Annotated in this window: 97 protein-coding genes, 1 other RNA gene and 1 riboswitch (2 of these 99 running past the window's edge); of the genes, 42 read left to right on the top strand and 56 right to left on the bottom strand. The window is 64.0% G+C overall.

Annotated features, from left to right (window positions below; genetic code table 11):
• The 3 genes from ACZYTC_RS17135 to ACZYTC_RS17145 form a co-directional block, all read left to right on the top strand.
• Positions 1-445 carry the 3' portion of a tripartite tricarboxylate transporter permease gene (locus ACZYTC_RS17135; RefSeq protein WP_488990159.1) on the top strand. Its footprint begins 1070 nt before the window's first position, so the window shows 445 of its 1515 coding nt (coding positions 1071-1515); the start codon falls outside the window, past its left edge; its stop codon occupies positions 443-445.
• A gap of 241 nt (positions 446-686) precedes the next feature.
• Positions 687-1361, top strand: a complete 675-nt coding sequence (locus ACZYTC_RS17140) for a TerC family protein (RefSeq protein ID WP_434959286.1) — start codon at positions 687-689, stop codon at positions 1359-1361.
• A gap of 287 nt (positions 1362-1648) precedes the next feature.
• Positions 1649-2677 carry a LacI family DNA-binding transcriptional regulator gene (locus tag ACZYTC_RS17145; RefSeq protein WP_441772922.1) on the top strand — a complete coding sequence of 343 codons (1029 nt, stop codon included), beginning with the start codon at positions 1649-1651 and terminating at the stop codon, positions 2675-2677.
• Positions 2678-2683: 6 nt separating this feature from the next.
• On the opposite strand, the gene ubiG is transcribed toward ACZYTC_RS17145, so the two are convergent.
• Positions 2684-3433: a bifunctional 2-polyprenyl-6-hydroxyphenol methylase/3-demethylubiquinol 3-O-methyltransferase UbiG gene (gene ubiG, locus ACZYTC_RS17150; RefSeq protein WP_434959284.1), complete on the bottom strand. Its 750-nt coding sequence runs from the start codon at positions 3431-3433 to the stop codon at positions 2684-2686.
• Positions 3434-3917: 484 nt separating this feature from the next.
• On the opposite strand from ubiG, the gene ACZYTC_RS17155 reads away from it, so the two are divergent.
• On the top strand, positions 3918-8738 hold the full coding sequence (locus ACZYTC_RS17155; protein ID WP_488990160.1) for an NAD-glutamate dehydrogenase: 4821 nt from the start codon (positions 3918-3920) through the stop codon (positions 8736-8738).
• A gap of 362 nt (positions 8739-9100) precedes the next feature.
• Here ACZYTC_RS17155 and ACZYTC_RS17160 read toward each other — a convergent pair whose 3' ends face one another.
• Together ACZYTC_RS17160 and ACZYTC_RS17165 are read right to left on the bottom strand one after the other, a co-directional pair.
• Entirely contained in the window at positions 9101-10318 is a 1218-nt protein-coding gene (locus ACZYTC_RS17160; protein WP_434959282.1) for an MFS transporter, read from the bottom strand.
• A 215-nt stretch (positions 10319-10533) separates the two neighbouring features.
• Positions 10534-11325: a TrmH family RNA methyltransferase gene (locus tag ACZYTC_RS17165; RefSeq protein ID WP_488990161.1), complete on the bottom strand. Its 792-nt coding sequence runs from the start codon at positions 11323-11325 to the stop codon at positions 10534-10536.
• A 110-nt stretch (positions 11326-11435) separates the two neighbouring features.
• Here ACZYTC_RS17165 and ACZYTC_RS17170 point away from each other — a divergent pair, with 110 nt between their 5' ends.
• A complete protein-coding gene (locus tag ACZYTC_RS17170) occupies positions 11436-12293 on the top strand; it encodes a methyltransferase domain-containing protein (protein ID WP_441772926.1) in 858 nt (285 codons plus the stop codon).
• Between the two features lie 25 nt (positions 12294-12318).
• On the opposite strand, the gene mutT is transcribed toward ACZYTC_RS17170, so the two are convergent.
• The 3 genes from mutT to ACZYTC_RS17185 form a co-directional block, all read right to left on the bottom strand.
• Positions 12319-12762 carry an 8-oxo-dGTP diphosphatase MutT gene (gene mutT, locus ACZYTC_RS17175; protein WP_454812041.1) on the bottom strand — a complete coding sequence of 148 codons (444 nt, stop codon included), beginning with the start codon at positions 12760-12762 and terminating at the stop codon, positions 12319-12321.
• Positions 12759-13997 (bottom strand): bifunctional glutamate N-acetyltransferase/amino-acid acetyltransferase ArgJ, encoded by a 1239-nt coding sequence (argJ, locus tag ACZYTC_RS17180; protein ID WP_488990162.1) that lies wholly within the window; start codon positions 13995-13997, stop codon positions 12759-12761. The genes mutT and argJ overlap by 4 nt, the downstream gene beginning before the upstream one ends.
• Positions 13998-14206: 209 nt before the next feature.
• Positions 14207-15199: a peptidylprolyl isomerase gene (locus ACZYTC_RS17185; protein WP_434959277.1), complete on the bottom strand. Its 993-nt coding sequence runs from the start codon at positions 15197-15199 to the stop codon at positions 14207-14209.
• Positions 15200-15844: 645 nt separating this feature from the next.
• On the opposite strand from ACZYTC_RS17185, the gene secA reads away from it, so the two are divergent.
• Positions 15845-18664 carry a preprotein translocase subunit SecA gene (gene secA / locus ACZYTC_RS17190; protein WP_434959276.1) on the top strand — a complete coding sequence of 940 codons (2820 nt, stop codon included), beginning with the start codon at positions 15845-15847 and terminating at the stop codon, positions 18662-18664.
• 183 nt (positions 18665-18847) lie between these two features.
• Here the strand turns inward: secA and ACZYTC_RS17195 are convergent, their stop codons facing one another.
• The 13 genes from ACZYTC_RS17195 to ACZYTC_RS17255 form a co-directional block, all read right to left on the bottom strand.
• On the bottom strand, positions 18848-19579 hold the full coding sequence (locus tag ACZYTC_RS17195) for a TfuA-like protein (protein ID WP_488990163.1): 732 nt from the start codon (positions 19577-19579) through the stop codon (positions 18848-18850).
• Positions 19576-20847 carry a YcaO-like family protein gene (locus ACZYTC_RS17200; protein WP_441772932.1) on the bottom strand — a complete coding sequence of 424 codons (1272 nt, stop codon included), beginning with the start codon at positions 20845-20847 and terminating at the stop codon, positions 19576-19578. Before ACZYTC_RS17200 ends, ACZYTC_RS17195 begins: the two co-directional genes overlap by 4 nt.
• Positions 20847-21446 carry a hypothetical protein gene (locus ACZYTC_RS17205; RefSeq protein WP_488990164.1) on the bottom strand — a complete coding sequence of 200 codons (600 nt, stop codon included), beginning with the start codon at positions 21444-21446 and terminating at the stop codon, positions 20847-20849. The genes ACZYTC_RS17200 and ACZYTC_RS17205 overlap by 1 nt, the downstream gene beginning before the upstream one ends.
• A 171-nt stretch (positions 21447-21617) precedes the next feature.
• Complete coding sequence (locus ACZYTC_RS17210; RefSeq protein WP_434959272.1) at positions 21618-23567, bottom strand: BTAD domain-containing putative transcriptional regulator; 1950 nt, start codon at positions 23565-23567, stop codon at positions 21618-21620.
• Positions 23568-24151: 584 nt separating this feature from the next.
• On the bottom strand, positions 24152-25318 hold the full coding sequence (locus ACZYTC_RS17215) for a YcaO-like family protein (RefSeq protein WP_488990165.1): 1167 nt from the start codon (positions 25316-25318) through the stop codon (positions 24152-24154).
• 42 nt (positions 25319-25360) lie between these two features.
• Complete coding sequence (locus tag ACZYTC_RS17220) at positions 25361-25987, bottom strand: FMN-binding negative transcriptional regulator (protein ID WP_488990166.1); 627 nt, start codon at positions 25985-25987, stop codon at positions 25361-25363.
• Positions 25988-26040: 53 nt separating this feature from the next.
• Entirely contained in the window at positions 26041-26493 is a 453-nt protein-coding gene (locus ACZYTC_RS17225) for a hypothetical protein (RefSeq protein WP_434959269.1), read from the bottom strand.
• Positions 26494-26566: 73 nt separating this feature from the next.
• Positions 26567-28432, bottom strand: a complete 1866-nt coding sequence (locus ACZYTC_RS17230; protein WP_488990167.1) for a BTAD domain-containing putative transcriptional regulator — start codon at positions 28430-28432, stop codon at positions 26567-26569.
• Between the two features lie 612 nt (positions 28433-29044).
• Positions 29045-31012: a BTAD domain-containing putative transcriptional regulator gene (locus tag ACZYTC_RS17235; RefSeq protein WP_434959267.1), complete on the bottom strand. Its 1968-nt coding sequence runs from the start codon at positions 31010-31012 to the stop codon at positions 29045-29047.
• A gap of 411 nt (positions 31013-31423) precedes the next feature.
• Positions 31424-34648: an efflux RND transporter permease subunit gene (locus tag ACZYTC_RS17240; protein ID WP_441772938.1), complete on the bottom strand. Its 3225-nt coding sequence runs from the start codon at positions 34646-34648 to the stop codon at positions 31424-31426.
• A gap of 15 nt (positions 34649-34663) precedes the next feature.
• Positions 34664-35830 carry an efflux RND transporter periplasmic adaptor subunit gene (locus tag ACZYTC_RS17245; RefSeq protein ID WP_488990168.1) on the bottom strand — a complete coding sequence of 389 codons (1167 nt, stop codon included), beginning with the start codon at positions 35828-35830 and terminating at the stop codon, positions 34664-34666.
• 423 nt (positions 35831-36253) lie between these two features.
• Positions 36254-37570 (bottom strand): UDP-glucose dehydrogenase family protein, encoded by a 1317-nt coding sequence (locus ACZYTC_RS17250; RefSeq protein WP_434959264.1) that lies wholly within the window; start codon positions 37568-37570, stop codon positions 36254-36256.
• A gap of 115 nt (positions 37571-37685) precedes the next feature.
• Complete coding sequence (locus ACZYTC_RS17255; RefSeq protein ID WP_441772940.1) at positions 37686-38240, bottom strand: histidine phosphatase family protein; 555 nt, start codon at positions 38238-38240, stop codon at positions 37686-37688.
• Between the two features lie 132 nt (positions 38241-38372).
• Positions 38373-38518: riboswitch (cobalamin riboswitch) on the top strand.
• A 30-nt stretch (positions 38519-38548) separates the two neighbouring features.
• Here ACZYTC_RS17255 and ACZYTC_RS17260 point away from each other — a divergent pair.
• The 7 genes from ACZYTC_RS17260 to ACZYTC_RS17290 all read left to right on the top strand — a co-directional run bounded on the left by ACZYTC_RS17260 (position 38549) and on the right by ACZYTC_RS17290 (position 46444).
• Positions 38549-38761 carry a CbtB domain-containing protein gene (locus ACZYTC_RS17260; protein ID WP_068284091.1) on the top strand — a complete coding sequence of 71 codons (213 nt, stop codon included), beginning with the start codon at positions 38549-38551 and terminating at the stop codon, positions 38759-38761.
• An 18-nt stretch (positions 38762-38779) separates the two neighbouring features.
• Positions 38780-39544: a CbtA family protein gene (locus ACZYTC_RS17265; RefSeq protein WP_441772941.1), complete on the top strand. Its 765-nt coding sequence runs from the start codon at positions 38780-38782 to the stop codon at positions 39542-39544.
• Positions 39545-40012: 468 nt separating this feature from the next.
• Positions 40013-40609 carry a J domain-containing protein gene (locus ACZYTC_RS17270; protein WP_434959261.1) on the top strand — a complete coding sequence of 199 codons (597 nt, stop codon included), beginning with the start codon at positions 40013-40015 and terminating at the stop codon, positions 40607-40609.
• Between the two features lie 294 nt (positions 40610-40903).
• On the top strand, positions 40904-41890 hold the full coding sequence (cobS, locus tag ACZYTC_RS17275; protein ID WP_149252575.1) for a cobaltochelatase subunit CobS: 987 nt from the start codon (positions 40904-40906) through the stop codon (positions 41888-41890).
• A 136-nt stretch (positions 41891-42026) separates the two neighbouring features.
• Positions 42027-43916 carry a cobaltochelatase subunit CobT gene (gene cobT / locus ACZYTC_RS17280; RefSeq protein ID WP_434959754.1) on the top strand — a complete coding sequence of 630 codons (1890 nt, stop codon included), beginning with the start codon at positions 42027-42029 and terminating at the stop codon, positions 43914-43916.
• Positions 43913-45088 (top strand): rhomboid family intramembrane serine protease, encoded by a 1176-nt coding sequence (locus tag ACZYTC_RS17285; RefSeq protein WP_488990169.1) that lies wholly within the window; start codon positions 43913-43915, stop codon positions 45086-45088. The genes cobT and ACZYTC_RS17285 overlap by 4 nt, the downstream gene beginning before the upstream one ends.
• A gap of 303 nt (positions 45089-45391) precedes the next feature.
• On the top strand, positions 45392-46444 hold the full coding sequence (locus ACZYTC_RS17290) for an alpha/beta hydrolase family protein (protein WP_488990170.1): 1053 nt from the start codon (positions 45392-45394) through the stop codon (positions 46442-46444).
• An 81-nt stretch (positions 46445-46525) separates the two neighbouring features.
• Here ACZYTC_RS17290 and ACZYTC_RS17295 read toward each other — a convergent pair whose 3' ends face one another.
• On the bottom strand, positions 46526-47275 hold the full coding sequence (locus ACZYTC_RS17295) for an SDR family NAD(P)-dependent oxidoreductase (protein ID WP_434959258.1): 750 nt from the start codon (positions 47273-47275) through the stop codon (positions 46526-46528).
• A gap of 139 nt (positions 47276-47414) precedes the next feature.
• Entirely contained in the window at positions 47415-47708 is a 294-nt protein-coding gene (locus tag ACZYTC_RS17300; RefSeq protein ID WP_434959257.1) for an ArsR/SmtB family transcription factor, read from the bottom strand.
• 123 nt (positions 47709-47831) lie between these two features.
• On the opposite strand from ACZYTC_RS17300, the gene ACZYTC_RS17305 reads away from it, so the two are divergent.
• Both ACZYTC_RS17305 and ACZYTC_RS17310 read left to right on the top strand, forming a co-directional pair.
• Positions 47832-50369, top strand: coding sequence for an ABC transporter permease (locus ACZYTC_RS17305; RefSeq protein ID WP_441772943.1), 2538 nt, complete (start codon positions 47832-47834; stop codon positions 50367-50369).
• Between the two features lie 175 nt (positions 50370-50544).
• Positions 50545-51321, top strand: coding sequence for a Bax inhibitor-1/YccA family protein (locus tag ACZYTC_RS17310; protein ID WP_441772944.1), 777 nt, complete (start codon positions 50545-50547; stop codon positions 51319-51321).
• Between the two features lie 65 nt (positions 51322-51386).
• Here ACZYTC_RS17310 and ACZYTC_RS17315 read toward each other — a convergent pair whose 3' ends face one another.
• Positions 51387-52661 carry an NAD(P)/FAD-dependent oxidoreductase gene (locus ACZYTC_RS17315; protein WP_488990171.1) on the bottom strand — a complete coding sequence of 425 codons (1275 nt, stop codon included), beginning with the start codon at positions 52659-52661 and terminating at the stop codon, positions 51387-51389.
• A gap of 215 nt (positions 52662-52876) precedes the next feature.
• Positions 52877-53767 carry a LysR family transcriptional regulator gene (locus tag ACZYTC_RS17320; RefSeq protein ID WP_488990172.1) on the bottom strand — a complete coding sequence of 297 codons (891 nt, stop codon included), beginning with the start codon at positions 53765-53767 and terminating at the stop codon, positions 52877-52879.
• A gap of 130 nt (positions 53768-53897) precedes the next feature.
• Between ACZYTC_RS17320 and ACZYTC_RS17325 the strand changes: the two genes are divergently transcribed.
• Entirely contained in the window at positions 53898-54908 is a 1011-nt protein-coding gene (locus ACZYTC_RS17325; protein ID WP_434959252.1) for a threonine dehydratase, read from the top strand.
• Positions 54909-54973: 65 nt separating this feature from the next.
• Complete coding sequence (locus tag ACZYTC_RS17330; protein WP_434959251.1) at positions 54974-55438, top strand: RidA family protein; 465 nt, start codon at positions 54974-54976, stop codon at positions 55436-55438.
• A gap of 182 nt (positions 55439-55620) precedes the next feature.
• On the opposite strand, the gene ACZYTC_RS17335 is transcribed toward ACZYTC_RS17330, so the two are convergent.
• From ACZYTC_RS17335 to ACZYTC_RS17365, 7 genes are all read right to left on the bottom strand, one after another.
• Entirely contained in the window at positions 55621-57240 is a 1620-nt protein-coding gene (locus tag ACZYTC_RS17335) for an AMP-binding protein (RefSeq protein WP_488990173.1), read from the bottom strand.
• A gap of 7 nt (positions 57241-57247) precedes the next feature.
• Entirely contained in the window at positions 57248-57853 is a 606-nt protein-coding gene (locus ACZYTC_RS17340; protein WP_434959249.1) for a CAP domain-containing protein, read from the bottom strand.
• A gap of 14 nt (positions 57854-57867) precedes the next feature.
• Entirely contained in the window at positions 57868-60741 is a 2874-nt protein-coding gene (locus ACZYTC_RS17345) for a DUF3772 domain-containing protein (protein ID WP_488990174.1), read from the bottom strand.
• Between the two features lie 185 nt (positions 60742-60926).
• Positions 60927-61403 carry a GNAT family N-acetyltransferase gene (locus ACZYTC_RS17350; RefSeq protein WP_488990175.1) on the bottom strand — a complete coding sequence of 159 codons (477 nt, stop codon included), beginning with the start codon at positions 61401-61403 and terminating at the stop codon, positions 60927-60929.
• A gap of 2 nt (positions 61404-61405) precedes the next feature.
• Positions 61406-61879, bottom strand: coding sequence for a GNAT family N-acetyltransferase (locus ACZYTC_RS17355; RefSeq protein ID WP_488990176.1), 474 nt, complete (start codon positions 61877-61879; stop codon positions 61406-61408).
• A complete protein-coding gene (kce, locus tag ACZYTC_RS17360; protein ID WP_441772951.1) occupies positions 61879-62790 on the bottom strand; it encodes a 3,5-dioxohexanoate:acetyl-CoA acetone transferase in 912 nt (303 codons plus the stop codon). Before kce ends, ACZYTC_RS17355 begins: the two co-directional genes overlap by 1 nt.
• 8 nt (positions 62791-62798) lie before the next feature.
• Entirely contained in the window at positions 62799-64139 is a 1341-nt protein-coding gene (locus ACZYTC_RS17365) for an aspartate aminotransferase family protein (protein ID WP_488990177.1), read from the bottom strand.
• A gap of 306 nt (positions 64140-64445) precedes the next feature.
• Here ACZYTC_RS17365 and ACZYTC_RS17370 point away from each other — a divergent pair, with 306 nt between their 5' ends.
• The gene (locus ACZYTC_RS17370) at positions 64446-65747 is read left to right on the top strand and encodes a nicotinate phosphoribosyltransferase (protein WP_488990178.1); all 1302 of its coding nucleotides are present in this window, start codon (positions 64446-64448) and stop codon (positions 65745-65747) included.
• Positions 65744-66316, top strand: coding sequence for a hypothetical protein (locus tag ACZYTC_RS17375; RefSeq protein WP_488990179.1), 573 nt, complete (start codon positions 65744-65746; stop codon positions 66314-66316). The genes ACZYTC_RS17370 and ACZYTC_RS17375 overlap by 4 nt, the downstream gene beginning before the upstream one ends.
• 218 nt (positions 66317-66534) lie before the next feature.
• Here the strand turns inward: ACZYTC_RS17375 and ACZYTC_RS17380 are convergent, their stop codons facing one another.
• Positions 66535-67494, bottom strand: a complete 960-nt coding sequence (locus ACZYTC_RS17380; RefSeq protein ID WP_488990180.1) for a DMT family transporter — start codon at positions 67492-67494, stop codon at positions 66535-66537.
• An 89-nt stretch (positions 67495-67583) separates the two neighbouring features.
• Between ACZYTC_RS17380 and ACZYTC_RS17385 the strand changes: the two genes are divergently transcribed.
• The 4 genes from ACZYTC_RS17385 (at position 67584) to ACZYTC_RS17400 (ending at position 70695) form a co-directional block, all read left to right on the top strand.
• A complete protein-coding gene (locus ACZYTC_RS17385) occupies positions 67584-68357 on the top strand; it encodes an AraC family transcriptional regulator (RefSeq protein WP_488990181.1) in 774 nt (257 codons plus the stop codon).
• An 87-nt stretch (positions 68358-68444) separates the two neighbouring features.
• The gene (locus ACZYTC_RS17390; RefSeq protein ID WP_434959240.1) at positions 68445-69491 is read left to right on the top strand and encodes an aldo/keto reductase; all 1047 of its coding nucleotides are present in this window, start codon (positions 68445-68447) and stop codon (positions 69489-69491) included.
• 272 nt (positions 69492-69763) lie between these two features.
• Entirely contained in the window at positions 69764-70321 is a 558-nt protein-coding gene (thpR, locus tag ACZYTC_RS17395; RefSeq protein WP_434959239.1) for an RNA 2',3'-cyclic phosphodiesterase, read from the top strand.
• A 68-nt stretch (positions 70322-70389) separates the two neighbouring features.
• Positions 70390-70695 (top strand): 4a-hydroxytetrahydrobiopterin dehydratase, encoded by a 306-nt coding sequence (locus ACZYTC_RS17400; RefSeq protein WP_434959238.1) that lies wholly within the window; start codon positions 70390-70392, stop codon positions 70693-70695.
• Positions 70696-70715: 20 nt separating this feature from the next.
• Here the strand turns inward: ACZYTC_RS17400 and ACZYTC_RS17405 are convergent, their stop codons facing one another.
• The 4 genes from ACZYTC_RS17405 to ACZYTC_RS17420 form a co-directional block, all read right to left on the bottom strand.
• On the bottom strand, positions 70716-71180 hold the full coding sequence (locus ACZYTC_RS17405) for a GNAT family N-acetyltransferase (protein WP_434959237.1): 465 nt from the start codon (positions 71178-71180) through the stop codon (positions 70716-70718).
• Between the two features lie 54 nt (positions 71181-71234).
• On the bottom strand, positions 71235-72305 hold the full coding sequence (locus tag ACZYTC_RS17410) for an extracellular solute-binding protein (RefSeq protein ID WP_488990182.1): 1071 nt from the start codon (positions 72303-72305) through the stop codon (positions 71235-71237).
• A 107-nt stretch (positions 72306-72412) separates the two neighbouring features.
• The gene (locus ACZYTC_RS17415; protein WP_488990183.1) at positions 72413-73084 is read right to left on the bottom strand and encodes an alpha/beta hydrolase; all 672 of its coding nucleotides are present in this window, start codon (positions 73082-73084) and stop codon (positions 72413-72415) included.
• A gap of 67 nt (positions 73085-73151) precedes the next feature.
• On the bottom strand, positions 73152-73796 hold the full coding sequence (locus tag ACZYTC_RS17420) for a DNA-3-methyladenine glycosylase family protein (protein ID WP_434959234.1): 645 nt from the start codon (positions 73794-73796) through the stop codon (positions 73152-73154).
• On the opposite strand from ACZYTC_RS17420, the gene gluQRS reads away from it, so the two are divergent.
• Positions 73795-74718 (top strand): tRNA glutamyl-Q(34) synthetase GluQRS, encoded by a 924-nt coding sequence (gluQRS, locus tag ACZYTC_RS17425; protein WP_488990184.1) that lies wholly within the window; start codon positions 73795-73797, stop codon positions 74716-74718. The genes ACZYTC_RS17420 and gluQRS overlap by 2 nt on opposite strands.
• Before the next feature lie 259 nt (positions 74719-74977).
• Here gluQRS and ACZYTC_RS17430 read toward each other — a convergent pair whose 3' ends face one another.
• Positions 74978-75433, bottom strand: a complete 456-nt coding sequence (locus ACZYTC_RS17430) for an NfeD family protein (protein ID WP_441772959.1) — start codon at positions 75431-75433, stop codon at positions 74978-74980.
• Positions 75434-75548: 115 nt separating this feature from the next.
• Positions 75549-76460 (bottom strand): SPFH domain-containing protein, encoded by a 912-nt coding sequence (locus tag ACZYTC_RS17435; protein WP_434959753.1) that lies wholly within the window; start codon positions 76458-76460, stop codon positions 75549-75551.
• Between the two features lie 300 nt (positions 76461-76760).
• Between ACZYTC_RS17435 and metX the strand changes: the two genes are divergently transcribed.
• Both metX and metW read left to right on the top strand, forming a co-directional pair.
• Positions 76761-77948: a homoserine O-acetyltransferase MetX gene (metX, locus tag ACZYTC_RS17440; RefSeq protein WP_434959231.1), complete on the top strand. Its 1188-nt coding sequence runs from the start codon at positions 76761-76763 to the stop codon at positions 77946-77948.
• Positions 77945-78613 carry a methionine biosynthesis protein MetW gene (gene metW, locus ACZYTC_RS17445; protein ID WP_434959230.1) on the top strand — a complete coding sequence of 223 codons (669 nt, stop codon included), beginning with the start codon at positions 77945-77947 and terminating at the stop codon, positions 78611-78613. Before metX ends, metW begins: the two co-directional genes overlap by 4 nt.
• Positions 78614-78811: 198 nt before the next feature.
• Here the strand turns inward: metW and ACZYTC_RS17450 are convergent, their stop codons facing one another.
• A complete protein-coding gene (locus ACZYTC_RS17450; RefSeq protein WP_434959229.1) occupies positions 78812-79558 on the bottom strand; it encodes a methyltransferase domain-containing protein in 747 nt (248 codons plus the stop codon).
• A 289-nt stretch (positions 79559-79847) separates the two neighbouring features.
• Positions 79848-81389, bottom strand: coding sequence for a L,D-transpeptidase family protein (locus ACZYTC_RS17455; RefSeq protein WP_434959228.1), 1542 nt, complete (start codon positions 81387-81389; stop codon positions 79848-79850).
• Between the two features lie 507 nt (positions 81390-81896).
• On the opposite strand from ACZYTC_RS17455, the gene ACZYTC_RS17460 reads away from it, so the two are divergent.
• The 4 genes from ACZYTC_RS17460 to ACZYTC_RS17475 all read left to right on the top strand — a co-directional run bounded on the left by ACZYTC_RS17460 (position 81897) and on the right by ACZYTC_RS17475 (position 86351).
• Entirely contained in the window at positions 81897-83669 is a 1773-nt protein-coding gene (locus tag ACZYTC_RS17460; RefSeq protein ID WP_434959227.1) for an alkaline phosphatase, read from the top strand.
• Positions 83670-83921: 252 nt separating this feature from the next.
• Positions 83922-84383 carry a hypothetical protein gene (locus tag ACZYTC_RS17465; RefSeq protein WP_488990185.1) on the top strand — a complete coding sequence of 154 codons (462 nt, stop codon included), beginning with the start codon at positions 83922-83924 and terminating at the stop codon, positions 84381-84383.
• A gap of 4 nt (positions 84384-84387) precedes the next feature.
• Positions 84388-85077, top strand: a complete 690-nt coding sequence (locus ACZYTC_RS17470; RefSeq protein ID WP_488990186.1) for an ABC transporter ATP-binding protein — start codon at positions 84388-84390, stop codon at positions 85075-85077.
• Positions 85074-86351 carry an FtsX-like permease family protein gene (locus ACZYTC_RS17475; protein WP_488990187.1) on the top strand — a complete coding sequence of 426 codons (1278 nt, stop codon included), beginning with the start codon at positions 85074-85076 and terminating at the stop codon, positions 86349-86351. Before ACZYTC_RS17470 ends, ACZYTC_RS17475 begins: the two co-directional genes overlap by 4 nt.
• Positions 86352-86516: 165 nt before the next feature.
• On the opposite strand, the gene ACZYTC_RS17480 is transcribed toward ACZYTC_RS17475, so the two are convergent.
• The 4 genes from ACZYTC_RS17480 to ACZYTC_RS17495 form a co-directional block, all read right to left on the bottom strand.
• Positions 86517-87470 carry an acetyl-CoA carboxylase carboxyltransferase subunit alpha gene (locus ACZYTC_RS17480; protein ID WP_434959223.1) on the bottom strand — a complete coding sequence of 318 codons (954 nt, stop codon included), beginning with the start codon at positions 87468-87470 and terminating at the stop codon, positions 86517-86519.
• Positions 87471-87606: 136 nt separating this feature from the next.
• Entirely contained in the window at positions 87607-88395 is a 789-nt protein-coding gene (locus ACZYTC_RS17485) for an SDR family NAD(P)-dependent oxidoreductase (protein ID WP_434959222.1), read from the bottom strand.
• Positions 88392-88880 carry a tellurite resistance TerB family protein gene (locus ACZYTC_RS17490; RefSeq protein ID WP_434959221.1) on the bottom strand — a complete coding sequence of 163 codons (489 nt, stop codon included), beginning with the start codon at positions 88878-88880 and terminating at the stop codon, positions 88392-88394. Before ACZYTC_RS17490 ends, ACZYTC_RS17485 begins: the two co-directional genes overlap by 4 nt.
• Before the next feature lie 420 nt (positions 88881-89300).
• Entirely contained in the window at positions 89301-90362 is a 1062-nt protein-coding gene (locus ACZYTC_RS17495; RefSeq protein ID WP_434959220.1) for a DUF4167 domain-containing protein, read from the bottom strand.
• A gap of 470 nt (positions 90363-90832) precedes the next feature.
• Here ACZYTC_RS17495 and ffs point away from each other — a divergent pair.
• From ffs to ACZYTC_RS17510, 3 genes are all read left to right on the top strand, one after another.
• Positions 90833-90930: signal recognition particle sRNA small type (gene ffs / locus ACZYTC_RS17500), an RNA gene on the top strand.
• A gap of 161 nt (positions 90931-91091) precedes the next feature.
• Positions 91092-92903 carry a DNA polymerase III subunit gamma/tau gene (locus ACZYTC_RS17505; RefSeq protein ID WP_488990188.1) on the top strand — a complete coding sequence of 604 codons (1812 nt, stop codon included), beginning with the start codon at positions 91092-91094 and terminating at the stop codon, positions 92901-92903.
• A gap of 20 nt (positions 92904-92923) precedes the next feature.
• Positions 92924-93247, top strand: a complete 324-nt coding sequence (locus ACZYTC_RS17510; RefSeq protein ID WP_149252613.1) for a YbaB/EbfC family nucleoid-associated protein — start codon at positions 92924-92926, stop codon at positions 93245-93247.
• Positions 93248-93280: 33 nt separating this feature from the next.
• On the opposite strand, the gene ACZYTC_RS17515 is transcribed toward ACZYTC_RS17510, so the two are convergent.
• From ACZYTC_RS17515 to ACZYTC_RS17530, 4 genes are read right to left on the bottom strand one after another with little or no spacing between them, the layout of a single operon-like run.
• Positions 93281-93598 (bottom strand): type II toxin-antitoxin system RelE/ParE family toxin, encoded by a 318-nt coding sequence (locus ACZYTC_RS17515; protein ID WP_434959218.1) that lies wholly within the window; start codon positions 93596-93598, stop codon positions 93281-93283.
• Positions 93599-93844: a type II toxin-antitoxin system ParD family antitoxin gene (locus ACZYTC_RS17520; protein WP_488990189.1), complete on the bottom strand. Its 246-nt coding sequence runs from the start codon at positions 93842-93844 to the stop codon at positions 93599-93601.
• Positions 93845-93886: 42 nt separating this feature from the next.
• Positions 93887-94342, bottom strand: coding sequence for a carboxymuconolactone decarboxylase family protein (locus ACZYTC_RS17525; RefSeq protein ID WP_488990190.1), 456 nt, complete (start codon positions 94340-94342; stop codon positions 93887-93889).
• Between the two features lies 1 nt (position 94343).
• On the bottom strand, positions 94344-94772 hold the full coding sequence (locus ACZYTC_RS17530) for a cupin domain-containing protein (RefSeq protein ID WP_488990353.1): 429 nt from the start codon (positions 94770-94772) through the stop codon (positions 94344-94346).
• 95 nt (positions 94773-94867) lie between these two features.
• Here ACZYTC_RS17530 and pdxR point away from each other — a divergent pair, with 95 nt between their 5' ends.
• The 4 genes from pdxR to ACZYTC_RS17550 all read left to right on the top strand — a co-directional run bounded on the left by pdxR (position 94868) and on the right by ACZYTC_RS17550 (position 101633).
• A complete protein-coding gene (gene pdxR, locus ACZYTC_RS17535) occupies positions 94868-96280 on the top strand; it encodes a MocR-like pyridoxine biosynthesis transcription factor PdxR (protein ID WP_488990191.1) in 1413 nt (470 codons plus the stop codon).
• A gap of 289 nt (positions 96281-96569) precedes the next feature.
• Positions 96570-98465 carry a sigma-54-dependent Fis family transcriptional regulator gene (locus ACZYTC_RS17540; protein WP_441772969.1) on the top strand — a complete coding sequence of 632 codons (1896 nt, stop codon included), beginning with the start codon at positions 96570-96572 and terminating at the stop codon, positions 98463-98465.
• A 163-nt stretch (positions 98466-98628) separates the two neighbouring features.
• Positions 98629-99702 carry a 2,3-butanediol dehydrogenase gene (locus tag ACZYTC_RS17545; RefSeq protein WP_454811962.1) on the top strand — a complete coding sequence of 358 codons (1074 nt, stop codon included), beginning with the start codon at positions 98629-98631 and terminating at the stop codon, positions 99700-99702.
• 128 nt (positions 99703-99830) lie between these two features.
• A complete protein-coding gene (locus tag ACZYTC_RS17550) occupies positions 99831-101633 on the top strand; it encodes an NAD(P)-binding domain-containing protein (RefSeq protein WP_488990192.1) in 1803 nt (600 codons plus the stop codon).
• Positions 101634-101709: 76 nt separating this feature from the next.
• Here the strand turns inward: ACZYTC_RS17550 and ACZYTC_RS17555 are convergent, their stop codons facing one another.
• Positions 101710-102795 carry an HPP family protein gene (locus ACZYTC_RS17555; RefSeq protein ID WP_488990193.1) on the bottom strand — a complete coding sequence of 362 codons (1086 nt, stop codon included), beginning with the start codon at positions 102793-102795 and terminating at the stop codon, positions 101710-101712.
• Positions 102796-103066: 271 nt separating this feature from the next.
• On the opposite strand from ACZYTC_RS17555, the gene recR reads away from it, so the two are divergent.
• From recR to ACZYTC_RS17575, 4 genes are all read left to right on the top strand, one after another.
• Positions 103067-103669: a recombination mediator RecR gene (gene recR, locus ACZYTC_RS17560; protein ID WP_434959210.1), complete on the top strand. Its 603-nt coding sequence runs from the start codon at positions 103067-103069 to the stop codon at positions 103667-103669.
• A 116-nt stretch (positions 103670-103785) separates the two neighbouring features.
• Positions 103786-104088 carry a virulence factor gene (locus ACZYTC_RS17565; RefSeq protein WP_488990194.1) on the top strand — a complete coding sequence of 101 codons (303 nt, stop codon included), beginning with the start codon at positions 103786-103788 and terminating at the stop codon, positions 104086-104088.
• Positions 104089-104113: 25 nt separating this feature from the next.
• Positions 104114-104719 carry a methylenetetrahydrofolate reductase C-terminal domain-containing protein gene (locus ACZYTC_RS17570; protein WP_434959208.1) on the top strand — a complete coding sequence of 202 codons (606 nt, stop codon included), beginning with the start codon at positions 104114-104116 and terminating at the stop codon, positions 104717-104719.
• A complete protein-coding gene (locus ACZYTC_RS17575) occupies positions 104716-105768 on the top strand; it encodes a methylenetetrahydrofolate reductase (RefSeq protein WP_434959207.1) in 1053 nt (350 codons plus the stop codon). The genes ACZYTC_RS17570 and ACZYTC_RS17575 overlap by 4 nt, the downstream gene beginning before the upstream one ends.
• Positions 105769-105890: 122 nt before the next feature.
• On the opposite strand, the gene ACZYTC_RS17580 is transcribed toward ACZYTC_RS17575, so the two are convergent.
• The 5 genes from ACZYTC_RS17580 to ACZYTC_RS17600 all read right to left on the bottom strand — a co-directional run bounded on the left by ACZYTC_RS17580 (position 105891) and on the right by ACZYTC_RS17600 (position 111705).
• A complete protein-coding gene (locus tag ACZYTC_RS17580; RefSeq protein WP_434959206.1) occupies positions 105891-106274 on the bottom strand; it encodes a VOC family protein in 384 nt (127 codons plus the stop codon).
• A 100-nt stretch (positions 106275-106374) separates the two neighbouring features.
• Complete coding sequence (locus ACZYTC_RS17585) at positions 106375-107190, bottom strand: inositol monophosphatase family protein (protein WP_488990195.1); 816 nt, start codon at positions 107188-107190, stop codon at positions 106375-106377.
• A gap of 51 nt (positions 107191-107241) precedes the next feature.
• Complete coding sequence (locus ACZYTC_RS17590; RefSeq protein ID WP_488990196.1) at positions 107242-108306, bottom strand: ABC transporter ATP-binding protein; 1065 nt, start codon at positions 108304-108306, stop codon at positions 107242-107244.
• The gene (locus tag ACZYTC_RS17595; protein ID WP_488990197.1) at positions 108303-110549 is read right to left on the bottom strand and encodes an ABC transporter permease; all 2247 of its coding nucleotides are present in this window, start codon (positions 110547-110549) and stop codon (positions 108303-108305) included. Before ACZYTC_RS17595 ends, ACZYTC_RS17590 begins: the two co-directional genes overlap by 4 nt.
• A gap of 136 nt (positions 110550-110685) precedes the next feature.
• A complete protein-coding gene (locus ACZYTC_RS17600; RefSeq protein WP_441772975.1) occupies positions 110686-111705 on the bottom strand; it encodes an ABC transporter substrate-binding protein in 1020 nt (339 codons plus the stop codon).
• 202 nt (positions 111706-111907) lie between these two features.
• On the opposite strand from ACZYTC_RS17600, the gene ACZYTC_RS17605 reads away from it, so the two are divergent.
• Entirely contained in the window at positions 111908-112957 is a 1050-nt protein-coding gene (locus ACZYTC_RS17605; protein WP_434959201.1) for a LacI family DNA-binding transcriptional regulator, read from the top strand.
• Positions 112958-113103: 146 nt separating this feature from the next.
• Here the strand turns inward: ACZYTC_RS17605 and ACZYTC_RS17610 are convergent, their stop codons facing one another.
• From ACZYTC_RS17610 to ACZYTC_RS17620, 3 genes are all read right to left on the bottom strand, one after another.
• Positions 113104-114117 (bottom strand): CobW family GTP-binding protein, encoded by a 1014-nt coding sequence (locus ACZYTC_RS17610; protein WP_434959200.1) that lies wholly within the window; start codon positions 114115-114117, stop codon positions 113104-113106.
• On the bottom strand, positions 114114-115004 hold the full coding sequence (locus tag ACZYTC_RS17615) for a DMT family transporter (protein WP_488990198.1): 891 nt from the start codon (positions 115002-115004) through the stop codon (positions 114114-114116). The genes ACZYTC_RS17610 and ACZYTC_RS17615 overlap by 4 nt, the downstream gene beginning before the upstream one ends.
• 163 nt (positions 115005-115167) lie before the next feature.
• Positions 115168-115343, bottom strand: partial view of a D-alanyl-D-alanine carboxypeptidase family protein gene (locus tag ACZYTC_RS17620; protein ID WP_434959198.1) — the 3' portion only. 1165 nt of this gene lie beyond the right edge of the window; only the last 176 of its 1341 coding nucleotides appear in the window; its start codon lies off the right edge, out of view; the stop codon is at positions 115168-115170.

Raw genomic sequence — 115343 nt, forward strand, 5'->3', positions numbered from 1 at the left:
GCTGGTCTGGGGTCTGATCGCCAGCCTGCTGGTCGCCAATTTCATGCTGCTGGCGCTGAACCTGCCGCTGGTCGGCCTGTGGGTGAAGCTGCTGTCCATCCCGCGCCCCTGGCTCTATGCCGGCATCCTGCTGTTCGCCACGCTCGGCACGCTGGCGTCCAATCCCTCGCCGGCCCAGCTTGCCATGCTGCTCGCCTTCGGCCTGATGGGCTACGGCCTCAGGCTCTACGACTATCCGATCGCGCCCGTGGTGGTGGGGCTGATCCTCGGGCCGCTGGCCGAAGAACAGCTTCGCAAGGCGCTCCAGCTTCATCAGGGTTTCTTCAGTTCGGCACCGGCAGTGATCCTCTTCAGCATCGCGGCCCTCGCTTTGGTCGTTCCCGCCTATATGCGCTGGCGCGGACGCGGCAAGGTCCTCACCCAGCTCGCCGCTTCCGAGGATTGAAATCACGTTCCGGCAGCCATGCCGGAACGTTACTTTTCTTTCATCTCGACTTGCAGTACACCACCCGCACCAGGCCGGGCCCCTCTGGCAGTTCCCAATGCGTTGAGTTCTGGGAACTGTGATGTCGGACTGGAGCAAACAGAGCGGTCCCGGCGCGTCGGCGTCCCCCTAGCGCCCCAGGCTTCCCTCCTGGCTCGAATCGGCACCGCTCTCCCGCACCGGAACGAGAGAGCCCTCCTCCATGCCTGATATTTTTGCCATCCTGTCGGAAGCCGTTTCGGTCTCCTCCATGGTTGCCCTCGGCCAGGTCATCCTGATCGACCTGGTCCTGGCCGGCGACAACGCAATCGTCATCGGCCTTGCCGCCGCCGGCCTTCCCAAGGAACAGCGCACCCGCGCCATCCTGATCGGCATCGCCGCCGCCACCGTGCTGCGCGTGTTCTTTGCCGCCATCACGACCCAGCTTCTCGCCATCGTCGGCCTGCTTCTCGCCGGCGGCATCCTGCTCCTGTGGGTGTGCTGGAAAATGTGGCGCGAACTGCGCACCAGCCACAGCGAGGAGGCTGCCGCCCAGCATGCCCTCGACGGTGAGAACGGCAATGGCGAGACCAATGGCACCCCACGCAAGAGCTTCGCCCAGGCTGCATGGCAGATCGTGATCGCCGACGTCTCGATGTCGCTCGACAACGTGCTGGCCGTTGCCGGCGCGGCGCGCGACCATCTGTGGGTGCTGATCTTCGGCCTAATCGTCTCGATCGCGCTGATGGGCATTGCCGCCAGCCTGATCGCCCGCCTGCTCCATCGTTATCGCTGGATCGCCTATATCGGCCTGATCGCCATCCTCTACGTCGCCGGCGACATGATCTATCGCGGCGTCCAGGAAGTCTGGCCCAAAGTTGCACCCCTGATGCAATAAGACTGGCAAGCACGAACGATCTACGATCGGACGCCAAAGGCCGGCAGCAATGCCGGCTTTTTGTGGCCAATCACGCCCCGGAACCTGGGCGATGATGAGCGCCCCTCATCAAGAAATCAGGCTCCAACACTCAATTCCCATTCCCGGTTGAGTGTTGGAGCCACTTTCATATCCTATTGAAATATAAAGGATATTGAGAAAAATATCAAAATTGATCTCGGCCTTGAACCGTTTGCGTCCCCATTTCTTCTGAGGTACGTTCCCGAAAGATCGGGACAGGTAGAACCATGGCGCGGGCAACGGTGCACGATCTGGCAAGTGCGGCAGGCGTGAGCCTCGCCACCATCGACCGCGTGCTCAATCGCCGCGGCGGCGTACGGCCGGCGACGATCGAGAAGGTCGAGCAAGCCATGGCCCGGCTGAACTATCGCCGCGACATGGCGGCGGCCATGCTGGCCAAGCAGCAGGAATATCGCTTCGTCTTTCTCGTTCCCGTCGGCGTAAACACCTTCATGCGCAACCTGGCAAACGAGGCCACGCGCTTGTCCGAACTCAACGCCGCCGATCGCATCAACATCCGCATCATCGAGATCCCGCCCTTCGACGATGGCAAGCTCGCCGAAATCCTCAACGGGCTCGACAGCGCCGATACCTCTGGCGTGGCCGTGGTGGCCACCGAAAACGCCCAGGTGCGCCAGGCCATCGACCGCCTGGCCGAGCGCGGCATTCCGGTGGTGACGCTGGTGTCCGACGTGCCGGCCTCGCGTCGCTCCCACTTCGTCGGCATCGACAACAGCGCAGCCGGGCGCACCGCCGGCTCCCTGATGGGCCGTTTCCTGCGCGGCCGCTCGGGACGGATCGCCGTGCTTGCCGGCTCGATGCTGCTGCGCGACCATGTCGAGCGCCATTTCGGCTTCGAGCGCGTGCTGCGCACCGAATATCCCGATCTCGTCACCCTGCCGGTGATCGAAGGCCTCGACAATGGCGCCATCGTCGAGGAGGTGCTCGGCGCCCTGCTCGACCGCCATCCCGACGTCATCGGCCTCTACAGCCTCGGCGGCGGCAATCGCGGTGTGATCGCAGCCTTGAACAAGCGCCATGCCGGCGCTCGCATCTGCGTGATCGCCCATGAACTGACGACCCATTGCCGCGAGGCCCTGATCGACGGCACTTTCGACGCCATCCTCAACCAGGACCCCGGCCATGAAGCGCGCAGCGCCATGCGCGTGCTGCGCGCCCTCACCGACGGCCAGCCCATCGACCAAGGCCAGGAGCGCATCCGCATCGACATCTATCTCAGGGACAACCTGCCCTGAGGCCCGTCACGCCGCTCGCGAAAACACCATCATGAAGTTGACGTCGGTGTCGCGGCTGAGCCGCCATTCGTCCAGCAGCGGATTGTAGATCACGCCGCAGCGGTCGAGTTCGGCCAGACCTTCCGGCGTCACCGCGTCCTCGATCTCCGCCGGCGTGACGAACTTGTTCCAGTCATGCGTGCCACGCGGCACCCAGCCCAGCACCTTCTCCGCTGCGACGATGGCCAGCGCATAGGCCTTCATGGTGCGATTGAGAGTGGCGATGAAGAGGAGGCCTCCGGGTTTCACCAGGCCTGCGCATGTCTTCAGGAAGGCGGCGGGGTCGGTGACATGCTCGACGATCTCCATCGCCAATACCACGTCGAAGCGCTCACCGGCCGCTTCGAGATCCTCCGCCGCCAGGATGCGATAATCGATGGCGAGGCCCGATCGCGCGGCATGGACCCTGGCCATCTCGACATTGGTCGCGGCCATGTCGACGCCGACGACCTCGCCCCCGAGCTTGGCCAGCGGCTCGCTGAGCAGGCCGGCACCGCAGCCGATATCGGCGAGCTTGAGGCCCTTCAGACCGTCCAGGGCGACGGCGGAACGGCCGAAATGCCCAGCGATCTGATCCCGCACATAGCGCAGGCGCACCGGATTCAATCGGTGCAGCGCCCGCATGGTACCGCGCGGATTCCACCAATCGGCCGCCATCGCCTCGAAACGTTCGATCTCCTTGGGATCGACCGAAGAACCCGTGCCTGTTGCGCTCATTGCCTGTTTCCCGGAGTAAAGCGCGTTTGGACGGAAACGCTCGTTTGCTCCAGCTCCTTGTTTCCAAGCCAATCCAATGGATCGGCTAGAGCGTCCTGCGATTCCTACCGATTCCGTCAATTCGCAAGAGGCCGTTATCGCGATGGTGCGGAAACACCTAAATCGAGGCTCCGCGCCTGCCTCTGTGGCCCCGATCTGCCCCTAAGGCAACCTCATTAACAATGCGCCGTTCTCTTTCTCGATATTGTCATCGCAATTTGGCAATTTCCGTCGTGCCTGGACTTTGAGCGGCCTTAATTTCAGCTATGGTCACCAAGGCCGCATCGACCGGGCAAAGCCGGCCTTCCCAGGACGAGGATTTCTCGTCCTGGGAAGGCCGGCACGGTGTTCGGCTGATGTGGAATTTCCGAGCCCGTCGACGGGCGGGTTCGGAAATTCCACAGAGCGCCGCAAGCAAGCGGCGTAGCAAGAAGGGATGAACGAGATGGCGTGGCGCGATGATGAAGCCCGGGCGGCCCTGATCCACAAGGCAGCAAGGAGCCTTCAGCCAGGCAAGACACCCCCCACTTTCGCCGAGGTGCTCTTCGGCCGAACCACCCTCGAGGATCTCGCCACGCATGACGCCGCCTCGCTCGCCTTCCTGGCTGAGCAGGCCTGGGACCATGTGCAGCGCCGCACGCCCGGCCAAGCCGATATCCGCGTCGTCAATCCCGACATGCCCGACGGCCGCGAAATTTCGGTCATCGAGATCCTCAACGACAACATGCCCTTCTTGTTCGATTCCACCATGGCCGAGCTTTCGGAACGGGGAATCGAGGCACAATTGGTTGCCCATCCCATCATCGCGCTGGAGCGCGATGCCCAGGGCAAGCTCCTGCAGTTCTTCGGCGACGCCCTGCCGGAGGGCAGCAAGGGCGTGCGCGAGAGTCTCATCCACATCCATATCGCCCGCATCGATTCGGATGCCGACCGGCAGAACCTGATCGACGGACTGACGCTGGTGTTCAACGACGTCGGGGCCTGCGTGAGAGACTGGCGCGCCATGCGTGACCGGGTGGAGCAGGCGATCGAATCCTTCCGCACCAACCCGCCGCCTCTGCCGGTCGACGAGATCGCCGAGGCAAACCAGCTCCTGCAATGGATCTGCTCCGACAACTTCACCTTCCTGGGCCTGCGCGAATACCGTTTCTCCACCGACAGCGACGCTTCCGACGAGGTCAGCGAGGGCGAAGGCCTCGGCATCCTCAGGGACCCCGAGGTCAAGATCCTGCGCCGCGGCACCGAACTGGTGGTGATGACGCCGGAAATCCGCGAATTCATGCGCGAGCCGACGATCCTGATCGTCACCAAGGCGAATGTGAACAGCCGCGTCCACCGCCGCGTGCGCATGGACTATATCGGCGTCAAGCTCTACACGCCGGACGGACGGGTCGAGGGCGAATTGCGTGTCGTCGGCCTGTTCACCTCGGCGGCCTATACGCGCTCCGTGCGCCAGATCCCCTATGTCCGCCACAAGGTCGCCCAGGTGCTGCAGCGCGCCGGGCTCGACCCGCAAAGCCACTCGGGCAAGGCAATCCTGCATATCCTCGAGGAATATCCGCGCGACGAGCTCGTTCAGGTCGATTCCGAGACGCTCTACAATTTCGCCATGGAGATCCTGCTGCTCTATGAGCGCCCGCGCCTGCGCGCGCTGGTGAGGGCCGACAAATTCGACCGCTTCGTCTCCATCCTCGTTTTCATTCCGCGCGAGAAATACGACACCGACGTGCGCATCGGCATCGGCAATTATCTGGCCAACGCCTATAAGGGCCGCCTTTCCGCGTCCTATGCCGCCTTCCCTGAAGGTCCGTTGGCACGCGTGCACTACATCATCGGCCGCTACGAGGGCGACACGCCCCTCATCGAACGCTCGGCGCTGGAAGCCGATATCAATGCCATCGCTACCAATTGGGGAGACAAGCTCAAAGCGGCCCTGACCGGCACCACCGACGGCATGCGCGCCCGCTTGCTCGGCAACCGCTATGCCAATGCCTTCACCGGCGGCTATCCCGAGACATTCTCCACCGCCCAGGCGATCGCCGATATCGGCGTGATCGAGAAACTGACGCCCGCCCGTCCCGTGGCGATCCTGGTCTATCGCCTGGAGGAGGACGACACGCCCACGCGCTGCGGCCTCAAGGTCTTCTCGCAGGGCGCGCCAATGTCGCTGTCCTATCGCGTGCCAGTGATCGAGAATCACGGCCTGCGCGTGGTCGACGAGCGTACCTACGAGATCACGCCATCAGCCAAGCCGGCCCCGGCTCCGGTCTGGCTCCACGACATGACGGTGGAGACCAATGACGGCGAGCCGATCCCGCCCGGCATCGACTTCCAGCACCGCCTTGAGGCCTCGATCATGGCGGTGGTCGGCGACTACGCCGAATCCGACGGCTACAACGCCCTGATCCTGCGTACATCGCTGGGCTGGCGCGAGATCTCGGCCATCCGGGCCCTGTCGCGCTATCTGCGCCAGATCCGCGCGCCCTTCAGCCAGGACTATATGTGGGAGACGGCGCGCAAGAACCCGCGGATCACCGCCAGCATCGTCGCCCTGTTCCGCGCCCGCCACGACCCGCGGCTGACGGCCACCGATGCCGAACGCGCCGCACACGAAACCGAGATCGTCGGCGAAATCGAGGAGCAACTGCAGTCTGTCTCCTCGCTCGACGAGGATCGCATCCTGCGTCGCTTCACCAATCTGGTGCAGGCGATCATGCGCACCAATCTCTGGCAGGTCGGCCCTGACGGCCAGCCCCGGCCGGTGATCAGCTTCAAGTTCGAATGCCGCAAGGTCGAGGGCCTGCCCGCTCCCAGGCCCCTTTACGAGATCTTCGTTTATTCGCCGCGGGTGGAGGGCATCCATCTGCGCTTCGGCAAGGTGGCGCGCGGCGGCCTGCGCTGGTCGGACCGCCCCCAGGATTTCCGCACCGAGATCCTCGGGCTGGTCAAGGCACAGCAGGTCAAGAATGCGGTGATCGTGCCCGTCGGCGCCAAGGGCGGCTTCGTGCCCAAGCGCCTGCCGCCGCCGGCAAATCGCGATGCCTGGCTGGCCGAAGGCACGGAAGCCTACCGCATCTTCATCCGCTCGCTGCTCGAACTCACGGACAATCTGGACGGCGACAATATCGTGCCGCCCGACAACACCGTGCGCCATGACGGCGACGACCCCTATCTGGTGGTCGCGGCCGACAAGGGCACCGCCACCTTCTCGGACACGGCCAACGCCATCTCCATCGAGAAGCACCATTGGCTGGGCGACGCCTTCGCTTCGGGCGGCAGCCAGGGCTATGACCACAAGAAGATGGGCATCACCGCCCGCGGCGCCTGGGAGGCCGTGAAGCGGCATTTCCGCGAGCTCGGTACCGATATCCAGGTGGAGCCCTTCACGGCCGTCGGCGTCGGCGACATGTCGGGCGACGTCTTCGGCAACGGCATGCTGCTGTCGCCAGCCACCAAGGTGGTCGCCGCCTTCGACCATCGCGACATCTTCATCGATCCCTCGCCCGATCCGGTCACCAGCCATGCCGAGCGGCTTCGCATGTTCAACCTGCCGCGCTCGAGCTGGCAGGATTACGACAAGTCGCTGATCTCCAAGGGCGGCGGCGTGTTCTCGCGTTCGCTCAAGGCCATCCCGCTTTCCGCCGAAATGCGCGCTCTGCTGGATCTCGACAAGGCCGAGGCGACGCCCACCGAGGTGATGACGGCGATCCTCAAGGCCCGCGCCGACCTGCTCTGGTTCGGCGGCATCGGCACCTATATCCGCGCTGCCAGCGAGACCGACGACCAGGTCGGCGATCGCGCCAACGATCCCATCCGCATCACCGGCGCCGATGTCAGGGCTCGGGTGATCGGCGAGGGCGCCAATCTTGGCGCCACCCAGCGCGGCCGCATCGAGGCGGCACAGAAGGGCATCAAGCTCAACACCGACGCGATCGACAATTCCGCCGGCGTGAACACCTCGGACGTCGAGGTGAACATCAAGATCGCCCTGGCCCGGCCCGAGCGCGACCAGCGCCTGACGCAGGCCGATCGCAACATCCTGCTCGCTGCCATGACCGACGAGGTCGGCACGCTGGTGCTGCGCAACAACTATCTGCAGACGCTCACGCTTTCGCTCTCCGAACGCAAGGGCGTGACCGAGACCGGCTTCCTCACCCGCCTGATGCAGTCGCTTGAACAGCGCGGCCTGCTCGACCGCGCGGTGGAATTCCTGCCCGACGACGTCGCCATCGCCGAGCGCACCCGCCGCGGCCAGGCGCTGACGCGGCCGGAACTCGCCGTGCTGCTCGCCTATGCCAAGCTGACGCTCTATGATGACCTGCTCGCCACAAGCGTGCCTGATGACCCTTATCTCGCCCGCGAACTGACGGTCTATTTCCCGCCCGAGATACAGAACAAGTTCCCCGACGCCGTCGAAAACCATCGGCTGCGGCGGGAGATCATCGCCACCAATCTTGCCAATGGCATCATCAATCGCGGCGGTCCCGCCAGCGTGGTGCGTCTGAGCGACGAGACCGATGCCGACGTCACCGCCATCGCCATGGCCTTCGCCGCCGTGGATGAATCCTATGGCCTGCGCTATCTCTACGATGCCATCGATGCCCTGGATAACCGCATCGACGGGCAGCTCCAGCTCAGCCTCTACGCCTTCCTGCAGGATCTCCTGCTCTCGCGCGTGGTGTGGTTCGTGCGCAACGTCGATTTCACGCCGGGGCTGGAAGCCGTGATCGCTCGTTTCGGCGCCGGTGTCTACGAGATCGCCGTCGGGCTCGACAGCTCCCTGCCCGAAGCAATGCAGGCGGCCCGCGTCAAGCGCGCCCGCGAGTTGGTCGAGGGCGGCGTGCCCGAGGACCTCGCCGGCCGGATGGCCAATCTCGATCCCCTGGTCTCGGCGCCCGACATCGTCCTGGTGGCGGGCCGCACCGGCCGGGCCATCGGCGAAACCGCGGCCACCTTCTATGCGGCGGAGGCCAATTTCCAGCTCGACCGCATCGTCGCAGCCGCGCGCGCCGTGCCCGCCAACGATTATTTCGAGCGCCTGGCCATCGACCGGGCGATCGAACAGATCGCGGCGGCCGAGCGGCGCCTGGTCGCCGACATGCTGGCGACCGGCCAGTCCGGCCAGGCGGCCACGCAGGCCTGGCTTGAGGCCCATCCGGAAGCTGCACGCATCCGCAAATCGGTGGAAGAAATCGCGGCTGGTGGCCTGACCCTGGCCAAGCTCACCGTGGCCGCCAATATGCTGGGCGATCTCGTCAGGGAGTGACGAAGGCACGGTTTGAGAGCCAGTTGGCACTTGGATATTGCCGACTGCTCTCCACCGAGTTTAGTTCGGGCCTTCCTAGAGCAGCAGGATCACGGAGGTGTTTTTCGGCGCCTCGAGCCTGACGGTCAGCCGGCGCGGTAGAGGGCAACCGTGGCATATACGCCGCTTGTGACGTGCCGGCTGATATCCTCCAGGTGGCGGCATAGACATGGCCAGACCCGCGCAGAGCCTATTGGCGGACGATGCCGTTTCTGCCCGATCCGGGTTTCGTCTACCGGATCTCGGTCGGCTTGGCTTTCGAGCCGATATCCCTCAGCCCGTCCGCAGCGTCCGGGTAAAGCGCGGCGGATGCTTGGATTTGTTTAGGATTCCGCCAAGCGCGGCGCAATGTCATGGCGCCTCAAGACAAACAACGCCAACGCCACCAACGCCACGCAGCCATGAACCCAATAGGCTAAACCATAGCCGCCCAAATCGGTGAGCCAACCGGCAACGACGTTGCTAAGCGAAGCCCCGATGCCCTGCACGGTCATGACGGCAGCAAGACCGACATTGAAGCGGCCGGTACCAGAGAGAATGCGTTCTGCGGCGATGGGCGTGGCAATACCGATCAGGCCGGCCCCCACGCCGTCGAGAAACTGTACGGGAAAGACGAAAGCAAAGGATGGGAAAGTTCCCGCAATCGCACCGCGGATCGGCAAGGCTGCTAAGGCAACGATGAATACGGTGGCCAAGCCGAACCGTCTAATCAGCCAGGGTGCCATCAACGCCATGCCGATCATCGATAGTTGGGAAACACCCGTCGTGATTGCGGTGGTCCTGAACGGTGTGCCGAGTTGAATGGAGAAAGCCTGGGCAATCAGGCGGCTGATGGGTGCGTTCCCAAAATGAAAGATCATCAACACCAGGCTGAGCAAGATCAGGCCCTTGCTGCTGGCCAGCACTGAAAATCCGGAAGGTGCCTCCGATCCCTCGTGATGCGCCAGCCCGCGCGCGACCTGATGGTCGATCAGCTTCGGATCGATGGCCAGGGTCGCGGCAATCGTGGCAAAGGCGGCAAACAGCATGAGCCCGATGACGCCTTGGAGGCCGAACAGAAGCGTTCCCGCATAAATCGCCGCCAGGGAGGCAACGTTCCCCGTGTGGTTCCAGAACTCGTTTCGGGACACCTGACGGGGAAATCGTTCTTCCCCGACAAGCCCAAGCGTCAGGCCCATGAGCGCGGGGCCAATGATCGCGCCGACGACGGCCGTCGCGGATTGTCCCCCGAAGACCGAAAAGCCATTGGGGGTGGCCAGCGTCCATAGAGCCATCATCGTCACGAGGATAACGGGCAGGATGATCAATGTACGCTTGTAGGCCGATGCATCGACAAGCGCACCGAACAGAGGCGTTGTCATCATTCCCAACACGCCGCCGATCGTCGCGATCACACCGAGCGTGAATGGCTCCCACCCGCGCGTTGCGAGAAATCCGTCGAGAAAGGGGCCCAAGCCATCGCGAGCATCGGCGAGGAAAAAGTTCAAGATCGACAGGGCAATGAGGGAGTGACGAAACTCGGAGGAGGGAGTGGACGTCACGGCGGCTCCTGGAATCAAGTCTTTCAACAACGCGCCGTGCAGAGAGCCAGGCGAGGAGACGAGGGGATTGTGCTAACCCACCTCGTGCTTGGCAAATATAGGATCGGAGAGGCATACGAAATGCAATCGCTTTCGAACCCGCCTCGAGATGAGGCGCCGCGTTTCGAAGAACGGATATCCCCTCCGTCTCTTTCCTGCCTCACCGACGCGTTCTCTCATCGCGCCAGGTGATGCAGCACGATGCCGCTGGTGGTGGCGACATTGAGGGAGTCGAAGCCACCCCTCATCTCGATGCGGATGGTTCGCAGCCGGCTGAGAACACGTTCCGGCAGGCCCGGCCCTTCCGCGCCGAACAGCACGGCCTGCCGCCCGGCGGGCTCGATGTCAGCGAGGCGCTCCCTGCCGGCGGGGCTGGTGGCCAGCACCTCGAAGCCAGCCGCCAGCAGGGCGTTGCAGAGATCACCGATATCACCCGCCTGGGCGAAGGGCGTGAGCAGCGCCGCACCGGCCGAAACCCGGATGGCCTTGCGATAGAGCGGGTCGCAGGAGGCACCGTCGATCAACACGCCATCGAGACCGAAAGCAGCGGCATTGCGGAAGATGCCGCCCATGTTGTCATGATTGGCGATGGCGGAAAGACCGACGAACAGGGCCGTCTCCGGCGCCAAAGACAGCAGTGTGTCGACCGCGAGCCCCTCGCCCCTCAATCCTATCGCCAGGATGCCGCGATGCATGGGAAAGCCGGCAATGCTGTCGAGAACAGCGCGTGAGGCGATGTAGACGGGGATGCCCACCGGCACCTGCGCAAGAAGGCCGGCCAGCGGCTCGGCTCGATTCTCCGCGATCAGGATGGATTCGATGGCAAAGCGTCCCAGGGTAAGCGCGGTGTGCAGCACCACTTCACCTTCGATGACGAAACGCCCGCCCCGGCCCTTGAGGTCGCGCTCGCGAATGTCGCGATAGGCCTCGATGCGGGAATCGGAGGGATCGTCGATGGCAAGAAGCATAGGCTGGCATCCGAAGAAACAGTATGGCTGGGACCGGACGGGACGTCCGCCGTCCCAGCCATGGCGTCTTATCCGGATAGACGCATGCGACTGATGAAAAGCAAGCTCGAATGTCCTACATAGCGGGCATGACCACGCCTCTCCTGTTCGACCCCCACGCGCTGGCCCTGCATCGACGCCGCGCCGCGACCGCCCCGGCCGACTTCCTGCTGCGCCATGTCGCCGACGATATGGCCGATCGCCTTGCCGTAGTGCTCAGGCCGTTCGAACAGGCGGCAGAGATCGGCCCGCATTCGCCCGCGCTGGCTCAGGCGCTGCGTCCGCGGCTCGCCGCCAATTGGCAGGAGGTCGCCATCGGAGACGAGGTGCTGCCCCTTCCGCCCGAAAGCATCGATCTCGCCCTGTCGGCGCTCGCCCTGCAATTCGTTAACGATCTGCCGGGGATGCTGAGCCAGATCCGGCGCGCCCTCCGCCCGGACGGGCTTCTGCTGGCCGCGCTCATCGGCGGCTCCACGCTCAACGAATTAAGGGCCGCCTTTTCGGAAGCCGAACTGGAGACGGAGGGAGGCATCTCGCCCCGCGTCGCCCCCTTTGCCGACGTGCGCGACATGGGCGGCCTCCTGCAGCGCGCGGGCTTCGCGCTTCCTGTCACCGACAGCGAGACACTCACCGTGCGCTACGACAATGCCTTCGCCTTGATGGCCGATCTCAGGGCGATGGGTGCGACGAATATGCTGGCCCAGCGCCGCAAGGCCTTCACCCGCCGCGCCACCATGCTGCGCATGGCTGAGATCTACGGTGAGCGCTTCTCCGATTCGGACGGGCGCATCCGCGCGACCTTCGAGATCATCTGGATCTCCGGCTGGGCGCCCCATGCAGGCCAGCAAAAACCGCTAAAGCCGGGTTCAGCCAAGACCCGCCTCGCCGACGCCCTGGGCGTGAAGGAATTCGGCGAAAAGGACGTCTGAGAATCTTGGCCTCGCGAGATCGAACCTACCTCGCCGGGATCATGTCGATCAGCATCGGGATCAGCGGCTCGTCGGCGGGCGGCATGGGATAGTCGCGCAGCTTCCTCGGCAGCACCCATTTCACCGCCTGGCCCTCGCGTCCATGCGGCGTGCCCTTCCAGCGCCGGCAGATCCACAGCGGCATCAGCAGGGTGAAATCCTCATAGCTATGGCTGGCAAAGGTGAGCGGAGCCAGGCACGGCTCCTCCACCTCGATGCCGAGTTCCTCGTGGAGCTCGCGGATGAGGCTTTCCTCGGGCCGCTCGCCGGGCTCGAGCTTGCCACCCGGGAACTCCCACAGGCCCGCCAAGGCCTTGCCTTCGGGGCGCTGCGAGATCAGCACGCGCCCGTCGGCATCGACGAGGGCGCAGGCGGCGACGAGCAGAAGGCGCCGAGATACGAGAGGATTGGGCACGGGAGAATTGGTCACGAGCGGTAATCGCCATTGATGGCGACATATTCCTTGGTAAGGTCGCAGGTATAGACCCGGTCACTGGCCTCGCCGAGGCCGATATCGACTCTGATGGTGATCGCCTGCCCCTTCATATAGGCGGAGACCGCTTCCTCGTCATAGGACGGGTCGCGCTCGCCGTCGGCGGCGACGCGGATGTCGCCGAACCAGATGGCGAGCCGGTCGCGATCGGCTTCCTCGCCCGCCTTGCCCACCGCCATCACCACGCGGCCCCAATTAGCGTCTTCACCGGCTACCGCCGTCTTGACCAGGGGTGAATTGGCGATCGACATTCCGATGCGCCTTGCCGCCTGCTTGCTGGTGGCGCCGCGCACTTCGACGGTGACGAATTTGCGTGCGCCCTCGCCGTCCCGCGCCACCTGCTGTGCCAAGTCGAGCAGCACGCCGTCGAGCGCCTTGGCGAAACCAGCCAGGCGCGGGTCGGCGGCATCGGTCACGGGCGCGCCGCCGGCCTTGCCGGTGGCGAACAGCAGGAGCGTGTCGGAGGTGGAGGTATCGCTGTCGACGGTGACCGCGTTGAAGCTGTCGACGACGCCCTTGGACAGAAGGCCCTGCAGCACGTTCCTGGCGATCGGCGCGTCGGTGAAGACGAAGGAGAGCATGGTTGCCATGTCGGGCGCGATCATGCCGGCGCCCTTGGCGATGCCGTTGATCGTCACCGTGGTGTCGCCGAAATCGACGCTGGCTGTCGCCCCCTTGGGAAAGGTGTCGGTGGTCATGATGGCGCGGCCGGCATCCTCGAAGGCACCGGGCGAGACGCGGTCGGCGGTCTCGACCAGCACGCCCCTGAACTTACCGGCATCGAGCGGTTCGCCGATCACGCCGGTGGAGGCGAGGTAGACTTCGCTCGGCCGGCAGCCAGCCGCCTCGGCGGCGAGTTCTGCCGTGAGCGCCACCGCTTCGGCGCCCTTCTTGCCGGTGAAGGCGTTGGCATTGCCGGAATTGACCACCAAGGCCCGGGCGCTGCCATCCCCGAGCGCGGCGCGGCACCAGTCGACCGGCGCCGAGGGGCATTTGGAGCGGGTGAACACACCGGCGGCCTGCGTGCCCTCGTCCATCAGGACAAGCAGCACGTCGGTGCGGCCCTTATAGCGGATACCGGCTTCGGCCGTGGCCATCCGGACCCCCGCTACCGGCGGAAGGTCGGGAAAACGAGCGGGAGCAAGCGGGGACAGCGGCGCGGCCTTGGCCATGGTGTTCCTCGAAAGAAGGTGTGCCGGTTGTCAGATCGGCATCGATAGAGCTGATGCTGCGATTGGCTCAGCCTTTGTCATTGTCGGGCTTGACCCGGCAATCCAATCCTCTCAAGGCGAAAACGCCGGAAGGGTGGATGCCCGGATCAAGCCCGGGCATGACAAAAGCTGGCGCCTTTTCATTATCGGTCCGGTACCGCAGGACCGACTTACTGAGCCGGAGCAGCCGGGGCCGGCGTGGCCGGAGCGGGAGCTTGCGCTGGGTCATCCGCACCGGGGAGCTGCATGCTCCCGTCCGCGGGATCAGCCGGTGCCGCAGGCGGCTGCACGATCTTGGCGGCGGCGCGCAGCTTGGCGAAGACTTCCTGCTGCGTCTTCTGGGTCAAATAGTCAGTGATCTGCTGCTTGACGCGATCGAGAGCCGGCGGGGCCTGCGGGCGGCGCTCCTCGAGCTTGATGATGTGATAGCCGAACTGGCTCTTCACAGGCTGGGAGACCTCGCCAGGCTTCATGCCGAAGGCGGCCTCGGCGAATTCCTTGACCATGCGGTCCTTGGTGAACCAGCCGAGATCCCCACCCTGCTCGGCCGAGCCCGGATCCTTGGAGACTTCCTTGGCGACCTTGGCAAAATCCTCGCCTGCCTTCAGCCGCGCCTCGACCTTCTTGGCATCGTCCTCGTTTGCCACAAGGATGTGGCGGGCATGCACTTCGTCCTGGGCCGGGATCAGTTTGACCTGCTCGTCATAGGCCTTCTTGATCGCGTCCTCGGTCACGCCTTCCTTGACGGCCTTGGCGACCAGGGCGTCGATCAGGATGCGCTGGCGGTAGAAGGCAAGCTTCTTCTGCACCTCGGCTTCATCAAGCACCTTCTGCTGTTCAGCCGCATTGGCGGCCACGCGCAGATTGATGGCGGCATTGATGATGATGTCCTGACGCTTGGCCGGCGAGAGCTGGGGAGACAGGCTCGGCCCGATCTCCTGCTCCACGGCGTTGAGGTCGTCCTGGGTGATGGGCTGGCCGTCCACGCTGATGGTCGGGGTCGCCTGCACCGCGGGAGTCGCAGGATTGGGTTGGGCTGCCGGAGCCGGGGCGGCGGCAGGCTTCGCCGCGTCTTCAGCGTAGGAAGGCGCGGCAGCGAAGGCCAGGAAGGCAACGCTGGCGAGCAGGGTCGCGGCTGGACGCGCGCGGCGAAGTGACATCATGGGCAGGTTCCTCGAGAGCGGGGGCTGACCCGGAAACCGTCAGGCTCCGGACGGACGCTGTTTCGGCAACAGGCCCGCATTGCTCCTGATCCCGGGACGAACGCCTTCGCAGCGCTGATAGGACAGGAGAAAAGCAAGGTCAATGTCGCCGAATGGCCAGCGCTTCGCTCGCCTTTTAGGAAGGGCTGTCGTCAAAACTGTGACGGCGGAGCCTCGTATGTCACGAATGCCTCCCCGCGGAGGCATCCTGCCGCATTATTACGGATTTTTCAGCCGAATGTCCGTATCAAGGGGTGTCGTAGACCCTATGGTCGATTGACACCCCAAACCCCAATACTTAAGTGAGTCCGGCTGACGGGCTCTCGAACCACGGCTCGGCATTAGGACCATCGGTTCACAGAATTCATAAGGCAGCCTGATTCCCGCTGTACCGGTTTGCCCCAAGTTGCCGTATCGGGGGCATGCCGTCATGCTGGTGCCATCGCGCACGGCTGATGGAGGCGGGTTGCCTCACACCGAACATCGCCCGGGCGGTGTCCGGCTTCCGTTCCCCGGCTTTCGCGGCCGGGGTTGACACAATGGCCGAAGCCCCCTCTTCGGTCGGGTATCATGCCGCCGCGAGGCGCGAAGATTTGAAGGCCCTCTATGTTCGGCTCGCTCGCCAAGAAATTGTTCGGTTCCTCCAATGACCGTCGGCTGAAAGCCTACAATCCGAAAGTAGCCGCCATTGCGGCGCTCGAACCGGAAGTCGCTGCGCTGTCCGACGAAGCCCTGCGCGCCCGCACCGACGAATTCAAGGCTCAACTCGCCGCCGGCAAGACGCTCGACGACATCCTGGTGCCCGCCTTCGCCACCGTGCGCGAGGCGGCCAAGCGCGTGCTCGGCCAGCGACATTTCGACACCCAGCTCATCGGCGGCATGGTGCTGCATGAGGGTGCCATCGCCGAAATGAAGACGGGCGAAGGCAAGACCCTGGTGGCAACCGCCCCGGTCTACCTCAACGCCCTCGCGGGCAAGGGCGTGCATGTCGTTACCGTCAACGACTATCTCGCCAGCCGTGACTCCGAATGGATGGGCCGGGTCTATAATTTCCTGGGCCTGACCACCGGCGTGATCGTACACGGCCTCACCGACGAGGAACGCCACGCGGCCTATGCCTGCGACATCACCTACGGCACCAACAACGAGTTCGGCTTCGACTATCTGCGCGACAACATGAAATACGACATGGCGCAGATGGTGCAGCGCGGCCATGCCTATGCCATCGTCGACGAAGTCGACTCCATCCTGGTGGACGAGGCCCGCACGCCGCTGATCATCTCCGGCCCGCTGGAGGATCGCCCCGAGCTCTACCAGACCATCGACGCGCTGATGCCTGAGCTCGACAAGGACGACTACGAGCTCGACGAGAAGCAGCGCACCGTCAGCCTCACCGAGAAGGGCAATGAACGCGTCGAGCAGATGCTGACAGGTTCCGGCATGCTGCGCGAGGGTTCGTTGTATGACGCGGCCAACGTCACCATCGTCCATCACGTCAACCAGGCCCTGCGCGCCCACAAGCTGTTCACCCGCGACAAGGACTATATCGTCCGCAACAACGAAGTGGTGATCATCGACGAATTCACCGGCCGCATGATGCCGGGCCGGCGCTATTCGGAAGGCCTGCACCAGGCGCTCGAAGCCAAGGAGCGGGTGCAGATCCAGCCCGAGAACCAGACCCTGGCCTCGATCACCTTCCAGAACTATTTCCGCCTCTATGCCAAGCTCGCCGGCATGACCGGCACCGCCGCCACCGAGGCGGACGAGTTCATGGACATCTACAATCTCGAAGTGATCGAGATTCCGACCAACCGGCCGGTGCAGCGCATCGACGACGATGACGAGGTCTACCGGACGGTTGACGAGAAATACAAGGCGATCGTGCGCCTGATCGAGGAATGCCGCCAGCGCGGCCAGCCCCTCCTGGTCGGTACCACCTCGATCGAAAAGTCCGAGACGCTGGCTGCCTATCTCGTCGGGCAAGGCTACAAGCAGCGCGACTTCTCCGATCCGAACGCCTTCGCCTCGCTCTATGATGGCGACCAGGGCACGGCCGAGGAGAAGGTCTTCGCTGTACTGAACGCCCGCTACCACGAGCAGGAAGCGTTCATCGTCAGCCAGGCCGGCGTGCCCGGCGCCATCACCATCGCCACTAACATGGCCGGCCGCGGCACCGACATCCAGCTCGGCGGCAATGCCGACATGCGCATCAAGGTCGAGCTCGCCGACCTGGCCGAGGGAGCCGAACGCGAAGCGGCGGAGGTGCGGATCAAGGATCAGGTCGCCCGGCTGAAGGAGAAGGCCCTCGCCGCCGGCGGCCTCTACATCATCGGCACCGAGCGCCATGAGAGTCGTCGCATCGACAACCAGTTGCGCGGCCGCTCCGGCCGCCAGGGCGACCCCGGCCATTCGCGCTTCTTCCTGTCACTGCAGGACGATTTGATGCGCATCTTCGGTTCGGAGCGCATGGACGGCATGCTGCAGAAGCTCGGCCTCAAGGAGGACGAGGCGATCGTGCATCCCTGGATCAACCGCGCGCTCGAAAAGGCGCAGCAGAAGGTCGAGGCGCGCAATTTCGACATCCGCAAGAACATCCTGAAATACGACAACGTGCTCAACGATCAGCGCAAGGAGATCTTCGAGCATCGTCGCGAGCTGATGGCGCAGGACTCCGTCGGCGAGACCATCGCCGATTTCCGCCATCTCGTCATCGACGAGCTGGTGCGGGCCCATGTGCCCGAGAACGCCTATCCCGAGCAGTGGGATACCGAAGGCCTGCACAAGGCGGTGAACGATGTGCTCAACCTCGACCTGCCGATCTCCGACTGGGCCAAGGAAGAGGGCATCGCCGACGAGGAGCTGACCCATCGCATCACCGAGGCGGCCGACAAGCACGCCGCCGAGCGGGCCGCCGGCTTCGGCGACGAGGTAACGCGCCAGGTCGAAAAGGCCGTGCTCCTGCAGACCCTGGACAATCTGTGGCGCGACCACATCGTCACGCTCGACCATCTGCGCCAGGTCATCGGCTTCCGTGCGATGGCTCAGCGCGACCCTCTGATCGAGTACAAGTCGGAAGGCTACCAGCTCTTCTCCGATCTGATGAACCGCTGGCGCGAGGACGTTACCCGCACCATGTTCCGCCTGCAGGTGATGCAGCAGCCGGAAGAACCGACCCTGCCGCAGATGTTCGGCCAGCATATCGACCCGCTCACCGGCGAGGACGAGTTCGCCATGGCCGGCTCCGGCTTCCCGCCGGCCCAGCTGAGTTCGCCTTTCCCTGTAGCGGACAGTCCGGCGCAACGCATCGTGGCGCCGGAGGATCGCAACCCCGACGATCCCTCGACCTGGGGCCGAGTCGGCCGCAACGAGGCCTGCCCCTGCGGCTCGGGCAAGAAGTACAAGCACTGCCACGGGCAGCTCGCGTAGGCACGCGTTGAAACCCCTCATCCCCCTGCCGGGACCTTCTCCCGCAAGGGGAGAAGGGATTAAAATCGGATATGTGGAAGCGGTGAAAGCGATCTCCTGGGCATCGGGCCAAGCCGAATGAATTCCCTTCTCCCCTTGCGGGAGAAGGTGGCGGCAGCCGGATGAGGGGATGTTCCCGGGTGCTCAGCCCGCCTCTTCCTCCAGCCTGTCCTCCACCCGCTGGCGCAGCACGGCGAAGAAGCCCGATTGCGCCAGGGTGAAATTCGGCTTGGCGAACGGCTTACCGGCATCGGCCCGCATGCGGGCAAGCAGAGCGAGGGCATCGGCCTGTTTCTGGCTGACGGCGTGGTGCTCCAGCACCGCCTCCATTGTGGCGGCATCGGGAAGCCCCGACAGGGCTACCACATCCGGCCAGGTGCGTTCCTTGAAATGGATGCGCCGCGCCGCGGCCAACAATGCCTCGGAGCTCGCAGCTGGCAGCGCACCAGCCTCGACGGCGACCTCCAGCGTCGCCTCGACATCGACCAAGGCTATGCTGAGCGGCGCATAGCCGAACTCGGCCGGCGCATGCGCCACACCGACATCGGCATCCGCCACCCGTCGCGCGCTCGCATAATCCTCGAAGATACGACCGATGCCGATCATGCCGAAAGCAGCGCATTCGGCGCCCCGCAACGCGCCCATCGAGGCGGCGCCATAGACCGGGATGCCCTCGCTGAGGGCGTAGAGGATCTCCTTGTGCCAGACCGAAGGCGCGTGATCGAACACGCCATCGACCAGGCCGATGGCATCGGCGCCCGTCATCGCCGCCGCCAGCACGTCGCCGCAGCCCGCAGGCGGGCGCACCGTGAAACCAGCGAGCAAAGCGGGATCGATGCCGTGAAGACTGGGGCCAGTGAAGAGGATGGTGGTCATGGACGGACCTTTTTGGCGGCGCCTGAGGATAGGCCGGTTTCCGCCCATCTGGGAATCAGGTCGTTGACGCCGACGGATGCGACCTCCCCCTCCATATGGGCACCCAATCCCGGTGCCAGGATTCTCACCACATGGGCAAGGGGAGAGGGAGAGGGCAGGTCGAACAGAAAGACATCCTCGCACCCGGCCTGCGCCATTGCCTCCAGCGTCAGGCTGAGTCGCTCGGCATCGGAAAGGTCGCTCCGAGCGGGATATCGTTCGGCCAGGAGCGACAGCGTCACTGCCTCTTCCCTTGGCAAGGGCACGATGCTGCTCCCGCCGCAATACTGCGATGGATCCATGTCATCGCGAGCGCCGGCTATGTTGGTCAGGCGCGACTGCACGGCCTCCAGCAGCGCCGCCAGCATGGCCTCCCCGGCGTCAAGACGGCAGGCATAGCCGCCCGACAATCGCTCGCCTGCTCCCTGTTCGTCCAGGACAGGCCTGCTTATCACGGCACCGACGACGGGAAGGTCCACCTTGCCCCTGACACAATAGAAATGAGGAACCAGGCCTGCGGCGGACACCTTGCCGATGGCCTCGTCGAGCCCGGCATGCACGCCGGGCTGCCACAACAACTGCCGTGCGAAGACGCTGGAAAGGCCGAAGAGTTCCACCGATAGTGTGGCATCCCTTTCGATGGCTTCGAACAGGGCTCGGGTAGCGGCGAACTCGAATGTCCGTCCCGCGGCAAGGCCAGTGGAGGCTACGGTAAAAGCCCGGTAGTCCCAGGGAAATCCCACACGGGTGTCAAGCCCGATCAGTTCATAGGGCGCATAGATGTCGGTCCCGGATCGCTGATGGATTCCTCGAACCCAGGCACGTTGGCGCCCAGGATCGAAAAGGGCGTATTTGCAGCGCGACAATTTCTCGAGCGGGACGAGGTTGCGCCCACGTGATACCATCTCCATCGCCGTTGCAAATTCGGAGACCAGCTCCCGCGTCTGCTCGGCAACAGCCCCCTCGATCGACTCCATGATGGCACCGATCCGTGCCTGCTCATGCGTCAGGCCCTTGCCCTGGCTGACCGACAGGGCCCGGGAATTGGGCCGCGTCGCAAACCAGACGGGAATGCCGACGATATCCAACCCGGTGATGTCACCGCAGCGTGTTATTCGGAAGGGCGCCAGCAAGGACAGGGGAAACAGGGAAGCGCGATCAGCTGTTTTCCCTGGATCCGCTGGGAGCAACTCCCCTCGTTCGAGGGGATGGTGCAGTTGATCGGGCATTACGGACCGGCATCATCCGACAAGACTGCATTCTGTAGCGCATCACCGTCCGAGCCGATCAACTGCCGCAGCGCCGCCTCGACCGGGGAATAGATGCCCGCATTCGACTGAATGGTCGTCTGTATGCCAGCATGGGGCTGTATGCCGGCCTGGTTGGTAATTCCCGCTTGGCTGGCGATACCAGCCTGGGACTGCACGCCAGCTTGGGATTGTACTCCGGCCTGGGTTTGAACGCCGGCTTGGGTTTGAATGCCTGCCTGGCTCTGGATTCCCGCATGCAACTGGCCGTTGGCATCCGTGAAAATATCGGTTCCGAACGCAAAATCGACTTCGGACAGCCGCACGCCGGCGGCCACGAGAGCCTCGATACCCTGCGCGCTGCTCGGATCGATCCCACTTCCCGATCCGGTCGGCGCACGGCAGTCCGCCATCAACCGCCACAGGGCCGCAACGACTTTCGCATAACCGTCGCTCGACGTAGCCTGGCTATATTTCACAATCTCATCGTGAGTAATCTCGACCACGCGCAACGGACTCATCTTGATGAGTACAATACCGGCGCCTCGATTTCCGATGACAAACATCCGCTCAGTAGACATATCCCCTCCTGTTCCTTTCCAATAGACAGAGACTCTCGACTGCGATTCAATTTATGGGATTTTATTTCACAATAATCGACAATCTCTACCCGTTGAAAATACAATGAACGAAGGAATCATTTATATCTTAATATTTGAAATAAAATTTAGACGATTTTTGATATACAAAAATCAATCCAAGCCAGCTATTCTTAATCCTTCAGCGCATAGATTGATATCTTCATTGCGCCGATCAGGCGCGAGACGAGCCATCTCGAGCGCTGTAGCGCCGGGATACATTTCACTCAGCTTTCTTCCATATTGGCGCGCCACGTCCACATTGCCCATGAGGCCGTGACACATCGCCAGAACACGCAACACGGCATCTTCGCTGCTCATGTTCTTGCAAAGTTCGATCCCTGTGGCGAAGTCCCTGCGTCGGATCGCGATGGTGCAGCCGAACCACCAGTAGTAGTCCGGTGGAAACGGGTTGAGCTCCAACGCCCGCTGGAACCGCTCCCATCCGGTGTCGGCAAAGCCGAGATGCGACAAGGCGTCGGCATGGTGGGACAGGAGATCTGCTGAATGCGGATTCAGCGCCTCCGCGACCAGGAATTTCTCGGCCGCAAAGTCGAAATCGCGCTGATAGAGGGCGACGACCGCCGCCATCCAATGGCCCTCGCCGATGCCACCATCAATGGCGAGCGCCGTTTCGGCCTCATGGCGAGCCTGATGCAGGAGATAGGGGTCGTTTCCTCCCAGCATCAGCCATTCGAGCTGCAGAGTCTGAGCGATACGGGCATGGGCCGGCGCAAAAGAGCGATCTTCGGCAATGGCTTGCTTGAACTCCGACCGGGCCCGGCGCAGCTTCGGCAGGTCGCAATTCTTCAGGCGAGTCTGGCCCTCCAGATAATGCCGATAGGCGTTCGGCTTCGGGTCGGCCCTCATCCGGTCGAGCTGATCTCGCTCGATCTCGCTGGCAAGCGTGGACGAGATTTGCCGCGTAATGCGCCTGAAAGTGGAAGGCAGCTTGTCCAGACCGACCGGGTATTCCGCTGCCCAGATGATCTCGTCACCGGGCTGCCGCGTCAACCTCAAGGCCATATGCTCGCCATCCGGGAGTATGAAGCCTGAAATGAGATAGCCGCTCCTCAGCGCTGCCAGCCGCTCTACGTCCGGTGAATCCGCAACCTCGAAACTGCTATGGGGCGCAATCACCGCGAAGGTTCGATGACGCGACAGATCATTGGCCACATCTTCGATAAGGGCACGGTGCAGATAATGGAGCTGATCTCCTGCCAACGCCTTCGGAGGAAACAAGGCAACCCTCGGCAGACCAACCAAGCTGCGCGTTGCCGAAATCTCCCGGCCTGCGTCACCGAGTATCTCGCTGGACCGGTCCGACACCACTTGCAGCCGCGCTCGCGGCGCGTTCGCCAGAATACGGCGCATCGCCGCCACGGTCTCGGCACGTGGTTCGCTGTCCAGTTCCTCCTTCAAAACAGAAACGAGCGCCGCATAAGTACGGTTCACCGCGTCGAAATTGCCGTTTCGTCCATAGGCCTCGATCAGCGCCCGGAAACTTTCCTCACGCTCGGGCTCCAGGGCCAGCATGCGCTCCCCGATGGCATCGATCTCGCGTTCCGGGGCTCGGCCGAAACGGGTCATTTCGAACAAGACATCGGCCGCGAGGCTGAGCACGAGGCGGCGAAAGCGCTCGCGCTCACTGCGGAACCATTGCGCCAGTTCCCCACCACCGGTGTCGATGGTATCGAGCAGGTCCCCTCTTGCCAGCAGGACAGCCCGCACCCGTTCGGCGAGCACGGCGGATTTCTGCAAGGTGAGGATGCTCGCCAGATCGGAGCCCTGCGCGCTGGGACCCGCCACCAGATGGGAACCACTGGTCTCGATCAGGGGCTCATCATAGGGCCAGCACCTGTGAATGCGCACCAATAGCTGCCGCAGATTGGTCAGCGCCTTTTCTTCGGGCGCATCGTCCCAGAGCAAGGCAGCCACGGCCTGGCGGCTCATTCGGCCGCTGCCGGCAAGCAGCAGCATGGTGATGAGAATGTAGCCCTTGGCCGGAAACACCCCCTCGGTCGGCTTGGCCATATGAGGCACGCCAACCAGACGAACGATCATGTCCCGCTCAGCATCCATTCGTCGATCCCCAGTTCCCTTCGCATGGTCGACGGACGAGAACCGCGCCCGCATTCCAACAAGGCCTGGCACTATCGATCCGAACAACGCCGGCTCGCGATCGAGGGAAACTCGCGCGAGCACCGCCAAGTTCGTGAACCGTGGCGACACTGTGTTACAAAATCTATTCAAGTCAATGAATTGGCCGGAGATCGGTGACTCAAGTCACACCGGCGTCACAGCGCCCATCGCGATTTAAAAGTACAAATTTAGGAAATAATATAAAAATCTTTACGTAAACTATAAACTAATTCAGATAATTCTTTAATTATACATAGTTATATAAATCAGTTGTTAAGATATACAAAAATTATCTGCAAAATAATGAAATAAATACTTTAACATTACAATGACCCGAGGAGTTGTCACCCGAGGTTTTCTGGAGACATATTGCCAATTTTTCAATGAACTGTAGAAATCCACGATTTTGATGGTATCCGCCAAATTCGGGAACCATTCTACGAAAAACACCCATTTTCTTCTGCAGCCCGGATCACTGCGTCTGCCATGGCACATCGCCCTTACGATCACGCAACCGCTCCGATCAGGTCTTCCAAGCTGATGTCGGACACCCCGTCTTCCACGAAGGTCTTCAACCCAGGCACCAAAGCACGCACGACATGCACGCCTTCGACCGGGCCAGGGAGGTCGAAAAGATAGATTTCCGCATGACCGGCCGTGCCGAGCTTGCCGGCGACGATGTCGAGCTGCGCGGTATGAGGCAGTTCCTCTGCCTTTAACGGGGGGGCCTGGCGATGGCGCGCGGCAAATTCGGCCAGGGAGGGCGCTCGAGGATCCGGCAGCGGCAGCGCACCATCCCGCGTTTCATAGAAATCCGGCTCCAGATCATCACGGGCTCCGGCAATATTGGTGAGCCGCGATTGCACCGCCTCCAGCAATGCCGCCAAGGCGGCGGCCCCGGCATCGAGCCGGCAAGCCTCTCCGCCGGAAAAGCGCTCACCACCGCCTTCCTCCTCCAGCACCGGCCGCGTGATCACGGCACTGACCACCGGCAGGCCGATGCGGTTGGACTTGTCGAAGAAGCGCGGCTCCAGCCCGGCGGCGCGCACCCTGTCGACAGCCTCGTCCAGCCCCGGGTGTACGCCGGCGTGCATGCACAATTGGCGTGACGTGCCTTCGAGATGGCCGAAAGCATCGGACAAGGTGGTCGCATCATGCTCCACCAATTCCAGCAGGGCGGCCAAGGCGGCAAACGCGAAATCCGGTCCGGCGGCAAGTCCCACCGAGCTGATATGGAAGGCATCGCGATCCCAGGGAAGTTCCTCGCGCATGTCGAGCCCGATGAGTTCATAGGGCGCGAAGACAACCTCCCCGCCGCCATGGACAGCACCGCGCACCCAGGCGCGCTGCATCCCCTCATCATAGGCATCGGCCCGGAAGCGTGCGAGGCCCTCCAGCGGCACCAGGCGCCGGCCCCGGGCCGTCATCTCCTCCGGCGTGCCGAATTCGGCGATCAAGAGCTTGGTCTGCTCGGCGACGGCCCCCTCCACCGCCTCCATGATGGCGGAGATGCGCGCCTGTTCATGGCTCAATCCCTTGCCCTGGCTGACGGCCACGGAACGGGCATTGGGCCTGGTGGCGGACCAGACGGGAATGCCGATGATGTCGAGATCGGTAAGATCGCTCGCCCGCGTAATGCCGAAGGGGGCAAGAGGAGGGCTCTGGGAATGCATCGCAGGCTTCATGGTTGATGTGGGCATCGATCGTTGTGCTGGCTATTCGACTGCCTTCATCATCAGCTCCGCCATGACCGTCTCGCTCTCGGCCGTCAGGCCCTCGATGACGCTGTTGCGATAGGCTTCCGGTCGGTTCTGGCTGAGTTTCCATTTCCCTTCGATGCGGGTAATGGCGATTTCCAGCCCGATAATACCCTTGATTTGCCCCTTCATGAAGGAGGCAGGCGCACTCTCGGCCTGCCAGGGTTGCGGCCGCCTGGTTTCGACCAGATTGGTCAAAGCGGTGACGTGCTCGCGCAGCCATCTCGAATTTTCCGTCGTCCTTAGCCGGCCATGCACATGCACCGTGACATAATTCCAGGTCGGCACCGCCTTACCGCCCTCCACCTTGGCGGTGTACCAGCTCGGCGTGATGTAGTGCATCGGCCCCTGGAAGACCGCCAGCACTTCATAGGCGGGGTCGTGATCGACGGCCATGTTGTTGTTGCGATTGATATGGGCCCGCAACACCCCCTTGCGCCCCTTGTCTGCCACAAGGAACAAGGGAAGATGATTGGCTGCCAGGCGCCCATGCTCATTGGTGACGACCATCGCAAACGGATGATCGCGTATCAAGGCATGGAGCACCTCCAGGCGCTCTTCCCGGAAATATCGAGGATTATACATGGCTAAAGCCTCATATCTCCACAGAGCCGAACCAAAAACGTTATTCCGTAGGATCAGCAAACAAAATCGTCGGAATTTCTATCGTCCAGCAGAACGGCATCTTGAAGATTATGGCCATTCCTTTGCGTGAGATAGCATAGGGCCATTTTCAAGGTGAGGTTTTTACCCCTGACGGCTTCGATTGCCGTCGACGACATATTCGTACCGAATGCAAATTCCAGATTGGTCAAACTCGCGCCAGCCTCGGCGAGCGAAGCGATACCGACGATATTCTCGGGGTCCAAGCTCGTACCGACGCCATGGGCGGCTCGATGATCCGCCACAACCCGCCAGCACAATGCGGCAACGGCGGCATAGCCGTCACACTTGTTTTCCTTCCCGTAACGGCGGACTTCCTTGTCTGGAATCCTCACGATACGGATGGGACTCATTTTGATAAGGAAGATTCCGACGCCCCTATCGCCAAGAATATATATGTGATCTCGATCTCTCTTTATTCCAGCCATGCCATCCCCTCTCGAACAAGGTTATAGTTTTCAATTTATCTTATTCTAAAATTAAGAAGAAGCATCTTGCAAACTAGGTTATTCCAGCCACTCTAAGTCCACGAACAATGATATCTTTCATGTTTCCTTTCTTGTCTGGTGTAAGATTTACAACATCTGATGCGACTATCCCAGGATACATGTCCTTCAAACGCGCTCCATAGCTCCTGGCGATTGCCTTATTGCCGAGATTACCATGACATATTGCAAGTATCCTCAAGACGGACTGATCGTTCTCCATTTTGCCGCACATGTCGATCGCTCCATCGAAGTCCTCGCGAAAATAAGCGATCGTGGCTCCGCCCCACCAATAGCGGTCGGGCGGGAACGGGTTGAGCTCGATTGCGCGCTGAAACCTCTGCCAGCCCGCATCCGGATCACCCAGATGCGCCAGGGTATCACCATGCGATTCCAACAGGTCGGCCGAATTCGGATTGAGTGTTTCAGCCTCCAGGAATTGCTCCGCCGCCTTGTCATAGTCGCGCTGGTGCAGCGCAATCACCGCCGACATCCAATGACCGACGCTGTTGCCTGCATCGATGCTGATTGCCGCTTCGGCTTCGCGACGGGCCTGCATCAAGAGTGAAGGATCGTTCGCTCCCAGCATTAGCCACTCCAGCTGCAGCGCATTGGAGACCGCGCCCCGTGCGGCAGCGAAATCCATATCTGCGGCCGCCGCCTTCTGAAACTCCACTCGCGCGCGCCGCAGACCCGGCAGGTCGCAATTCTTGAACAGGAGATGCCCTTCGAGATAGTGCCGATAGGCAAGCGGCTTGGGATCCGCCCGCAGGCGATCCAGTTGGTCCCGCTCGATTTCACTCGCCAGTGTCTTCGCGATCCGATGCGAAATCATGCGGAAGGCGACGACCAAGTCCTCCAGTCCCACCTGATATTCCGCCGCCCAGATGATCTCGTCGCCGGGATTGCGGGTCAGCCGCAGGGCCATCTTCTGGCTCCCGGGCACCAGAAAGCCGGTGACGAGATAGCCCGAGCGCAGGGCGGCCAGCCTTTCACGGTCCCCGGTATCGGCTACACCGAAACTGCTGTGAGGCGCGGTCACCGCAAAGGTGGCGTGACGAGACAGATCATTGGCGATGTCCTCGATCAGCATGCGATAGAGGGGATGCAGGACTTCGCCCGGCCGCGGCTGCGGCGGAAACAGGGAAACACGCGGCAGGCCCAGTAGATTGCGCAACGCCGGTGGCGTCGGCGCGATCTGGCCGATCGTCCCCAACACCTCGGGTTCAGCAATGAACTGCAGCCGGGGACGAGGCGCGTTTGCCAGGATACGCCGCATCGTGGCCACCGTTTCCGGTCTGGGTTCGGTGCCCAGTTCCTTGCGCAACGTCTTTTTCAGATCGTCGAAGACACGGCTGGCCTCCTCGACATCCCCGATCCGCCCATAGGCTTCCATCAGCGCGCGGAAACTTTCCTCCCGCTCCGGCTCCAGCACCAGCATGCGCTCACCGATCTCGTCGATGTCGCTCTTCTTGGCGCGGGCGAACTGTGTCATCTCCATGAGCACGTCGCCAGCCAGTGCCAGGACTTGGCGGCGAAAGCGTTCGCGCTCGCTCCGGAACCATTGCGACAGGTCGGGACCGCCACTATCGAGCGTATCGAGCAGGTCTCCCCTTACCAGCCGGACGACGGCGACGCGCTCGGCCAGGACCTGAGATTTGCGGCGTGCCATGATCTGGGCGAGGTCGCAGTACCTGACACCAGGCCCGGCCATCAGATTGGAGCCTTCCACTTCGATCAGCGGCTCGTCCAGCGGCCAGAACCTGTTGATGCGGGCCAGCAATTGCCGGAGATTGGTGAGGGCCTTTTCCTCGGGTGCATCGTCCCACAGCAGCGCGGCAATCGTCTGCCGGCTCATCCGCCGACTGCCGCCGAGCAACAATATGGCGATGAGAACATAGCCCTTGCCCGGAAACACGCCCTCCATCGGTTTGGCCACATGCGGCACGCCCACCAGATGAAGAACAATGTCGTCCTCAGAGTCCATTCGACTATCCTCGCCCCGGGAGTCCGGCCCGGCATCCTGTGCATGCCGCCACCACTTGCCAGATCCCCGCCGTTCCCATCACAGATCTCATGGCTCGGGATGAGAACCTTCGGGCCATGCCCGACATATGCGTTGTATATACTACTTGTTCGTCAAACACATCGAAGTCAACAAGCTCAACTTATTTCCGTGTCAGACTTCACGTCCGAGTCACAGAGAAACGGCATCATAAATATCACATCGCATTCGATCAGGAAGTTCATTTGGAAAATGACGACGGACCGCCTCCATCATACGAATCTCCTCAATTATGTGACTAATCTCAAAAATCAAAAGTCAAACTCAAATCACATCTAAAAATAAAATAATCGAACAAAGCTCGAAACAGGAAAATATCGAGCTTCATGCGATGACAATACATTTAAGGAAGGTGACGGTCCGAAACTTCGCGCGCGCGTCAGCCCCGCTGATCTCTTCTTGAATCCAAGCCGTCGGCCAGTTCGTTCCTCAGGAAAGCCCGGCGAGGCGCAGGCCCTGAGCGCAGAACTCAATATCCTCCTGGCGGCGATCCGGCGCCAGCCTGGCGAGGTCCAGGGCGGACATGCCCGGATAAGTATCCATGACACGCCGCCCATAGTGGCGGGCCATCACGGAGTCACCGACGAAGCCATGGCACATCGCCAGCACCCGCATGGCCGATTCATCATTCTCCATCCGGGCGCACAGCTCGATCGCCTCCTCGAAGCGGCGGCGGCGGATGGCGATGGTTGCGCCGAACCACCAGTAATAGTCCGGCGGGAAAGGATTGAGCTCCAGGGACCGCTGGAAGCGTTCCCAACCCAGTTCCGGCTCGCCAAGGTGGGAAAGCGCATCGGCATGATGAACCAGGAGATCGGCTGAATGCGGATTGAGCGCCTCCGCCTCCATGAATTTCTCGGCGGTATAGTCGAAATCATGCTGGTAGAGCGCCACCACGGCCGACATCCAGTGCCCGGTGCCGTGGCCGGGATCGATCGTCATCGCCAGATTGGCTTCCGCGCGGGCCTGGTTGAGCAGGGATGGATCTGTCCCACCCAGCATCAGCCATTCGAGCTGCAAGGTCTGGGCGATGCGGGCACGCGAGGGCGCGAAATCCCCGTCCTCCTCGGTCGCCAGCTTGAACTCGGCACGCGCGCGGCGCAGCCGGGCGAGATCGAAACTGTGCAGCCGGGCCTGGCCTTCGAGATAATGGCAATAGGCAGCCGGCTTGGGATCGGCGCGGGAGCGATCGAGCTGGTCGCGTTCGATCTCGTTGGCAAGGGTGGCGGCGATCTGCCGGGTGATCAGCCGGAAGGAAAGCGCCAGCCGCTCGGGCGAAACCAGATATTCGGCAGCCCAGACGATCTCCTCGTCCGGCTGGCGCGTCAGCCGGAGCGCCATGCGCTCGCTGCCCGGCACCATGAAGCCGGTAATCAGATAGGCGCTGCGCAAGGCGGCCCAACGCCCTGCATCGCCCGCGTCCGCGACACGGAAGCTGCTGTGCGGCGCCAACACGGCGAAGGTACGGTGACGCGACAGATCGTTGGCGACGTCCTCGATCAGGGCCCTATGCAGGGGATCCAGCATGCGGCCCGGTATCGGGCGCGGCGGAAACAGCGCCACGCGCGGCAAGCCCGGGAGGCGAGGTGCAGCCGTGCTCGCCAAGACCAGACGCTCGTCGGGCGCATTGCGCGCCTCACCGACCACCTGCACCCGCGGCTGCGGCGCACTGGCGAGGATACGACGCAAAGTGGCGACGGTCTGGGGCCGGGGCTCCGCCCCGAATTCGCGGTGAAGCATGTCGGTCAAGGCGGCATGAACCCGATTCACCGCCGGAATATTGCCGTTCCGGCCATAGGCTTCGATCAGGACGCGATAGCTCTCCTCCCGCTCCGGCTCGAGCGCGAGCATGACCTCGCCGATCAGGTCGATTTCTCGATCGGGCGCGCGACCATAGCGCGTCATCTCCACCAGGACTTCGGTGGCCAAAGCCAACACGACGCGACGGAAGCGTTCACGCTCGCTGCGGAACCATTGGGAAAGTTCGGGACCGCCCGAATCGATGCTATCGAGAAAATCGCCCTTGGCGAGCAGGACGGCCTGCATCTTCTCGGCCAGCACACCCGATTTCGACAGCCGCAGGATCGCGGCAAGATCGCTACGGTCCGCGCCCGGCCCGGCCGCGAGATGGGGGCCGCTGGTTTCCACCAGCGGATCGGCATAGGGCCACATCCGATGGATACGGACGAGAAGCTGACGCAGGTTGGTAAGCGCCTTTTCCTCGGGTGCATCGTCCCAAAGCAGGGCGGCGACAGCCTGGCGGCTCATGCGCAGGTTGCTGGCCAGCAGCAGCATGGCGACAAGCACATAGCCCTTGGCGGGAAACACCCCCTCCCCCGTCACCGTGAGATGGGGAATACCGACCAGGCGAAGGGCTATGAAGGGCTTGTCATCCATCCAGTTCACCACGACCTCGGCGCCTCTCGCGAAGCGCAGCGTTACGAAGTCTCGATGCCGGGGATCATGCGCAAAATGCCATACGCAACCACACGTCAAGATGACGCTGGCGCCAATCTTCCCGTCATCGAGACCCAGGCCGGATGAACTGCCCCAGGCCGACAAAGCTGCCGAGGCCCACGTACATCTGAGTATCGTCAGGGCGAGCCGCGTCATGCCGCGAAACCGCACTGCGAGGCTGAGAATGGGCAACATCGTGTGGCGAGTCAATCAAACGGAGAGAAAAGCCCCTTCGATCGACCAACTCTTACTACCATATTACCTCAAAAGCGATTTGACAGCTTTGTTCTGCCACGCGACGGGCCGACATGTCGGCCCGCCAATGCCGGAGCCATTGGATCGGAGCAGGCCTCAACTGCCTTCCGGCTCGTTCATCGTCGCCGGAATCACTGTCGAGGGCTTGGGCTTCTCACGGAAGAGCATGCGCACGATCAGGCGAATGGTGACGTAGAACACCGGCGTGAGGAAGAGGCCGAGGAAGGTCACTCCACTCATGCCGAAGACGACCGCCGTGCCGATGGCCTGGCGCAGTTCCGAGCCCGGACCGGTGGCGATCATCAGCGGCACGGCGCCGAGGATGAAGGCGAAGGAGGTCATCAGGATCGGCCGCAGGCGCAGCCGGCAGGCCTCGACCACCGCCTGCCAGGGCGTATCGCCATGGTCTTCGCGCTGGCGCGCGAACTCCACGATCAGGATGGCGTTCTTGGCGGCGAGGCCGATCAGCATGACGAAGGAAATCTGCGTCATGATGTTGTTGTCCATCACCTTGAACCACCAGCCGCCGAACAGAGGCAAACCGCGAGCCATGCCGCCGAGCAGCGCCGCCAGGATGGAAAGCGGCACGATCAGGATGATGGCGAGCGGCAGCGACCAGCTTTCATATTGGGCAGCCAGGAACAGGAAGACGAACAGCACGGCGATGCCGAACACGAAATAGATCGTGTTGCCCACCGAGCGCTCCTGGAAAGCGATCTCGGTCCACTCATAGCCGACCCCTGGCGGTAGTACCTCGGCGGCTGCTTTTTCCATCAGGTCGAGCGCCGTGGTGGAGGATACGCCGGGCATGCCCGAGCCGCTGATATAGATGGCCGGGTAAAGATTGTGGCGCATCACCGTATCAGGGCCGGTGCGTTCCTCGAAGGAGATCAGCGAACCCAGCGGCACCAGGGCGCCGGTGGTGCTGCGCACCTTCAGGCGGGCGAGGTCTTCCTTGTTGAGGCGGTCACGCCCTTCGGCTTGGGCATTCACCTGGAAGGCCCGGCCCAGCCGCGTGAAATCGTTGACATAGGCCGAACCGACATAGACCTGCATGGCCTCGAAGATGTTGCCGATCGGCACGTTGAGCATGCGCGCCTTGACGCGGTCGACATTGACGAAGAGCTGCGGCCCGTTGTTGGACAGCGTGGTGTAGACCTGCGTGAGGCCCGGCGTCTGGTTGGCCTTGCCGATCAGGGCATTGGCGGCCTGCATCAAGGCTTCCGGCCCGACGCCGCCGCGATCCTGTACCTGCATCTTGAAGCCGGCGCCGGTGCCGAGGCCCTGGATGGTGGGCGGCGGAATCACGAAGACGAAGCCCTCCTCGATGGCGAAGACGCGCTTTTGCAATTCGCCCACGATGGCCTGCGCCGACAAGCCTTCCTTCAGGCGTTCGTCGAACGGCTTGAACGGCACGAAGATGGTGGCGGCATTGGAGGCGGCGGTGAAGGTCGCGCCCGAAAAGCCGGCCACGCCGATGACATGGGCGACGCCCGGGCTGCCCGCCGCAATCTGCTGGGCCTTGCGCACCACCGCGTCGGTGCGCTCCAGCGAGGCGCCGTCAGGCAATTGCACCACCACGATGGCATAGCCCTGGTCCGAGTCCGGCACGAAGCCGGTCGGCACCCGGGTATAGACGTGCCAGGTGGCAAAGAGCAGGCCGCCATAGATGAGAAGGAATACCAGCTTATGGCGGGCGGCAAAGCCCACCGTGCCGCCATAGCCACGCGACAGCCTGTCGAAGCCACGGTTGAAGGCATCTCCCGCTCCCCGCAGCCAGCGCAGCAGGAAGAACCGGCTCTTGTGATCGGCATCGTGCGGCTTGAGCAGGAGGGCGGCGAGCGCAGGCGACAGGGTCAGTGAGTTGAAGGCCGAGATCACCGTGGCCGCCGCGATGGTCACCGCGAACTGCTGATAGAACAGACCAGAGATGCCAGGAATGAAGGCCGTGGGCACGAACACCGCACACAGCACCAGGGCGATGGCGATCACGGCGCGGCCGACCTCGTCCATGGTGACATGGGCAGCCCGATTGGGCGTCATGCCATCATGAATGTTGCGCTCGACATTCTCCACCACCACGATGGCGTCGTCGACCACGATGCCCACCGCCAGGATCAGCCCGAACAGAGTGAGCATGTTGAGCGAGAAGCCGAGCCCCGCCATCACCGCAAAGGTGCCGATGATCGAGACGGGAATGGCGATGATCGGGATGATCGCCGCCCGCCAGGACTGCAGGAAGACGAAGACGACGATCACCACCAGCACAATCGCCTCAAAGAAAGTCTCGTAGACGGCCTCGATGGAGGCCGAGACGAATTCGGTGGGGTTGTAGACGATGGAATATTTCAGTCCCGGCGGAAACGCCTTGGCGAGATCGTCCATCTTAGCCTTGACGCGATCGGCGGTGGCCAGCGCGTTGGAGCCAGGCCGCTGCAGCACGGCGATGCCGACGGTGGACTGGCCGTCGAGATAGAGGTTGGAACTGTATTGCTTGGCGCCAACCTCGACGCGGGCGACATCCCTCAGCTTCAGCAGGCGGCCGTCCGGCGTCGATTTGATGATCACGTTCCGGAATTGCTCGGCGTCCTGGAAGCGGCCCAGGGTGGTGACCGTGATCTCGCTGGTGGTGTTGTTGGGCGAAGGCTGGGCGCCGAGCGTGCCCCCCGAGACCTGGACGTTCTGCTCGCGCAGGGCCTGCACGACATCGCCGGCGGTCAGGTCGAAACTGGCCAGGCGGTTCGGATCGAGCCAGACGCGCAGCGACGGCTCGCGCAGGCCGAAGGCGAAGGTCGAGCCGACGCCGTCGACGCGGGCGAGGATGTCGTTGACGTTGAGGATGGCATAATCGGAGATGCCATAGTCGCTGAGCGAATTATCCGGCGAATAGAGCGTGACGATCAGCAGGAAGTCTGAGGAGGACTTGTTGACCGTGATGCCCAGCGCCCGCACCTCGGCCGGGAGGCGCGGCTCGGCAGAGGAGACACGGTTCTGCACCTGCACCTGGGCGATGTCGAGATCGGTGCCGGTAGCGAAGGTGACTGTGATCTGCAGCGAGCCGTCGTTGGTGGCCTGGGATGTCTGGTAGATCATCCCCTCCACGCCGTTGATCGACTGCTCCAGGGGTGCGGCCACCGTTTCGGCGATGGTCTGGGCATTGGCGCCGGGATAGGTGGCGTTGATCACCACGGTCGGTGGGGCGATCTGCGGGAACTGCGCGATCGGCAGTCCGACATAGGAGACGAGCCCGATCACCACCGTGACGATCGAAACGACGGCGGCAAAGATCGGGCGGTCGACGAAGAAATGGCCGAATTTCATGAGCTGCGCTCCCGATCAGTTCGCGTCGGGAACGAGCGTCTCAGGCACGTCCAGCTTGGTGGGTTGCGGCACGACCTCGCCGCCCGGGCGGGCTCGCATCTGGCCATTGATCAGCACCTGGTCCTCGGGCTTGAGGCCCGACTTGATCACGCGGAAGCTGCCGAATTTCGGGCCCAGTTCTACCGGGCGGATATTGGCGATCTTGTCGGTGCCGACAACGATGACATAGCGCCCTTGTGCCGACTGGCCCACCGCCACATCGGGCACGACCAGCGCCTCATAGGGCTCGCCGATGGTGATGCGAACGCGCCCGAACAGGCCGGAGGTGAGGAAGCCGTCGGCATTGGCGATCTTGGCACGCGCCGTGACGGTGCCGGTCTGGGCGTCGACCTGCGGTGCGAGATAGTCGAGCGTACCCTTGTGGGAGAAGGTCTTCTCGTCCGACAGACCGATCTCGGCCGTCAGCGCGGGCTCGGTGCCACCAGCATCCATCTTGTGCTTGGAGGCCCGCTGATAGGCAAGGTAGCTCGCCTCGTCGAAGTCGAAGTAGAAATAGATCGGGTCGACAGCGACGATCGACACCAGGGGCGAGGTCGAGTTGGCTACCACCAGATTGCCGCGCGATACCAGCTGACGGGCGATCCTGCCCGAGATCGGTGCGGCGATGGTGGCATAGTTGAGGTCGAGCTTGGCCGTTGCCAGTGCCGCGTTGGCCGAATCGATCGAGGCCGCCGCTTCCTGATAGGCCTGGAGGTTGGCCTGGTAGGTGGCATCGGTAACGTTGCCGGTCTTCCTCAACGCCTCGGCGCGCGCCAGATTGGCCTTGGTCAGGTCGATCCTGGTCTGCGTGATCTTCACCTGGGCGGCCGCCTGGTCGACCGCGGCCTGGAACGGGCGCGGATCGATCGAGAACAACACGTCGCCCTCCTTGACGAGGGACCCTTCCACGAAGCTCGACTTGTCGAGATAGCCGGTGACACGCGAGGTGATGTTCACCTGCGGCCAGGCCTGGAAACGACCGGTGAACTCGACCGATTCTGTGATCTTGCGACTGACCGGATTGGCCACCGTCACCGGCATGGCCGGCATTTGCTGGGCGAGCGCGGTGCCCACCCCCTCGAGGGCCGCCAAAGCCAGTACGCCGGCGGCCAGCCGACCTATTTTGCGACGCAACCTCGACATGAACATCCTCGCAAGCAAGCGCCTCAGCCAAACCGCCCACATGGCTAATGGCCTTGTCGCGGGCACTGGAGCTGGCGTCTGAAAATCCTGCAGGATTTCCCAGCCTGCACCCATCAGGGCAGGTTCGGAGATCCTGTTCAGCGCTCGGCCGGCCGGAATCGGGGCAGAATCGCCGTGTGGGCCTTATAGTATGATAATTCTCACCGCTTTGATCCAATCAAGATCGCCGCCCTGCAACCGTGAGTTGGGACTTGATGCAAATCCGCAACAGGCCCGCCGCTTCTCGCGCCGGTACCTGACGCCGGCGGACCCACATTCCGGCCATTTACAAGCCAGGCGCATCAATCCCTTCCCGAAACGGGCGGGGTTTAACCCTGTCCTGGGAGCCGCACCGGGCCTGAGCCAAGCTCGCCCGCAAAAAGGTCAGGGTGTCGTCCCCTCGCGCCCGATGCTCTCATAGCGAAAGCCGTGCCGCTTCATGTCGTCGAGCCGGTAGATGTTGCGCAGGTCGACGATCACCGGCCGCGTGAGCAGGCTTTTGACCCGTTCGAGGTCAAGCGCCCGAAACTCGTCCCATTCGGTGACGATCACGGCAACATCGGCCCCGTCGAGGCAATCATAAGCGCTGGAGCGATAATCGACATCGCTGAGGGTCTTGTGCGCCTCCTCCATCGCCTGGGGATCGTAGGCGCGCACCCGGGCGCCCTTGTCCTGCAGGGCGAGCACGATCGGGACCGAGGGGCTGTCGCGCATGTCGTCGGTGTTCGGCTTGAAGGCGAGGCCGAGCAGGGCCACCGTCTTGCCGGCGATGTTGCCGTCGAGGGCCGCGATGACGCGGCGTGCCATCGCCGCCTTGCGGGCATCGTTGACGCCAACCACCGCTTCGACGATGCGCAAGGGCACGCCATGTTCCTGGCCGGTGCGCAGCAGCGCCAGCGTATCCTTGGGAAAGCACGAGCCACCGAACCCCGGACCCGCATGCAGGAATTTGGAGCCGATGCGGTTGTCGAGGCCGATGCCGCGCGCCACTTCCTGCACATTGGCGCCGGCCTTCTCGCACAGATCGGCGATTTCGTTGATGAAGGTGACCTTGGTCGCCAGGAAGGCGTTGGCGGCATATTTGATCAGTTCGGAGGTGCGTCGGTCCGTAAACAGCAACGGCCCCTGATTGAGATGGAGCGGGCGATAGACCTCGGCCATCGCCTCCTTGGCCCGCTCTTCCTCCGTGCCGACCACGATGCGGTCCGGACGCTTGAAATCCTCGATCGCCGCGCCCTCGCGCAGGAATTCAGGGTTTGACACCACGCTTACATCGGCGTCCTGACGGACTTCGCGGATCAGCCTCTCGACTTCGTCGCCGGTGCCGACCGGTACGGTCGACTTGGTAACCACCACGGTGAAGCCTTCGACCGCCGCCGCGATCTCCCGCACCGCGCCATAGACATAGGATAGATCCGCATGCCCGTCGCCGCGGCGCGAGGGTGTGCCGACGGCCAGGAACACCACGGCGGCATCGCGGACGGCGGGCGCAAGCTCGGTGGTGAAGGACAGGCGCTTCTCACGCACATTGCGGGCCACCAGATCCTCGAGGCCCGGCTCGTAGATCGGCATGCGGCCGGCCAGCAGGCCCTCGATCTTGGCTGGATCCTTGTCGACGCAGGTGACGACATGGCCGAAATCGGCGAGGCAGGCCCCCGTCACCAGGCCGACATAACCCGTACCGATCATTGCAACGCGCATGACATCAATCCTGTTTGGACGACCAATCCGTCAGACGCGTGTCTACAAAAGGCCCGGCGACATGCCAATGACGAAAAAAGAGAGGAACTCCGTTGGAGGGCCCTGCTCAACGCCTCTATGCCTTCAACCGCAGCGACCAGCCCCGGCCGGATGGCCTGAGATCGGCTGTCGCCAATGGGGCGGCATCGATACGCCAGAAGGAACGAGCCTCGGCCCCGAGGGCGTGAACGACCGCGGCGCGCAGCACCGAAGCGTGGGTAACGGCGAGCGTATACCCCTCGAACCGCCTGCCATCGAGCCAGGCGCCGACCCGCGCAATCAGGGTTGCAACACTCTCTCCGCCATGCGGGCAGGCATCCGGATCGGTCAGCCATGCCCGGAGCGCCTCGGGTTCGGCGGCCGCTACCGCGTCCAGGGCAAGCCCTGCCCAGCGGCCATGATCGCATTCGCGCAGGGCTTCATCGACCTCAGGATCATGGCCGAGGGCCTGCGCGGTCTGGCGAGCCCTGAGCGCCGGGCTGCTCAGGATGCGGGCCGGCCTGCCGAAATGCCCTTCCAGCTTCCGCGCCGCAGCCAGCCCTCTTGCATCGAGCGCCTCATCGAGGGGAAAACCCGCTGCGCGCACCGCAGGCGTAGCCCCATGGCATAGCAGGATCAGGCGTGGTGTCATGACGGCAGTTCCCAAGACTTAGAGTGCATGATTCGACCGAACCAATCGGATCATGCTCCCTAAGTTTTTGTTTCAACGCATGGTATCGTCCAAAAAGTCGCGCAACTTATGCTCTAAGTCGCTTCCGGAATATTGACATGTTCGTGACTTGGGCTCTTATGGAAGGGCTTTGCCAAGGGTGGGAAGCCGGTGTGAATCCGGCACGGTCGCGCCACTGTGAACGGCGGCGCTTGGGCGCCGTCCGGAAGTCAGACCTCTTCCAAGGCAGCATGACTCGTAGCGGGACGCGTAATCCCAAGGAGCTTTTCATGACCACCGCAACTCTGGCACCCGTCGCCCAGCAGCCGATCGCCATCCCGGTCCGCGAGATCTTGCCCTGGGCGCTCTTCACCGTGCTCCTGGCCGTACTCGCCATTTATTTCGTCGGCGCCGAGCAAGGCGCGACCTCGCTGATTCCCGGCGTCTACATCCACGAATTCGTGCACGACGCTCGCCATCTGCTCGGCTTCCCCTGCCACTAGGGCGCATAGGCAAACGACATGGTTAGATCGCTTTTGATCCGGGGGATGCTGATCGGCATCCTGGCCGGACTGTTGGCGTCTGGCTTCGCCTGGGTCTTCGGTGAACCACAGGTCGATGCCGCTATCGCCTATGAGGAAAGCCACGCGGTCGCCGCCGCACCGGCGCCATCCGCAACGCCGGCAACCTCCCAGCCGGCCGCAGCACATGAACATGAGGAAGACCCGGTCAGCCGGCCGGTGCAGTCCAGCTACGGCCTCATGACCGGCATGGTCGTCTATGGCGCAGCCCTCGGCGGCATCTTCGCTTTGGTCTTCGCCTTCGCGCAGGGACGGATCGGCACGCTCAGCCCGCGCGCGACAGCAGGGGTGATCGCGCTCGTCGGTTTTGCCGCCATCATGCTGGTACCGCAGATCAAATATCCGGCGACGCCGCCGGCCGTTGGCAATCCCGACACGATCGGCCTGCGGACCGCCTTTTATTTCGGCATGATCCTGCTCTCCCTGCTGACGATGGCGGCCGCCCTGGGCACGGCGAACCGGCTCGCCGCCAGCCTCGGCCGCTGGAACGCCAACTTGGTGGGGGCTGCCGCCTATCTGGTGGTGATGGTGGTCGCCATGCAGATTCTGCCGGCCGTCAACGACATCCCGGCGGATTTCTCGGCCACGGTGCTATGGAAGTTCCGCGTTGCCTCGCTCGGCATCCATGCCGTGCTATGGGCAACGCTCGGGATCGCTTTCGGCGTTGCAGCACAGAAGCTGCTGCAAACCTCCGCCAGCCGCTGAAAAAGGCCAACCGACCACGTCAAACGTCGCATTTTTACAACACCGGCCCGGTTTTGGGCCGGTTTTCAAAATTTCGTTCATTTCGCACTTGCGAAATGAACGCATCAGGATCACTCTACGGACGTGGTGGATGCGCGTTTGCGCTCCCCCACTGCCCTCCTTGGGCGTTTCCTCCCTAAGACTTGGGCCGCCATTCGGCGGCCTCTTTCTTTTTCGGGTCGGCAGACCCCATATTTCAAAATCTGCAGCGGCATTCCGCCTCAATTAACCCCAGAGCAAAGCGCGTTCAGGTATGAACGCTTGTTTGCTCTCACTGTTTGGTTCCAAGCCAGTCCTTTGGATCGACTGGAGCGTCCTTGCGATTTGACATGCTTCACTCAAATTACAAAACGCTCTTGCGTCCAAGCTCATGCTTGCCCATTTGTGTTCACCCTCGCATAGTGTGTCATTATGGATCTGGACTCGCCCTTGTTTGATCGCATCCGGGTGCGCCCAAGGGCCGAAGAGGTCCAGCCGGCGAGCGTACAGCTATGCGAACATGCCGGCTGCCGAAACGCCGGTGAATTTCGCGCGCCCAAGGGGCGCAACCGCGAAGGCCAGTTCTGGCATTTCTGCCTGGGGCACGTTCGCGAATACAACAAGACCTACAATTATTTCGCAGGCCTGCCGGACGACTCGGTGAGCGCCTATCAGCGCGATGCCGCCACAGGCCATCGCCCGACCTGGACGATGGGCGTCAATCCCTGGGCCAAGAAGCGCGGCGAAGGGCCGCAACCTGGCCCGGAGATCCATGACGGCTTCGGCTTCTTCGAGGGCGAGCACGGCTTCGGACGCACGCAGAGTGCGCCGGAACCGGAAAGGCGACGCCTGAAATTGCTGGAACGCAAGGCCCTCGAGGCGCTCGATCTGCCGGAAACGGCCAGCGGCCCCGAGATCAAGGCACGCTACAAAACATTGGTCAAACGCCTCCATCCCGATGCCAATGGCGGGGACCGATCCAGCGAAGATAAATTGCGCGGGATCATCCAGGCCTATAATACGCTGCGTAGCGCTGGGCTCTGCTGAGCGCCCGCACCACCGGCGAGGCTTCCAGGTTTGGAGCGCGTTCCAATCCCGGGGATCCCCGCCCGACCTCGAGCAAAGCGCGTTTAGACGGAAACGCCTTTTTGCTCTAGCTCTTTGGTTCGACGCGTCTTTGCGATTCTTGGTGATTCCACCAAATCACAAAACGCTATGGAGACGACGCGGAATTTTCCATGCCCGCCTGGCGAGACTGGGAAATTCGGTGGGGCCAGTACCGCCGGCCCGCTGGAACTGATTGTCGGCTGCGCCGTCCTGGCGCCAGCCAAGGAAGGCATAATGACTGACGCAACGACACCGGCCAATCTGCCGGACATCATGGTTTCGGCCAAAAAGCTGTTTGGTTTCGACACGGATCTCGAAGTACCGGCCTATTCCCAGTCCTCCGACCACGTTCCGGACCTCGATACCGATTATCTTTTCGACAAGCCGACGACCCTGGCGATTCTGGCGGGCTTTGCCCATAATCGCCGCGTGATGGTGACGGGCTATCACGGCACCGGCAAGTCGACCCATATCGAGCAGGTCGCCGCCCGGCTCAATTGGCCTTGCGTTCGCATCAACCTCGACAGCCACGTCTCGCGTATCGACCTCGTCGGCAAGGACGCCATCGTTCTCAAAGACGGCAAGCAGGTCACCGAATTCCGCGACGGCATGTTGCCCTGGGCCCTGCAGAACAACATCGCCCTAGTGTTCGACGAATATGATGCCGGCCGCCCCGACGTGATGTTCGTGATCCAGCGCGTGCTGGAAATCTCCGGCAAGCTCACTTTGCTCGACCAGAAGCGCGTGATTCGCCCTCATCCGGCCTTCCGCCTGTTCGCCACCACCAATACGGTGGGCCTCGGCGACACGTCCGGTCTCTATCACGGCACCCAGCAGATCAACCAGGGCCAGATGGACCGCTGGTCGATCGTCACCACGCTGAACTATCTGCCGCATGACAAGGAAGTCGACATCGTGCTGGCCAAGGCCAAGCACTACCAGAAGAGCCCGAACGGCCGCGACATCGTCAACAAGATGGTGCGCGTGGCCGATCTCACCCGCAATGCCTTCATGAATGGAGACCTCTCCACCGTGATGTCGCCGCGTACGGTGCTGACCTGGGCCGAGAACGCCAATATCTTCCACGATATCGGCTTTGCCTTCCGGGTCACCTTCCTCAACAAGTGCGACGAGCTCGAACGCAGCCTCGTAGCCGAGTTCTACCAGCGCGCTTTCGGCGCGGAGCTGGCCGAGAGCTCGGTGAACGTCGCGCTGACGTAACATCGGGTGTGCCGGTCTGCCCAGCCCCATCAAGTGATGGAGCTGGACCGGCATTGCAGCGGCGCGGGCAAGAAATGCCGGTCTGAAGACCGGCACACCAACAGCGCCGACGCCCGCGCTCCCAGGATCGACAGGGATCATGACGACAAACCGCAAGCCCGGCGAAAAGCCCAAGGATGTTCCCAACGACGCCTTCAAGCGTTCGGTGGCCGGGGCCCTGCGCGCCATCGCCCGCAAGCCGGATCTCGAAGTGACCTTCGCTTCGGAAAAGCCGATGCTGATGGCGGACAAGGCGCGCCTTGCCGAGCCGCCGCGCAAGCTCGACGCCCATGTCGCGGCGATCGTGCGCGGCCAGGCCGATGCGATGGCCCTGCGGCTCGCCTGTCACGATCCGGCCGTCCATCGCCGGCATGCTCCCCAGAACGAGCAGGCGCGCAGCGTGTTCGATGCGGTCGAGCAGGCCCGTTGCGAGGCGATCGGCTCGCGCCGCATGACGGGCGTGGCCAACAACCTCACCGCCATGCTGGAGGACCGCTATTTCCGCGGCGGCAAATATGAGGACATCCGCGCCCGCGAGGAGGCTCCGGTCGAGGATGCCCTCGCTTTGATGGTGCGCGAGAAGCTGACCGGCCTCGCTCCGCCGGAGCCGGCCCGCAAGCTGGTGGATCTGTGGCGCCCGCTCATCGAGGAAAAGGCCGGCAAGGATCTGGCGCGCCTCGACAGCGTGATCGAGAACCAGCGCGCCTTCGCCCGCGCCATGAACGACCTCCTGACCCATATGGGCCTGTCCGAAGAGGCGCAGGCCGACACGGATGACTCCGACGATCGCGACAATGACGCCGAGAGCGAGCAGGAGGGCGAGAACCAGGAGAACCAGGGCGAGGTCCAGGACGATTCCGACTCCATGAAGCTCGAGGAAACCGAGACCGAGGACGAGGATTCCCAGGACGGCGAGACGCAGGATGCGGAGTCGCCCTCCTCCGACATGCCCGACGACACCGAGACCGGCGACGCCGAAGAGGCTGCCCAGCCCTGGCGGCCGCCCGAGCATCGCGACAACGAGCGGCGGGCCAGCGACTATCGCGCCTTCACCACCCGTTTCGACGAGATCGTCGAGGCGCCCGATCTGTGCGACCCCGAGGAGCTCGATCGCCTGCGCGCCTATCTCGACAAGCAGCTTTCCAGCCTGTCGGGCGTGGTGGCACGCCTGGCCAACCGGCTGCAGCGCCGCCTGATGGCCCAGCAGAATCGCTCCTGGGATTTCGATCTCGAGGAAGGCATGCTCGACCCGGCGCGACTGTCGCGCGTCATCATCGATCCGACCTCCGCCCTCTCCTTCATGCACGAGCGCGACACCGATTTCCGCGACACGGTGGTCTCGCTGCTGATCGACAATTCTGGCTCGATGCGCGGACGCCCGATCACGGTGGCGGCGACCTGTGCCGACATCCTTGCGCGCACGCTGGAGCGCTGCGGCGTGCGCGTGGAGATTCTCGGCTTCACCACCAGGGCCTGGAAGGGCGGGCAGTCCCGCGAGAGCTGGCTGCAAGCAGGCAAGCCGGCCTCCCCGGGCCGTCTCAACGATCTCCGGCACATCGTCTACAAATCGGCCGATGCGCCCTGGCGCCGCGCCCGCAAGAATCTCGGCCTGATGATGCGCGAGGGCCTGCTCAAGGAGAACATCGACGGTGAGGCGCTCGCCTGGGCCCATCAGCGCCTGCTCGGGCGCTTCGAAAGCCGGCGCATCCTGATGGTGATCTCAGACGGCGCCCCGGTCGACGATTCCACCTTGTCGGTCAACACCGGCAACTATCTGGAGCGCCATTTGCGCTGGGTGATCGAGGATATCGAGACCCGCTCGCCGGTGGAGCTGATCGCCATCGGCATCGGCCATGACGTCACGCGCTACTACAAGCGCGCCGTTACCATCGTCGACGCCGAGGAGCTCGGCGGCGTCATGACCGACAAGCTCGCCGAACTCTTCGAGGAGACCGGGTCGTCGGGCTCGCGCCGAGCGGCGGCGTGAGCTCCGGACAGCAATCCCTCTGGCATCGGGCCCTGTTCGGGCCGATGCCCCTGGCCTATCTCTTGGGCGCGATCTGCGGCGGGCTCTATCTCGTTGCGGTGCTGGCGACGGCCTGGTTCGCGGGCTCGCCCGAAAATCTGGGGCGGATACTCTGGCAGCCATCCCAGGAGATCCTCTACACGCTCGGTACCGGCGGCCAAGTCCCCTTCATGCAGGGGCGACTATGGACACTGTTCACCGCGCCCTACCTGCATGCCAGCCTGCCCCATCTGGCGCTGAACCTGTTCTCGCTGCTGCAGGTCATGCCGATGGTGGAGCGGAGCTATGGGCGGCTGCAGGCCTTCGTGATCTATGCCATCGGTGGAATTGCCGGAGCAGCCGCCTCGGTGCTGTGGGGCGAACCCTCTTCCCTCGGTGCTTCCGGGGCCGTGTTCGGCCTGCTCGGTGCCATCCTATTCTATGGCGCCCGACGCGGCGACGCCTTCGGCCGGGCCCTGATGACCAACGCCGCCTTCTGGGCGGCCCTCAATTTCCTCTATGGGCTGCTCAATCCCGGCATCAGCAATGCCGGCCATTTCGGCGGCTTTCTCGGCGGCCTGGCTGCGGCCATGCTCATCACCCGGCGCATCGGTCCCTTCCAGGAGCCTCGTCGCCTTGCCTTTACGCTGGCGAGCCTCGCTTTCCTGTCTCTGACCTTCGGGCTCGGCAACACAGCCTCGCTGGCCTGGCAATTCGGTGCCGATCGCCAGGGGCTGACAACGCGTCGCCTCGACGATCTGCAGGATCGGGCCAACCAGGCGCTCGCCGCTGACCCAAGCAATTTGGATGCCCTTCTCCTGCGTGCCAGTATCCTCGCCCAGCGCGACGACTATGTCGCCGCATTGCGCGATGTCGATATCGCCATCAAGGGCGGGCGCGACAACGCCGCGGTGCGGAATCTGAGGGCCTGGTCCCTGTTCGAGCTCGGGCGCGCCGAAGAAGGCCTGCCGGATGCCGATGCCGCTCTCAAGGCCGAACCGAATGACGCCGCCATTCTCGACACCCGCGCCCATATCTACGAAGCCCTGGGCCGGCGCGAAGAGGCGATCGCCGACTATAGGGCCGCCTTGAGCCAGGATCCGACGATAGCCGAAAGCCAGGCCGGCCTGAGACGGCTGACCAGCGAGGATTGAGGGCGCCTCGGCGCCGGGATATGACAATAGCCGCGCATTTTCTCAAACGTCTCATCCTCTAAGCGCTCTTGATCTCGCTGACGGTGGTCAGCACACGCCGCAAGACCCTCGCATCGCTGCAGAAGGCAGTCCCCTGCGCCGCATCGACCAAGGCAATCCCGCCAGTAAGTTGGCCCGGCCGCGTTTCCTGAAACGCATTCCGGGCGTAGCTGAACGCGATCGAGGTCGCGCTTGGCGGCGAAACATGCCCCTAGCCGTATCTCGATGCATTTGCAGGCATGCGACTACGGGGCCAGAATTTCGATGAAGGCATGGATCATGGTTTGGGCTGTCGCCCTTTGCGCCACGATGATGGCGCAGCAGGCGCCGGCCGCCGATGGCGGTGCCGGGGTCCGCCGGATTGCCGCTCCTTCCAGGGAGCGCGGCACCGATCTCGAGGTAACGGTATGGTATCCTGCGCAGCCTGGCGGCGAGCCTGTCGTGCTCGGTGACGGCGTGTTCTTCACGGGAACGCCCGCACGGCGCAACGCCCCCATCGCGCCGGGGAAATTTCCGCTGATACTGCTCTCCCATGGGGCCGGCCTGGCCGGCAATGCCCAAGCCCTGAGCTGGATTGCGGCCCCTTTGGCGGAGCAAGGCTTCGTGGTGGCGGCTCCCACCCATCCCGGCAATACCGGGGCGAACAGATCCGCCGCGGAAACGATGAAGCTCTGGCTCAGGCCCGCCGATATCAGCGACAGCCTGGATGCGATGGAGGCGGAGCCTTTCTTCAAGGATCATTTGAAAGCCGGCGACATCGGCGTTCTCGGCCTCTCCATGGGCGGCAATACGGCGCTGGCCCTGGCCGGCGCCCGTATCGATCCCAAGCTCCTGGCTGCTTATTGCGACACCGATCGGCTGAATCCGTCCCTCTGCGATTGGGTCCGGCAAAGCGGCGTCGACCTTCACGCCCTGGATCTGCAATCGGCTGGCCGGAATGGTCGGGACAGGCGCATCCGCTTTGCCATGGCGATCGACCCGGCTCCTATCGATGTCTTCGACTTCGCAAGCTTTTCGAGCATCGACATCCCGGTTGCCCTCGTCAATCTCGGCCGGGCCGAAAGCATTCCGCTGACGGCACAGGCCGCAAGGGTCGCAAAAGCCATCCCCGTCTCGACCTATGCGACGATCGCGGATGCCAGCCATTACAGCATGTTCGCGCTTTGCAAGCCGGGCGCGGCACAGATCGCCGAGGCGGAGAATGTGGGGGATCCGATCTGCTCGGACGGCGGGGGCCGGTCACGACAGGCTGTCCACGTCGACTTGATCGAAAGGGTGGTGGCCGGATTCAGCCGGGCATTGCGAACCGCCCCCTAGAGCACCGGTCCCGATCACGGAATTGGATGCATCGAGGGCGGAACACTCTAGCCGGCGTTCCGCCCTTCCCTGTCTCGATGCTTATCGGACACCGCCGGAGACGGCCAGCACCTCACCGGTCAGCCAGCCGGATTCGCCCGAGGCCAGGAAGACCGCGACAGGCGCGATGTCGCCGGGCTGGCCGATGCGTCCCAGCGGCGTCTGGGCCACGGTCTGGTTCTCCAGATCGCCGCCGATGAAGCCGGCGGCATGCACGCCCTCCGTCTCCACCATGCCGGGGTTGATCGAATTCACCCTGATCTTCTTGGGGCCGAGTTCCTTGGCCAACACCCGCGTGATCGAGGTCACCGCCCCCTTGGTGGCGGTGTAGACCGACGTGGCCGGGAAATTGACGTCGGTCGCAACCGAGCCGATATTGATGATGCTGCCGCCTTCGGGGCCGAAATGCTTCTCGGCCTCCTGGCTGGCGAGCAGCAGCCCAAGCACATTGGTGTTGAACTGGCGATGGAACTCGGCTTCCGTCACCTCTTCAAGCGGTGCAAAAGCGTAGACACCGGCATTGTTCACCAGCACGTCGAGCTGGCCATAGGCCTGCCTGGCCTCCGCGAAGATCTTCTTCACCTCCTCCGCCTTGGAGACGTCGCCCTTGACGGCGATCGCCTTGCCGCCCTTGGCGGTGATCTCGGCGACGACCTTCTCGGCTCCGTCCCGGCTCGAGGCATAGTTCACCACGACGGCGGCGCCCTCGGCCGCCAGGCTCTTTGCGATACCCGCGCCGATACCCTTCGAGGCACCGGTCACCACGGCCACCTTACCTGCCAATCTGCTCATTGAATGTCTCTTGGTTCGAATGACGATGTTTCGATATTTAGATAATCATCGAAGTGAAACAAGAGCGAGGGGATGCGAAATTCTGCTGGACGATTGCCACGGGTCCCTTTCGGTCATCGATGGGCAGGCGTCCGCAGGCTTAAAGGCTGGCCAGCTCGCGCAGATAGGCATCCAGCATCTCGCGCTTGAGCACGAGAGTGGCGAATTTGCCCTCGCGCACGATCTCGATGAGACCGGCGTTCTCGAGTTCCTTCATGTGATGGGAGAAGGTCGCCGGCGTGATCTCATGCTTCTGCAGCATGCAGGCGCAGGCCATCGAGCCGCCCTGCCCGGCGATTTCCTTGAGCATCTGAAAGCGGCGCGGCTCGGCCAGCGCCCTGGCGATCAGGGTGCATTGGCGCTCCGTCAGCGCGACTGGCGCGGTCATGGTCATGATGAAGCCTATATCATGCCTGCCACGACCTCGCGCAATATCACGGTGCGCACGGCTTGCGGTAAACGGAGCGCGCCCCCACTTTGCCTTGATTCGGCCTTGTCCTTCCGCTCAACATCACCGATGTCCCTGTCTTCGCTTCCCCTTCCCCTGCGCTTTGCCCTGCGCGAATTGCGCGCCGGTATCCGCGGTTTCGGTATCTTCCTGGCCTGCCTCGCCCTCGGCGTCATGGCGATCGCCGGGGTCGACGCCATCTCCAGCGCCCTGTCGGACGGGCTGCGCAGCCAGGGCCGGGTGATCAATGGCGGAGACATCGAGTTCACCCTGGTGGGCCGCGAAGCCAGTCCCGAGGAACTCGCCTTCATCGGTCAGCAGGGCCGCCTCTCGATCGCGGCGAGTACGCGGGCCATGGCGCGGACGCCGGACGGACAAACCGCCCTGGTCGAGATCAAGGCGGTCGACCAGGCCTATCCCCTGCTCGGCGCGGTCGAGTTCGGCCAGGGCAAGGCGCTGTCATCAACCATCGGAGGCCAGGGCAGCCGGGTCGAGGCGGCCGCGGACGCCGCTTTGTTCGTCCGGCTCGGCCTGCAGCCGGGCGCCGGCGTCACCGTCGGCAATCTGAGCGTCACCCTGGCCGATCGCCTCATCGGCGAGCCAGACAAGATCGCCGGCGGCATTTCCTTCGGGCCGCGGCTGATGATCACCCTGGACGCCCTGCGTGAAAGCGGCCTGATCCAGCCGGGATCGCTGATCCGCTGGCGCTATCGCCTGGTCCTGCCGCCGAATGTCTCGCCGGATGCCATCAGGCAGAAGGCCAATGAAGCCTTTCCCCAGGCCGGATGGGAGGTGAGAACCCGTGACGATGCCTCACCGGAACTCCGCCGCGGCATCGAGCGCTTCACCATGTTCATCACCCTCGTCGGGCTGACGGCCCTGCTGGTGGGCGGCGTCGGCGTCGCCAACGCGGTGCGGGCCTTCGTCGAGCGCCAGCGTGACAGCATCGCCACGCTGAAGACGCTGGGGGCCGGCGCCAATCTGGTCACCGGCATCTATCTCACCCAGACCTTGCTCCTGGCCGCCCTCGGCATCGCCATTGGCCTTGCCGCCGGCGCCGCCCTGCCCTTCATCCTGGCCTATGGCTTTGCCGACTATCTGCCACTGCCGATCACGCCGGTGCTCAACCCGGCGGGACTGGCGCTCGCTGCCCTCTATGGCCTGCTCACCGCCCTCGCCTTCTCGCTGCTGCCGCTGGGACGGGCCAGGGACATCTCCGTATCAGCGCTGTTCCGCGATGCCATCGCCCCGACACGACGCTGGCCCGCGCCGACTGTGCTGATCCCGGCCGGGCTGGCCGTCGCAGCCCTGATCGCCCTGGCCGTATTCTTCGCTGCCGACCGCAGGGTCGCCCTGGTCTATGTCGGCTCCGCGCTCGGCGCCTTCATCCTGCTGCGCGTGGTGGCGAGCCTCCTGATGGCTTTGGCCCGCCGGCTGCCCCGTCCGCACAACACGCCGCTGCGCCTGGCTGTCACCAACATCCACCGCCCCGGTGCAGCCACGCCTTCCGTGGTGCTGTCGCTCGGCCTGGGCCTGTGCCTGCTGGTGGCGCTGACCCTGGTCGACGGCAATATCCGCCACCAGCTCTCCGCCGCCATTCCAGACAAGGCGCCGAGCTTCTTCTTCGTCGACATCCGCCGCACCGATGCGCCCCGCTTCGACGCCTTCCTCAAGCAGGCCGCTCCGCAGGCGACCAGCGAGCGCGTTCCCATGCTGCGCGGGCGTATCGTCAGCGTGAAGGACGTGCCGGCGGAGAAGATCAAGCCGCCGCCGAACATCGCCTGGGTACTGAGCGGCGATCGCGGCGTCACCTTCACCGATGCGGTGCCTCCAGGCTCACGCGTGGTCGAGGGGCAATGGTGGGGTCCCGATTATACCGGTCCGCCCTTGGTCTCCCTGGAGCAGGAGGTCGCGCACGGCCTCGGCCTCGGCGTCGGGGATCCCATCACCGTCAATGTGCTCGGCCGCAACATCACCGCCAAGGTCGGGGCGCTGCGCAAGCTGGAATGGCAGAATTTCGGCATCAATTTCGTGCTGGTCTATTCGCCAAACACCTTCAAGGGCGCGCCGGTGACCGACATCGCCACCCTGACCTTCCCCCATGGGGCGGGTGATGCCGTCGAACTCGGCCTGCTCAAGCAAGTCGCCGACGCCTTCCCGATGGTGACGGCCGTGCGTATCAAGGACGCGCTGCAGAGCTTCGCGGATCTCGCCGGCCAGCTCGCCATGGCGATCCGGGCCGCCGCCGCCATCGCCCTGGTCGCCTCGATCCTGGTGCTGGCCGGGGCTCTGGCCGCTGGGCAGAGCAGCCGGCTCTACGATGCCGTCATCCTCAAGGTGCTCGGCGCCACGCGCGGGCGCATCCTGTTCGCCTTCATTCTCGAATATGGCCTGCTGGGCCTCGCCACCGCCCTGTTCGGCGTGGTTGCCGGCACGGCTTGCGCTTGGCTGATCGTCACCTATCTGATGAATTTCAGCTTCACCTTCCTGGCCGGACCGGCCTTCGGCGCCGCTTTCGGGGCCCTGGCGCTGACCATCCTGTTCGGACTGGCCGGCACCTGGCGCATCCTGCGCCAGAAACCGGCCTCGCACCTGCGCAGCCTCTAGGCTGGAACGGCAGGTGTTTGGAAAAGCAGGCGTTGAGGCTGAAGTTCAGGGAGCGAAGGTCGATCGCCCCAGGGCTGCATGCCGGCAACATTGCAAGCAATTCACTTAACTGTTTCAATCGGAAGCACTACATAGATGGTAGCTTCTGCGGCAAGTGCCGCTTTTGGAGAGACACATGGCTTTCAATGATCCTCGTTTCTCGGCCGGCACCGTCTCCGACGTCCGCGCCGGAGCACCGGCGATCGATCAGGGCCTGCGCGCGTTCATGCTCGCGGTCTACAACCACATGACCCTCGGCGTGGCCATCACCGGCCTGGTGGCGCTCGGCGCCTACATGGCTTCGGGGATCGTGGTCAACGAGGCGGGCAAGATCGTCGAGCTGAACTCGTTCGGGATGTTCCTGTTCAACTCCCCCTTCAAGTGGGTGGTCGCGTTCGCTCCCCTTGGCATGGTGTTCTGGATGAACATGGGAACGGAAGGTCGCTCGGTTCAGACCACGCGCGTTCTGTTCTATGTCTTCTCGGCACTGATGGGTCTGTCGCTGTCGACGATCTTCCTCGTCTACACGCATGGCTCGATCGCCCGCGTCTTCTTCATCTCGGCTGCCAGCTTCGGTGCCCTAAGCCTCTACGGCTACACCACCAAGCGTAATCTGTCGGCCTTCGGCGCCTTCCTGATGATGGGCCTGATCGGCCTGCTGCTCGCCAGCCTGGTCAACCTGTTCTTCCCCTCGGGCATGCTGACCTTCGCGATCAGTGTCGCCGGCGTCGGCATCTTCGCAGGCCTGACTGCCTACGACACCCAGATGCTGAAGTCGCTCTATGTGGACAACGCGCACAGCTTCAGCCGTGACGAGGGCGAGAAGCTCGCCGTCCATGGCGCGCTGACGCTCTATCTCGACTTCATCAACCTCTTCATCATGCTGCTGCGCCTGCTCGGCGACCGCCGCTGATCTCTGAAGAGTTTGGTACCGATTGCGCCGGCCGGGGTCCTCCCCGGCCGGTTTTGTTTTGGCGATCAGAACCGTTGATCGGCCAGATGTGCTGCCGCCGCCCCGAATTCGAGGCCGGCTTCCCGCCATCGCCTGAACCGCCGTCTTTCCGGTTGGCCGATCGGGAGCGGCAGATCCGCTTCACCGACCGCGCCGGCAATGAAATCGGCCGCCAGCATGCCGAAGGCCGTACCGGGTGCGATGCCACGACCATTATAGCCGCCGATCGCCAGCATGTTCTCGCCGAGCCATTCGATTCGGGGCAAATGGTCCCCTGTCATGCCGATGACGCCCTGCCAGGCCGTCTCCAGCTGGAGAGGCCCGATGTGAGGGAAGACTTTCGCCAGCATCCGCCTCGCCCAAGCCCGATGAATCGGGCCTCCTGGGCCCCTCAGCGCCCCGACCGAGCCGATGATCAGCCGTCCCGCCCGGTCGAGCCGGATGGCGGAGATCAGCCTGCGCGTATCGATCAGGGCCTGTTGCGAGGGCAGTATCGTCCGTCTCTGCTCCGAGCCCAGCGGCATCGTCGCGGCATTGAAGAAGGGCAGGCGGAGCTGAGCCTCGCGCTGCGGCGCCAAGGCGCCGATGCTGTAGCTTTCGCCGGCCACCAGTACCCATGATGCGGATACGGAGCCCCAGTCGGTGGCGATACACCAGGCCCGGTCGCGGCGCACCAGCCGCCGCGCAGCACTGGCGGTGAAAATGCGGGCGCCGGCATGGGAGGCAGCGGTGGCCAGCCCCCTCGCATAGGACAGGGGCTGGATGGTTCCGGCCCGTCGGTCTTCCAACGCGCCGGCGAAGCACGGACTGCCCGTGCGGGCTACCGTTTCCAGGGCTGCCAGGCGGTTGATCGTGATGCCGCGAACAGCCCATTGCCGTGCGCGCTCCTCGATCTCGGCCAGGCCGGCGGCTCCGACGGCACAATGCAGCGTGCCGTTGCGCTCGGCCTCGCAGGCGATGCCATGCCGCGCGATCAGATCGAAGACACGGGCCGGAGCTTGTCCCAGGCAGTCGATCAGGCGCTCGCCGTGACTGGGACCGAGACGCCGAACGATCTCGTCTGGCATGACCCATAGCCCCGCATTCACCAGGCCCGAATTCCGCCCGGCTCCTCCGAACCCGATCTGTTCGGCCTCGATCAGGACGACATCCACGCCGATCTCGGCCAATCGCAATGCAGCCGATAGGCCGCCATAGCCGCCGCCGATGATCGCGACCTCCGCCTTCACCGCGCTGGACAGCGAAGGGAACGGGCGGATGGGCGCAGCCGTCGTCTTCCATAGCCCATGCGTATCGGCCATGCAGGTACTCCACCCGGTTCGAAAACGAGATTTGAGGTCTTACTTGTTCGGATGGCTCCACGCGTCAGTTCAATTCAAAATGGACTGACTTTCATTGGAATACACCATCAAGACGTTCGATCTTTATTCAAGACCGGAGCCATTCCTAGTCATGGATTTTCAAGGATCCATTCCGTTTCAGAATACGAGCGTTGCACCCTCACCCGCCGCCCGCTTCAGGTTCTGGCGCATTCGGCGATCAGCCAGGCCTTGAACCGGGCGAGCGGCGGATGGAGTCCCCTCTCCGGCGGCCAGACCAGATAATAGCTGTCCTCGCTGGGGCTTGTCCGGTCCAGGGCCGGCACCAACTCGCCGCGGCGCAATTCCTCCTCGATCAGGAAGGTCGGCAGCAGGGCAATGCCGAGACCGGCGGTGGCAGCACTGGCAAGGGGGCCAAACTGGTCGAACATCATGCCGTGGACGCCCTCGGCGGGGGCGCCCTCAGCGCTCAGCCATTTTTCCCAAGCGTCGGGACGTGAGACCAGGATGAGGAGCGGAGCTGCCCGCAGATCCTGCGCCGAGGAAAAGCCGAACCGGGCCAGCAGATCGGGGCTGCAGACCGGCATCACCTCCTCCTTGCGCAAGAAGGCGCATTCGGCCCCCTGCCACTGCGCCTTGCCGAAATGAATGGCCGCATCCAGCGGTTCAGCGCGAAAATCGAACTGGTCGAGGCGAGTGACCAGGTTGAGGATGATCTCGGGATGAGCCTGCCGGAAGGCCGGCAAGCGCGGTGCGAGCCAGCGCATGGCGAACAAGGGCAACACAGCCAGATTGAGCGTGCCGCCATTGGGATTGGCCCGAAAGTTCAGCGAGGCGATGCTGATCCGCCGCAGGGCATCGCGCACTTCGCGCACATAGCTGTCGCCTGCCAGGGTCAGGCGCATCGTCAGCCGCTCTCGCACGAAGAGGTCCCCACCGAGCTGTTCCTCCAGCGCCTTGACGTGCCGGCTGACCGCGCCCTGCGTCAGGTTCAGCTCTCGCGCAGCGGCGGTGACGCTGCCGGTACGGGCGACCGCATCGAAGGAGGTCAGCAGCGCTATCGACGGCAGCAGGCGGCGGGGAATCATGCACGTATTCCATTTCAGAATAGATTGTTGAGCAATCGGCACTTGGCGACAAGAGATTTCCAGGCAACGATACCTAATATTCGACATTCAAGAATAGATAAAATTTCAGTATTCGTCACCAAATGAGGAAATGATGATCACCTCCAATGTAGAGATCGGCCCGAATGTCGACGCCTATAGATTTGGCTTCAATGCACTGGCCGAGGCACGCGACATCGTGCGGCGGGTGGTGCAGCCGACACCGCAGATCGAATGGCCCCTGCTCGCCCAGCGCACGGGCGCGCAAGTATGGGTCAAGCACGAGAACCACCTGCCGACCGGCGCCTTCAAGATGCGCGGTGGCCTGGTGCTGGCTCATGCGCTCCTGGCGGGACGCCATGGCCCGGTGCCATCAGGCGTGATCACTGCAACCGTCGGCAATCACGGGCTGAGCCAGGCTTTTGCCGGCCGGCGTGCCGGGCTCCAGGTGACGATCGTGGTGCCCGAGAACAACAATCCGGAGAAGAATGCCGCGATCAAGGCTCTCGGCGCCGAGCTGATCGAAGCCGGCCACGACTTCAGCGCCGCCTATGAGATCGCCCAGGGTCTTGCCCGCGAACGCAGGCTCCATCTGATCGAGCCCTTCCATCCCGATCTCGTCCGCGGCGTCGCCACCTGGGCCTATGAATTCTTCGAGGCCGTGCAGGAGGTCGACACCGTCTATGTGCCGATCGGCCTTGGTTCGGGTATATGCGGCCTGATCCGTACGCGCGACCTCTTCGGCCTGAAGACCAGGATCGTCGGTGTCGTCTCCAGCCATGCCGCGGCCTACGCCCTCTCCTTCGAGGCCGGCAAGGTGGTTAGCACGCAGACGGCGCAGACCATCGCCGATGGCGTAGCGGTTCGCGTTCCCAGGGCCGATGCTCTCGAGATCATCCGCCGCGGCGCCGATCGCATCGTGACGGTGAGCGACGACGAGGTCCGCCTGGCCATGCGGGCCTATCACGAGGATACGCATAATCTCGCCGAAGGCGCTGCCGCAACGCCACTCGCTGCGCTGCTGCAGGAGCGCGCGCGGATGGGAGGACAGCGCGTCGGACTGGTGATGACGGGCGCCAACATCTCCCGTCCGCTGCTCGCGCAAGTGTTGTCGGCGACATGAGCCCGGCCACGGCATTCGCCCATCGCAGCACCGCGCCCAAATCTCAAGGCCTTAAGGAGGCTCTCATGTCCGGAACCATCGCCCGCCAGCTCGCAGCAAAGCATATTGAACTGCCCAACGCCGCCGCACCGGTCGCCAATTATACGCCGGTGGTCATCGCCAATGGCACCGCTTTCGTCTCGGGCCAGGTCTGCTCCTGGAACGGTGAATTCAAGTTCATCGGTCGCGTCGGCGGCGATTTCAGCGCCGAGGAAGGCCGGCAGGCCGCGCGAATGGCCGGCCTCAACATCGTTGCCCAGCTCCAGAACGCCCTCGGCGATCTCGACAGGGTCAAGCGCGTGCTGCGCCTCAACGTCTTCGTCAATTCGGCCGAGAGCTTCACAGAGCAACCCAAGGTCGCCAACGGCGCTTCCGATCTGATGGTCGAGGTCTTCGGCGAAGCCGGCCGCCATACCCGCTCCGCGGTGGGCGTGGCGCAACTGCCGCTCGGCGTTGCCGTCGAAGTCGACGCCATGTTCCAGGTCGACTGAGCGGCTTCACCAAGCCTCGCAAAGGATCGAATGAATTCAATAATTTCGTCATTGCGAGCGAGGCGAGGCAATCCGGCCATCGTTGTGCGGCAAACCTGGACTGCTTCGCTGTGCTCGCAATGACCGCTATGGCATTGCATGCAATTGCAGCGACAGGGCAAAGCACATCGAGCTTCTCGCCCTCAGTCGAGTTCGCGCAAGGCCCGGCGGATGATCTTTCCCGACGAGGTCAGCGGCACGGAATCGACATAGGCGATCACGCGCGGATATTCGTGGGCGGACAGGCGCTCGCGCACGAAAAGCTGCAGATCGGCGGACATGGCCTCGGACGCCGTGAAGCCTGGCTTGAGCACCACGAAGGCCTTGACGATCTCGGTGCGCAGGCTGTCGGGCATGCCGACCACGGCCGCCATGGCGACAGCGGCATGGCGCATCAGACAGTCCTCAATCTCACCCGGGCCGATGCGATAGCCGGCCGAGGTGATGATGTCGTCGCCGCGCCCGACAAAGTGCACATAGCCGTCAATGTCGCGCCGCGCCTTGTCGCCGGTCATCAGCCAACCATCGCGGTATTTCGCCGTGGTGGCGGTGGCATTGCCCCAATAGCCCAGGAACATCACCGGATCGGGCGCGCGTATGGCGATCTCGCCGATCTCGTCCGTGGGGCTTTCCTGCCCCTCTTCATCGATCACTGCCACGCGATGGCCCGGCACGGCCTTGCCGATGGCGCCAGGCCGGCTAACGCCCAACTCATGGCAGGAACCGAGCACGAGGTTGCATTCGGTCTGGCCATAGAGCTCGTTGACCGGAAAGCCGAAGACCGCCTCGGCCCAGGCAAAGGTGCCCGGCCCCAGCGTCTCGCCGGCCGACATGATCGAGCGCAGGTGGGTGCGATAGACCTGGCCGGGTTGATGCGCCGCCTGGAGCATGCGCAGGGCCGTGGGCGGCAGGAAGGCATTGCGGACCTTGAAGTCCCAGAGCAGTCCCAGCACCTCGTCCACCGAGAACTTGGCATGAAGGCCAGCCACCACCGGTACGCCCAGAGCCAGACTGGGCAGCAGCACGTTGAGCAGGCCGCCAGCCCAGGCCCAGTCGGCCGGCGTCCACATCACATCGTCGGGCTGGCCGAGGCCGGGATGGGCGAAGCGCAAGCCCGGAATATGGCCTGACACCACGCGATGCCCATGCAGCGCACCCTTCGGCTGGCCCGTGGTGCCGGAGGTGTAGATCATCATCGCCGGATCGTCGGGACTGGAGGCGACCGGCGTCAACTCGCCCTTGGCCCCGGCGATCAGACGGTGGAAGTCGAGCGCGCCGCCGCCGGCCCCGTCAACGCTGATTACCGTCTCCAGATCCGGCAGCCTGGCCTCGATCTCGCCCAGCTTGGCGAGTCCATTCTCATCGAGCAGCACGGCCTTGGCGCCGGAATCACGCAGGCGGAAGCTCAGCGCATCCGGGCCGAACAGCACCGCGAGTGGCAGGGAGATGGCACCGAGCTTGGCCACAGCGAGATGAGCGATCACCACCGCCGGCGATTGCGGCAGCAGGATCGCGACGCGGTCGCCTTCGCGGATACCCAGACGCTTCAACGCCAACGCGAAGCGGTCGGAGGCCTCGCGCAAGGCACCATAGCTGATGCGCTCGCTGCCGCCGCCGGGCAGCAGGCGCAGGATGGCCAGCTTGTCGGGATCGCGCTTGGCCCAGACATCGCAGACATCCACGCCGATATTGTAGCGCGCCGGCAGATCCCAGCGGAAGTCGCGCCTGGTGTCGTCGTAGTTCTGCTTGTCAGGCCCGCTCATGCCGCACTCAACTCCCGAACAGGCCGCCGAAGAGACCCCCGGAGCTTCTCACACGCGTGGGCCTGCGCACCACGCGCACCACTGGGCCGGCCCCGAAGGCCTGCGCCTCCTCGGGCCTTGAGGGGTCGCCGGCAACCGCCATGGCCCAATAGACCCGCTCGCCAGCCCTGGCAATGGCGATACCGAAGCGGGTGGCACCTGGCATCAATAGATTCTCGTCATGCTCAGGCGAGTTCTTCCACTGCTTCATGGCGTCGAGATCGGTATAGGTGCCGTAGGAGACGTTCTCACCGATCTTGGAATCGTCGAGCCCGGCCGATTTGACGCGGGTGGAGAAGCTGCCGCCGATCGAATGGGAGAGCTGGTTGGCCGAGGCCATGGCATTGGCCTGGCTCTGGGCGAAGGCCGTCAGGCGCGAATCCAGCGCCACAGCGGTGAGGCCCTTGCTCTGGCGATATCGGGTCAGCCAGTCGCGTGCCTGCGCCGGATTGAAGGATACGGGGCGGCGTTGATAGGAAACGGTTTCGGGCTTTTGCGTGAGGGCGCAACCGCCCAATCCCAAGGCAACACCCAAGACAAGAAAAGTGGCCGCAGCCACCCTCATGCGCGACATCGAGTTCTCCACGGTCAAGATCCCGCCGGAGCCGGCGGGGTTGAAGGCTTGGCAGCGGTGGGCTCTGCGACAGGAGCCTCCGCCTCGGGCTTGTCGCCCTTGAGCTTGGCGGTGAGCGCCGCCTGCAGTTCGGGTTCGAACAGAATGACCCTCTGTGGTGGCGCCGCAGCGCCCTGCCCATGCAGGCGGATGCCCTTGGCCCGGAAATTCTTGAAGATGCGGGCCAGCAGGTCGCTCTTGACCGCAACCTGCGTCTCCATGCTGGCAACCATCACGATGAGTTCGAATTCGAGCCCTACATCCATCGAGGTCATGTAGACCTGGGGCCGCGGCGTCGGCAGGATGCGTGGATCGTCCTCCGGTGCTGCCAGCATGGCCGCCTTCACCGCATCGATATCGCTGTCATAAAGCACGGTCAGGGCGATGCGCAGCCGGCTCCAGGTATTGCCATAGACCCAGTTCTTCACCGAGCCGGTGATCAGGGTCGAGTTGGGGATGATCAGCGTGGCGCGGTCATAGGTCTCCAGCGTGGTCGAACGCACGGAGATGCGGCGGACATAGCCTTCCTCACCGGCAGCGGCGATGATGTCGCCGACCCGGATCGGGCGTTCGGCCAGCAGGATCAGGCCGGAAACGAAATTACCGGCAATACCCTGCAGGCCGAGACCGAGACCGACCGACAAGCCGCCAGCGACGATGCCGATATTCTGCCAGCTCACACCGACCTCGGACAGACCGGCCGAAATGGCGAGGATGAAGCCGAGATAGCCGATGATGGTGGCGATCGAATTCTGCACGCCCGAATCGAGGGAGGTGCGCGGTAGCAGCGTATTGCCGAGCCAGCCCTTGATCAGGCGCATCACCGCCCAGATGATGATGAACAGCACGATGCCGCTGATGATCGACGAGGGTGAAATCGTCAGCTCACCGATCTTGAAGCCGAAATAGGCCCGCTGGATCGCCGGCGCCATGTCGGTCGAATAGAGGCCGAAGGGCAGTCCGAGGCTGCCGACGGCAAAGGAGATGATCAAAAAGCGCAGGACACCGGACAGCAGGGTCGCCCCAAACGTGACCTGCTTGGAGGTCACGCCGATGGTGCTCGCCACCGCGCGGCGGCGGTCGACGTCCGAGATCAGCCGCTCGGTCAGGGCCGAATCGACCAAAGTGGTGAGCAGGTAGCTCGCTGCCACCACGCACAGGACCAGCAGCGGGAAGACCGCCGCCGCGACCGCGAGCGTGCTGTAGCCGATGGCAAGGCACACGGCCATCACCACCACGGAGAGCCATCCGATCGGCCTGAGAATGTCGAGCCCTGTCAGGTCTTCGTCAGGCGCCAGCGTACGCCCGTCCACCACCGTCGGCGGAGCGTTGCGGATGCGGATGAGCAGGGAGACGATAATGGCGAGATAGAAGATAGCCGAAATCGTTTCGCGGGCGACGCTAAGGGAAGGATCGGCGTGGAGAGACCGGATAAGGCCGTCCAGGAGGATGGAGAGGCCGAGCACCACCGCGAGCCAGCCCATGCGCCGCCCGATACGGCGGACGGCCCAGTCGCTCAGGGGCAGCAGGCGCAGTTCGGCATGGCCCTCGGCCAGGACCGCCTGCGCCAGAGCCCATAGGCCAAAGCCGATCGAAGAGGCAGCAATCAGGCGCGAGCCGTAATTGGTGATCACGTCTTCCGGCACCAGCCCTGAAAGATCGAAGGCCAGCACCGCCACGAAGATGCCGACCGGCACCCCGAGCATGATGTGGACGATGCCGAGCACCGCATCGAGCGAGGCGACATAGCGCCGCGAGGCTCGCTTGCTGCGCGGCAGGCGGGCACGCCAGCGCTGGATGCGCAGGCGCAGGAACTGCGTGACGGCATAGCCGATGGCGATGGTCAGCAGGAAGATGGCGATGGTGGTGGAATTGACCTTCGACACCAGATAGTTGCTGTGGCGCGAAAACTCGCGCCCTGCGGTCTCCCCGGCCCTGGGCAGGTTTTCCAGCACCGGAACCCAGAATTCGCCCGAGAAGGGGCTGTTGCCGCTCTTTAGCAGACGGCCGGTGAGTTGCTCTCGCTGCCGCTCCGTGATCGTATTGGAGAGGTTCGCCGCTCGCGTGGACTGGTCTCCCGCCACCTTGAGCACACCAGTAAGCAGGCTTTGCAGATCCTTTTGTGTACCGCGCGTCTCGGCGATATCGGCACTTTCGGACGGATCGGGCTCTCCCAGTTTCTTGAGCCTGTCCGCGGACTGGTCCCGCATGGGCGTGACCTTCGTCTGCACGTCAGACAGATTGATGATGGCCGTATCCACCGTGCTGCGCAGCTCATCCAGGATCTTCGACGCGTTCTCCTGATCGGTGGGGAGGCTGGTCAGAGCCGCCTCCACCCCATCAAGCGACTTCTGCTCCTTGGCCAGCGCATTGTTGAAGGGGCGGACCGTGATGGTATTGACGATCTGGTCGGCGCGCGAGATCTGCTTTTGCGTCTCGGCGGCGACATCGTTCAGCTTGGCGAGCAGATCGGAGGCCGCCTTGCGGGCCTCGGTCGTGGCCTTGGCCTCGGGCGGATCGACCGGTTTGGGCTGCGGCGGAAAGGCGTCGAGCGCCGCCTTGGCCTTGTCGCGGACCGGAACGATGGTGCCCAGCAAGGCGGCAAGATCGGTGCGTCTCTTGCTGACCGTCTCGCGCAGATCCTGCAGGGATTTCTGCGCCTCATCGCCATTGTCGGTAATGGTGGCGAGCTGGGTGGCGATGTCGTCCAGCGACTTCTTGTCGAGGGCCAGCCCCGTCTGGAAACCGGTCAGTGCCTCGGCGTCCTGCGCCCTCGCCGCCATGGGGGCGGCGACAAGCGTGAGGAGCAGGCTGCACAGCAGTAGGAAACGGGAAAGCGAACGAAACATGCCGGGAAACTAGAGTGTTTTGCGCTTTGGTGGAATCACCAAGACGCGCAAAACACGCGTCAAAACGGGAGAACCAAAGCAAAATCGCATTTCCACTGAAAACGCCCTGCTCTGGAGGCTGTTACGGCCTGATGGCGGAATTTGCAGGCGGCATTATGGCATAACAGCCTGGTTTGATGCCTAAATCAGCGTGCGGGTGCCCTCTTCTCGAAGACATCGAGGGCAAAGGGGCCGATATTCTCTTCCATCAGGCGCCATCCCAGCCCGGCATAGAAGCTGCGCTTGTCGACCTCGGCGCAGAGATAGGCCTGGCCGAACCCACGGCGGAAGGCGAGTTCCGCCACCGCCGCCACGGCGGCGGCACCGTGCCCCTGGCGACGGAATTCCGGCTCGATCCACACGGCGGCAACCCAGGGCGTGAGCGCCGGGCGTTCCTCGAGATCGCTGGCGATCAGCGACGCAGTACCGACGAAATCATTGCCTCGATGTGCCACCAGGCAGGCCGGCAATGTGCCCGTAGCCGTCAGATTCTCGGCAAACAGGCTCGACACGGTTTCGAGAGACTCCCCTTGTTCCTGCCACCAGGCGCGCCAGACCCGGTCGGCGACCACGTCGAGGAAATGGGGCTGGTCACGCAGATCGGAAATCTCGATGGCACTCATAATCAACTCTTCTCAATCAGATCGATGAAACCCGGCTCGTCCAGCACCAGGAAGCGATCATGGTCGAGCGTGCGGAAGCCGTGCCGCCGGTAGAAACGTAGCCCCGCCTCATTGCCGGCATCGAGGTCGAGGCGCATGAAGCGCGCGCCACGCTGGCGGCCGCGCCGGGCCGCCTCGGCCAGCAGGCGGATGCCGATATGCTCGTTGCGCCGCAGCGGCGCGACATAGAGGTCGACCACGAAGACACCATTGGCGCCGCGCCAGGTCGAAAAACTGTCCTGGTGCACGAGATAGCCGGCGAGGCCACCCTCCGGTGGCTCCGCAACGACAATACCGATGCTGGGAATGGCCCCGAAAGCCTCGGCACGCAGAATATCACCCGTCGTGCCGACCTTGACCCCGAACAAGGCCGCAAGCTCGCCCACCATCGCCGCGACGGCATCGCAGTCCTCCGGCGTGGCGGGACGGATCCGCATCAGCGCGACCGGATGCCGATGATGGCGCGGGCCTCGTCCGGTGTAGCGATGGCCAGGCCCAGTTCCTCGAGAATGGTGCGGATCTTGGTGACCTGCTGGGCATTGGAGCTGGCGAGCTGACCCTTGCCGATCCACAGATTGTCCTCGAGCCCGACGCGGACATGGCCGCCCATCACTGCCGCCATGGTGCCGAGCGCCATCTGGTTGCGGCCGGCAGCCAGCATCGACCACTCGTAATCATTGCCAAACAGCTTGTCGGCCGTGCGGCGCATGTCGACCACGCTGTCGGGATTGGCGCCGATGCCGCCGAGGATGCCAAGCACGGTCTGCACGAACAACGGCGGCTTCACCAGCTTGCGGTCGAGGAAATGGGCGAGCGTATAAAGGTGGCCGACATCGTAGCATTCGAACTCGAACCGCGTGCCGAGCGGGCCCATGGTGGTGAGAATGTGCTCGATATCGGCCAGCGTGTTCTTGAACATGCCGCCGCGCGTCGCCTCCAGGAAGGGCACCTCCCAATCGTGCTTCCACTCGCGCGGCCGGTCCAGCATCGGATAAAGCCCGAAATTCATGGTGCCGAGATTGAGTGAGCACATTTCGGGCTGAAGGCTCGCTGGCCCCTTCAGGCGTTCCTCGATGCTCATGCGGGCCGAGCCGCCGGTGGTGATGTTGACGATGGCGTCAACAGCCTCGCGGATGCGCGGCACGAATTGCTCGAAAACGGTCACATCGGGCGTCGGCGCGCCCGTCTTGGGATCACGCGCATGCAGATGCAGCACCGCAGCTCCGGCTTGCGCCGCCTCGATGGCAGAGGCGGCGATTTCCTCCGGCGTCACCGGCAGATGCGGCGACATCGATGGCGTATGGATCGAGCCGGTGATCGCGCAGGAAATGATGACCTTGTTCGCCATGACAGCCTCTATGCTCCAATGTCCTTGAGGGCCTGGCGCAGCGATATCGCGAAGCGCCCGGCAATTTCACTCAACTCGCCGTCGGTGGCGTTGTAGGGCGGCGCCAGGATCACTGTGTCGCCCCTGATGCCGTCGACATTGCCGCCCGAAGGGTAGCAGATCAGCCCGTTGGCGAACGCACGTGCGCGGATCTTGAGGAACAGCGCCTTGTCCGCCGGGAAGGGCTCCTTGCTGTCGCGGTCGGCAACGATCTCGATGCCGGTGAAGAAGCCGCGGCCCCTGATATCGCCGATCTGGGCAATGCCGTGGAGGGCATCGGCCAGGGTGCGCTTGAATTCCTCGCCCTTCACGGCGACGTGCTGCACCAGCCCGTCGCGCTCGACGATGCGCTGCACGGCGACGCCGGCGGCGCAGGCGGCGGTATGGCCGGTGAAGGTATGCCCGGTCTGCGGGCCGCCGTCGACGGCATTGATCGGTTCGGCGACCCTGTCGGAATATACAGCCGCACCAAGCGGCAGATAGCCCCCGCCCAGACCCTTGGCCACCGTCATGATGTCGGGGAGGACACCGTCATGTTCGAGCGCGCGCCAGGTGCCGCAGCGCCCGGCGCCGCACATCACCTCGTCGGCAATCATCAGCACGCCATAGCGGTCGCAGATCTCTCGCACTTTCCTGGCATAGCCCGGCGGCGCCGGCACCACACCGCCGGCAGCGCCCACCACCGGCTCGAACACGAAGGCCGCGACCTTGTCGGGACCGAGTTCCAGGATCTTGTCTTCGAGTTCCTGGGCGCAAGCCGCGCCAACATCCGCCGGCACCACGCCGGCCGGCGGCCGGTAGACATTGGCGGGCGAGAGGCGCGGCACGTCGACGAGCGCGCCCTCAAAGGAAATGCGGCGTTCGCGGAAGCCCGAGAGCGCCAGCGCCCCTAGCGTGTTGCCGTGCCAGGAGCGCTCGCGCGAAATGAAGCGCCGCCGGCTCATTTCGCCCCGCGCCGCGAAGTATTGCAGGGCCAGCTTCAGGGCCGATTCCACCGCCTCCGAACCGCCGGATACGAACACCATATGCCGGAGCGTGCCTCCGCAGAGCCGGCCGACGCGCTCGGTCAACTCCTCCAGCGGATCGGAGGTGAAATTGTAGCGATAACCATGGGCGATGCGATCGAGCTGGTCCTTGATCGCCTGGTTGACCTCCTCATTGCCGTGGCCGAGGCAATAGACGGCGGGTCCGCCCGAACCGTCGAGATATTGCTTGCCGTCGACATCGGTAAGCACGAGGCCCTTGCCCCAGGCGATCTTGGGCAAGCCTGCCCCCGCCACCGAGGTCGATTCCGCGACGTCGCCCACCATTCCCGTCTCCATGCCCGAAAAGCCGCGCGCCGATATCGTTTCGGCGCCCTGTTTTGTAGGACTTATGGAAGGCGGTGTCTGTGGGCGTCAAGCGCAGCAAAGCCGCAGGGCCTCTTCGGAGCGCGGACTTCCAGTTCGCTCCGGCAGTCCACTCTTGGCCACGACCAGCTTGCGTAAGAAGAGCGGATGTCGCGATGTGCCTGCATGTCGTTGAGAAGTCCGCGCTCCCAGCGCTACTTGATCTTGCCCTTCAATCCACGCATGGTCCGCTCTTTCGCCGGCTATGGTGGCTTTGGGGCACTTTTCATGAATATCGATATTGCCAAGAGGGTGTACGATCGGACCTGGAAGCTCGACCCGATCGTCCGCAGCCTCCTGGACACGGACTTCTACAAGCTCCTGATGCTGCAGCCCATCCATGCCCGGCATGAGAATGTGCGCACCACCTTCACCGTGATCAACCGCACCAAATCGATCAACCTCGCCGCGGTGATCGACGAGAAGGAACTGCGTGACCAACTCGACCACGCCCGCACTTTGCGCTTCGGCAAGCGCGAGCTGATCTGGCTGCGCGGCAACACCTTCTATGGCAAGCAGCAGATCTTCCGGCCCGAATTCCTCGACTGGCTCGCCGATTTCAGCCTGCCGGACTACGATCTGCGCATCGAGAACGGCGATTATGTGCTCGAATTCGACGCGCCCTGGAGCCAGGCCACCATGTGGGAAGTGCCGGCGCTCGCCATCATCAACGAGCTGAAATCCAGGGCCGCCACCCGCTCCATGGGCCGCTTCGAGCTCGACATCCTCTATGCTCGCGCCAAGGCCAAGCTGTGGGACAAGATCGAGCGGCTGAAGAAGCTGGAAGGCTTGCGTATCTCCGATTTCGGCACCAGGCGGCGCCATTCCTTCCTGTGGCAGAGCTGGTGCGTGGAGGCGATGAAGGAGGGGCTGGGCAGCGCCTTCGTCGGCACCTCCAACGTGCTGCTCGCCATGAACAACGACCTGGAATCGATCGGCACCAACGCCCATGAGCTGCCCATGGTCTATGCGGCGCTGTGCGAGGAGGACGGCTGCCTGCGCGAGTCGCCCTACAAGGTGCTGGAGATGTGGCGCGATTTCTATGACGGCAATTTGCTGATCGTGCTGCCCGACACCTTCGGCACCGCCGCCTTCCTGGAGCGCGCGCCCGACTGGGTGGCCGACTGGACGGGCATGCGCCCCGATTCCAAGCCGATCCAGGAGGCCGGCGAGGAGATCATCGCCTGGTACAGGGCGCGGGGCCGCGACCCTGCCAAGAAACTGATCATCTTCTCCGACGGCCTCGACATCGATTCCATCGAGACCGCTCATAAGAGCTTCAACGGCCGCATGCGCCCCTCCTATGGCTGGGGCACCAATCTCACCAACGATTTCCGCGGCTGCGGCTCGCATCCCATCCCGCTGCTCGATCCGATCTCGCTGGTGTGCAAGATCACCTCGGTCAACGGCAAGCCGGCGGTGAAGCTCTCCGACAACCTCGCCAAGGCCACGGGCGGCAAGGAGGCGATCGATCGCTACCTGAAAGTCTTTGGCGAGGAAGGGCGCGGCGTGCAGGTGGTGAGTGTATGAGAAGACTCACACTTTATTGGCTTACCGTCGGCATTTGGTGCATCGGAACGTACTCTGCCGGGGCAGAAGAACAACCGGTTCGCTTTCGGACCTTCGAAACGGTCATGAAAGAGTTGCTGACGCAGTTTCATCTGGACTCATACACGGGCCGTGCGGGTTACGTGACGATCCGGATGAATCCCACGGTTGCCTCCCTTCCATGGGAAGGGCCTTTCAGAACAGTGGCGAGAGAAGAGCGTTATCGATTCTGGCAAGCACAAACAGACATCCCTGAATTTAATGCCGTCGTGGTCAATAGCCCCGACTGGACCGCGCTCTATAAAACAGAACTCAAGCAATTCGCACCGATCAAGGAGCTTGATTCTACTCTTCTACCAAAGAAACCAACAGATAAAATCATATATCCTTGTAATATCGATAGATACATGTGCCGATCGATATTTCTATTTGGAAATTTTCAAGTAACCTCGGAATTATATTACAACGCATCCAAACCTCGCATCGATCTCCAACCGAAAGCCTCGTCCGATGAACACCCCTTCCGCTTTGGCACGGTCGTCGACTACTGAGAGAAGCCAACAGCCGTTTTAATAAAGAGATGACTGTGGTGTTCAGGCTGATCCACCTTCTCTGGAAGACAAGCTTCCGGACGGTCCTCAGCTCCGGTGTGTAGGGCACAAGGTCGGCGCCTATGAGAGCTGGTTCCACGCCATGGCCCGGCAAGGCATCGAGGCTGCGGATCGTGGCGACTTCGTCCCGAAGGACGAGGTCACCAAGCACTTCGCCGCTATGTTGATCGTCTACCTCGACTAACTCCCTCCGCCACCTCAGCCACGGCTCGCCCACCCAGCGGCCGCTTCAGCAGTTGCGCCGCGATCACGCCCGCCAGCACCAGGCCGCCGCCGATGACGTGGTAGGAGCGGATGGGCTCACCCAGCATGACGATGGCTGCGAGGGCAGTGAACACCGGCAGCAGATTGAGGAAGATGGCACAGCGGCTGGGGCCGAGATGCTCGACCCCGCGGATCCACAAGACCGGCAGCACCACCGAGGCAGCACAGCCGGCATAGGCGATCAGCGGCAGCGTCTCCGTGTTGAGAGCCCTGAGCGGTGCCGGCGTCGCCAAAAGCGCCGGGAACATCACGGCCAGCGAGCACAACGCCTGCATATAGGTCGATTGCCAGCCCGAGACCGGCAGGTTCCAGCGCTTGAGCAGCACCGAATAGAGCGCGTAGACCAGACCCGCCAGCAGCATCAGCGCATCGCCGGGATGCACGCCGTCCCGCACGAGGCCGCCGAGTTCGCCGGCGCTGACCAGATAGACGATGCCGACGATCGAGAGGACGCCGCCGCCGACCATACCGATGGTCGGCCGCTCACCCAACATCATTGCGCTCAGCGCCACCGTCAGCAAGGGCGAAAGCGCCGTGAACACCGCCATGTTGGTCGCCGTGGTCGAGCCGGCGGCGAGGTAGGACAGGCTCTGGAACAGGCACATGGCCAGGAAGCCGAGCACGGCGAATTGACCGAGATGGCGCCAGAGTATCGCCCGGTTGCGCCAGGCCGGCACGCCGACGAAGAGGGTCATCAGGCCGACCGCCAGCACGAGGCGGTAGAACGTGATGGCCTGGGGCCCGATGGCGTGGGCCGACAGCCTGGAGACGATGACGTTGCCGGCCCACAGGACGATGGCGAAGAAGGGATAGAGCAAGGACAGGGGAGTGGCGGAGGAGGGTTTGAAGGACATGGCATACCCGTGACGTGAACGGGCGGACATTGCCGCTTTTCACCGAGTCCGTCTCACGCTAATCTAACATTGACTATTGCGATTGAGACATGAGTGACGACCGTACCACCCGCCACCTCGCCTTCCACGACACCGAACGCGCGGTCGTGGCGATGGAGATCGACTATCCCGATGGGTCCTCGACTGGATGGCACGCTCATCCGCGCGCGCAGTTGCTCCATGCCATCCAGGGCGTGATGATCGTCCGCTCGCAGGCCGGCAGCTGGGTGGTGCCACCCAACCGGGCCGTCTGGCTGGTCGGCGGTATCGAGCATGAAGTGCGCATGTGCGGCGACGTGAAGATCCGCACCGTCTTCATCGATCCCACCGTCTCCGCCACCCTGCCCGCCGACAATTGCGTGATCGCCGTCCCCCCCCTCCTGCGCGAGCTGATCGTCGCCGCCGTTGCCATCCCGCTCGACTATCTTCCGGGCGGCCGCGACGAAAGGCTGATGCAATTGCTGCTCGACGAGCTCAAGCTTCTCGACGTCCTGCCGCTGCATCTACCGATGCCGACGGACGTCCGCCTGCGCAGCATCTGCCGGCACCTGATCGCACACCCCGAAAGCGAGGAGACGGCGCAGGGCTGGGCGCGGCGGCTCGGCATCACGCCCAAGACCGTGCATCGCCTGTTCGCCAGCCAGACCGGGCTCACTTTCGGCCAATGGCGCCAGCAGGCAAGGCTGCTCTTTGCCCTGGAACGCCTGGCCAGCGGCGCCCGTATCATCGATGTCGCCTATGACAGCGGCTATGCCAGCCAGAGCGCCTTCACCGCGATGTTTCGCCGGCATTTCGGCCTGCCACCCAGCGATTTCTACCGCTGACGCCACCGCCGCAAATGCCCGCCAGGGCTTGCCAAGCCCGTCGCGCTTGCTTCAAACAGGGTCTTCCCGTTTCCCGGATCCTTTTTCATGAAATTCCATAAGCTCGGCCGTACCGGCCAGGACGTTTCCGTGATCTGCCTGGGCACCATGACCTGGGGCGAGCAGAACAGCGAGGCCGATGGCTTCGCCCAGATGGATTATGCCCTCGAACAGGGCGTCAATTTCTTCGACACCGCCGAAATGTATGCGGTTCCACCGCGGGCCGAGACCGCAGGTTCGACGGAGCGCATCATCGGCAACTGGTTCAAGGCGCGCGGCATGCGCGACAAGGTGATCCTCGCCACCAAGGTTGCCGGCTCGGGCACCTCGATCTGGCTGCGCGACGCCCAGGAGCCGACCCACCTCAATCGCGCCCAGATGACGGAGGCGCTCGACAAGAGCCTCAACCGGCTCCAGACCGACTATATCGATCTCTACCAGCTCCATTGGCCCGAACGCTCGATGCCCTGGGGTTCCAATCCCACCGCCTTCCGTGCCAGCGATCCCGACGAAACAACCACGATCGCCGAACAGCTCGACGTGCTCGACGGCTTCGTGAAGGCAGGCAAGGTTCGCTGGATCGGCCTCTCCAACGAGAGCGCCTGGGGGGCGATGCGCTTCCTCGCGGAAAGCGAGACGCATGGCCTGGCGCGCATGCAGTCAATCCAGAACGCCTATTCGTTGGTCAATCGCACCTTCGAAACCGCCCTAGCCGAGATTGCCATGCGCGAGCAGCTCGGCCTGCTCGCCTATTCCGCCCTGGCCCAGGGCTATCTCACCGGCAAATACCGAGACGGAGCCCTGCCTACCGGTTCGCGCAAGGCCCTTTTCAACCGGCTGCAGCGCTATGAGAAGCCCGGGGCCGACATCGCCGTCGACGCCTATCTCGACCTCGCCCGCGAGCATGGCCTCGATCCGGCGCAGATGGCGCTCGCCTTCGCCAACACCAGGCCCTTCACCACCGCGACCATCATCGGTGCGACCACCATGGTGCAGCTCAGGACGGCCATCGGCTCGATCGACGTCGCCATCCCGGCCGACCTGGAGGCGCGCATCGATGCCATCCACCAGCTGCACATGAACCCAGCGCCGTAAAAGCCGCCGGAGCCCCCAAGAGCGTCTTGCGACTTGGCGGTCACGCCAGGAACCGCAAAGACGCTCTTGCCAATCCGTTGGATTGGCATGGAACCAAAGAGGGGGAGCAAACAAGCGTTTCCGCCTAGATTCGCTTTGCTCCAAAGGGCCTCATCTCGTTTTCCGCAGAAAAAACCACCAAAGGGAGGGGGCCGCGACGCTTTGCGCTTTCCCCCTGCCGGCAAATCTCATTAGGATTGGGTGTCCGACGATAACCATACGGCGTTAGTGCCATGCCGCGTCTGTTTACCGCTCTGGAAGTCCCTCCCATCATCGGCATGAAGTTGTCGACGCTCCGCGGTGGCCTGCCCGGTGCCCGCTGGATCGACGTCGAGAACTATCACATCACCCTGTCCTTCATCGGCGACATCGATGACAGGCTGGCGCGCGATGTCGCTGAAGCCCTCGATGGCATTCGCCGGCCCATTGTCGACATCGCCGTCGACGGGCTGGATGCCTTCGGCGGCAGCAGGCCGAAATCGGTCTATGCCAGGGTATTGCCCACGCCGCCCTTGATGGAGCTGCAGGCCGTGCAGGAGCGCCTGCTTCGCCGCCTCGGCGTGCCGATCGAGAACCGGCAATATACCCCGCACATCACGCTGGCTCGGCTGCGCAGCGAAGCCACGGCGCGTCTCACCGCCGACTGGCTGGCCTTGCGCGGCGGCGGCCGTCTAAGCTTCACGGCCGAGCGCTTCGTGCTCTACTCCTCGCGCGATTCGGTGGGCGGTGGCCCCTATATCGTCGAAGAGGCCTATGAGTTGCAGCGGCGCGAAGAGGTTGCGCTGCGCTGACATCGTCATTGCTGCCCGCCAAGCCTTGACATGGCCGTCATGGCTATAACGCATCAAGGGAGGCCGACATGCCCCAAGCGAAACTGAACGATGACGAACGCCGCTCCGCGCTGGCCGAGCTTGCCAACTGGGCCGCGACACCGGGCCGCGACGCGATTCGCCGTGTCTTCGTTTTCCGCAATTTCAACGAGGCCTTCGGCTTCATGGCGCGGGCCGCCCTCACCGCCGAAAAGCTCAACCATCATCCCGAATGGTCCAATGTCTACAAGACCGTCGACGTCACACTCTCCACGCATGACGCCGACGGGCTGACCGAACTCGACCTCAAGCTCGCCAGGAACATGGACAAGATCGCCGCGACGATGGGGGTGTGATCCTCGCGGCCAAGCCTGGTTCACAACGAGACCAGACGGCGCTCCATGATGATCGTGCGTTCATCGCCGTGATAACTATCGCGCACGACCTTAAATCCCAGCTTGCTGTAGAATCGTTCAGCCGTCACGGTGGCGGGAACCTGCAATGTTGCAAGACCCGCATGCCGCGCCAAATCTTCGATCCTGGCCATAAGGCGTCGCCCCACGCCCTTGCCCTGAGCATCGGGAGCGACGAACACCGTTCGAATCCACTCTCCCTCCAGGCTCGCAGTCCCGATGATCCGCTCGCCGGCAAGAGCGACAAGGACTTTACGTGTCCGTATCAGCTCTTCCACCCGCGAGGGCGTGAAGCTCTCCTCCACCCTGGCAATGATCTGAGGTGCATAGTCGCGGGCATTGGTTTCTCGTAAAGCCGCGAGGATGATCTCACTGATCGCCGGCGCATCATCCGGGCTGGCACGACGGATATCATGATCGACTGGCATGTCCTCACATTATGACGATGCTTGTCCGGTTCCAAGCCAGTGCCCGGTCGCCTCTCAGGCCGCCTGCCATTTCTGCGCGTATTCGCTGCGCAGCGTGACGAACCAGGGCGGCTGCGCCGGCGACCACCAGACCTTCGAGAGAGCATCGTCGGGATAGGCAGCCCGGAGGAAATCCCGCAGCTTGCCATCGAGCCGGTCGATGGCGCCCCGCGCCGCCGGATTGGCGGAAAAAGCCGTGGCGTAGGCGGCCGAGGCTTCGGGCGTGACGATGAAGCGGGCCCATTCATGGGCCTGCTCGGCATTCCGCGCATTCTTGAGCAGGCCATAGCCCTGCAGCCAGCCAAAGGCCCCTTCCCTGGGTGCTACGAAGCCGACATCGTCAGCGGTGAGCACCTGCGCCGTGGTGTCCCAGGTCAGCCCCAGCGTGCAGCCCTTGCTGCGGAAGGCCGCCAGCGCTTCGTTTTCGCTGCTCCAGAACTGGCCGATCACGGCCTTGCGCCTGGTCGCCTCGGCCAGTGCGAGGTCCCAGAGCTGGCGCATGGCAGCCTCGTCCTTGTAGCCGTCAAGCCAAGGCCTCGGCAGCTTTCCCTCGGCCTCCAGCACCCGGCCCATCGCAGCCAGCCCGGTCGACGGCCTGATCGCGACCTTGCCGCGATATTTTTCATCGAAAAGCGCGGTGAGGGATGCAGTGCCATAGGTCTGCGGCGCGGCTGGGCGCGCATAGGCCAGGGCCTCCGCGCCCCAGACCACCGGCAGGAAGTAGCGCCGGCCCTTATGCATGGCAGAACCGGTCAGGAACGCCTTGTCATAGAGATCGAGGCTGACATTGCCATCGTTCCAGGGCTGCAGCAGGTCCGCCTGCAGCCATTCCGGCAGGCGGTCGATGGAGGGTTCGACGATGTCGGCGCCCACACCCTGGGCGGCGATGCGCGCCTGCGCCAGCATCGCCTCCTGGTCGGGCTGCTCGCTGAAATTGACGGTAATGCCGGTCTTTTCGGTGAATGTGCGGAACAGGGCACCGAAATCATAACCCGACCAGCCGAGATAGTTCAGCTCCCCGGAGGAGGAGAGCGCCTGGCTGACGATGGCGGGTGAAGCCAGCCCGCCCAGGCCAAGCGCTGCCATCCCACGCAGGAAGGCGCGTCGTTCGGGCTTTATAAGTTCCCTTCTCCCGTTGGGGGAGAGGGAAAAATGCTCCGGTCGTGGCACTTTCCTCAAACCGGTCTTTCCCCCTATTCGGCCCGGGCCAGCGCCTGCGCAAGGAAGGTGCCGCCGAGTTGCAGGCCCCGATTGTCGATGCCATGGCCGAGCCCACGGCTCATATGGGCTTCGACCGGCACTGAAAGGGCTTTGAGCCCTTCCTGCGAGAACTGCAGCGCGAAGGGCGGAATGACCTGGTCCTGGTCGCCATGCATCAGCAGAACCGGTGGCCTCGCGGTGATCTCCGGCGCCATCACCGCGGGCAACTGCCCTTCCGGACAAACCAGAACGCCGGAACAGCCGACGATGGCCCCCATCGCCTTGGGGCGACGAAGCCCGACATGCAGCGCCATCATGGTGCCCTGGCTGAAACCGACCAAAGCGAGCGCGGTCTCGTCCAGCCCTTCGCGCTCGAGTTCCTCGTCCAGGAAGGCATCGAGCACGGGCCGAGCCTTCTCGACGCCATGCCAGCGCTCATTGGGAATCTGAAAGGTCAGCGGGAACCATTGACGGCCGAAGGGACCTCCCGCACAGGGCTCGGGCGCATGGGGCGATACGAAGGCAGTGTCGGGCAGGAGTTCCTGCCAGGCTCGGCCGATGTCGATCAGATCGTTGCCGTCGGCGCCATAGCCATGCAGGAAGACGACGAGCTGGCGGGCTTTGCCCGATCGGGCGGGCAGGCGGGGTCCGTCGAGCGTCGTCATCCGCGTCTCCTCATTTTGTCTCGCATGCACAGAGCACCGATTCGCGTGACGAAAATGCGTCCCGCGATCAGTCGATCGGTACACCCGACCGATTCTTCATCTTGGCGTAATAGGCAAAGAGCAGCCGGGCGGCAACACCGCGCCAGGGGCGCCAGGCTTCGGCGATCTCTGAAAGGGCGACAGCATTCGGGCGCTCTTCGAGTTCGAGCAGCATGCGCGCGGCTTCCTGCAAGGCGAGGTCGCCCGAGGCAAAGGCATCGCCATGGCCGAGACAGAACATCAGATAGATATCGGCGGTCCAGGGACCGATGCCCTTGACCTTGGTCAACTCCGCGCGGGCAGCATCGGCGCTCAATACGGCCAGGGCATGGAGATCGAGCCCGTCCAGCACCGCCTGGCCGAGCGCCCTGAGGGTACGGATCTTCGGCATCGACAGGCCGCCGGTGCGGAAATCCGCCTCGGGGGCGCTGACCAGCCTCTCAGCCGTGAAGGGATCGAACACTGCCTTGGTGCGTGCCCAGATCGCCCGGGCGCTGGCGACGGAGACCTGTTGGGACACGATGATCCAGGCGAGCGCCTCCAGCCCGCCTTCGTTGCGGCGCAAGGGCGGCTCGCCGCACAGATCGTGAATCGCTGCCAGCCTGGGATCGAGCGCGCGCAGGGCCTCGACGCCGGCAAGGATTTCGGCACGCGAATGGATGATCACGGTCATGCCTCTGTGTTACATCCTGCCCGTGGCAAATCAATCGAACAACCGCCCCGTCCTGCGCTTCGCGCCCAGCCCGACCGGTCATCTCCATCTTGGCCATGCGCTCTCGGCCTTCGAGAACGAGCGCTGGGTTGCGGCGACCGGCGGGCGCCTGCTGCTGCGCATCGAGGACATCGACACCACGCGCTGCCGCCCGGAATTCGTCGCCGCACTACTGGAGGATCTTGCCTGGCTGGACCTGCCCTTTGAACCATGGCCGAGGCGCCAATCCGAGCACTTTGACCTGTATCGCGAGGCCCTCGACCGTCTTGCCGGAATGGGATTGCTCTACCGCTCCTATGCATCGCGTACGGAGATTGCTGCCGCCATCGACCGGCCGGATCATCCGCGTGATCCCGGGATCACCCGTGATCCCGATGGTACCCCGCTTTATCCCCGCGCCGCACTCGCCGCGGCGGACGACCCAGCCGAACGGGGCCCGACAGAGCCCTTTGCGCTCAGGCTCGACATGACGGCGGCCTTAGCCAAGGCCGCCGTCCTGGTACCCCCCCTGTTCTGGCGGGAGCAGGCGTCACCCCAAGAGGCGGGCTTCGAAGCAATTCCAGCCGCACCGGAACGCTGGGGCGACGTGGTGCTGGCGCGCAAGGAATTCCCAGCCAGCTATCATCTGGCCGTGGTGGTCGACGATGCACTGCAGGGCATCACGCATGTCGTGCGCGGCCGGGATCTCTACCATGCCACCGGTCTGCATCGCCTGCTGCAAACCCTGCTCGGCCTGCCGGAACCGATCTACCATCATCACGGCCTGATCCTCGGCCCCGATGGTGAGAAACTGTCGAAATCCGCCCGTTCCACCAGCCTGCGCGTCCTGCGAGCGGATGGCGTCACGCCGGCGCAGATACGGGGAATGGCGGGGATCGTGTGAGGACAGCACGCATTGGCCCTGGCTCTTCCAATCGCAGGCTTCCCTACCCAAATGCGCTTATTTTGTAGGCATGAGCACGAGAAAGGAGGGTCGATCTCCACAGCTCCATCAATTAATGGAGCGAGATCGACCATCTTGGAAACGTAACGCTTGCGAGGAAAGAAGATGCCGATCTGGAGATCGGCACACCGAGTTTCGAGCGCCTTATCCCGCAAAGCCATAGCAAGTTTCAAAAATACCCGCTCTTTGAAAACGGACATCACGCCTGTTTCGATACGTCCTCGACAGCCAGCCATCCTCCCTCGATACGCACCACCTTGATGCGCGCGCCAGCGCCTGCGTCAGCCCCCTTGACCTGCCACACCGTGTCGCCGACCCTTATTCGCCCCACGCCGTTCACGATCGGCTCGGCCAGGGTGAAACTCTGGCCGATGAGCGCATCGGCCCGGCGATTGAGAAAGGGCTGCTCCTTGTCGGACGCGTCGACCTTGTGGGCGAAATGCCGGCCGATCCAGGCGAAGACCACACCGAGAGCCGCGAACAGCAGGAGCGCCAGCGGCCAGCTCAACGGCCAGAAGAAGCTGATGGCCCCGGTCGCCGCGGCAGCAAGGCCGAGCCAGATCAGGAAAGCACCGGGCAGCAGCACTTCCAGGCCGATCAGCACGGCGGCCAACACGAACCATCCCCAGACATTGATGGACACAAATTCGTTCATGGGCGGCTCCTAGAGCAAAGTGCGATTTCTCCGAATCGCACTTTGCTCTCGCTCTTTGTTTCGACGCGTCTTTGCGATTCTTGGTGACTCCGTCAAACCGCAAAACGCTATGGTCTCAATCCTGGCCGGTACGCGGCACGCCGGAACCAGGGCGCCTGCCTTGCACCGCGGCCTCCCCGAAGGTTGCCTTGGCGATCTCGCCAATGCCCGCGAGCGAACCGATCAGGGCGGTCGCCTCCATCGGCAGAACGAGCACCTTCTGGTTCGGCGCCGTCGCCATCGCCTGCATCGCCTTCACATATTTGTCGGCGATGAAATAGTTGAGCGCAGCGACATTGCCTTGCGCCAGCGCCTCGGACACCACCATGGTGGCGGCGGCCTCGGCCTGGGCCGAACGCTCACGCGCCTCGGCGTCGCGGAAGGCGGCTTCCTTGCGGCCCTCGGCCTCCAGGACCTGGGCCTGCTTCTGGCCCTCGGCTTTGAGGATCTCCGACTGGCGCTGGCCCTCGGCCTCGAGAATGACGGCACGCTTCTCGCGCTCGGCCTTCATCTGGCGCCCCATCGAGGCGATCAGATCGGCCGGCGGTACGATGTCCTTGATCTCGACGCGGGTGATCTTGATGCCCCAGCTCGTCGCGGCGGCGTCAACCACGATGAGCAAGCGGTTGTTGATCTCGTCGCGATGGGAGAGAAGCTGGTCCAGATCCATCGACCCCATGACCGTGCGGATATTGGTCATCAGCAGGTTGAGGATGGCGCTGTTGAGATTGGCGACCTCGTAGGCGGCCTTGGCGGCATCGATCACCTGGAAGAAGGCGACACCATCGACGGCAACGGTGGCGTTGTCCTTGGTGATGATCTCCTGCGTCGGCACATCCAGCACCTGCTCCATCATGTTCATGCGTGCACCGATACGATGAAAGATCGGCGGCACGATGTTGAGGCCAGGCTGAATGGTATAGGCGTAGCGACGAAAACGCTCGACCGTGTAATTATAGCCTTGTGGCACGGTCTTCACCATCTTCATCAGGAAGAACAGCAGCGCAATGGCCAGGACAATGACGGCTGTCGTCGCGGTGAGTGGAATATTGGGCATTGCGGGCTCCAGATCGAGCGAGATTTCATCCTGTCTAGCTGTGGCCGCGAGCGCTGGAAAGCGCTCTCGCAAGCTCCTGCAACCGGAAGATGCGAAAACGCACGAGTGATGCCGCCAGCAACGCCATTGCACTTGCAATACCGCGTGATATTAGGATGTATCGAACGAAACGTTCGGCAAACCGAACGGCTTAGGCGACGTACGATTTGGGCGGCGGGGAAATACAGGCGCATGTCGGAAGGTGAGCAGCTACGGGCGAGCTTCCCGGAACTGGCCCGCAAGCAGGCGGACCAGCCCGATGACAGCCTGGTCGTCGATTTCGGCCTGGAACGGCCGCTCCGTCTCGACAGCGGCGTCGACTTCGCACCGCTGCGCATCGCCTACACCACGGCAGGCAAGCTGAATGCGGCAAAGTCCAACGCCGTGCTGGTCTGCCATGCGCTCACCGGCGACCAGCATGTCGCCAGCGTCCATCCCGTCACCGGGCGCGCGGGCTGGTGGGATACCTTGGTCGGCCCGGGCAAGCCGATCGACACCGAGCGCTTCTTCGTGATCTGCCCCAATGTGATCGGCAGTTGCATGGGCTCCTCCGGCCCAGCCTCGACCAATCCGGCGACAGGCCGGCCCTATGGCCTCGACTTTCCGGTGGTGACCATCGCCGACATGGTGCGGGCACAGGCCATGCTGCTCGACCATCTCGGCATCGAGAGCCTGTTCGCGGTGCTCGGCGGCTCGATGGGCGGCATGCTCGTGCTGCAATGGGCCGCTTCCTATCCCGAACGGGTGTTCTCGGCGCTGTGTATCGCCAGCGCCGCCCGCCATACCGCCCAGAACATTGCCTTCAACGAGGTCGGCCGCCAGGCGATCATGGCAGATCCCGACTGGCGCGGCGGCCACTATATCGAGGCCGGCATCCGGCCCGCCAAGGGTCTGGGCGTTGCCCGCATGGCTGCCCACATCACCTATCTCTCCGAGGACGCCCTGCAACGCAAATTCGGCCGCAACCTGCAGGACCGCGCGGCGCGCACCTTCACCTTCGATGCTGACTTCCAGATCGAAAGCTATCTGCGCTACCAGGGCCTGAGCTTCGTCGAGCGCTTCGACGCCAACTCCTATCTCTATGTCACCCGCGCGATGGATTATTTCGACCTCGCCGCCGAGTATGACGGTTCCCTCGCCGCCGCCTTCAGGGGCACGCATACCCGCTTTTGCGTGGCGTCCTTCACCTCCGACTGGCTGTTTCCCACCAGCGCTTCGCGCCAGATCATGCATGCGCTCAACGCGGCCGGCGCCCGCGTCTCCTTCGTCGAGATCGAGACCGACAAAGGCCACGACGCCTTCCTGCTCGACATCCCCGAGCTGTTCGACATGGTGCGCGGCTTCGTCGGCGCCGCGGCCCGCGAGCGAGGGGTGGCATGAACAGGTTCCGCCCGCGCGACACCAGGACGATGACGGCCCAGCGTAGCCCGGCATCAACGCCGGGCACCCGCCTCGATTTCCTGCAGATCCGCGACATGGTGATCCCCGGCGCCCGCGTGCTCGACGTCGGTTGCGGCGACGGCGAATTGCTGTCCCTGCTGGAGGCGACACGCAATGTCGATGGCCGCGGCATCGAGATCAGCCAGCTCGGCGTCAACGCCGCCGTCGGCCGCGGCCTCGCGGTGATCCAAGGCGACGCCGATTCCGACCTGAGCGACTATCCCGACGACAGCTTCGATTATGTGATCCTGTCGCAGACCCTGCAGGCCACCCGCAAGCCGCGCCAAGTGGTGGAGGACATGCTGCGCATCGGCCGGCGTGCCATCGTCTCCTTCCCGAATTTCGGCCATTGGCGCATCCGTGGCCAGATCATGTTCCGCGGCCGCATGCCGGTGACCGACAACCTGCCCTATGCCTGGTACGATACCCCCAACATCCATTTCTGCTCGATCCGCGACTTCGTCGAGATGGCGCGCAGCCTCGATGCGGTGATCGAACGGGCCGAAGCGCTGACGCTATCGGGCCAGCCGGTCCAGGTCCAGGCGCCATGGTGGTTCTGGAACCTGTTCGGCGAGCAGGCGGTGTTCCTGCTCAGAAGGCGGTAGGCTGCCGCCCCACCGACAAGCGTCCTGTCATCCCCGGCCAAGTTCCTCGCGAGCACAGCGAGAGAGGACGAGGGTATCGTCACAAGCTTTGCTTGTGACTGGGATCCAGGGGCCAATGAGACGCAGGCTTCTTGCCTCTGGATCCCCTTTCCTCGCTTCGCTCGCCGGGGACGACAGCCCTTTCAATGACGCCGGGAGTCACGCCCCATCGGCGAGACGGCCCGCAGGGCTGGGCAGCAGCACCGGCGTGAATTTCGGCGACACCGCCCGCTTGGCACGCACCGTGATCGGCCGGAACACCTGCTTGGAGGCCTCCACGATGTGCACGCCGGCAAAGGGGGAGGCGAAGCGGGCGGCAAAGCGCTCATAGGCGGGAGCGGAGCGCAGCGCCCAACCATGAAACATCGGCGGCAGATAGAGCGCTTCCGTCCAGTTCACCGGCGAGAACAGCGCATCGCGCAGCAGGCGGGTCAATTGCGGGCGGGAAAAGGGCCGGCCATTACCAAAGGGCGTGGCATCGGAGCGCGCCCAGACCCCTCGCCGGTTCGGCGCCACCAGCATCACCGTGCCGCCGGGCGCCAGCACGCGCCAGATCTCACGCAGCGTGTCGAGGGCAGAATCGGCCTCCTCGAGCAGATGTATGGCCAGCACCCGGTCGAGGCAGCCATCCGCCAGGGGCAGTTCGGTCTCCTCGACCAGCGCGGCGGCGAGCGGGCCGTTCTCCGGCCATTCCAGCACGCCCTGCGTCGATGGATTGAACGAGACCACGCGTTCGGCCTCGTCGCGGAACATAGTGAGATAGGGCGCGGCAAAACCGATGCCGGCGACACGCTGGCTGCTGAGATCGCTCCAGCGCGCCCGGATCTTGGTGGCAATCAGGCGGCCGGCCACGATGCCCAGATTGGTGCTGTAGAAGTCGCGGAGATCGACGACATCGAGCGACATTGGAACCAACACCTAGTTACGACAGCGACAATTCGATCTTGCAGGCCGGGACGACGCCATTGCGCGCCAAGCTAATCCGCAAAAACTGGCGAGAACAAGAGAATTGGCCAATCCGAAGAGAGCAGCCCAAACGAAGCAATTCCGTGTCCATCGATCCCCGGCACCGATCAGGGCTGCAATGCGCGCTGAAATCGCTCAACCGGCAAGCGCAACCGCGATAGAATGCATGAGCCCTCTCCCATGCCGGGAAAGGGCTCACGGATCAATCGATCAAGAAAACGGCCGAAGCTCAGTTGGTCGCCGTGGCGCCCTGGTCGCCGCCCAGGCCGAGCCAGCGCTTGTAGAAAGGCTGCTCCGTCGGCGGATTGGTGATCGCCGGCGGCAGCTCGGCCATCTGGGCGGCCGGAAGCGCGGCTCCAGCCATCATCGGCTTGCCGGGCGTCAGCGTCTTTGCCTTGCCATGCTTCGGCTTGGTATCGGGCACAGTGCCGGTCTGGATCGGGTCGACATTGATCGCCGCCGGCGAGGCCGGTTGTTCGGCCGGCGCATAGCCGAGCCAGCGCGCATAGAAGGGCTGTCCCTCCGGCGCGGCGGCCGCCACCAATTGGCTTGGCGGAGCGTTGGCAGCGGGAGCAGCCATAGCCACGGCAACCGGCTTCTGCGGCATGGGAGCCGGAAGCTTGTTGCCCATCAGGCGGGCATAGACGGCCTCCTGACGCTTGGCGACGGCCTTCGGATCCGCCACGCCCTTGATCGGCTTGCGGGCCACTGCCGCTTCCGAATAGAGCAGGCTTTCGGCTGCGGCATAGGTCACGCGATGGGCGGCATTCGCGTCTGCTTCCGTGGCCGGCGCGCCCGCATCGTTGAGGGCGACTTCGGTCACGTCGACACGCGAATAGGTGAAGGGACGATCCTTGCCGGGGACAGCCGACTGGTCGACGGCGCGCGCGGCGAACACCGGATTGGAGCCACCATCCTGGTAGATATAGTTGACGGCCTTGGTGCCGGAGGCAACCAGCGAGGTGATCTTGGCATCGTCGCCGCGCCGCTTCTCGTAAACGGCGGCAGCCACATTCTGGCTGGCGGGCGCGATAGCACAGTCAGTCCCGCCATTGCCGTTGAAGACATAGCGGCCCTTGCAGACATCGACCTTGACCGTCTGCTTGGTGACCTCGAAATTGTCGGTGCCTTCCTTCAGGTTCTGCCAGAAGCCGATATTCGGGTTGCGGCGATTCCTGGCCATGTTCTCGGGCGTCATGCGGAAGGGCAGCGACTGCACCTGGAACGAAGCCTGCCCGCCCTGCAACGCCTCACGCGCCACGGCATAGATCTCGGCCACCTGCTTGTCGGTCATGGCAAAGCAGCCGCGCGAGGAGCAGGAGCCATGCACCATGATGTTGCCGCCGGCCCGGCCGAGCTGGCGATCGAAGTTGTTGGGGTAGCCGATGTCGAAGGACAGATAATATTGCGAATTCGGATTGAGACTGCTCATGCCCACCGCATAGAAGCCTTCGGGCACTTGGCGGTCGCCCTCGCTCTTCTTCGGACCGAGCTGTCCCGACCAGCGGCAGACCGGATAGCTCTTGAGCAGAGCATAACGCCCGCTCGAGGTCTGCTTCCAGAGCTCGAGTTCGGACTCTTTCTTGTAGATGCGCACCAGGATGGGCGCGGAACGCGCCATGCCCTTGGCCTGCATTTCGGCAATCAAGGCCTGCGGCACCGGGCTAGTCGAACGAACACTTGCGCCATTCTGATTGGAACAGGCCGCCGCCAGCAAAAGGACCGGCACGGCCATTGCAATCTTGCGCATCAACTTGAAGTGAGCGGTCATGAACCAGTGAACCCGTGCAAAGTCAGTAATACGGACTAAGGGACATTTACAATCAACGACCGCTCGCCGCAAGCCATGGGCCGGTCGTGGTTACGCAACAGCGTGAACGGAACCTTAACGGCACAATGCCTGATTCCACGCCCCGCCGATAGGGGCCTTCCACCGGAAACTCGGCCGGGACCCTATAGACTTCCTCACGACCAGACAAGCATCGGCCACAACAAAACTTCATTTCGAACAGGATGCGAGGATACGACATGGAGTCTTTGCCGCCCCGGATCTGACGGATGCCCCCTCTATACTGCTTGTGATACGGCCTGATCCTGGTCCCGCCCGCTGTCATGGACCTGTCGCACGCGCTGGCTATCCCTAGCGCGAAGCGCGTTCAGGGGGAACGCGCCCTCTTCCAGTTCTTTGTTTCCACGCGTCTTTGCAACTCTCGGCACGCTCGCCAAACCGCAAGACGCTTCGGTGACAAAGTCTGTTCGCATCCGCGAAAGGATTGCCATGCGCACGCTCCTCGCCGCCCTTGCGGTCACCACCATGCTGATCGGTCCCAGCCAGGCCGCGGGCATCTATCCGCTCGACCGCGCCACCATCCTGGCCGGCTCGCCCTTCGACTTCAAGGCCGAGTTCGCCGGCACGGTGAAGCCGGAGGATGTACGCGTCACCGTCAACGGGCAGGACTACAAGGGTGTGTTCGGCAAGGACGTCGAGTTCGTCGCCTCCGAGAAGGGCAAGGACGACAAGGATCTAGGCTCGGCGGTACTGCTGCGCGGCCTGACCCTCGCGGTGCCGGGCAGCTACAAGATCGAGGTCTCGGCCGGCGGGCAGAGCCGCAGCGTGACCTGGGACGTCTTCGGCACCGCCGCCACGCCCAAGGCCAAAAACATCATCTTCCTGCTCGGCGACGGCCTGACGGTCGCCAACCGCACCGGCGCGCGCATCATGTCCAAGGGCATGACCGAGGGCAAGGCCAATGGCCGCCTCGCCATGGACGACCTCGACCACATGGCCTTCATCGGCACCTCGTCGACGGACGCCATCGCCACCGACAGTGCCAACACGATGTCGGCTTACATGACCGGGCACAAGACGGCTGTGAACGCTCTCGGCGTCTATGCCGACCGCACGCCCGCCAGCCTGGACGATCCGCGCGTCGAAACCATCGCCGAAGCGGTGCGCCGCACCTCGAAGAAGTCGATCGGTGTGGTCTCCACCGCCGAGATCGAGGACGCCACCCCGGCTGCCGTGGTTTCCCATACCCGCAAGCGCGCCGACAAGGCCGAGATCGTGGGCATGTTCTACGATGTGAAGCCGGACGTCATCCTGGGCGGCGGCTCGGCCTACTTCCTGCCCAAGTCGACCACCGGCTCCAAGCGCAAGGACGACAAGGACTACATCCAGCTCTTCAAGGACGCCGGCTATGCGCTGGCCACCGACAAGGACAGTCTCGCCGCGGCCTCCGGCACCAATACCGGCAAGATCCTCGGCCTGTTCCACACCGGCAACATGGACGTCGCGCTCGACCGTTTCCTCCTCAAGAAGGGCACGGTCGAGAAGTTCCCGAACCAGCCCGGCCTGGTCGACATGACCAAGGCGGCGCTCGACCAGCTTTCCAAGAATCCGGAAGGTTTCTTCCTGATGGTGGAAGGCGCCTCCATCGACAAGATGTCGCATGCGCAGGATGCCGAGCGCTCGCTCTATGAGACCATCGAGTTCGACAAGGCCGTCGGCATCGCCCGCGAATTCGCCAAGACCCATCCCGACACGTTGATCGTCGCCACCGGCGACCATACGCATTCCATGTCGGTGATCGGCACCGTCGACGACAGCAAGCCCGGCACCGACATGCGCGAAAAGGTCGGCATCTATGCCGACGCCGGCTTCACCAATTACGAAGACAAGGACGGCGACGGCTATCCCGACAAGATCGATCCCAGCAAGCGCCTGGCCGTCGTCTACGGAAACTATCCCGATCACTACGAGACCTTCAGCCCGAAGCTTGGTGGCCCCTATGAGCCCGCCATCCAGAACGAGAAGAAGGAATATGTCGCCAATCCGGCCTATAAGGACGTGCCCGGCGCGGTCTTCGTCCAGGGCAACATCCCGCGCAACAATGACAGCACCGCCCATGCCGTCGACGACATCGTGCTGCAGGCCACAGGCCCGGGCGCCGAGGGCTTCAAGGGCTATCTGGAAGAGAGCGATGTCTATCGCGTCCTGGCCGACGCCTTCGCACTCGGCGCTTCCAGCGCCCAGAAGGCCCAGATGCAATAAGGCTTTGCCCGGAAATAAACAGGTCGAATTGGCTCAACCTTTGTCATTGCCGGGCTTGACCCGGCAATCCAGCCCTCCTCCCGGCATTGAAGACGAGGCGGCTGGATGCCCGGGTCAAGCCCGGGCATGACAAAGGCAGCGTTTCAGTTGTTGCCGACAACGCCTAATGATCGGACGACGGCCTCGGGCGGTTGGCCGCCCGAAGGCGATGTTTCCTGGGAGCGCCGACCTCGGCCGGCGTAAGAGCTCACCATGACGTCAATCCCTTTCCTGCCCCGCCGCCACGTCCTCACTTTGCTCGGGCTGTCGCCGCTCCTTCTGGCGCAGCCGGCCCTGGCTACCTCGGCGGCAACGCTCGGCTTTCCCGAACTCTATGGCAAGATCAGCGTGCTGGGCCTGGAGTTCTCGGCCAAGGTCAGGGAGCTCGACGGCAAGGACGTGGTGATGAGCGGCTTCATGGCCCCGCCCCTCAAGGCGGAAGCCACCTTCTTCGTGCTCACCGAAATCCCGATGTCGATCTGCCCCTTCTGCTCCTCCGACTCGGACTGGCCCGACAACATCGTTGTTGTTTATCTCGACGAGAAGCAGACCTTCGTGCAGCCCGGCACCAGGATCGAAGTGTCGGGACGCCTGGAAGTGGGGTCCTGGACCGATCCGGAAACCGGCTTTCTCAGCCGTCTGCGCCTGCGCGACGCGCGCTATTGGGCGGTCTGATCCGGTGCTGGCGCTCGATCTCGAAGACATCGCCGTCTCCTTTCCCGGCCTCGCCGCACCGGTGCTGCACATCGGCAGGCTCGTCCTCGCGGCAGGCAGCCAGCTTGCCGTGACCGGCCCATCGGGCTCCGGCAAGAGCACCTTCGTCAACGTCGTTACCGGCCTCGAACGCGTCGGGCAGGGCCGGATACGCTGGGGCGATACCGACATCGCCAAGCTGCCGGAAGGTGCCAGGGACCGCTGGCGCGGCAGCACAATCGGCCTGGTCATGCAGGATTTTCATCTCTTTCCCGGCCTGTCGGCCCTGGAGAACGTGTTGTTGCCGCTGCGCCTGTCCGGGCGGGCCGGCAAGACCGCTATCGAGCGTGGCCGAACCCTGCTCGGACGGGTCGGCCTGCTGAGGCCGGATCAGGCGATCGACGGCATGTCCCGCGGCGAGATGCAACGTGTCGCCCTCGCCAGGGCCCTGCTGCGCCGGCCGGCCGTGCTGGTGGCCGACGAGCCGACCGCGAGCCTCGATGCCGAGAGCGGTGCCGCCGTGGGCGACCTCCTCATCGAGCTCGCCGGCGCGGAAGGCAGCACGCTCATCATCGTCTCGCACGACACCGCACTGACGGGCCGGCTGGCAAGGCGGCTCACGTTCGCTGCCGGCCATATCGTGTCCGACGAGCAGGTAAGGGCACAGGCCGCATGATCCGCTTCGTCCTCGCTGATCTGCGCCGGATCTGGCCGGGAGCGCTGGCCGTGGTGCTGCTGGTGGCTCTGGCGACCGCGCTCGGCGTCGGCGTGGTGCTGCAGGAACGGGCGATGCGCCTCGGCAGCGCCCGGGCCGCCGACAGGTTCGATCTGGTCGTCGGCGCCGCCGGCAGCGAGACCCAGCTCGTCCTCTCGTCCGTGTTCCTGCAACCCTCGCCCCTGCCGCTAATGCCGGCGGAAACCGTGCGCAAACTCAGCGCCGATCCCCGCGTTGCCTGGGCCGCGCCGATCGGCTTCGGCGATTCCTATCAGGGCCGGCCGATCGTCGGCACCACGACGGCCCTGGTGAACGCTCTATCGGATGGCCTGGCCGAAGGCCGCGCCTTCACTGCCGAGGGCGAGGCAGTGGTCGGCGCCGCAGCCGGGATTCCGCTCGGCACCCGCATTAAGCCCTCGCATGGCATGGCCGAGGAAGGGGGCCATGCCCATACCGAGCTCGCCTATACCGTGGTGGGGCGCCTCAAGCCGAGCCATACGGCCTGGGACAAGGCGGTCTTGGTGCCTGTTCAGGCCGTCTGGCATCTGCACGGGCTCGGTCATGCCGAGGAAGCGGCTGATCACGATGCCCACCCCCAGCACGAGGAAACCAACCCTGAAGAAGCCGGGCATGAGGAGCATGAGCATAAAGGCGCGATCGATGCGACCGCGCCGCTCGACGAGAGCTTCGCCAATACCATCGCAGGCGTTCCAGCCCTGCTGGTCAAGCCCAAGACCATCGCCGACGCTTACAAGCTGCGCCAGGCCTATCGCGGCGAGGGCACACTCGCCGTCTTTCCGGCCGAAGTGCTGACGCGGCTCTATGCCACGCTCGGCGATGCCAGCACCGTGCTGGTGGCGGTGGCGGCCGGCGCCCAGCTCCTGGTCGCGGCTGCCCTGATCTTCGTGACGGTGATCCATATCGGCCAGCGCCGGCGCCAGATCGGAGCGCTCCGAGCCCTCGGCACGCCGCGCCATATCGTTCTCGCCATCGTGTGGTCCGAGCTTTTCGTCCTGCTGGCGCTCGGCATCGGGGCTGGCTTCGCGCTCGGCTATCTCGGAGCCCTCTCGATATCGGGCTGGGTGACGAGCTGGAGCGGCATGATCCTGCCGGTGGCGTTCACGCGGGGTGATCTCGGCCTTGCCGCCCTGCTGGCAGGCTTCGCCGCCATCCTCGGCCTCGCACCCGCTTTGCTCGCCTACCGGCAATCGCCTGCAGCGGCCTTGCGAGGGTGAGGTCAGGTTTGCAGAGCACGCCGGCTGGGACCGCGGACGTCTCGTCCGCCTTCTGGAAACACCGGAGCCTTACGGATAGCGAAAGGGGACGAGACGTCCGCGGTCCCAGCCGCGGCGTTTCCCATGCGAACTTGGCAAGGTTCGCGTCCGCCCCAAGCACCAGCCTTACAGGCTGCGGCCGATCATCAGATATTTGTCCTGGCGCGCCCGGATCAGGGCTTCGCGGGACTGGTTGAACAAATCACGCATCGAATTCTGGATGAAATCGCCGGTGGTCTCGATTGCCTTCTCGGGCAGGCGATGCGCGCCGCCGGTCGGCTCGGGAATGATGGCGTCGATCACGCCGAATTTGAGCAGGTCCTGCGCCGTGATCTTCATGTTGTTGGCGGCATCCTGCGCCTTGCTGGCCTCGCGCCAGAGGATGGAGGCCGCGCCTTCCGGCGAGATCACCGAATAGATGGAATGCTCCAGCATCAGGACCCGGCTCGCCGCCGCCACCGCGATGGCGCCACCCGAGCCGCCTTCGCCGATCACCACGGCGACGCTGGGCGAACCCAGCCCCAGGCAGGCATCGGTCGAGCGGGCGATCGCCTCGGCCTGGCCGCGCTCCTCGGCATCGATTCCCGGATAGGCGCCGGCCGTATCCACAAAGGAAATCACCGGCAACTCGAAGCGATCGGCCAGTTCCATCAGGCGCACGGCCTTGCGATAGCCTTCCGGCCGCGCCATGCCGAAATTATGCCGGATACGGCTTTCGGTATCGGAGCCCTTCTCATGACCGAGGATGCAGACGGCCTCGCCACGGAAGCGCCCGAAGCCGCCGATGATGGCTTCGTCGTCGCCGAACTTGCGGTCGCCGGAAAGCGGCGTGAAATCCTCGATCAGGGCGGCGATATAGTCATTGGCATGCGGACGCTCGGGGTGGCGAGCCACCAGGGTCTTCTGCCAGGGCGTGAGCTGGGCGTAGAGATCCCGCAGCGCCTGGTTCGCCTTGGCCTCGAGCCGCTGGATCTCGTCCCCGATCGCCACCGCGTCACCCGACTCCGCCATCGCGCGCAGTTCCTCGACTTTGGCCTCGAGTTCGGCCACGGGTTTTTCAAAATCGAGATAGCTGCGCATGGGTGTCCAAATGACGACGAAAGGAGCCGGAAACTGGCGTCTCACGCCAGGGAAGTCAAGGAAGGGTTTCGTATATCTCCCCTTCGCACAGACCGTTCACCACTTCATGACGAAAGGGGCGGTCCGGCGAACGGTGCTATTTCTGTCGTCTCTGGCGTTGGGCGCGGGCGAGAACCGGAAGCACCATCCGCGTCGGCAGGACCGACAGGATGGCAACCATCAGCCTGGGGATCATACCCGGCACCACCACGGTACGACGTCCGAAATAGCCCGCAAGGCCGATATGGGCAACATCCTTTGCCGAAAGCGGGCGCGTGACGGCGATGACGCCGGACTTGCCGAAGCCCGCCCGGGCGCCGAACCCGGTCGGCACCGGGCCGGGGCAGAGGGCGCAGACCCTGATGCCGCTCTCACGCTCCTCGAAGGCCAGCGCCCGCGTCAACGACAGCACGAAGGCCTTGCTGGCATAGTAGACGGCAAGGCCCGGCCCCGGCGTGAAACCTGCGACCGAGGCGACATTGAGCACGCCGCCCTCGTTTTCTCGGATCTCGGGCAGGAAGGCGAGCGTCAGCGCCAGGAGCGCCCGGCAATTGAGGTCAACCATGCCGACCTGGCCTGATACCGGCAGATCCGCCATATCGCCCGCCAGGCCGAAGCCGGCATTGTTGACGAGATGCCGTACGCTGAGGTCCTGTTCCCGCAGCACGGTTCTGACGGCCTCGGCCGCATCGGCACGTTCAAGATCCAGCGCCGCGACCGCCACGAAGCGCCCCGTGGCGGCAGCAATCTCGCTCTGGACGCGCAGCAATTGGCCGTGTGTCCGGGCGATCAGCAGGAGATCCTCGCCCTGCTCGGCCAGGGCATGAGCCAATGCTTCGCCTATGCCGCTCGAGGCTCCCGTGACCAGCGCGACCGGACGGCTCACTCGCTGGCTTCCGGCAGGAGCACGTTGTTCTGGGCGGCCACCTTGCTGCGGATCGTGGTGCGCGCCGGCCCCGGCACGTCGAGGGCTTCGGCAACACGCCAGACGAGATTATCCTCGAATTCGTGCAGGAGGCCGTCGGCGAACACGATCTCCCACATCATCTCGATGATGCGCTGACGGCCCTCGACATTGTAGGCGCGCTTCACCACGCCGGTGAAATCATTGAAATCGAGGGCATCGCGATTGCGCTCACCTGCTGCCGCCAGCAGAGCGCGGGTCTCGTCCTCGTCGAGCGAAAAGCGCTCCTGCAGCAGCGCGGTCACGCGCGCCTTCTCGGCCGGGCTCTCGACCCCGTCCACATTCATGGCATGGACGAGCAGCCCCGCGGCCGCGACGCGATGATCCGTCTCGTCGAAGACATAGCGCGGCCTGGCCGGCTCGCCCAGCGCGAAACCGCGTATCAGCTTTTGCAAGCGAGCCAACATTGCAACATCCCGACTCAGAACCAAAACCCCGGAGAAGGCGTGTTCACGCGTGAATGCGCCTTGCTCCAACTCTCCGTGTTCCAGCCAATCCAGGTGATTGGCTAAGGCGTCTTTGCGGTTCTTGGCAATTCCGTCAAACGGCAAAGACCGTTTCCTGCGCGGGCTCCAACCACACCCGGCCGGCATTACCTAAAGCAAGGCGCGGTTTCTCCGAAGCGCACTTTGCTCTAACTCCATGTTCCGACGCTTCTTTGCGATTCTGGGTGATTCCGTCAAATCGCAAAACGCTGTAGCAGGCGACAAATAGAACTTGAATTCAATATGCGGAGCCCCTCCGCAAGTTCAACCCATCGGCAATTAAAAAAGCCGGCGGTCCCGCAGGACCGCCGGCTGTTCATGTAAAGCCGATTTGCTTAGCGCCTATTCGCTGGCCGTTTCCGCGCTCGCCTCGGCTGCTTCACCTGCGGCGGCAGCCTTCTTCGAGACCCGGCGCTTGCGCGGACGTGGAGTAGCCGCGGCCTCTGCTTCCACCGGAGCGGCAGTCGGCGCTGCTTCTACCGGTGCCGCGGGAGCGGGGGCTGGTGCCGGAGCAACTGGAGCCACCGCCGGCGTGCCGGTGATGAAGGAGGGCAAGGTGGAAAGGGCGTGATCGTCATGCAGATCCGGTTGGGGCTGATCGACCGGCACCACAGGCGCCGGCTGGAACGTGCCGCGCTCGCCCTGCCCACGCTCGTTGAACAGCGGCCCATCACTGGTATTGGCGCGATCCCGGAAGGGACGATCGCCACGATCGCCGAAACGGCGGTCACGCCGGCCATGACGCTGATTGAAGCGCGGTTCGCCGCCGCTTTCGCCTTCGGCAACCGGGCCATTGGCCTGTCCGTCGAACGGACGATCACGCTGACGGTCCTCCCGATAAGGCCGGTCCTCGCGAGGCTGCCGGTCTTCGCGCGGCTGCCTGTCCTCGCGAGGCTGGCGTTCCTCGCGCGGGCTGCGTTCGCCATTGAAGCGGTCATTGCGGTCACGGAAACGGTTTTCACGCTCGCGATAAGGCTGGCCGCCTTCGCCACGCTCACCGTAATTGCGGTCGCGTCCCGGCTGCACCAGCCGCGGCTGCTCGTCGAATCCCTGCGGTGCGCCAAACTGATTCGCCGGCGAGCCGAAGCCTTGCGGCATCGAGGGGATCGGCCCCTCGAAATCGGAATCGTCACCCTCTTCCTCATCCTCGGCACCATGGCCGAAATTCTGGTCGCTGGTGAACTGGGGCTGCGCCGCCGCGATGATGCGGAAATAGTGCTCGGCGTGCTGCAGATAGGATTCGGCCAGGATCGGGTCGCCGGAGGATTGGGCATCGCGCGCCAGCTGAACATATTTTTCAGCGATGTGGGCGGCGGTTCCACGAACCTTCACGTCCGGGCCGTTCGACTCATAGCTCCGGCTCAGCGGGTTCGGACCCTTGCCGCCGCGTGAACGACCACGCATACGCTTTTGCTGTCCCTGCCTCATAGATTGATCTCATTCTCCGCTATAAACTTGCGCAACCCCGCGAGGCGACGGCGAACCTTCGTCATGGCCATTGCATCACATTGGTCAATGCACGGGTCAGGAAAACCATGGTTCCGCCTGCGTCGGGCGCAGCAGCACACTCCGGCAGATCGCCACCTCGGCTCTTGGTACCGGAATAGGCATTTTCACCGTTGGGGCGAACGAGCGCTTCGCTCGATGTTCGACTAAAAGTGCATCTGCACTAGAGCCGGCTCGTACTATCGACGCCAGCCCCGAACGATTTGTGTATCTCTAGATAGTCGCTCGCGCAGCAAAGTCCAAGCCCTTTTTTAAAAGGCCCCGGCGCTTTGTGCAGGAAATATGCAGCTCAATCGAGATTTTGCGGCATATGAGGTTTTTTGGCACCTCGGCTTGTCATTCGCGCGCCGATGGCCCATATACGCGGCGGGAGGTTGGCGGTGGACGCAACACTCGCCAACCGGGTCAGATCCGGAAGGAAGCAGCCCCAACGAGACCGATGCGGGTCTTCGTCCAACCTCCTACCTCATGGAACGGCGGATCGCAGATGCCCCAGGCAGATTGCGATGGATCGGACCGTGGATCCGATCCATCGCAATCTGCTGGAGTCCAGATGCTTGCAGAATTGACCTGCTTCATTCAGGGATGGAGCAGGTCAATTCTGCTTCGAGGGATTCGGGGGAATTGATGGAAGACGCGAACACGACGCCGCCCGATAACCAGCCCTACCGCGTTCTCGCCCGCAAATACCGCCCGCAGACCTTCGACGACCTGATCGGCCAGGACGCGATGGTGCGTACCCTTTCCAACGCCTTCGAGACGGGCCGCATCCACCAGGCCTATATGCTCACCGGCGTGCGCGGTGTCGGCAAGACCACGACGGCGCGCATCCTGGCACGCGGGCTCAACTACGAGCCGCCGGAAGGCGGCGGCAAGTCGACCATCAACATGCCAGGCCTCGGCCGGCACTGCCAAGCCATCATCGACAGCCGCCACATCGACGTCATGGAACTCGACGCCGCGTCGCATAACGGCATCGAGAATATCCGCGAGATTACCGACGGCGTGCGCTATGCCCCGGTCTCGGCGCGCTTCAAGGTCCTCATCATGGACGAAGTCCATATGGTGACCACCCAGGCCTTCAACGCCTTGCTGAAGACGCTGGAAGAGCCGCCGCCGCATGTGAAATTCATCTTCGCCACCACCGAGATCCGCAAGGTCCCGATCACCATCCTGTCACGCTGCCAGCGCTTCGACCTGCGCCGTGTCGACAGTGGCCTGCTCGCACGCCATCTCGGCATGATCTGCGAGAAGGAAAACGTCTCGATCGACGCGGCAGCGCTGGCGATGATCGCGCGAGCCGCGGAGGGCTCGGTCCGCGATTCCCTTTCCCTCCTCGATCAGGCCATCGCCCATTCCGGGTCAGGAAGTCTTGGTGGCGGCACGATCGACGGCGAGAGCGTGCGCGCCATGCTCGGCCTCGCCGACCGTTCGCGCGTGATCGACCTGTTCGAGGCCGTGATGCGTGGCGACGCCGCCTCCGCCCTCGATGAACTGCGTGCCCAATACGACCAGGGTGCCGATCCGGCGGTGGTGCTGTCGGAACTGGCCGAATTCACCCATTTCGTCACGCGCGTGAAGATCTCGCCTGCCGCGGCCAACGATCCTTCGGCCACCGAGATCGAGAAGTTGCGCGGCTCCGAGCTTGCCCAGACGCTTTCGATCAAGGCGCTGACGCGCCAGTGGCAGATGCTGCTCAAGGGTATTCCCGAGACCCAGACCGCCGCCAAGCCGCTCGCTGCCGCCGATATGGTGCTGGCGCGCCTGTGCTATGCGGCTGATCTTCCCTCGCCCGACGACCTCATCCGCCAGCTCGGCGAGAATGGCGGCTCCCTACCGGCACGCGGACCTGCCGCACCGCCGCCTGGGCCCCCACCTGCCACCCCGCGGGCCCAGTTGATCACCGCCGCTACCCAGGCGCAGTTCCAGCCGCAGCCCCAGCATACCCCGATGCCGGGACCGGCCTCGGCCGCACAGCCGAGCCGCGCGCTCGCCAGCTTTGCCGAGATCGTCAGCCTCGCCATGGAAAAGCGCGACCTGCCGCTGAAGCTCGCTCTGGAGCGCTTCGTGCGCCTGGTCGCCTTTGCCGATGGCCGCCTCGACATCGCCCTCGAACCAGGTTCGCCCCAAGGCCTGGTCAATGACCTCTCGCGCAAATTGTCGGACTGGACCAGCAAGCGCTGGCTGGTGGTGCTGTCCTCGGAAAAGGGCGAGGCGACCCTGCGCGAGCTGGCCGAGGCCCGGCAGGCCGCCGTGCTCTCGGGGATCAGGGCCGATCCCTTCGTGCGCGCCGTGATGGAACGCTTTCCCGGCGCCGAGATCGTCGACATCCGGGACAACGCCCCGGTCGAGACGCAATCCCTGGCGCCGGCGCCCGATGACGGCGGCGATCCCGATGATGCCGACGAGGCCGCATCCTATTCGGCCGACGATATTTGATTGGATTTGGAGAAATTCCCATGAAAGACGTGATGGGCATGATGAAGCAGGTGCAGGCCATGCAGGCCAAGATGCAGACCCTGCAGGCCGAGTTGGAACAGGCCGAGGTCGAAGGCGTGGCCGGCGGTGGCCTCGTCAAGGTGCGCCTCACCGCCAAGGGCGAGATGAAGGGTGTCGACATCGACGCATCGCTCTTGAAGGCTGACGAAAAAGAGATCGTCGAGGACCTCGTCCTCGCCGCCCATAACGACGCGCGCGGCAAGGCAGATCGCCTGACGCAGGAAAAGATGGGCTCGATCACCGCCGGCCTGCCCCTGCCGCCCGGCATGAAGCTGCCGTTCTGAGGCGAGTACGGTCGCCGCTATCGTGCCGTCGCATTACGGCGCGCCGCCTCCCTTGTCGAAAAGCGCCTCGATATCACGGTGGCCTTCGATGATATTGACGATCTCCAGTCGATCGCCGTGGTAGCGTAGAAAGATCACGTAGCCCCGGAAAACGAAGCTTCGCAGATCGGGGCGTAATTCGGGTCGAGCCCGGCCAAGGATACCAGGCAAGCTCGCAAGCTTGCGGCACTGCTGCCGCAAGTGCTCGCTGAACCGGCGCCCTAGCGCCAGACTTCCGCTCTCACGGCTAATATAGGCTTGGATTGCAATCAAATCCCTGGCGGCAGCGTGTGTATAGACCAGCCGCCTCACTCAATGCCCTTCGGCTGCCAGTCGAGTGGCCGCGGTGTCGAGAGCCTTACCGATCTCATCATCGGAAAGATCGCCTCCCTCATCGATGGAGGCATTCACCATGTCGCGGAGCGCTTGCAGCTTGGCTTCACGCTCCTCGACGAGACGGAGTCCTTCTCGGACCACTTCGCTGGCTGAGCCATAGCGGCCTTTCCGAACGATCGCACTGACGAACTCTTCCCACCGCGAGCCGAGTGATACGTTCATGGCGGTTCTCCTTTGCCGCCATGATAACATATTTGGCGCAATTTATGCTATCGCCTTCACTGCGGCCGGCGTGTTGCGGAAGCTGATCGCCAGGCGGTTATAGGTATTCATCAGGCCGATCGCGATGGTGAGGTCAGCCACCTCCTTCTCTGAAAACACCGCCCGCACAGCCTCGAATTCGGCTTCGGGCACGGCGGTCTCGGCGACACTGGTCACTGTCTCCGCCCAGCGCAGCGCTGCCTTCTCCTGTTGGCTGAACAAGTCGCCGGCCTCGTGCCAGACCGGCACCAGCACCAACTTCTCCTGGGGCAAGCCGTCCTTGGTGAGGTCGCGCGAATGCATGTCGATGCAATAGGCGCAGCCATTGATCAGCGAGATCTTCAGATAGACCAGGTTGACCAGCATCCTGGGCAGGCTCTGGCTGACATAGCCATAGACACCGCCGAGGGCTTTCATGCCGGCGGGAGCGGAGGCGTTGTAGTCGAGGCGCGGGGCCATTTCATTTCTCCTGTTCATAGACGGTAAGGTTGCGGTCGCCGGAATCGGCGACGAAGACGGCAAGCAATGAAGCGGGCCTCGTCTTGCTGGCGTTCTCGCTGATCTGATGGTGGGCACCCGGCTCTTCGAACCAGCCCTCGCCGGCGCGATAGACCTTGACCGGGCCACCATTCACCTGGCTGCGGATCGAGCCCGACAACACATAGGCCCAGACGAAAGCCGATTTGGAATGGGTGTGCGAGGGCGACTTGCCGCCGGGGGCGTAGCGCACGAGAACGCTGGTCATGGTCTTGCCGGGCACATTGGGCAGCGCCTGCTCGAACACCGGCGCCGCGCTGGCCCCACCAGCCTTCGATTGCGGCGAATGGGCCACGGCTGGGGTGGCTGCAAGGGCAATGGCCATACCGCGCAAAAGGGCTCTGGAAATCATCATCTTGGTTCCTGTCTTGCGATGACCGCAACATGGTCCACCTTCGGCTCACAAAAAAGCACCAAGAATTGCATCAAATATTGTACCATCCTGGCATGAGCGCCCCCTTCCGGATCAGTATCGATCGCACCGCCCAGGCTCCGCTGGCAGTTCAGATCCATCGGGGCATCGCTGCCGCCATCCGCGACGGCCGGCTGGCCGACGGCGCAAGGTTGCCATCCTGGCGCGATCTGGCGGCGCAGCTCGGCGTCGCCCGCGGCACCGTGCGCGTTGCCTATGAAAAGCTCGCCGACGAACAGTTGATAGCCGGCATGGGAGCCGCCGGTACGCGGGTGATCCACGAGGGAGCTCTGCCGAAAACAACGGCACGCCTGCCGGTAGCCACGCCCCTGCCTACCCTGTTTCCCGATTTCGAGCGCCCGCCCGCCACCTTCCAGATGGGCGTACCGGCGCAGGACGCCTTTCCCTTTTCGCTGTGGTCGCGCATCATGGCGCGCAGCGCCCGCGCTGCTGCCGCGGCGCCGGTGAGCTATCCCGATCCGCGCGGCCATATCGAGCTCCGGCGCGAGATCGCCGCCTATCTCGCCTTGGCCCGCGGCATCCAATGCGAGCCGGACCAGGTCCTGGTGACGTCGGGCTATTCCGGCGCCCTCGGCCTCATCCTGCGCGCCCTCGGGCTCGACGGCCGCAAGGCCTGGCTCGAGGATCCCGCCTTCGTCCTGACCCGCGTCGCCCTCGAGCAGGCCCGGGTGACGATCACGCCGGTTCCGGTCGACCAGGACGGCATCGATGTCGCTGCCGGTCTCAGGCTCGCGCCGGATGCCGCCTTTGCGGTGGTCACCCCGGGCCAGCAGGCGCCTCTCGGCCTCACTTTGTCGCTCGAACGGCGCCTTGCCTTGCTCGATTGGGCCCAGGCCCGCCAGGCCTGGATCATCGAGGATGACTATCTCAGCGAATTGCAGCTCAGGGGGCGGGCCGCACCTGCCCTTGCCTCGCTCGACCGGCGGGGGCGGGTTCTGCATGCCGGCACCTTCAGCAAGACCATCACCCCAGCACTGCGCCTGGGCTTCCTGGTCGTCCCGCCACAACTGGCGGCCCGTTTCGGTGACGTGGCCGCCGCCCTCGCGCCGGCGTCAGCGGTCTCGATCCAGCGAGCCGTGGCGAGCTTCCTGGCGGAGGGGCATTATCTACGGCATCTGCGCCGGATGAAACGCCTCTACGCCGCCCGGCGCGACGCTCTCGCCTCCTGCCTTACCACGCGCATCGGCTCGGGTATGAAGATACATGCCAATGGAGGTCTCGCCGTCCTGCTCGACCTGCCCGATACGATCGACGATGTTGCCGTCTCCCGTCAGGCCCTGCCCTTCGGGATCGCGCCCGTGCCGCTCTCGCCCTGGTACAGCGGTGCGCGGCGAGCCGGACTGCTGCTGGGCGTCACCAATGTCGACCCCAGGCGTATCGCCAGTGACTGCGACCGCCTGCTGGCCCTGGTCGCAGCCCATGGCTGAGCAGCCGATGCGCCAAGACGGTTTACATTCGCGGGCACTAGTGCACACTGCAGCATCCGCGCCTTGGAGGCTGCGGGGTAGAATTTGATCGAGCTGGCGCTTTCCACGCGAGATCCAAGCAAGACGACGTGGTTTCTGATCCGGACGGATCAAGAAATACATTTCCTGGAGCAAAGTGCGATCCTCCGAACCGCACATCGCTCCAACTCTTTGTTTCGCCGCATCTTTGCGATTTGAAGTGATCCGGTGAAATCGCAAAATGCTCTAGGGAGGCTGGCTGCACCTTCTCATGGCTTCGCATGTCGATCATATCCGCGAGATCGAAAGCGTCGGCCTGGGCGCGGCAACCATCCGCGACGTCACGGTGGTGCAGAGCTGGCTGCGCTGCATCAACAAGCACCGATTGGATCCGGCCCAGGCCTGCGAGGCCTATATCGTGCCGGATACCCAATTGCGCGAGCATCGCCAGCAATCGGAAGAACTGATCGCGATCGCCCGCTCGGGCCTTGAAAACCTGTTCCGCCAGGTGGCGGGGCAGAACTACGTGCTGCTGCTCTCGGACAGGGCCGGCGTGACCGTGGATTTCTACGGTGACCCGCTGTTCAACAACAATCTGCGCAAGGCCGGCCTTTATCTGGGCTCGGAATGGTCGGAATCGCGGGCCGGCACCTGCGCCGTCGGCGCCTGTATCGAGGCCGGCGAGGCCCTGACCATCCATCAGACCGACCATTTCGACAATACCCACACGCCCCTCTCCTGCACCGCTGCCCCGATCTACGATATCCAGGGCGGCCTCTCGGCGGTGCTCGACATTTCCCTGCTCAGCTCGCCGATCAAGAAGGCCAGCCAGAACCTGGCGCTGCATCTCGTCTCGGCCACGGTGCGGCGGATCGAGCTCGCCAACCTGATGGCGCAATCGAGCCGTGAATGGGTGCTGCGCTTCTCGCGTTCCCCGGAATTTCTCGATGTCGACCCCGAAGCCGGCATTGCCATCGACGGCTCCGGCCGCATCATCGGCATGACCAATGGTGGCGCCAAGGTCCTGGCGCGTTCAGGCAATCTCGATTGGCGCGATCCGCAGGCCCTGATCGGCCAGCCCCTGTCGCGCTTCTTCGACATGGACATCGACGACCTGCCCGACCTGACGCGCCAGCATCGCCCGCAGGATCGTCTGGTCTTCGCACGGGACGGCAACGCCCTGTTTGCCCATGCCATCGAACCCGATATCGCCGTGCGTTCGCCGGCAGGGACGCGCCACGACATTCCCGCCTCGCTGCGCAATCTCAGCGGCGGCGACGGCCAGCTCGCCGCCTTGCAGGCCAAGGTCGCCAAGCTCGCCCCCAGGCCGGTCTCGATCCTCATCCAGGGCGAAACCGGCACGGGCAAGGAATACCTGGCCCGCGCCATCCATGAGGCAAGCGGCCGGACCGGCAAGTTCGTAGCCGTGAACTGCGCGGCTATCCCCGAACCGCTGATCGAAAGCGAATTGTTCGGCCATCTGCCGGGGGCCTTCACCGGCGCGGCGCCAAGGGGGCGGATCGGGCTGATCGAGGAGGCCAATGGCGGCACGCTCTTCCTCGACGAGATCGGCGACATGCCGCTGGCGCTCCAGAGCCGGTTCCTGCGGGTCTTGTCGGAGCGGGAGCTGACGCCAGTGGGCGCTTCGCGGTCCAAGCCGCTGGACATCCGGGTGGTCTCCGCCTCCAACCGGCCACTCGAGGCGCTCGCCAGGGATGGCGGCTTTCGCGAGGATCTGCTCTACCGGCTCAATGCCGCGACGCTCGTGGTGCCGGCCTTGCGCGAGCGATCCGACTTCGTCTGGCTGCTCGACAAGATCCTTGCCAAGCATCGCGTGAACGGCGAGGCGCTGGCGGTCGCGCCGGCAGCTCTGCTCGCGCTCAAGGCCCATCATTGGCCCGGCAACATCCGCGAGCTCGACAATATCGTCTCGGTCGCTGCCGTCTTGTGCCAGAACGGCGTCATCGAATTGTGCGACCTGCCCGAAGCCCTGCTGAGGCGGGCGCTGCCGCCGAGAACCGAGGAGCCGCACACGCAAAGGTCGGCTCTCGAAGCCGTGCTCGCCAGCTGCAACTGGAACGTGTCGCAGGCAGCACGCAACCTGGGCGTCGATCGTTCCACAGTGCATCGCCAGATGAAACGCCACGGCCTGAGTCAACGCAACTGACCTGTTGCAGCACCCCCGCCACAGGTGTGGCATCTGTTGCGCGCCATGCAACGGTTGCCTACGCCCAAGAGGGCTGAAACCGCCCCAGGCCACGGCGTCCCGCCGATTGGCACGGCGATTGCTCTTCCTGCCCAACAACATGCAACACGGGAGGAAGACAAGGATGAAGGCCCTGCGATTTCACGCCGCCAAGGATCTGCGGCTCGAAGAACTGCCCAAGCCGGACCAACCGGCACCGGGACAGGTTCTGATCCGCAATCGCTTCGTCGGCATCTGCGGCACGGATCTGCACGAATACGCCTATGGCCCCATCTTCATCCCGGTCGAACCGCATCCCTTCAGCGGAACCAGCGGCCCCCAGATCCTCGGCCATGAATTCGGCGGGGTGGTCGAGGCGGTCGGCGAGGGGGTCGAAGCGGTGAAGCCGGGCGATCGGGTCTCGGTGCAGCCGTTGATCATGCCGCGTTCGGGCGATTATTTCGCCGATCGCGGCCTCTTCCACCTCAGCCCCCAGCTCGCGCTGGCCGGATTGAGCTGGGTTTCGGGCGGCATGGCCGATTATGCCCTGCTCAACGACTACAATGTGCAGAAGATCCCCGATACGCTCAGCGACGAGGAAGCGGCCCTGGTCGAGCCGAGCGCGGTGGCCGTCTATGCCTGCGACCGCGGTGGCGTCACCGCCGGTTCGAGCGTGCTGGTGACGGGCGCCGGCCCGATCGGCCTGCTCACGCTGCTGGCGGCCCGCGCTGCCGGTGCAGCCCAGCTCTTCGTCTCCGACATCAACGACAAGCGCCTCGCCTTCGCCAAGGCGGCCCTGCCCGATCTCATCACCATCAACCCCAAGCACGACAATCCCGGCGAGGTCGTGCGTGCGCTCAGCGAGGGACAGGTCGGCTGCGACGTGGCGATCGAATGCGTGGGCAACGAGCACGCCCTCAAGGCCTGCCTCGACGCCGTGCGCAAACAGGGCGTGGTGGTCCAGACCGGCCTGCATCCGCACGAGAATCCGCTCGACTGGTTCCAGGTCACCTTCAAGGATGTCGATATTCGCGGTTCCTGGGCCTATCCCACCCATTACTGGCCGCGCGTCATCCGCCTGATCAGTTCCGGCCTGCTGCCGGCGAACAAGGTCGTGACCCGCAAGATCACGCTCGACAAGGCCGTCGCCGATGGTTTCGACGCCCTGCTCGATCCGGCCGGCGAACAGCTCAAGATCCTGATCGACCTGGCTCGATAACGCCGGATCGCGACAAGTCCGGTTCGAAAACCAAGCCCGATTCGAAAATAAGGAGTTGGAGCACGCAAGCGTTCGTTCTCTGTCCGAAGCAATAGTCTCGAACAACAAGATAAAACGGAGGAAATTCCATGCTCGATCAAAGTCCGCAGGCCAGGGTGGATATGGTCCTGGCCAAGCTCGAACAGGCGCTCGCCAGCGGCGACATCGAGGCTGCAGTCAACCTGTTCCAGGAAGATTGCTATTGGCGCGACCTGGTGACCTTCACCTGGAACCTGCGCACCCTGGAAGGGCGCGAGGCCATCGGCGAGATGCTGGAGGCGCAGTTGGCCGCCATCAAGCCGGGCCATTTCCGCCAGGACGCCAAAGAAGCCGCCAGTGACGGCAATGGCGTGACCGAGGGCTGGTTCGAGTTCGAAACGGAGGCAGCGCGCGGCTATGGCCATATCCGCCTGAAAAATGGCCTGATCTGGACCCTGCTCACCACCATGAGCGAGTTGAAGGGCCATGAGGAACCCAAAGGTTTCCGCCGGCCGATGGGAGCCGAACACGGGAGCGATCCCACGCGCAAGACCTGGAAGGAGAAGCGTGAATCCGAGGCCACGGAACTCGGTTTCAGCGAACAGCCCTATGTCGTCATCATCGGCGGCGGCCAGGGCGGCATCGCACTCGGCGCCCGGCTGCGGCAGCTCGGCGTGCCGACCATCATCATCGAGAAGAACGAGCGTCCCGGCGACAGCTGGCGCAAGCGCTACAAGTCGCTCTGCCTGCACGACCCGGTTTGGTACGACCACTTGCCCTACATCCCCTTCCCCGACAATTGGCCGGTTTTCGCACCCAAGGACAAGATCGGCGACTGGCTGGAGATGTATACCAAGGTGATGGAGCTGAACTATTGGAGCTCCACCACCTGCAAATCCGCAAGCTTCGACGAAACAACCAAGGAATGGACCGTGATCGTCGAGCGGGACGGCCGCGAGATCACGCTGAAGCCCAAGCAACTGGTGCTGGCCACCGGCATGTCGGGCAAGGCCAACATACCGAAGATCAAGGGCCAGGACGTCTTCAAGGGCGAGCAGCAGCATTCCTCCCGCCACCCCGGCCCGGACGCCTATCGCGGCAAGAAAGTGGTGGTGGTCGGCTCCAACAACTCGGCCCACGACATCTGCGCGGCCCTGTGGGAGGGCGGCGCCGACGTCACCATGCTGCAGCGCTCCTCCACCCATATCGTGAAATCGGACTCGCTGATGGAGATCGGGCTCGGCGACCTCTATTCGGAGCGCGCAGTGGCCGCCGGCATGACCACCCGCAAGGCCGATCTGATCTTCGCCTCGCTGCCCTATCGCATCCTGCACGAGTTCCAGGTGCCGGTGTACGACAAGATCCGCAAGAAGGATGCCGAGTTCTACAAGAGGCTGGAGAAGGCCGGCTTCATGCTCGATTTCGGCGACGACGATTCCGGCCTGTTCATGAAATATCTGCGCCGCGGTTCGGGCTACTACATCGATGTGGGCGCCTGCGACCTGGTGGCGGATGGCCGGATCAAATTGGTCAGCGGCGTCGGCATCCGCGAATTGAGCGAAGGCGGCGTGGTGTTGGAGGATGGCCGCGAACTGCCGGCCGATCTCATCGTCTATGCCACTGGCTATGGCTCGATGAATGGCTGGGCTGCCGATCTGATTTCGAAGGAAGTGGCCGACAAGGTCGGCAAGTGCTGGGGACTGGGCTCTGCCACCACCAAGGACCCCGGACCCTGGGAAGGTGAGCAGCGCAATATGTGGAAGCCCACGCAGCAGGAAGCTCTATGGTTCCACGGCGGCAATTTGCACCAGTCCCGCCATTACTCGCTCTACCTGTCCCTGCAGCTCAAGGCTCGCAAGGAGGCGATCCCGACACCGGTCTACAAGATCCAGGAACGGCATCATCTGTCCTGAGACGGTATCGTACTGTCACGATAAGTGATGGAACATCAGGGGCGGCCACAAGCCGCCCCCTTTTTTCATAGGGCCTCTACTGTCCCCATCCCTCGCGGGCCGACAGGCTCGACAGAGCGGCCAGCAGATCGGTCTGGGTGACGAGCCCGGCAATGTGCTTGTCGTCGTCGACGATGACCACGGCATGGGCAGTGCCGTCGGTGAGGGCGGGAACGAGTCCGAGCGCGGGGGCTCCCGGCGTGGAGAGAGTGGGCAGGGTCATGACGTCCCCTACCTGCTTCACCGGGCCGGCAAGGTCGCGCAGGCCCACCGTTCCGACCACGCGGTCGTGGAAGTCGATCACCGGCAGGGTGCGGACATTATGCTCCAGCAGGAGCTTGATCGCCGTCTCGGCGCTGGCTTCGGGCTCGATGGTGACGATGTCGCGCGACATGATGTCGGCGCAGGTGAGATCGGCATGGGAGCGCGACAGCGCCCGCTGTTCGACCCGCCGCAGCAGGCGGTCGATATCCTGCCGGTCGATGTCGAAAGTCTCGCCGAGATCGGTCAGCGCCCCCTCGATATCCTCGTCGCGAAAGCCGACCCGCAGAGAGGGTACGGGGTCGCTGGTACCATGCGTGCTGACCGGGACGGAAGCCGGCACGTGCGGATAAGGGTGGCGGGAGAAGCGGTGGAACAGCCAGCCTAGAGCCACCAGCAACGCCGAGTTGAGGCAAACAGGCACCAGGGCAAAGCCGAAGCCGGCGGCGGCCACTGCGGGGCCCCCGATCACTGCCGTCAGGGCAGCGGCCCCGCCGGGCGGATGCAGGCAGCGCGTCAGCGACATCACCGCGATGGCAAGACCAACCGCCAGACCGATGGCCAGCATCGGCTCATGCACGAACTGGGTGACTGTGATTCCGCACAGTGCCGAGAGCGTATTGCCGCCGATGATCGACCAGGGCTGGGCCAGCGGACTGGCCGGCACGGCAAAAAGAAGCACGGCCGAAGCGCCGACAGGTGCCACGATGAAAGGAAGATGTGGATCGCGGCCAAAGACGAGTGTGCAGACCAGGCCGGTCAAGCCGATGCCCACGATGGCGCCCAGGCTGGCGAACAGCCGGTCGCGCAAGGTAGCCCCGGCCAGGACCGGCGAGAACAGTTTGAAGGGAAGAAGCGCCATGGGCCCACCCGGCAGACAAAGAGGGCGATTCCGCCCGCCGCGATATATCGCGAAGCGATAGGTGCTTAAAGCTTAGGCAGTCGGCATTCAAGGTACGAAAGGACGCAGTGCCCCTGGGAGCGCGGACATCCTGCCCGCATCTTGGAAACATGGTGCTTGCAGGATGATAAGAGGCGGACAGGATGTCCGCGCTCCCAGGAAGCCATGTACAAAACGACCACTCCCGCACTCTCCCCTCGCGCCTCAGCCGCAAATCACCTATCTGAGCTTCATGGCATCCGTTACCGGCCCTGAAATCGAACGCCTGATCCAGTTGCTCGCCCGCCTGCCCGGGCTCGGGCCGCGTTCGGCACGCCGGGCTGCGCTGACGCTGATCAAGAAGCGCGAGCAGTTGATGGTACCGCTGGCATCGGCTCTGCAAATCGCCTGCGAGCGCGTGGTGGTCTGCTCGAACTGTGGCAATATCGACACCTCCGACCCCTGTACTTTGTGCAGCGATCCCCGGCGGGAGAACACGCTGCTGGTGGTGGTCGAGGATGTCGCCGATCTCTGGGCCCTGGAGCGGGCCGGTGTCGTCAATGCCCGATACCATGTGCTCGGCGGCACGCTTTCGCCGCTCGACGGCATAGGTCCTGAGGACCTCACCATCGACAGGCTGGTCGCGCGCGTCACTGAGGATGGGGTTTCCGAGGTAATTCTCGCCCTCAACGCCACGGTCGACGGCCAGACCACCGCCCATTACGTCACCGATCTTCTGGCACCCACGGGCGTCAAGGTGACGAAACTGGCGCATGGCGTGCCGGTTGGAGGCGAGCTTGACTATCTCGACGAGGGCACCTTGGCCGCCGCGATCCGCAGCCGGACGCCGTTTTGAGGTAGGAGCGCGGACATCTCAGCGACATGCTTGCATGCCGCGGTGTCCGCTCTTTTCTTACCAGAAATGCAATGTTTCCAAGAGCGGACAGGATGTCCGCGCTCCAAGGAGCCACCATGCCCCAGCTCATCATCACCTATTGGCGCGACATTCCCACCATGGTGGTGGCCAAGCAGGGCCGCACCAGCGCCAAGCGCGAACTGAGCTCCCGCTTCGGCGAGGCCGTCGACATGGCGGCGATGCGTGGCGGCGCCGCCGGCACCGACGATTATCTCGCCGAATTCCATCGCAGCCCCCCGATCGAGTGCGGCGACGACCTCGAAGCGGAAGTTTCGGCGGCGGCGGCCAAGATCGAGACGGAATACGACAAGGAACGGTTGGCGGCTCTTGCCAAGAATGGCGGCAAGGAAATTTCCTGATCCGTTCAATGCGAGCTCACGAGCCATGCGCACGCCCGCTGCCTTCGAAGCCACCGGAAAGCCACCGCGCGACGCGAAGAAATTCGCCCTGCGCTTCTGGGCCATCCGCCATTCCGCCGCGATGGAGCGGGTCTATGACGGTGTCGAGTGGACGCTGGTCAAGCTCTCGCCTCTGTTCACGGCGATCGGCTGGGAGAGGCTGGAAAAGCCGGTGGCCAAGGTCGAGAAGCTGGTCAAGTCGACCCTGTTCGACTGCAAGATGTGCGGCCAATGCGCGCTGTCCTCCACCGGCATGTCCTGCCCGATGAATTGCCCCAAGGGCCTGCGCAATGGCCCCTGCGGCGGTGTGCGGGCCAATGGCAATTGCGAGGTTTATGCCGACATGCCCTGCGTCTGGGTCAAGGCCTATGAGGGCTCGCGCAACATGGCTGCTGGCAGTGCGATCGAGGCGCCGCAGGGGCCGGTCGATCACCGCCTGAAAGGGCAGTCCTCCTGGCTTTCCGTCGCTCGCGAGAAGTCGGGCTACAATGCCAGGATCGCGGCCGAGAAGGCAGCAGCGGCGGCCGCCGCCAAGGCCAAGGCAGCAGCAGCCAAATCCAATGCAACCGCGGCCAGCGGAGGCAAGCCATGAGCATCGATAACAGGCTGCCGCATCCCGACGATTTCGGGCCTCACCCGGCAGCCCCCCTGCCCGAATTGCCGGGCCACACCTCGCGCGGGCGTCTCGAACGCGTGCTGCGCCGCGGAGAGTTTGCCGTCACGGCCGAGCTCAACCCGCCCGATTCGGCCAATCCCGACGACGTGCTCGAACGGGTGAAGCCGTTCGAGGGCTGGGTCGACGCCGTCAACGCCACCGACGGCTCCGGCGCCAATTGCCACATGTCCTCGGTGGCGATCTGCGCCCTGCTGACCCGTGTCGGCTATTCGCCGGTGTTCCAGATCTCCTGCCGCGACTACAACCGCATCGCCATCCAGGGCAATGTACTGGGCGCCGCCGCGCTCGGCGTATGCAATGTGCTGTGCCTGTCCGGCGACGGCGTGCAGAGCGGCGACCATCCCGAGGCCAAGCCGGTCTTCGACCTCGATTCGACAGCCCTGCTTTCCACCATCCGCACCATGCGCGACGAGCAGCGCTTCCTATCGGGGCGCAAGATCACCACGCCACCCGCCATGTTCCTGGGCGCGGCCGCCAATCCCTTCGTGCCGCCCTATGATTTCCGCCCGATCAACCTGGCCAAGAAGATCCAGGCCGGGGCGCAATTCATCCAGACCCAATATTGCTTCGACGTGCCGCTGCTCGAGCGTTTCATGGCCCGCATCCGCGACATGGGCCTGCACGAGAAATGCTTCATCATGGTCGGCGTCGGCCCGCTCGCCTCCGCCCGCACCGCCAAATGGATGCGCTCCAATGTGCCCGGCGTGCATGTGCCCGACGAGGTGATCAAGCGCCTGGAAGGTGCGCAGGATCAGAAGGAGGAAGGCAAGCGGCTGTGCATCGACATCATCCAGCAGGTCCGCGAGATCAAGGGCGTCGCCGGCGTGCATGTGATGGCCTATCGGCAGGAAGAATATGTCGCCGAGATCGTGCATGAATCCGGCGTGCTGGCCGGCCGCACGCCCTGGCGCCGCGACATGGCCCCGAGCCCGATGCCGCATGAGGAGATGGTGGGGGCGCAGTAGCACCATTTCAGATTGTACGGGCATCCCGTGACATGCTGGCATGTCACGATGCCCGTTCCTGGAAGCTCAGCGCTTGCAGAAAGGAAGAACGGGCAGGATGCCCGTGCACCCGGGAGACGCTGTTACCCCGCCGCCGCGAACACCCGCAGCCGGTGGCCGTCTGGATCGAGCACCACGAAGGTACGGCCGAAATCGAGATCGACGGGCTTTTGCAATACGCGCACATCGCGCGTTTCGATCCATTTGTCATAGGTCGCATCGACGGCGGCAGCATCCACGGCCTCGAAACCGATCTCGACACCGCCGGCCGGGGCGCTGGGCGCGGGTTCGGCCGTATGCTTGGACCACAGACCCAGCATCAGGCCGGTCGGCAGCGCGAACATGGCAAAGGTGACCTGCTCCTCGACGGGCTCGAGGCCCAGCAATTCACGATAGAAGGCAGCGCTGCGCCGCGGGCTGTCGACCATCAGCAGGGCAAAACTGGCTTTGAAGGCGGGATCGGGCATCGTCATGTTCCTCGGTTGCGATGAGGAAAGACTAGCGCCTCGCCCTGCCAGTTTTTGTCAGGAGCATAGAAAAAGCGGACGTCCCGTCCGCCTCTTCCCGTCACGCCGCCACAGCCTCGGCCTCCCCCACCAGTCGCATCAGGCCTTCCCAGGCCCCCGGAGCCGCGCCGATCACCCGGCCGCCCCGGGCGAGGTCAGCATGGGCGAGGAAATTCTCGACCGTGCCGCCCGCCTCGCTGATCAGGCACAGGCCCGCCAGGCAGTCCCAGGCGTTCATATGCGGCTCGTAATAGCCGACCAGGCGGCCCGCGGCGACATAGGCCAGCATCAGCGCGCCCGATCCGTTGCGGATGAACATGCCGCCCTCGTGCAGGAGGGCATTGAGGAAGCCGGTGATGATCTCGGGCGCCACGCGGTGATTGGCACCCACCCCGAGCACGCCGTCGACCAGGCTTCTCTTGTCGGAAAGCCGCAGGGTGGTGCCGTTCAGGCTGGCACCCTGGCCGAGGGCGGCGGCATAGAGCTCGTCGCGTACGGGCGCATAGATCACCCCGACAACCGTTTCGCTGCCGTGGATGACCGCGACCGAGACGCACCAGGACGGCAGGCCGAAGACGAAGGGGCTGGTGCCGTCGACCGGGTCCATCACCCAGCAATAACCTGAGGTGCCTTCGCTCAAGCCATATTCCTCCCCAAGCAGGCTGTCGTCCGGGAAAACCGCATGGATGCGCTCGCGCAGCAGCCTTTCGCTGGCCTTGTCCGCAGCGGAGACCACATCCTGCGCATTGGCCTTGGTCTCGACCGCCAGCGTATCGCGATCGTTGAAGAAGGACAGCGCCAGGAGACCTGCCTCCCGGATGACGTCCCGGGCAAGGTCGAGGCGGGCGGCGATGTCGGCGGTGGCAGGCGATGTCATGGGCAATCCGGTATCAACATTCGAAAATAGGGAGGGGAGCGGAACGGCGGCTCATTCCGGCACCAAGGCGAGGCCCCGGTCATGCAGGTCGACACCGATCGGGCTGCCCGGCTCCAGCATGCGGTCGGTGCCGGAATCGATCAGGAAGATGGGGCCGGCCTTGGTCTCGATCTCATATTCGACATGGTCGCCGAGATAGGCGGCGTGCAATACCTTGCCCGACAGCATTGCCCCCGCGGCCTCGCGCAGAGTCATGGCGTTGGGGCGGATGGCGAGTTTCGCGGGGCCTACGGCCAAGCCCCGCGCCGCCAGCGCATGCCCGCCCTCGCCGACCCGGATCTCGGCCCGGCCGTCGGCCACGCGTGTCACCTCGCAGGGCACCACATTGGCCTCGCCGATGAAATCGGCGATGAAGGCGGAGGCAGGCGCTTCATAAAGCTCGCGCGGCGTACCGGCTTGGGCGATCCGGCCCTGATGCATGACGATCACCGTATCGGAGACGGCCAGCGCCTCCTCCTGGTCATGGGTGACATAGACAGCCGTGAAGCCCAGGCGCTGCTGCAATTCGCGGATCTCGGTGCGGACCCGCCGGCGCAACCGTGCATCGAGATTGGAGAGTGGCTCGTCGAGCAGCAACACCTGCGGCTCGACCACCAGGGCGCGCGCCACGGCGACGCGCTGCTGCTGGCCGCCCGACAATTCGCTCGGCAGGCGCTCGCCATAGCCGGCCAGTCCCACCAGAGCGAGGCCATCGGCCGCCTTCCCGCGCGCCTGCGCCTTGCGCAGGCCTGATGATATCAGGCCGTACGCGACATTATCGGCTACGCTCATATGCGGGAACAAGGCGTAGGACTGGAACACCATCGAGACGTCGCGCTCATTGGCCGGCAGGGCTGTAACATCCTTGCCGCCAATGCTGATGCGGCCGGCGCTGGGATGCTCCAGCCCGGCGATCATGCGCAGGGTCGTGGTCTTGCCGCAACCCGAAGGGCCGAGCAGGGTCACCAGCGTTCCCGGTTCGATCGTGAGCGACAGATCGGCGATGGCGGTCACCGCGCCGAAATCCTTGCGGACATTCTGGAAGGTGACCGAGCCCGGCCTGATATCGATACTCATGCCGCCTTCTCCTGAGGCTGGATATTGTCTTGGGGTCTGGTTGCGGATTTGGCCGACAGGCCAGCGACGCGGTCCTCGCGGCGGAGCCTTCGCTCGCCGACCAAGGCCTGGAAGCCGCCGATCACGGCAATCATCACCACGATCAGTACGCTGGAATAGGCGATGGCCACGCCATAGGAGCCATTCTCGACCAGGCCGACGATATAGGCGGTCGCCATGTTGTACTGGGCACTCACCAGGAAGATCACCGCGCTGATCGAGGTGATCGAGCGCACGAAGCTGTAGACCAGGGCGGCGACGATCGCCGGCCGGAGCAGCGGCAGGATCACGCGCCGTGCCGTGGTGAAGGAGTTCGCCCCCAGCGTCAGCGAGGCCTCGTCCAGGCTGCGGTCGATCTGGCTCATCGCCGCCACGCCGCCGCGCACGCCCACCGGCATGTTGCGGAAGACGAAGCAGACGATCAGGATCAGTGCCGTTCCCGTCATCTCCACCGGCGGCAGGTTGAAGGCGAAGACATAGGAAACGCCGATGATGGTGCCGGGGATGGCGAAGCTCATCATCAGGGCGAATTCGAACACCGAGCGCCCGGCAAAATTCTGGCGCACGATCAGATAGGCGGTGATGAGGCCGACCACCGCCGTCAGCGGCGCCGAGATCAGGGCGATCTCTATCGTCGTCCAGAACGAGCCCCAGGCGACGCCGCTCCATAGCAACGTGCCCTGGTCGAAGGTCACGGCGAAGGCCCGGGTGTAGTGCTCCAGCGTGAGGCTGTGGTCGAGCCCCCAGGTCTTCACGAAGCCGCCGAACAGGATCATGGCATAGACCACCAGCGTGAAGGCCGACCACACGGAGACCACGCCGATGGAAAGCGCGGCGACACCCCGGCTGAGCCCGACATGCTGGCCGGAATCGCCCTTGCCGGTAACAGTGGTGAAATTCTTGCCGCCGAGCCAGAGCCGCTGGGCGACGAAGGCGGTGAGGGTGAAGGAGAGCAGAATCAGGGCCAGCACGGCCGCGCGCGCCGGATCCGTCTGCGCGCCAACCACGGCGAAGAAGATCTCGGTGGAGAGCACGCCATGGCTGCCGCCCAGCACCATCGGGTTGCCGAAATCGGCCAGGCTCTCGATGAAGCCGACCAGGAAGGCATTGGCGAGACCCGGCCGCATCAGCGGCAGTGACACCGTAACGAAAGTGCGCCAGCGATCGGCCTTGAGTGTCTGGGCTGCCTCCTCCATGGCGGGGCTGACGCCCTGCACCACGCCGATCAGCACCAGGAAGGCGATCGGCGTGAAGGAGAGCACCTGCGCGATCCAGATGCCGGTGAGGCCGTAGAGCCAGCGGCCGGGCGGAATGTCGAAGAGAAAAGCGAGGCCTTGGGTGACCACGCCGGAGCGCCCGAACAGCAGGATCAAGGCGAGGCCTACCACGAAGGGCGGTGTGATGATCGGGAGAATGGTGAGCAGCCGCAGGGCCCGCTTGAAGGGAAAGCGGGTGCGGGTCGCCACCAGGGCGAAAGCGAGGCCCAGCAAGGTCGAGCCGATGCCGGTGGCGATGGCCAGCGTCAAAGTGGACCAGGCGACGCCGCAGCGCCCGCTGCCGGACAGGCAGCGCAGGGTCCAGATCGAGGGATCGGTCAGCGTCTTGAGAAAGCCGGCGGGATCGAAGCCGCCGTCGATGCCTTGAAAGGCGCCGACCAGCACCATGCCGACCGGATAGAACACGAAGGTGGCGACCATGGCGATCAGGATGGTAATCGCCGATACCACGAAGGCGTCGCCGCGCAGCACGCCGCGCTCGGCGAGGCCGAAGCTGAACAGCAGGAGGAACGCGGTCAGCAGCGCGGCCGCACCGGCGCCGAAAGCCTCCTGCCCCGTTCCGAGCGCACCGAACCAGGCCTCGAACACCGGCCAGCGCCAGCCCGAATAGGCGATGGCGAAGCCCTGGAGGACCATGATGGCCGCGCCGGCGAGACCCGAGGCGACCAGCAGCCGAGCGCGGAGCACCGGGTTCGCGGCAAAGCGTGCCCACACCGCCGGCAGCAGCGCCAGCAGGGGCAGGCACAGCCACCAGCGCCCCTGCAGAGCGAGCTGGACCAGACCTGGACCCGCCTTGGCGCCCAGCGGATAGTCACTGAGCCAGCCGGTCGAAAGCAGGCCTGATTCGAGCCTATACCAGGGCAGGATCGCCAGGCCGAGAACGGCCAAGGCGAGCCCCCAGTCGAGGCGGCGATTGCGCCTGTTCATGGCAGGCCTCTTGGAAATGGTGGATGGTGGTCGTCATCCCCCGGCCACGACTTGCGATGCAGGTCGCGGCGGCAGCGCCACTGCGGCTGGCGCCGGGACGACGGAGCGATTGCTCCGCTTAAGGAGCGAGCCGAATTCAGTTGGCGTTGGCGCCGATCTCGTGGTCCCAGCGCTCCAGCAAGGCCTTTCGGGTCGCGGGATCGCCGAATTTCTTGAAATCGTAGTCGATCAGCTTGATGTCCTCGAAACGCGGGGCCTGGGGCGGCAGCTCGGCGTTCTTGTTGGAGGGAATCTGGAAGGACTTGGCATCCTTCATCAGCGACTGGATCTCCGGCTTCAGGGCCCAGTCATAGAATTTCTTGGCATTGTCGAGATTACGCGCGCCCTTGATGATGCTCATCGAGCCGATCTCGTAGCCGGTGCCCTCGCAAGGCGCCACCGCCTTGACCGGGAAGCCTTCGGCCGTCATCGTCACCGCGTCATGCATGAAGACGATGCCGACTGTGGTCTCGCCGCGCGCCGCCGCCTTCACCGGGGCCGAGCCTGACTTGGTATATTGCGAGACATTGGCATTGAGCTTGGCGAGATAGTCGAAGGCCTTGTCCTCGCCCATGATCTGCACCAGCGAGGCCAGCGCCGTATAGGCCGTGCCCGAGGAGTTGGGGTTGGCCATCTGGATCTCGCCCTTGTAGGAGGCATCGGCGAGATCGGCCCAGCAGCCCGGCGCCTTCAGCTTCTTCTGGGCGAGGAGATCGGTGTTATAGCCCCAGCCGAGCGCCCCGGCATAGACGCCCACGGTGCGGTAGCCCGACTGCTCGGCCTGGCGCTTGGCCCAATCCTGAAGCTGATCGAGCAGCGGAGATTTGTATTCGAGGGTGAGGCCTTCCTGGGCGGCCTGAAGATGCGGGTCGCCGGTGCCGGCCCACCAGATATCCGTCTTGGGATTGGCGGCCTCGGCCCGGATCTTGGCATAGGTCTCGCCCGAGGACAGGCGCACCATGTTGACGCCGACGCCGCTATCCTTCTCGAACTTGTTCTTCAACAGTTCGCAGACGGCGACATCCGCCGCACAGATCAGGTTGAGCGATCCTTCGGCCTGGGCGGCGGCGGGCAGCATGGCCGCCATGACCACGGCGGCAGCGAGTGTTTTCTTCATGGGTTTCCTCCGGGCGGCATGCTGTTTTACTTGTATTGCACACGTGTGCAAAAGCTGCATCAGCGAGATCATGCTGTCAATCAAGAATTCCATGCGAGAATTCACTGAGCGATCCACCCGAACTGGGTAAAACCAACAGCAGCGCTTGCACATGACTGCAAGGGCGTGCAACCTCCCTGTCAATGTTCGACTGGCTCCCGTCATGAAACCAGCCCGCTCCTTCGTCAGCGCCGAGGAAGTCGCCAGGCTGGCCGGCGTCTCCCGTTCCGCCGTGTCCCGCGCCTTCACGCCAGGGGCCAGCGTTTCCGAGGAGACGCGTAAACGCGTGATGGAGGCGGCCCAGAATCTGGGCTACCACGTCAATCATCTCGCCCGCGGCCTGATGCGCCAGCAGAGCGGCATCGTCTGCCTGATCGTCTCCGACGTCGACACGCCCTTCCAGTCGCGCCTCGCCCGGAACCTGATCGGCCGGCTGCAACAGACGGGCAAGGTCGCCATGGTGATCAATTCCTCCGGCTCGCCCGAGGCCGTGGCCGGCGCGGTGCGCCAGACCCTGAACTACCGGGCCGACGCCACGGTGGTGCTTTCGGGTACGCCGGACAGAGCCATCGCCCGCACCTGCCTCGACCACGGCCAGGAGCTGATCCTGATCAACCGGGACCAGGATTTCGACGAGGCGCACACCATCACGGTCGCCAACAAGGATGCAGCCCATCAAGCCGTGCTGGCCTTCCAGCGCGCCGGCTGCCGGCGGCTGGCCTGCGTCACCTCGCAAGCCGGCACGCCCAGCCTTACCGAACGCGAGAAGGCCTTTCTCGATGCAGCCCGCGAAGCCGGTTTCGAACCGATCCATTGGCACCAGGGCCGCACCAGCTATGAGGCCGGCGCCGAGGCTGCGCGCGCCTTGTTCACCCGGCAGGTCACGCCCGACGCGGCCTTCTGCATCAACGATCTCATGGCCTGCGGCTTCGTCGATGCCGCCCGCAAGGAGTTCGGCCTGCGCGTGCCGGAGGATCTGTGCGTCATCGGCTTCGACGACATCGAGCAGGCCGGCTGGCGGGCCTATGACCTCACCACCTTCGCCCAACCCATCGACCATATCGCCGACAAGGTCGCCGAACTGGTGCGCGACGGCGGCATGATCAGCCGCTCCGACGGCACGATCGGCCGGGGCACGCGAACCTGCCTCGACGTGCCCTTGATCTGGCGCGGCACGGTACGCATGCCCGACCTGTCGCGGCAAGAAGGCTGAAGCGTTTTACGATTTGGCGGAATCGCCAAGAATCGAAAAGACGCTCCAGCCAATCCGTAGGATTGGCTTGGAACCAAAGAGTGAGAGCAACAAGCGTTTCCGGCTAAACGCGCTTTGCTCTAGGGTCCCCGCCTCTTTTCCCGCGTTCAGAAAGCCAGGGGATTATCGGTCAGGGCTGCGCGGTCGGGAGCATCCAGGCGTGGCTCGTCGCAAAAGGCCGCGAACAGATCCTCGATGCCGCGCCGGTCGAGATCACGGCCGATCACCACGATACGGGTGCGCCAGTCAGGGCTCGGCCAGGCATCGAGACGTTCCGGCGGCGCGAACCAATGCTGGACGCCATGCAGGACCACCGGCCGCTCGGGATCGTCGGCAAGCCTCACCAGTGCCTTGAAGCGCAACAGGCCTTCGCCGAAACGTTCACGCAATTCATCGATGAAGGCAATGAAGCGGCCAGGCGTCAGGGTCTTGTCGGTCTCCAGCGTGAAGGAAGCGATTGAAGCGTCGTGGGCTGAAAAGAAGGGGCGCGTGACGACGGCAGATCCCACGCTTGGAAAGGGCACCTCGAGCAGTGCAGCAGCAGCTTCGGCATCCGGCATGAGGCTGATGGCAGCACGCGGATTGAGAGCCTGCAGCCTTCCCGTGAAGGTCGCGACGTCGCCGGCAAGGTCGGTCTTGCTGACCAGGATGCGGTCCGCCACGGCGAGTTGGGCGACGGCCTCGGCATGCTCGTCGAGCAGCGCTTCTCCCCTCAAGGCATCGGCGACCGCGATGACGCCGGCGAGGACATAGCCCGCCGCCGCCAGTTGCGGCGCCATCAAGGTCTGCAGCACGGGAGTGGGGTGGGCGAGGCCGGTCGTCTCGATCACCACGCGGGCGAAAGGCGGCAACTCGCCCGATGCGCGCCGCGCCGCGAGATCTGCCAGCGTGTCGAGGAGATCGCCGCGCAGGCTGCAGCACAGGCAGCCCGAGGATAGCAGCACCACGCCATCGCCCGATTTCTCGACCAGCAGGTGGTCGAGGCCGGCCTCGCCATATTCGTTGATCACCACGGCCGTGTCGGCCAAGGCAGGATCCTTCAAAAGGCGATTGAGCAGCGTCGTCTTGCCGGCGCCGAGAAAACCCGTGAGCACGAAGGCGGGGATGCGGGGCGGCGTCATGCCGATACGACCTTTCTGCGGCTTTCCATCAGTACCGACGCCACCACGGCGATGAGCACCAGCGTGCCGCCGCTGACCTGCCGGGCCGTCAGATGCTCGTCGAGCACCTGTGTCGCCAGCAGGATCGAGGCGACGGGCTCCGCGCAAAACACCAGGCCCAGCGCGGCCGGCGGCGTCAACCGGGCCGCCGTCAAATGGCACAGGAAGGCCAGGACGAACAGGCCGATATGCAGGCCGACCGGTACTCCCGCTTCCAATAGCACGGCCGGCGAGGCGAGCCTGCCGCTGGCGAGACAGGCCGCCAACGCGACCGGAATCAGGATCAGCTGCGTCCAGAATCCGGCAACTGCGGGATTGACGCCGCGCGTTGCCCGCGCGGCGCAGAAGAACTGCAGGGCGGCGGCTGCCGCCGCAATCAGGGCCAGCGCCACGCCCCGCCAATCCAGCGCGCCGAAATCGGCGCCGAGCGCGATCACGAGACCGACGAAGGCAAGGGCGAAGATGGCGAGGCGCGCCAGCGTCAATCGCTCGCCGTCCACCAGCGGGCTGATGACCAGGATGAGCAGCGGGTAGGTGTAATAGAGGATGGTGGCAATCCCCACCGGGATGAAGGCGACCGAGGAAATGTAACAAAGGCCGACGAAACTGGTGGCGATGCCCAAGCCGAAGACCGGCAGGCGCCACGGCCGGGCAACGGCCAGCGTGCCACCCTGGGCAAGGCCCAGACCGCCGAGCAGCGCCACAAGCAGAAAAGCCCGGTAGAACACCACCGTCGGCCCACTGGCGCCGGCTTCCGCAGCGAGCTTGGCATAGGGCACGTTGGCGCCATAGCACAGGGCCGCCAGCAGCCCGAGGCTCAATCCGGTCAGGATGGTATTGTTCGACATTGCGAGGCGATCCAGCGGAGGCTCCCGCCAATGCGGGTCGCGGTCAACCTCTAAGGTGGACCGGACCGAAAGCAAGAGCGGTCTCACCCCAATGCGGCCTGCCCAGGCAGAAAACGCTCCGGTTTGTCATAGCCGATCTTGACCGGCTATCCAGAAGCTGCCCCTACCCCTCGTGATGCACCTTGCGCTTGGGCGGTTTGGGCGGCGTCTTCGGCTTGCTCTCGGCCGCCTTCTTCAGGTTCTTGCGCCCCTTGTTGAGCTTGGGGTCGGTGAGCTGATCGGGCACCGCCAAGGGCTTGCCGGGATCAGCGTAACCGGCAGCCGTCACGCCCTTCTTGC

The sequence above is a fragment of the Labrys sp. F242 genome, from assembly GCF_057813875.1.

Excerpts from the sequence above, each read along its gene's own strand:
- ACZYTC_RS17460 (WP_434959227.1), top strand. The coding sequence starts at position 81,897 with ATGCGCACGCTCCTCGCCGCCCTTGCGGTCACCACCATGCTGATCGGT.
- ACZYTC_RS17235 (WP_434959267.1), bottom strand. The coding sequence starts at position 31,012 with ATGGATGACAAGCCCTTCATAGCCCTTCGCCTGGTCGGTATTCCCCAT.
- ACZYTC_RS17570 (WP_434959208.1), top strand. The coding sequence starts at position 104,114 with ATGCGCACGCCCGCTGCCTTCGAAGCCACCGGAAAGCCACCGCGCGAC.
- ACZYTC_RS17610 (WP_434959200.1), bottom strand. The coding sequence starts at position 114,117 with ATGACGCCGCCCCGCATCCCCGCCTTCGTGCTCACGGGTTTTCTCGGC.
- ACZYTC_RS17155 (WP_488990160.1), top strand. The coding sequence starts at position 3,918 with ATGGCGTGGCGCGATGATGAAGCCCGGGCGGCCCTGATCCACAAGGCA.
- ACZYTC_RS17355 (WP_488990176.1), bottom strand. The coding sequence starts at position 61,879 with ATGCGGATCCGTCCCGCCACGCCGGAGGACTGCGATGCCGTCGCGGCG.
- ACZYTC_RS17370 (WP_488990178.1), top strand. The coding sequence starts at position 64,446 with ATGAATATCGATATTGCCAAGAGGGTGTACGATCGGACCTGGAAGCTC.
- ACZYTC_RS17540 (WP_441772969.1), top strand. The coding sequence starts at position 96,570 with ATGGCTTCGCATGTCGATCATATCCGCGAGATCGAAAGCGTCGGCCTG.
- ACZYTC_RS17185 (WP_434959277.1), bottom strand. The coding sequence starts at position 15,199 with ATGATGTCACTTCGCCGCGCGCGTCCAGCCGCGACCCTGCTCGCCAGC.
- metX (WP_434959231.1), top strand. The coding sequence starts at position 76,761 with ATGTCGGAAGGTGAGCAGCTACGGGCGAGCTTCCCGGAACTGGCCCGC.
- metW (WP_434959230.1), top strand. The coding sequence starts at position 77,945 with ATGAACAGGTTCCGCCCGCGCGACACCAGGACGATGACGGCCCAGCGT.
- ACZYTC_RS17220 (WP_488990166.1), bottom strand. The coding sequence starts at position 25,987 with ATGTATAATCCTCGATATTTCCGGGAAGAGCGCCTGGAGGTGCTCCAT.
- ACZYTC_RS17240 (WP_441772938.1), bottom strand. The coding sequence starts at position 34,648 with ATGAAATTCGGCCATTTCTTCGTCGACCGCCCGATCTTTGCCGCCGTC.
- ACZYTC_RS17410 (WP_488990182.1), bottom strand. The coding sequence starts at position 72,305 with ATGGCAGCGCTTGGCCTGGGCGGGCTGGCTTCACCCGCCATCGTCAGC.
- ACZYTC_RS17290 (WP_488990170.1), top strand. The coding sequence starts at position 45,392 with ATGAAGGCATGGATCATGGTTTGGGCTGTCGCCCTTTGCGCCACGATG.
- ACZYTC_RS17245 (WP_488990168.1), bottom strand. The coding sequence starts at position 35,830 with ATGTCGAGGTTGCGTCGCAAAATAGGTCGGCTGGCCGCCGGCGTACTG.
- ACZYTC_RS17255 (WP_441772940.1), bottom strand. The coding sequence starts at position 38,240 with ATGACACCACGCCTGATCCTGCTATGCCATGGGGCTACGCCTGCGGTG.
- ACZYTC_RS17605 (WP_434959201.1), top strand. The coding sequence starts at position 111,908 with ATGAAACCAGCCCGCTCCTTCGTCAGCGCCGAGGAAGTCGCCAGGCTG.
- ACZYTC_RS17580 (WP_434959206.1), bottom strand. The coding sequence starts at position 106,274 with ATGCCCGATCCCGCCTTCAAAGCCAGTTTTGCCCTGCTGATGGTCGAC.
- ACZYTC_RS17225 (WP_434959269.1), bottom strand. The coding sequence starts at position 26,493 with ATGGCTGGAATAAAGAGAGATCGAGATCACATATATATTCTTGGCGAT.
- ACZYTC_RS17300 (WP_434959257.1), bottom strand. The coding sequence starts at position 47,708 with ATGACCATGACCGCGCCAGTCGCGCTGACGGAGCGCCAATGCACCCTG.
- ACZYTC_RS17595 (WP_488990197.1), bottom strand. The coding sequence starts at position 110,549 with ATGAACAGGCGCAATCGCCGCCTCGACTGGGGGCTCGCCTTGGCCGTT.
- ACZYTC_RS17545 (WP_454811962.1), top strand. The coding sequence starts at position 98,629 with ATGAAGGCCCTGCGATTTCACGCCGCCAAGGATCTGCGGCTCGAAGAA.
- ACZYTC_RS17375 (WP_488990179.1), top strand. The coding sequence starts at position 65,744 with ATGAGAAGACTCACACTTTATTGGCTTACCGTCGGCATTTGGTGCATC.
- ACZYTC_RS17215 (WP_488990165.1), bottom strand. The coding sequence starts at position 25,318 with ATGCATTCCCAGAGCCCTCCTCTTGCCCCCTTCGGCATTACGCGGGCG.
- ACZYTC_RS17615 (WP_488990198.1), bottom strand. The coding sequence starts at position 115,004 with ATGTCGAACAATACCATCCTGACCGGATTGAGCCTCGGGCTGCTGGCG.
- ACZYTC_RS17365 (WP_488990177.1), bottom strand. The coding sequence starts at position 64,139 with ATGGTGGGCGACGTCGCGGAATCGACCTCGGTGGCGGGGGCAGGCTTG.
- ACZYTC_RS17420 (WP_434959234.1), bottom strand. The coding sequence starts at position 73,796 with ATGACCGTGATCATCCATTCGCGTGCCGAAATCCTTGCCGGCGTCGAG.
- ACZYTC_RS17310 (WP_441772944.1), top strand. The coding sequence starts at position 50,545 with ATGGCTTTCAATGATCCTCGTTTCTCGGCCGGCACCGTCTCCGACGTC.
- ACZYTC_RS17415 (WP_488990183.1), bottom strand. The coding sequence starts at position 73,084 with ATGACGACGCTCGACGGACCCCGCCTGCCCGCCCGATCGGGCAAAGCC.
- ACZYTC_RS17195 (WP_488990163.1), bottom strand. The coding sequence starts at position 19,579 with ATGACCACCATCCTCTTCACTGGCCCCAGTCTTCACGGCATCGATCCC.
- ACZYTC_RS17585 (WP_488990195.1), bottom strand. The coding sequence starts at position 107,190 with ATGACATCGCCTGCCACCGCCGACATCGCCGCCCGCCTCGACCTTGCC.
- pdxR (WP_488990191.1), top strand. The coding sequence starts at position 94,868 with ATGAGCGCCCCCTTCCGGATCAGTATCGATCGCACCGCCCAGGCTCCG.
- ACZYTC_RS17390 (WP_434959240.1), top strand. The coding sequence starts at position 68,445 with ATGAAATTCCATAAGCTCGGCCGTACCGGCCAGGACGTTTCCGTGATC.
- argJ (WP_488990162.1), bottom strand. The coding sequence starts at position 13,997 with ATGGCCAAGGCCGCGCCGCTGTCCCCGCTTGCTCCCGCTCGTTTTCCC.
- ACZYTC_RS17550 (WP_488990192.1), top strand. The coding sequence starts at position 99,831 with ATGCTCGATCAAAGTCCGCAGGCCAGGGTGGATATGGTCCTGGCCAAG.
- ubiG (WP_434959284.1), bottom strand. The coding sequence starts at position 3,433 with ATGAGCGCAACAGGCACGGGTTCTTCGGTCGATCCCAAGGAGATCGAA.
- ACZYTC_RS17510 (WP_149252613.1), top strand. The coding sequence starts at position 92,924 with ATGAAAGACGTGATGGGCATGATGAAGCAGGTGCAGGCCATGCAGGCC.
- ACZYTC_RS17250 (WP_434959264.1), bottom strand. The coding sequence starts at position 37,570 with ATGCGCGTTGCAATGATCGGTACGGGTTATGTCGGCCTGGTGACGGGG.
- ACZYTC_RS17495 (WP_434959220.1), bottom strand. The coding sequence starts at position 90,362 with ATGCGTGGTCGTTCACGCGGCGGCAAGGGTCCGAACCCGCTGAGCCGG.
- ACZYTC_RS17350 (WP_488990175.1), bottom strand. The coding sequence starts at position 61,403 with ATGAGTGCCATCGAGATTTCCGATCTGCGTGACCAGCCCCATTTCCTC.
- ACZYTC_RS17140 (WP_434959286.1), top strand. The coding sequence starts at position 687 with ATGCCTGATATTTTTGCCATCCTGTCGGAAGCCGTTTCGGTCTCCTCC.
- ACZYTC_RS17465 (WP_488990185.1), top strand. The coding sequence starts at position 83,922 with ATGACGTCAATCCCTTTCCTGCCCCGCCGCCACGTCCTCACTTTGCTC.
- ACZYTC_RS17165 (WP_488990161.1), bottom strand. The coding sequence starts at position 11,325 with ATGCTTCTTGCCATCGACGATCCCTCCGATTCCCGCATCGAGGCCTAT.
- ACZYTC_RS17320 (WP_488990172.1), bottom strand. The coding sequence starts at position 53,767 with ATGATTCCCCGCCGCCTGCTGCCGTCGATAGCGCTGCTGACCTCCTTC.
- ACZYTC_RS17575 (WP_434959207.1), top strand. The coding sequence starts at position 104,716 with ATGAGCATCGATAACAGGCTGCCGCATCCCGACGATTTCGGGCCTCAC.
- ACZYTC_RS17525 (WP_488990190.1), bottom strand. The coding sequence starts at position 94,342 with ATGGCCCCGCGCCTCGACTACAACGCCTCCGCTCCCGCCGGCATGAAA.
- ACZYTC_RS17200 (WP_441772932.1), bottom strand. The coding sequence starts at position 20,847 with ATGCCCGATCAACTGCACCATCCCCTCGAACGAGGGGAGTTGCTCCCA.
- ACZYTC_RS17435 (WP_434959753.1), bottom strand. The coding sequence starts at position 76,460 with ATGAAGATGGTGAAGACCGTGCCACAAGGCTATAATTACACGGTCGAG.
- ACZYTC_RS17450 (WP_434959229.1), bottom strand. The coding sequence starts at position 79,558 with ATGTCGCTCGATGTCGTCGATCTCCGCGACTTCTACAGCACCAATCTG.
- ACZYTC_RS17590 (WP_488990196.1), bottom strand. The coding sequence starts at position 108,306 with ATGAGTATCGATATCAGGCCGGGCTCGGTCACCTTCCAGAATGTCCGC.
- ACZYTC_RS17345 (WP_488990174.1), bottom strand. The coding sequence starts at position 60,741 with ATGTTTCGTTCGCTTTCCCGTTTCCTACTGCTGTGCAGCCTGCTCCTC.
- ACZYTC_RS17315 (WP_488990171.1), bottom strand. The coding sequence starts at position 52,661 with ATGGCCGATACGCATGGGCTATGGAAGACGACGGCTGCGCCCATCCGC.
- ACZYTC_RS17210 (WP_434959272.1), bottom strand. The coding sequence starts at position 23,567 with ATGATCGTTCGTCTGGTTGGCGTGCCTCATATGGCCAAGCCGACCGAG.
- ACZYTC_RS17455 (WP_434959228.1), bottom strand. The coding sequence starts at position 81,389 with ATGACCGCTCACTTCAAGTTGATGCGCAAGATTGCAATGGCCGTGCCG.
- ACZYTC_RS17265 (WP_441772941.1), top strand. The coding sequence starts at position 38,780 with ATGGTTAGATCGCTTTTGATCCGGGGGATGCTGATCGGCATCCTGGCC.
- gluQRS (WP_488990184.1), top strand. The coding sequence starts at position 73,795 with ATGCCTCTGTGTTACATCCTGCCCGTGGCAAATCAATCGAACAACCGC.
- ACZYTC_RS17145 (WP_441772922.1), top strand. The coding sequence starts at position 1,649 with ATGGCGCGGGCAACGGTGCACGATCTGGCAAGTGCGGCAGGCGTGAGC.
- ACZYTC_RS17405 (WP_434959237.1), bottom strand. The coding sequence starts at position 71,180 with ATGCCAGTCGATCATGATATCCGTCGTGCCAGCCCGGATGATGCGCCG.
- cobS (WP_149252575.1), top strand. The coding sequence starts at position 40,904 with ATGACTGACGCAACGACACCGGCCAATCTGCCGGACATCATGGTTTCG.
- ACZYTC_RS17380 (WP_488990180.1), bottom strand. The coding sequence starts at position 67,494 with ATGTCCTTCAAACCCTCCTCCGCCACTCCCCTGTCCTTGCTCTATCCC.
- recR (WP_434959210.1), top strand. The coding sequence starts at position 103,067 with ATGGCATCCGTTACCGGCCCTGAAATCGAACGCCTGATCCAGTTGCTC.
- ACZYTC_RS17530 (WP_488990353.1), bottom strand. The coding sequence starts at position 94,772 with ATGATTTCCAGAGCCCTTTTGCGCGGTATGGCCATTGCCCTTGCAGCC.
- ACZYTC_RS17330 (WP_434959251.1), top strand. The coding sequence starts at position 54,974 with ATGTCCGGAACCATCGCCCGCCAGCTCGCAGCAAAGCATATTGAACTG.
- ACZYTC_RS17490 (WP_434959221.1), bottom strand. The coding sequence starts at position 88,880 with ATGTTGGCTCGCTTGCAAAAGCTGATACGCGGTTTCGCGCTGGGCGAG.
- ACZYTC_RS17505 (WP_488990188.1), top strand. The coding sequence starts at position 91,092 with ATGGAAGACGCGAACACGACGCCGCCCGATAACCAGCCCTACCGCGTT.
- ACZYTC_RS17335 (WP_488990173.1), bottom strand. The coding sequence starts at position 57,240 with ATGAGCGGGCCTGACAAGCAGAACTACGACGACACCAGGCGCGACTTC.
- thpR (WP_434959239.1), top strand. The coding sequence starts at position 69,764 with ATGCCGCGTCTGTTTACCGCTCTGGAAGTCCCTCCCATCATCGGCATG.
- ACZYTC_RS17325 (WP_434959252.1), top strand. The coding sequence starts at position 53,898 with ATGATGATCACCTCCAATGTAGAGATCGGCCCGAATGTCGACGCCTAT.
- ACZYTC_RS17170 (WP_441772926.1), top strand. The coding sequence starts at position 11,436 with ATGTCCTACATAGCGGGCATGACCACGCCTCTCCTGTTCGACCCCCAC.
- ACZYTC_RS17565 (WP_488990194.1), top strand. The coding sequence starts at position 103,786 with ATGCCCCAGCTCATCATCACCTATTGGCGCGACATTCCCACCATGGTG.
- ACZYTC_RS17385 (WP_488990181.1), top strand. The coding sequence starts at position 67,584 with ATGAGTGACGACCGTACCACCCGCCACCTCGCCTTCCACGACACCGAA.
- ACZYTC_RS17400 (WP_434959238.1), top strand. The coding sequence starts at position 70,390 with ATGCCCCAAGCGAAACTGAACGATGACGAACGCCGCTCCGCGCTGGCC.
- ACZYTC_RS17480 (WP_434959223.1), bottom strand. The coding sequence starts at position 87,470 with ATGCGCAGCTATCTCGATTTTGAAAAACCCGTGGCCGAACTCGAGGCC.
- ACZYTC_RS17475 (WP_488990187.1), top strand. The coding sequence starts at position 85,074 with ATGATCCGCTTCGTCCTCGCTGATCTGCGCCGGATCTGGCCGGGAGCG.
- ACZYTC_RS17205 (WP_488990164.1), bottom strand. The coding sequence starts at position 21,446 with ATGTCTACTGAGCGGATGTTTGTCATCGGAAATCGAGGCGCCGGTATT.
- ACZYTC_RS17430 (WP_441772959.1), bottom strand. The coding sequence starts at position 75,433 with ATGAACGAATTTGTGTCCATCAATGTCTGGGGATGGTTCGTGTTGGCC.
- kce (WP_441772951.1), bottom strand. The coding sequence starts at position 62,790 with ATGGCGAACAAGGTCATCATTTCCTGCGCGATCACCGGCTCGATCCAT.
- ACZYTC_RS17295 (WP_434959258.1), bottom strand. The coding sequence starts at position 47,275 with ATGAGCAGATTGGCAGGTAAGGTGGCCGTGGTGACCGGTGCCTCGAAG.
- ACZYTC_RS17340 (WP_434959249.1), bottom strand. The coding sequence starts at position 57,853 with ATGTCGCGCATGAGGGTGGCTGCGGCCACTTTTCTTGTCTTGGGTGTT.
- ACZYTC_RS17600 (WP_441772975.1), bottom strand. The coding sequence starts at position 111,705 with ATGAAGAAAACACTCGCTGCCGCCGTGGTCATGGCGGCCATGCTGCCC.
- ACZYTC_RS17555 (WP_488990193.1), bottom strand. The coding sequence starts at position 102,795 with ATGGCGCTTCTTCCCTTCAAACTGTTCTCGCCGGTCCTGGCCGGGGCT.
- ACZYTC_RS17305 (WP_441772943.1), top strand. The coding sequence starts at position 47,832 with ATGTCCCTGTCTTCGCTTCCCCTTCCCCTGCGCTTTGCCCTGCGCGAA.
- ACZYTC_RS17520 (WP_488990189.1), bottom strand. The coding sequence starts at position 93,844 with ATGAACGTATCACTCGGCTCGCGGTGGGAAGAGTTCGTCAGTGCGATC.
- secA (WP_434959276.1), top strand. The coding sequence starts at position 15,845 with ATGTTCGGCTCGCTCGCCAAGAAATTGTTCGGTTCCTCCAATGACCGT.
- ACZYTC_RS17260 (WP_068284091.1), top strand. The coding sequence starts at position 38,549 with ATGACCACCGCAACTCTGGCACCCGTCGCCCAGCAGCCGATCGCCATC.